We start from the raw sequence: 115,343 nt of genomic DNA on the forward strand, positions 1-115,343 counted from the left end.
CGCCCCCCCCCCCCCGCCGCCGGGGGGGGTGTTTGTTGCGTCGTTACATGCCCCACCCCCCCCCCCCCCCCGCGCGCCCCCCCCCCGCCCCCGCCCCGCGGGGGGGGCCGGGGCGCCCCCCCCCCCCCCCCCCCCGCTTCCGTACGGCTCGAACAAGGAGTCAGAGGCTGTCGGTGTACAGCAGAAGGTCGGGCGACCCGGCACCCAGACCCGTCAGGACGTCGGGGGTGGCCTCCGCGGCGAGCCAGTCGGCGACCTCCTGCGGGGAGGCGGACGGGTTCTGCTCCTTGTAGAGGGCCGCGACACCGGCGACGTGCGGACTGGCCATGGAGGTGCCGCTCAGCGTCGTGGAACCACCGCCGAGCTTCGCGCTGACGATGTCCACGCCCGGGGCGTACTGCCACACGCACGTGCCCCAGTTGCTGAACGTCGCCTGCCGGTCCTGGTCGTCGCTGGCGCCGATGGCGATCACGCCCTCGGCACGTGCCGGGGAGACGTCGCAGGCGTCCTGGTCCTCGTTGCCCGCCGCCACGACGGGCAGAGTCCCTTCGGCCGCCAGGGCGTCGAAGGCGTCATCCACCGCCGAGGAAGCCGGCCCGCCGAGCGAGGCGTTGACGACGGCGGGCTGCTGGGCGTTCTGCGCGATCCAGTCGAGGCCGGCGATGATGCCCGCCCAGGTGCCCGAGCCCTCGCAGTTGAGGACCCGCACCGGCACCAGGGATGCCTCGCGGGCGACGCCGTACGTCTCCCCGGCCACGGTCCCGGCCACGTGCGTGCCGTGGCCGTTGCAGTCCTCGCCGTCGCGGCCGTCGCCGACCGCGTCGTAACCCGCGCCCACCCGGCCGCCGAACTCGGCGTGCGCGGACTCGATGCCGGTGTCGAGGATGTAGGCGGTCACGCCCTGGCCGGTGCCCGTCACGTCGTACGCGCTGTCCAGCGGCAGAGCGCGCTGGTCGATACGGTCCTGCCCCCAGCTCCCCGCGACGGCACGGTTGCTCGCACCCTTCCCGGCCGCCGCCGCGGGCGGCGACACGGAGGCCTCGCTGTTCTCCTCGACCGTCTGGACGCCCGCCGCGCCGCGCACCTTCTCGAGCTGGGCGGACGTGAGGGAGGCCGCGAAACCGTGCAGGACCTTGCTGTAGGTGAAGAGGGTCTCGACCCCGAGCTGCTCGGCCGTGGCCGACGGCGTCTGATCGGGCGAGAGGGTGATGATGTACTGCCCGGGCACGGCCCGGGCCGACTTCTGGACCGGCACGAGGGTCTCGCCGGTGTCGGCCGTGGCCGGGGTGGTGCCGATCAGGGGGGCGATCAGCAGTAGAGCGGCTGGTGCCCAGCGGGCGCGCAGGCGCATGCGTTCTCCCTTGAGACGGAGGAGCGGGTCACGGACCGTGTCAGGCCCGCGACGTGCGAACACCTGACCCTTCGTCCACATCCGGGCCGGGCCTTGAGCAGCGTCAGCCGGACAGCGCAACGATCGGTACACGGGCACGCCCATTCGGCCCGGCCGGGACGTCCCGGACCGGCCTGCCCCGGAACGCCTGGGACACCCCGGAGCGGCCCGGAACGCCTGGGCGTACCGGGCCGCTCCGGCCTCGGACCGCCCAGGTCTCTCGGATCACCCGAGCCGATCAGGCCACATGGACCGTTTCGCCGGCGAAGGGACTGGCCCCGGCTGCCGCGCGGAGCACCACGACGCCTCGCGGCGGCAGGACCAGACCGTCCCCGGCGGACGGCGAGGCCCCTGTCAGCACCTCCGCGTCCACCGCCCCGCACGCGACGTCCTCGTCCGTGCGGTTGACGAGGAACCAGTACGCGTGGGAACCGTCGGTCCGTACGGTCGTCTCCACCCGGCCCCGCGCCTCGGCGGGCAGTTCCCCGGCCACACCCGCGGCGGACAGCAGGGACCGCAGCACATCGGTGAGCCCGGGGCCGTCCAGCCGGGTGGAGACGTACGCGGCGGAGCCCCCCTCGGGCAGGGCGCGACGGGTCAGGGCGGGGCGCCCTGCCTGGTCCCCGGTCGCATACCGGGCGAGCACCTCGGTCGCGGGGTCGGTCAGGTCGATCCGGTCGGTCCACCGGGTCCCGGTCAGACCGTTGTCGAGTCGTACGTCGTCGCCCTCGCACAGCGGGCCGAACTCCTCGATGCGGACGCCCAGCAGGCTGCGCAGCGCTCCCGGGTACCCGCCGAGGTGGACGTGGTCGTTCTCGTCGACGATGCCCGAGTAGTAGGTGGTGGCGAGATGGCCTCCACCGCGCACGTACGCCTGCAGCCGGTCGGCGAGGGTCTGCGGGACGACGTGCAGCAGGGGAGCCGCCACGAAGTCGTAGCCGCCGAGGTCGGTCGTGGTCGTGACGACGTCCACCCTGACTCCGAGCGTCAGGAAGGCGGAGTACCAGTCCAGTGCCTCCTGCCGGTAGTCCAGCAGGGATGACGGCTGTGAGTCGCGTTCCACCGCCCACCAGGACTCCCAGTCGAACACGAGCGCCGCACGCGCCGGCTCGCGTACGGAGCCGGCGACCGGGGCGAGTGCCTCCAGGGTCCTGCCGAGTGCGGTCACCGCGCGGAAGACCGCGCTGTCCGCTCCCGCGTGGGGCACCATCGCCGAGTGGTACTTCTCGGCACCGGCCGCGGACTGGCGCCACTGGAAGAAGCAGACCGCGTCGGCTCCGTGGGCGACGTGGAGCAGGGAGTCCCGGGCCAGCTCACCCTCGCCCTTGGCGACGTTGACCGTCTGCCAGTTGACGGCGCTGGTCGAGTGCTCCATGAGGAACCAGGGCCTGCCCTGGGCGATGGAGTGCGTGAGGCCGGCGGAGAAGGAGAGTTCGTCCAGCCGCTGCGGGCCCGGCCGGGTGTAGTGGTCGTTGGAGACGAAGTCGATCTCCCCTGCCCAGTCGGGGTAGTTCATGCCCTTGGTCCCGCTCATCACCATGAAGTTGGTGGTGGCGGGGATCTCGGGGGTGATGCGGCGCAGGATCTCGCGCTCCGCCCGCAGGTAGTCCTTCAGCGCGTCGGACGAGAACCGCTTGAAGTCGAGCTGCTGGGTCGGATTGGCGTGGCTCGCGGCGAGTCTCGGCGGCTGGATCTGTTCCCAGTCCCCGTAGTACTGCGACCAGAAGGAGGTCGCCCAGGCCCGGTTGAGCTCGTCGAGGGTGCCGTAGCGGGCACGCAGCCAGTCGCGGAAGGCCTGGGCGGCGTCGTCGGAGTAGTCGTAGATGTTGTGGCAGCCGAGTTCGTTGGAGATGTGCCAGGCGACCAGGGCGGGATGGTCCGCGTACCGGGTCGCCATGGCTTCCACCAGCCGCAGGGCGTGCCGGCGGAAGACGGGTGAGGTGGGCCGCCAGTGCTGTCGCGCGCCCTGGGAGAGGGTCTCACCGGTCCGGGTGACCGGCAGGATCTCCGGGTGCAGGGTGGTGAGCCAGGGAGGCGGTGAGGCTGTGGCAGTGGCGAGGTCCACCGCGATGCCGTTGTCGTGGAGCAGGTCGAGCACCTCGTCCAGCCAGTCGAAGTCCCAGCGGTCCTCGGCCGGCTGCAAGCGGGCCCAGGAGAAGATCGCGACGGAGACGACGGTGACCCCGGCCTCGCGCATCAGCCGGACGTCCTCCTTCCAGACCTCGCGCGGCCACTGCTCCGGGTTGTAGTCGGCGCCGTAGGCGATGTGCGCCGGACTGTCACCGGAGAGCGGGCGCAGCCATGCGCGCTCGGAGGAGTCGGAGGAGGAGGTCATGGTGATCCTTTGGATGCGGAGGTGCGTGTACACACAGGGGCGGTCACCCGTCGGACGGACGGGCGACCGCCCCTGTGCCGGGTCAGCGGCGCGGTGTCACTTGTTGACGCTGAAGCCCTGGTCCGTGCCGTAGGTGACGGCGGCCTTCTGCCACTGCTTCAGGCCGTCGGCCAAGGTGGTGGAGGAGACGTACGCCTTGCCCACGGAGTCGTTGAAGATGGAGTTCGCGTACACCTGGTAGGGCAGGTAGGACCAGGTGTCCGGGACCTGGCTCGCCGAGCGCGCGAAGATCTCGTTCGCCTTCTGCCCGCCGAAGTACGGGAAGCTGGTCTCGAGGAACGTCGGGGAGGACAGGTCCGCGGTGGTGGCGGGGAAGGCACCGCCCTTGATGCGCGCCTGGACGCCGTCGGAGTGGTTGGCGTACTCGTTGAACGCGTAGGCGAGATCCTTGTTCTTGCCGTCCTTCATCACCGCGAGGGAGCTGCCGCCGTTCTCGGAGCTGACCTCGCCGCCCTTCTCCCACTGCGGGAGGGGCGCCGCACGCCAGTCACCGGCGGCCGACTCCACACCCGTGACGAAGTTGGCGGGCATCCACGCGCCCGTGGCGAGGGTGGCGATGGTGCCGTCCGCGAGGCCCTTGTACCACTCGTCGCTCCAGTTGGTGATGGGAGCGAGGAGCTTCTCGTCGAGGAGCTGCTGCCAGACCTTGGTGAAGGCGACGACACCCTTGTCGGAGGTGAGGTCGACCGTCACGTCGGTGTCGCGGGACTTGAACGGGGTGCCGCCGGCCTGCCAGATCATGCTGGTCGTGAACCCCGCGTCACCCGTGTCGTTGGCTATGTACGCCTTCGGGTCCGCGGCGTGCAGGGCGCGCGCCGCCTCGAGGTACTCGTCCCAGGTGGTGGGCGTGGCGATCTGGTGCTTGTCCAGGACCTTCTTGTTGTAGAAGAGCGCCATCGGGCCCGAGTCCATGGGCAGGGCGTACACGCCGTCGTCCACGGTGACCGAGTTCCACGGTCCCGGGGAGTAGTCGTTCTTGAAGTCCTTCGCGCCGTAGCGGCCGAGGTCCTCCAGGGACTTGCCGAGGGCGAACTGCCCGAGGGCGTAGTACTCGATCTGTGCGACGTCGGGCACGCCGGACCCGGCCTGCACGGCGTTCTGCAGGGCGGTGTACTGGTCGTTGCCCGTACCGGCGTTGACCAGCTTGACCTTGACCTTCGGGTACTCCTTCTCGAAGTCGCTGACGACCTGCTTCAGGGTCGGCTCCCACGCCCACACCGTGATCGATCCGCCCTTCTTGAGGGCCGCACGGAGTTCACCGCCCGTCACCGCCTTGTCCGAGGCGGGCTCGTCGGAGGACCCGCACGCGGTCAGGCTCAGCGCAGCCGCGCACAGCAGGCCCACGCCGCGCATCGCGCGTCTGGTCATGGTTCTCATATCGCTTCACTCCGTTGTGGTGAGGGTGGTTCACGAACCGTCGAGCGTCCGCACCGCGTGGTGCGGGGGTAATGGGGGGTGGAACGCCGTGCGTACCGGGGGCCGGGGGGATCCGGTCGGGAGGCACGGGGGCCGGGGGCGCGTGCGCGTCACCCCTTGACGCTGCCCGCCGCCAGTCCGGACTGCCAGTAGCGCTGGAGCAGCAGGAAGGCGATGATCAGCGGCACGATGGTCAGCAGGGAGCCGGTGATGACCAGGTTGAAGACCGGCTGGCCGCCCGCGGTGGAGGCCTGCTCGTTCCAGGCGTCCAGTCCGAGCGTCAGCGGGTACCAGTCGGGATTCTTGATCATGATGAGAGGCAGGAAGTAGTTGTTCCAGGTCTGCACCATGGTGAAGAGCAGCACCGTCACGATGCCCGGCGTCAGCAGCGGCAGTGCGACCGTGAAGAACGTCCGCAGTTCCCCCGAGCCGTCCACCCGCGCCGCTTCGAGCAGTTCGGTAGGTATTGCCTCCGCGGCGAACACCCACATGAGGTAGAGCCCGAACGGGGAGATAAGGGACGGGATGATGACGGCCCACGGTGTGTCGGTGAGGCCCATCTTGCTGAACATGAGGAAGGTGGGCACGGCCAGCGCGGTCGCGGGCACGGCCACCGCGCCGATGACGGTGGCGAAGACGGCGCGCTTGCCCGTGAAGTCGAACTTGGCCAGGCCGTATCCGCCGAGCACCGCGAGGAAGGTGGCGCCACCGGCGCCCACGACCACGTAGAGCAGGGTGTTGAGGAGCCACCGGACGAAGATGCCGTCGTCGTAGGTGAGTGTCTGCGTGATGTTGTCCCAGAGCGCGAAGTCCCCGCTGAACCAGAGCCCGAAGGAGTCCAGCAGGCTCTTCTGCGTCTTGGTCGCGTTGATGAGGAGCCAGGCGAGGGGCAGCAGCGCGTAGACGGTGGTGAGACCCATCAGCGCGGTGAGCAGCACGCTGCGGCGCGGCCGGCCGGGCGAGTGGCGCCTGCGGGTGGCGCGCAGGCGGGCCGGGGCACGGTGCGTGGATCGCCGGGACGTCTGGCCGGCGGTGAAGGAAGGGGCGGTCATCGCTCACGCCTCCTTTCGCATGCCGCGCAGCTGGACCGCGTACGCGATGATCATCGTGACCACACCCATGACGAGGGAGACAGTGGCCGCGTAGTTCTGCTGCCGGCCGGAGAAGGACAGCGAGAAGGTGTAGAGATTCGGCGTGAAGTACGTCGTGATGGCGTTCGGAGCAAGGTTCTGCAGGATGCTCGGCTCGTTGAAGAGCTGGAAGCTGCCGATCACCGAGAAGATCGTCGCGATCACCAGCGCCCCCCGGATGGCGGGGATCTTGACCGCGGTGACGATCCGCCACTGGCCGGCTCCGTCGATCTCGGCCGCCTCGTAGAGGGACTTGGGGATGACGCGCAGGGCCGAGTAGAAGATCAGCATGTTGTAGCCGATGAACTCCCAGGTGACGATGTTGCCGATGCTGGCCAGCACCAGGGACGGGGAGAGCGGGTCGGGCAACGTCACGCCGAGGGCGTCGTTGATGTTCGCGACCAGCCCGAAGCGCGTGCCGTAGATGAAGCCCCACATCAGGGTGGCGACGACGGCGGGTACGGCGTAGGGCAGGAAGATCGATATGCGGAAGAAGCTCTTGCCGTACAGCCTGCCGCTGTCGAGCGCCAGGGCTACGAGCAGCGCCAGGCCGAGCATGACGGGCACCTGCACCACGAGGAACAGGGCCACGCGGCCCACGGCGTCCCAGAACTGGTCGTCCTGGAAGGCCCGCTGGAAGTTGTCCAGGCCGACGAAGGACGTACCGCCGATCAACTGGTCCCGGAAGAAGCTCAGATACAGCGAGTAGGCGATCGGAGCGAGGAACACCAGGGCGAAGACAGCCATGAAAGGCCCCACGAAGAGCCACCCGACCCGCCCTCGCCCGGAGCGTGATCTTCCGGCTGGTGGGCGGCGTCCGGTCGTGAGCGGCGTAACGGCCGTCATGGGTACTCCTGTTGATCCGGCGGTGAGCATGGCCCCGGCCGGATGGAGACACCGGACATCGTGGAGGCGCTGTGCTTGAGGGTGCCGATGCCCACGTGAACGTGCTGATGTTTACGTAAACATTTATCGGTGAGGTGATGTCTACACGCCTCTTCCTCCCCCGGTCAAGGCTCGGATCGCCTGTCACGGTGACGAGTTGGACTCCGCTCCCCCGCCGGGCCCGCGTCCACCGCGACGCGCGGCTGACCATGTGCCGACGGCACCTCTCCGGGGTGGTAGAAATGCCGGTGACCCGAACCCGCGGTCCGCACGCGACACGAGCCATACGCGCGGCCGGACAGCGTGGGTACCGACAGGGACACCACCGAAGGACACTCGCGGGTGGAACACGGCCCGGCGCGGCCGGAACAGCGCCCCGGACGGCGAAAGGCTCACGCGACCACGACGGAGGCTGAGGAAGTGCACGGACAGGAACAGGCCATGGAGCGCCCTCCTCGCAAGGAGGCCTCGATGGCCGATGTCGCGCGCCTGGCCGGCGTCTCCTCGCAGACGGTCTCCCGCGTCTCCAACGGTCACGCGGTGGTCTCCGAGGAGACCCGCGAACGCGTCCTCACCGCCATGAAGGAGCTGAACTACCGACCCAACAGCGCCGCCCGCGCGCTCAAGAGCGGGAAGTTCCGCACCCTGGGCGTCATCCTGTTCACCCTGGCCACGACGGGCAACGTCCGCACGCTGGAGGCGATTTCAGCCTCCGCGGCGGACGAGGGCTACGCCATCACCCTGCTGCCCGTGGCGACGCCCACCAGCACGGGGGTCCGAGGGGCCGTGACCGTGCTCGGCGAGCAGGTCGTGGACGGGATCATCGTGATCATGGAAGTCCGCCTTCTCGACGCCGCGATCTCCCTGCCGCCCCACACACACGTGGTGGTGGCGGACTCCGACGCGGGCGACCGCTACAGCGTCGTGGACACCGACCAGTCGGGCGGCGCCAGGGCGGCGGTGCGGCACCTGCTCGACCTCGGGCACCGCACCGTGGTGCATGTCGCCGGCCCGGCGGAGTCCTTCGCCGCCCAGCGCCGCGCACATGCCTGGCAGCAGACCCTCGAGGAGGCGGGGTGTCCGGTTCCGCCGCCGGTGGGGGGCGACTGGTCGGCGGCTTCGGGATACCGCGCCGGTCTCGCCCTGGCGGCCGATCCCTCCTGTACGGCGGTCTTCGCGGCCAACGACCAGATGGCGCTGGGCGTCCTCCGGGCGCTGCAGGAGCAGGGCAGGCGCGTACCGGAGGACGTCAGCGTCGTCGGCTTCGACGACATCGCCGACTCCGCCTCGTTCCTTCCGCCCCTGACGACGGTCCACCAGGACTTCGCCGAGATCGGCCGGCTGTGCGTGGACGGCGTCCTGCGACAGATCCGCAACGAGTCGACGGAACGGGGCACCACCCTGGTACCTACGCGGCTGATCGTCCGGTCCAGCACGGCCCCGCCGCCCTCGGCGTGACGTGCGCCCACGGGTGAGGCGCGCCCGGGACGGGGCGCGCCCGCCGGGTGCTGTGCGCCCTGCGACGACGCGGGCCCGCCGTGCGACCGGGCCGTCGATCAGTGGTCAGCATTCAGCGGCGATACAGGACGGAAACTGTCCTCTTGGCCTCCTAGCGTGGAGGCATGACCTCATCGGCGACAAGGACGGGCACCGCGATGGCACGGATCCGGGAGACGGACGACGGCGGCGCGGGCCCGCAGGCGCGTCTTTTCGAGCGGGCAGCCCTGCTGGATGACTGGCTGGAGAGACATCACGCGGAGCACACCGAACTCTGGCTGAAGATCGCCAAGAAGGGGTCGGGCATCCCGTCCGTCACCGCGTCCGAGGTCATCGACGTGGCGCTCTGCCACGGGTGGATCGACGGTCAGCGCAGATCGCTGGACGAGACGTACTACCTGCAGAGGATCTCGCCGCGCCGCCGCGGCAGCAACTGGTCCCTCGTCAACGTGGGCAAGGTCGAGGCGCTGACGGCGGACGGCAGGATGCGGGAGTCCGGTCTCGCCGAGGTGCGGGCGGCGCAGGAGGACGGCCGCTGGGCGGCGGCGTACCCCTCGCAGAGCCGGGCCACCGTGCCCGACGACCTGGAGGCAGCCCTGGCCGCCGATCCCGGAGCAGCCGAACGCTTCGGGCAGCTCAGCAGGTCGGACCGGTACCTCGTGCTGCTCCAGCTACTGACGGCGCGTACGCCGGAGGTGAGAGCCGCCCGCCTCGCGCGGGTGACGGCGAGGCTGGCAGCGGGAGAGCCGGTGCGCTGACCGGGTGCGGCCCCGCCGCCGCCACGGCCCGGGACGGGCGGACCCGAGAGGCCCCCGTCGGCACGGCCCGAGCGACCCTGTCGGCACGGCCCAGGACAGGCGGACCTGGGCAGTCCGGTGATCCCGGGGCTCCGGGCGGCGCGGCAGCAGTCCGTGACGTCCCGTCAGTCGGCCCGGACGCCCAGCAGCTCCGGTTTGTCCGCCAGCGAGGCGAACCGCCCGGCAGGGTCGGCGATCAGCCGGCGGGCCGTCAGGTCGAGGATGCCGCCCACGCCCCGGATCTCCGCGGCCACGGTGCCGTCCTCCTTGACGATCTGCTGTCGCACCTCGAAGGTCTTCCCGGAACCGTGCAGGAGTTCGCAGCTGACGCGCACTCTGTCTCCGCCGCGCAGCTCGCGCAGGTAGGTGACCGTCACCTCCAGCTGCACGGGACCGATTCCATGGGCCAGCAGCTTCTCCTGCGGCAGCCCCGCCTCGCGCAGCAGTTCCCACCGGGCGTGCTCCGCGTACTGGAGGTAGACGGCCTGGTTGAGATGGCCCTGGGTGTCGAGCTCGTAGCCCCGGACGGTGACATCGACGGAAAAGGTCATGAACGCCCGAACGCTCCGGCGCCGTACCGCATTCCTCACCGGCGACAGTGTGCGCAGGCTCTTTACGGAGCTGTCATGCCCAGGTAACTTCCGTCCTGCAAGAGATTGCAGCAAGGTTCTGACAGGAATTTCTGTCAGGGCGCACTGCTCGCCCGAACCCTGAGGCGCGTCCGGGTTCCCCGGCGGGATCCTCGCAGCCGCTCCCGGAACGGCTGTGCTGTCGGCAGCCGCGGTCCCCCGCCTGCGGCCCTCCCCTGGAGACACACCAATGAGACGCACGCCTTTTCGGCTGCTCGGACGCCTGTCAGCGGCGGCCGTGGCGGCCCTGGTCCTGACGGGACTCCTGACCCCGTCGGCCGAGCCCCCGGGCACGGGGTCAACAGTCCCGGCCGCCGCCTCGGAGTCCACCGCCACGATCTTCTACTACACCAAGACCAAGAACTGGTCCGCGTACCGGCTGCACTACGCTCCGGACGGCGGCTCCTGGACGGCCGTGCCCGGCGTTGCCATGGAGGCCGCCTGTACGGACTGGGTGAAGCTGACCGTCAGCCTGGGCAGTGCCTCCGGCCTGGCCGCGACCTTCAACGACGGCTCCGGCGTCTGGGACAACAACGCCGGCAACAACTACGACCTGGGCACCGGCACCATCACCGTCAAGGACGGGGTGGTGGCCCACAGCGACCCCTGCGCGGACTCGGGGACGGAGCCGGAGCCCGGCGAGGCGCACACCGCCTCGGTCTACTACTCGACCGCGACCACCGGCTGGACGACCACCAACCTGCACTACCAGCCGGCCGGTGGGGCCTGGACCACCGTGCCCGGCCTGGGCATGGAAGCCGCCTGCACCGGCTGGGTGAAGAGGTCCGTGGACCTCGGGACCGCCACCTCCATGCTGGCCACCTTCAACAACGGCAACGGGGTCTGGGACAACAACGGCGGCAGCAACTACACGGTCCCTGACGGGCTGTCCACGGTGAAGGGCGGGAAGGTCACCGCCGACGCCGAGGATCCGTGCGAGGCCGCCGCCCCGGACACCCAGGCGCCCAGCGCCCCCACGAAGGTCGCCGCGAGCGCCGACGGCGTCTCCGTCGTACTGACCTGGGAACCCTCCACCGATGACCGTGGCGTGACGAAGTACCAGGTCACACGTACGGGCGGCACCAAGGGCACGGTGGTGACCGACATCGGTTCCACCGTCTTCTCCGACACCGGCCTGGAGGCGAAGACGGCGTACAGCTACACCGTCAAGGCCGTGGACGCGGCCGGGAACGTGTCGGCCGCGTCGGCCGCTGCGACCGCGACCACCGGAGAGAAGCCCACCGCCCCCGCCTCCGGCAGGCCGCTGGGCACCGACCCCCGCAAGGACCCGATCTACTTCGTGCTCACCGCCCGCTTCAACGACGGTGACACCACGAACAACCGGGGCGGCAGCCAGCACACGAAGTCGGGCAACGCGGCCAACGACGACCCCATGTTCCGGGGCGACTTCAAGGGCCTGGTCGAAAAACTCGACTACATCAAGGGCCTCGGGATGTCGGCGATCTGGATCACGCCGGTCGTGCTCAACCGGTCGGACTACGACTACCACGGCTACCACGGCTACGACTTCTACGAGGTCGACTCCCGGCTTGAGTCCGCCGGCGCCTCCTACCAGGACCTCATCGACGCGGCGCACGCCAAGGGCATGAAGATCTACCAGGACGTCGTCTACAACCACTCCTCGCGCTGGGGCGCCAAGGGCCTGTTCACGCCCACGGTCTACGGGGTCCGCGACGCGCAGTGGAGCTGGTACTACGACGAGAAGAACGAGGGCTTCGAGTACGACGGCCTGACCGTCGAGACCAAGTCCGGGAAGTCGTACTACAACGGCGACCTCTGGTCCACGGCCGAGCCGTCGGGCAACACCTGCGTCAACTGGGGGACCCCCTCCGGGGCCACCTCCCCGGAGGGCTACCGCATCTACAACTGCCAGTGGCCGAACCCTACTTCGGGCATGTTCCCGAAGGCGTACTACCACAAGTGCTGGATCGGCAACTGGGAGGGTGAGGACTCGCGCAGCTGCTGGCTGCACGAGGACCTCGCCGACTTCAACACCGAGAGCGCGCCCGTGCAGAACTATCTGATCGGCGCCTACGACAAGTACATCGACATGGGGGTCGACGGCTTCCGGGTCGACACCGCCGTGCACATCCCCCGCACCACCTGGAACCGCCGCTTCCTGCCGGCCATCCAGGAACGGGTCACCCAGCAGTTCGGGGCCGAGGCCGCGAAGAACTTCTTCGTGTTCGGCGAGGTGGCGGCCTTCGTCAACGACAAGTGGAACCGTGGTTCGGTGAACCACTCGGCGCAGTTCTACACCTGGAAGGAGCGCAAGGAGTACAGCGCGGACGACGAGAAGGCCGCGCTGGAGATGTACGACTACGAGCAGCAACAGGGCACCGGGTCCCAGCCGACGTCCACCAACGCCTTCCTGAACGGGAACGCCTACCACACCCCGGACCACAGCAAGTTCTCCGGAATGAACGTCATCGACATGCGCATGCACATGAACTTCGGTGACGCAGGCAACGCGTACAACAACGGCAAGGACTCCGACGACAGTTACAACGACGCCACGTACAACGTGGTGTACGTCGACAGTCACGACTACGGCCCCAACAAGAGCAGCGAGCGTTACGCGGGCGGGACCGACGCCTGGGCCGAGAACATGTCGCTGATGTGGACCTTCCGGGGCATCCCCACGCTCTACTACGGCTCCGAGATCGAGTTCCAGGCCGGGAAGAAGATCGACTGTGGGCCCAGCTGCCCGCTGGCGACGACGGGACGGGCGTACTACGGGGCCCATCTCGCCGGTGACGTCAAGGCGTCGGGCTTCGGCACGGTGGAGTCCGCGACCGGCGCGGTAGCCGACACCCTGTCGAAGCCGCTGGTCAAGCACGTGCAGCGGCTCAACCAGATCCGCCGCGCTGTCCCGGCCCTCCAGATGGGGCAGTACTCCACCGTGGGCATCTCCGGCTCGATGGCGTACAAGCGCCGCTACACCGACGCGGCGAGCGGCACCGACAGCTTCGCGCTGGTGACGGTCACGGGCAGCGCCACGTACACGGGCATCCCCAACGGCACCTACAAGGACGCGGTCACCGGGGACACCCAGGTGGTGACGGGCGGCACCCTCGCCGTCCCGGCACCGGGCAAGGGCAATCTGCGGGTCTACGTCCTCGACCTCGGCGGCAGGAACGCGGCTCCGGGGAAGATCGGGACGGCGGGTCCGTATCTGAAGTGAGCCGGGGGTGTGACGGACGCGCCGCTCGCGGGTCCGTCACACCGGGGCCTCACGTCCGGATCAGGCCCTGCCCGATCCGGGCGCGAGGTCCTGTCCCCCGCCGACCCGGCGCAGGGTGCGCAGGAGGTACTCCTTGCGGTTCCGCGGGTCCCGGTCGGTCCGGGGCCTGTGCGGAACGGCGCCCTCGACCGGCCGGTAGCGCTCGAAGGAGGTTTCCACCACCCCTTCGCCCCGCGTCAGCCCGGGCAGCAGCCGCTGGAGCGCGTGCACCCGCGCGGCCGGGACCTCCCCCTCCAGGACGCAGACGCTCCCCTCGGTCACCGGCGTTCCCGGGACGGCGCGCAGCTTGACGAGGGCGGGCACCAGTGGGCTGAGGGCGTCGGCCGGAATCTCGGCGCGGAAGCTGTGCATGGGTTCGTACACCGTGGTCCCGGCCGCCTCGAGCGCGGCCATCAGGACCAGCGGGGTCAGATTCCTGAAGTCCCCCGCCGTACTGGACATGCTCTTGTCGAAGACGGCGTGCGCATGGCTCTGCCGGGGCCAGTAACCGGAATGCGTCATGGTGACCACGCAGTCGGTGACCCGCCATCCGTGAATTCCCTCGGCAAGTGTTTCCAGCACCGTGTCCTCCACCGCCCTCATCAGGGAGAAAGGCATGGAACCCAGCTCCACCTCACGGCGGAACTCGACCCCGCTGCCGAATGCGGCGGGCTCCACCCGGAGCCCCACGGTGGCGAGAAAGGGATTCGGCTCCTTGTCGATGAATTCGACGGCCGCGCCCGTCCCCGTGGGCCGTTCCAGGCAGATGGTCGTCGTCTCCCGGAAGCCGACCTCGATGCCGTACTCGTCGGCCAGGGTCGCCTGGATGACTTCCTTCTGCACCTCGCCGTAGAGCGAGAGGGACACCTCCTGCCTGACGGCGTCGGTGCGCACACCGATCAGCGGGTCCTGTTCCGCCAGGTGTCCGAGCGCCTGGTGCAGGACACCCTCGTCCTGGTGGCGGAGGGGAGTGACCACCGTCTCCAGGGTCGGCGGCGCGAAGTGGGCGCGTGGCGGCGCTCCCCCGGATTCCCCGATCCTGTCCCCGATGCGGACGGTGTGGAGGCCCCGCAGCCTGCCGATGCGGCCGGCGGGAAGCGAGGGCTCCCGCACGTCCGTTCCGCTGTCGAAGACGGTGATGGCGGAGATCTTGCCCTCGCGGATCTCCTCGTCGCCCTCACCCCGCAGCCGGACGCGTTCTCGGGTCCGCACCGTCCCGGAGAACATGCGGGCGTACGCGATCTTCTCGCCCACCGGGCTCCGCTCGACCTTGAAGACCGCGCCGGAAGCGGGGCCCTCGGTGTCCTGGCCTGTGGCGGGGAGGAACTCGGTGATACCGGTGATCAGTTCGGCGATGCCGACGCCCGTGGCCGCCGAGCCGAAGTACACGGGGTGCACCAGCGCCTGCCGGGTCTGTGCCGCGAGCCGGGCGCGGAGCCGTGCGTACGGGACGGCCACCCCGTCCTCGACGCACGCCGCGAGGAGTTCGTCGTCGTGCGTGGTGAGCAGATCGGTCAGCGCGGTGACGAAGTCGCGGTCCCCGGCGGTGAACTGCCTGGTGCGGGCGTTCCGGGTGCCCAGGCCCTCGGGCCGTCCCATGGCGACGACGGCCGGGGAGAGCCGCCTGGCGAGCTCCGCCAGGACGCCCCCGTGACGGGCGCCCGTGCGGTCGGTCTTGTTCACGAACACGAGGGTGGGGATGCGCAGCCGGCGCAGGGCTCGCATCAGGATCCGGGTCTGTGCCTGCACGCCTTCCACGGCGGAGACGACGAGGACGGCCCCGTCGAGCACGCCGAGGACCCGTTCCACCTCGGCGATGAAGTCCGGGTGGCCGGGGGTGTCGATGAGGTTGACGGTGACGCCGTCGACGGCGAAGGACACGACGGCGGACTTGATGGTGATTCCGCGCTGCCGTTCCAGGGCGAGCGAGTCGGTCCGCGTGCTGCCGTCGTCGACGCTGCCGACCGTGTCGATGACTCCGGCGACATGGAGCAGCCGCTCGGTCAGGCTCGTCTTACCGGCGTCGACATGCGCCAGAATTCCTAGGTTCAATGTGTGCACTGAGCTTCAGGTCCTCGAGATAGGTGTGAATTCCTGTCTGGGTGGACACAGAAGCTCGGCGCATGGACATCTCCCTGGTGGATCAGCTGGTCGAGGGATTACAGCAGCCGGCCGTGCGGGGCGGCAATCGATTAAGTGAGCGTTTGATCAGCCTATGTCCGTCGAAGTTACTCATCGGTCACTCGGTCTGTCCGGAGTCCGAGTCTGTGATCCAGCGCCCTTCGGCGGAGTCGTGTACGTACGCCGGCCTCCCCGTGGTCCCGCTCGTGCGGAACGGCTTCCCGCTGTCCGTGATCCGCACCGTCCCCGTACGGCCCCCGGCGCTCCACTCCAGCTCCAGGTACCAGCGGCAGTCGCAGCCCGCCGTCCGCGCGGAGACCAGCAGCTCCTCGGGGTCGGAGGAGGTGACCTTGTACGGGAACGAGACGGCCGGGATCTTCCGGACCTCGGCACCGGAGGCGTCAAGGCCGTCGACGGGCCTCGCGAGTGGGCGCGGCCGGTCGAGGTCCACGGCGAAGTGGCGCGGGGTGACGGCGCCGCCACAGCCGCTGTCCATCCGGTACGCGTTCCACGGCAGCGGCGCGGCGCGGTCGACCACGCGCACGTGCAGCGCATGGAGGACGACGGCGTCGGACGGCGACCGGCCCTGGACCGTGATCCTCACCAGCGCCTCCCCGCCGTGCACGGCACCGTGCGTCCCGGCCCACGCCCCGGAGTCGGCCGCGACCGGCGGCGGGGCGACCGCGCAAAAAGCCCGGTCCACGAGGTAGGTGTGCCCGCAGCCGCCCTCCCAGAGCTGGGAACCGAGGCTCCAGGTGAAGGGGAGCGGGGCCGCGGTCCGCCCCGGAGCGGTGGAAGCGGGGGCGGAAGCCGTACGGGCGGGGTGGCCGAGCAGGGCGGCGGCGGCGAGGGCGAGCACGACGAGGGCGACGGCGGCGGCGGCGACGAGGAGGAGAGCGGGGGCGCCACGACGCGGGCGGGCGCGGGGCGCCTCCGGCGCGGACAGATCCGCGGCGGACGGGTGCGGGGCGGTCGGGTCCGGGGCGGGGCCGGGGCCCGGTTCCGGCGCGGACGGGTCCAGGTTCGATTCCGGCGCGGCCGACACGGCCGGCACAGGCGTGGGCGCGGGCGAGGCCGCTCGGCTGCGGGCGCGGTCCGCCTCCGTCCAGGCCGCCTCCAGGGCCCGCCGTTCCTCCTCGTCCGCCCCGCACAGCAGGGCGAGGCGGTCGACCACGGCGAACTCCTCCGGGACGGTCGCGCCCGAGCAGTAGCGGTGGAGGGTGGACGCGCTGACGCTCAGCCGCCGGCCCAGCGCCTCGTAACTCCTCCCGTCCCGCGCCTTCAGCGCGCGCACGAGCCCCGCGAACTCCTCGACGGCGGCGTCCTTCGGCATTCCATCCCCCTCGACCCTGCGTCCCACCCTTCACGTCCTTGCACGTCAGCGGGGGTGGAATGGTTCCGGGACGGCTGGTGGGCGCGTGATCGTTGCAGCCGGCGGGCGCAGGCCCCACGCTGGTTGAGCACTGACCGGACGAACGACCCGACGGGGGATCCACCACCATGAACAAGCTCCGCACCGCACTCGCCACCGCAGCCGCTGCCGCACTGGGCCTCGCGGCCCTCGCCACAGCCCCGGCGCAGGCCGCTGCCCAGCCCGCCTTCCTCGCCGCCTCCCAGATGCCGCCGTCGTCGACACCGTGGACCGCCACCCAGGTCTTCACCGGCGTCCCGGAGAACGGCGGCGTCCTCTGCGCCCCGTACAAGATCCCGGCGCAGAACACCCGCTACCGCGAGTTCAGCACCGAGCTCGACACCAACGGCGTCCAGGTCACCACCGTCGCCCGTACCGAGGCCGACGCCGTGAAGCTGGTCGACACCCTCCGCGGGGCCCTCGCCGGCTGCGGCCCCCTGCTGGAGCAGCAGAACCCGGGCCTGCAGGCCGTCAGCGCCTCCCACGGCAAGCTCGCCGTCGAGGAGGGCGCCTGGGTCTACAGCCTGGACACCGCCGACCCGCAGATCGGCATCTCCGACATCCACCTGTTCTCCGTCGGCCGCGACGGCCGCACCGTCACCCTCGTCCGCTGGGGCCAGATGGGCGACCTCGAGGACGCCCCGCTGACCGCCTTCCGCACCACGACGAAGACCGCCGTCAACAAGCTCCACTGACCCGGGGGGCTCCCCCGAGGGCTGACCACAGCTCGTCAGCGGCGCGGCCGGAACCCGGGCGCGCCGCTGTCGTGCCCACCTGCTCCGCCGGCGGCGACCACTTCCTGGCCTTCACCAGCATCGCCTGCACCCTCATCTGCTACCGCAGACTCGCCAAATGAGATGGTCTCTGACTCCTCAGGTGCGGGAAGCGCAGTTCGGTGCGGCTGTGGGCGTTGTCGCCGGGGCGCAGCACGGTGCTGGGCAGTTCGGGCCGGTTGGGCGAGTCGGGCAGGTGCTGGGTCTCCAGGCAGACCGAACCGTGCCGTTCGTGACGGCGGCCGGTGGCATCCGTGAAGGAGCCGTCGAGCTGGTTGGCGGTGTAGACCTGGATGCCCGGCTCCGTCGTCCACACCTCCATGACCCGGGCGGAGTCCGGAGCGGTGAGCCGAGCGGCGCGGCGGAGAACGCCGCCGGAGTCCCGCAGGACCCAGGAGTGGTCGAAGCCGCCCGCGCCACGCAGTTGTTCGTCGTCGTGGCCGAGGCGTTCGCCCAGGACGCGGGGGGTCGTGAGATCGAAAGGGGTGCCCCTGACCTCGTCCTGGGGACCCAGGGGTATGCCCTCCCCGTCGACCGGCAGATAGGTATCGGCGTCGACCTCCAGGCTGTGCCCGAGGACGTCTCCGTGGCCGGCCAGGTCGAAATAGGCGTGGTTGGTGAGGTTGACGACCGTGGGCCGGTCGGTGGCGCAGGTGTAGTCGATGGCCAGAGTGCCGGCGGTGTCGAGGGTGTAGGTGACGGTGCTGTCCAGCGCCCCGGGGAAGCCCATGTCACCGTCGGGGCTGTGCAGGGTGAGCCGGACGGAGACGCTGTCGTCAGTGTGTTCCGGGGTGGCGTCCCAGATCCTGGTGTGGAAACCGTCTGGCCCGCCGTGCAGGGCGTGGCCGCGGTCGTTGGCGGGGATGTGGTGCTCGGTCCCGTCGAGGGTGAAGCGGCCGTGCGCGATGCGGTTGGCGTAACGGCCCACGATCGCGCCGAAGTACGGGTGCTTGGCCGTGTAGTCGTCGAGGGTCGCGAGCGAACGGACGACGGAGGCGGTGGTGCCCGTGGTGTCGGGGACGTCGAGGCGGTGCAGGGAGGCCCCGTAGGTGATCACGTCGGCCTGGACTCCCGTACCGCTGTCGAGGGTCCACAGGCGGGTCGGTGTCCCCTGGACGGAGCCGAAGGGGGTGCTGTGCACGGTGGGGCGCGGCATCAGAGATCCTCTGTGGGGCCGGAGTGGGGCCCGGGCGTGGTGGATTCGCGGACGACGAGGCGGTAGCCGGGGCGTGGCCTGCGGGGTTCCTTCACGGCTTCGCCCGAGAGCCGTTCGACGAGGCTGTCGACGGCGAGACGGGCGATGGCCTCCTTGTCCGGGGCGATGGTGGTGAGTGTGGTGGAGGTGTAGCGGCACTCCTCGATGTCGTCGAAGCCGACGACGGCGATGTCCTCGGGGATGCGCAGTCCGCGTTCACCGATGGTCCGCATCGCGCCGATCGCGATGAGGTCGTTGTAGGCGAAGACGGCGTCGGGGCGCTCTCCCCGGTCCAGGAGCTCGGCCATCGCGGTGGCGCCGTCCTCCCGGCCGTAGCCGTCGGTGACGACGACGAGGGATTCGTCCGGTTCGATCCCGGCTGCGGTGAGTTCCTCGCGCCAGCCGCGCAGCCGCAGGTGCGCGGGCTGACGTTCGCGGCCGGTGCGTGAACCGAGGAAGGCGATACGGCGGTTGCCCTGGCCGACGAGGTGACGTACGGCCGCCCGGGCCGCGGCCACGTTGTCGATGGCGATGTGGTCGTACGGCGCCTCGTACTCGCGTTCGCCCAGCAGGACCAGGGGCGCCGTCTCGGTGCGCGCCATGAGGTCCTCGGTCTCCAGGTGGATGGGGCTGAGGATGAGGCCGTCGATCACGTGCGACCGGAATCCCTGGCTGACCAGGAGCTCTTTCTCCCGGAGGCCGGCGGTGTGGTCGACCAGGACGGTGTAGTCGTGGCGGGCCGCCGCGTCGATGACGGCTCCGGCGAGTTCGGCGAAGTACGGGTTGCCGAATTCGGGGACGGCGAGGGCGATGATGCCGGTGCGGCCCTTGCGCAGGTGGCGGGCGGTGAGGTTCGGCCGGTAGCCGAGTTCGTCGATCGCCTGTTGCACCCTGGCGCGCATGGCGGGTGTGACGTGCTGATAGTTGTTCACCACGTTCGACACGGTCTTGATGGACACGCCCGCCCGTTGTGCAACGTCCTTGAGGCTGACGCCCACGGCACTCCTTGGTTCGGCTCGGCTCGGCTCGGCTTGGTCTGTGGTCCGGCCCTCGGCGGGCGGCTCGTCGTCAGGTGCTTCTGCGACTGCGCGCCAGGTAGCGCTGGGCCACCACGACAACGATAAGGAAGCCTCCGCTGACCACCGACTGGTAGGAGGAGTTGAGCGAGCCGATCTGGTTGATCAGGTTCTGGATGACGGCCAGCAGCAGGACACCCCACAGCGTGCCGCTGATCGACCCGGCGCCGCCGATGAGCAGGGTGCCGCCGATGACGACGGCGGAGATCGCGTCGAGTTCCATCCCCACACCGACGATGGTGACGCCGGAGGACAGCCTGGCCGCGTTGAGGGCGCCGGCGAGTCCGGCGAGCAGTCCGCTGAGTGTGTAGACGAGGATCTTCGTCCGTGCGACGGGCAGGCCCATCAGCGTGGCCGCGTCGCTGCTGCCTCCGACGGCGAAGAGCGTCTGCCCGAACGAGGTGCGCTGGAGGACGATTCCGCCTGCTCCGAAGAGCACCAGCGCGATCAGGATCGGGTAGCCGAACCCCCAGACGCTGCCCTGACCGAGCTCGCCGAAGGCTGAGCCCTTGGGCACCAGGTAGGTGGTGGCGCCCTCGTCGGTGAGGGCCAGGAGCAGGCCGCGCGCTCCCAGCAGGGTGGCCAGGGTGACGATGAACGGCGCCATGTTGCCCCGGGCGATCAGCAGCCCGTTGAGCAGGCCGATCCCGCCGCAGACGAGGAGTGGCAGCAGCAGGGCGGCGAGGATGCCCCATTGGGAGGCCCAGGCCGCGAGGACCCCGCCGAGGGCGAAGACCGATCCGACGGACAGGTCGATGCCGCCGGTGATGATGACCATCGTCATGCCGAGCGCGACCACGGCGAGGAAGGACGCCTGGATGGTGACACCGCGCGCGTTGTCCAGGGTGGCGAAGGTCGGGTAGACGAACGAGGCGGCGATCACCACGGTCAGCAGGACCGCGAGGACGCCCTGGCGTTGCAGGAGTTCGGTGACGCGCTGCCGGCCGCTCTGCTCGGGTCCGCCCGGGGGGCGGGGCGCGGTCGCTTTCCGTGGTGCCGCGGCCGGGGCCGGGGCGACGGTGACGGGCTTGGTTTCGTTCATCGGGACCGACGCTCCCGGGCGACGTAGACGGCGGCGATGATGATGGCCGCCTGGGCGATCTGTGCGGTGGAGTCGGGCAGGTCGTGCTTGACGAGTGTGGCGCGCAGCAGCTGCATCAGCAGGGCGCCCGCCACGGTGCCGAGAACCCGGACGGAGCCCCCGTTGAGGGGCGTGCCGCCGACCACGACCGCCGTGATGGCGGAGAGTTCCATGAGGGTGCCGAGCGAGGAGGGGTCGCTCGCGGTCAGCCTGGCCGTGGCCAGGATTCCGGCGAGCGCGGCGAGCACTCCGCAGAGCACGTAGACGCCGATGAGGACGCGCTTGACGGGCAGCCCCGCGAGCGCGGCGGCCGGGCGGTTGCCTCCGACGGCGACGATCTGCCGGCCGAACGTGGTGCGCTGCACCAGGAAGGCGACGGCGACGGCCAGTACGCCGGCGATCAGGACGACCAGCGGTACGCCGAGGAAGGAGCCGGTGCCCAGCGACAGCAGGTCGGGGTTGACGATCTGCTTGAGCTGGCCGTCGGCCATGACCAGGGCCAGTCCCCGGCCCCCGACGAACAGGGCGAGTGTGGCGACGATGGGCTGGAGTCCGACGAGGGAGACCAGAGCGCCGTTGACCGCTCCGACGACCGCGCCTGCCAGCAGCGCGACGACGAGGGCCGGTACGAGCCCGTAGCCGAGGTAGAGAGGGAGGAACGCGGCGGCGAGCGCCATGGTCGAGCCGACGGACAGGTCGACGCCCTCGGTGCCGATGACCAGCGCCATGCCCAGGGCGACGATGACGATCGGCGCCACCTGGACGAGCTGGGTACGGAAGTTGTCGGTGGTCATGAAGTGGTCGGTGAACAGTGCGTTGAAGAGCAGCACCACGGCCACGGCCACATAGACGCCGTACCTCTGGTACCAGGCGGGGTCACGCAGCCTGGCCAGGGGGTTCGCGGGCTTGTCCGGGGTGTCGCCCTTCGTGGGCGGGGCGACTGCGGTCTGGGTCATCGGGGGTCCTCCTGGGCGGCCGGGGCCCTGTCCGCCGGCTGCGGTGCGTGGTCGGCGAGCACTTCGAGCAGCCGGTCCTCGGCCACGTCGTCGCCGGACAGCTCACCGGCGACGGCTCCGCCGCGCAGGACGACGATCCGGTCGGCGCCCTCGATGAGTTCCTCGATGTCCGAGGAGATGAGCAGGACGGCGAGGCCTTCGCGCGCGAGGTCGTCGATGAGGCTCTGGACCTCGGCCTTGGCTCCGACGTCGATGCCCCGGGTGGGTTCGTCGAGCAGCAGGACCTTGGGTTCCAGACAGAGCCAGCGGGCCAGCAGGACCTTCTGCTGGTTGCCTCCGGAGAGCTCGCCCACCTTCTGCTCGGGGCTCGACGCCTTGATCCGCAGGCGCTTCATGAAGATGTCGACGATCCGGTCCTGCTTCGCGCGCGAGACGACACCGGCCCGGGAGAGACGGGGCATGGCGGCCAGCACGATGTTCTCGCGTACGGAGAGACCGGGGACGATCCCCTCGGCCTTGCGGTCCTCGGGCAGCAGGCTGATGCCTGCCCGTATGGCGGCGGCCGGGGTGAGGCGCTTCAACGGGACCCCGTCCACCGCGATTTCGCCCCCGTCCAGGGGCAGCGCGCCGGACAGCGCCTTCGCCGTCTCGCTGCGGCCGGAGCCCAGGAGCCCGCCGAGGCCGAGCACCTCGCCCGCGTACAGCGACACGGATATGTCGTGGAGCTGGAGCCGGCTGGTGAGCCCGGTCGCGGTGAGGACGGGCGTGCGGGCCGCTTCGTGGCCCTCGGCGGCGAAGCTGGTGACGCCCGAACGGCGCACCTCGGAGAGGTCGCGGCCGAGCATCATCGACACGAGCTGCATCCGGTCGAGGTCCGCCAGGTCGCCGGTGTGGATGTGGCGGCCGTCGCGGAGGACGGTGACCCGGTCGCAGATCCGGTAGAGCTCGTCCATGCGGTGGCTGACGTAGAGGACGGCGATGCCCTGGTCACGCAGGTTGCCGATGACCCGGAAGAGGGTCTCCACCTCGCGCGGTTCGAGCGAGGAGGTGGGTTCGTCCATGATGACGACCTGGGCGTTGACGGACACGGCCCGGGCGAGGGCGACCATCTGCTGCGTGCCGATGCCGAGGGTGTGCAGGGGGCGGCGCGGATCGACGCGTACGCCGAAGCCGTCGAGCAGCTCGCTCGTCTCCCTGTGCATGCGGGTGAAGTCGATGAGTCCGACGCGGTTCCTGGGTTCGCGGCCGAGGAAGATGTTGCGCGCCACGCTCATGAGCGGGACGAGGTTGACTTCCTGGTAGATCGTGGAGATCCCGGCCTGCTGCGCCTCGAACGGCCGGGCGAACCTGACCGGTTCACCGGCCATCCGCAGTTCACCCCCGTCCGGCCGGTACACGCCGGTCAGCACCTTGATGAGGGTGGACTTGCCCGCGCCGTTCTCCCCGACCAGTGCGTGGGTCTCCCCCGCGCGCAGGGTGAAGGAGACGTCGTCGAGGGCGACGACGCCGGGGAAGCGTTTGCTCACCGAGCGGGCTTCGAGCACGCCGGAGGCCGTGGCGGCGGCCTCCGCAGGTGCGTGAGGAGTTGCTTCGGGTGGTGCCATGGGTCTTCTTGGCCTTCCGCTGTCCAAGGGGGAGGGCCCGGAGCCGCCGTGGCCCGGAGCGGGCGGCCACGGCGGCGGGGGCCGGTGGGTTCAGGCGCGGATCAGTACGCCCCGCCGAGCGATTCCTTGGCGTTGGTCTCGTCGTAGGCACGGTCGGAGATGATGACGTTCTCGGGGATCTCCTCGCCGCCGTAGAACTTCTGGGCCGTGGCGAAGGCCAGCGGCCCGAAGCGCGGGTTGGACTCGATGACGGCGTTGTACTCACCGTTGACCAGGGCCTGGACGGCGTTGCGGGTGCCGTCGACCGAGACGATCTTGACGTCCTTGCCGGGCTTCTTGCCGGCGGCCTTCAGCGCGGTGACGGCGCCGAGGCCCATCTCGTCGTTCTCCGCGTAGACGGCGGTGATCTCGGGCTTGGACTGGATGAGCTGCTCCATGACCTGCTGGCCCTTGTCACGGGCGAACTCGCCGGTCTGCTGGGCGACGATCTCGATGCCGGGGGCCTCGGCCTTGATCTGGTCGACGAAGCCCTTGGTCCGGTCGGTGGTCACGTTGTTGCCGGAGGCGCCGAGGAGGATCGCCACCTTGCCCTTGCCGCCGGTCGCCTTGATCATCGCGTCGGCCGCCCGCTTGCCCTGCTCGACGAAGTCCGAGCCGAGGAAGGCCACGTAGTCCTCGCAGGCCTTGGAGTTGACCTTGCGGTCGATGGTGAGGACGGGGACCTTCTTCGCCGCGGCGGCCTTGAGCGCGGGCTCCAGGCCGTCGGAGTTCAGCGGGGCGATGATGAGGAACTGCGCACCCTGGGAGAGCATGTCCTGGATGTCGCTGATCTGCTTGGACAGCTGCGACTGCGCGTTGGTGGTGAGCAGCTTCTTGACACCGATCTTGGCGGCCTCGTCCTTGATGGACTGGGTCTCGGCGATGCGGAACGGGTTGGCCTCCTTCTCCGACTGGGAGAAGCCGACCACCGCGTCCTTGAGGTCGATCTTGGGTGCGCCGTAGCTCTGCAGCGAGCAGCCGGGGCCGGAGGCCGCCTCGGGGGACTTGGCCGCCTGTGCGCCCTGGCTGCTGTCACCACCCGCGCTGTTCGTGGTCTCCGACTTGGAGCAGCCGGAAACGGCCAGCGTGGCGGTGGCGGCGAGCAGGCAGGCCGCGGCGAGGGTACGGGATCGACGCTGGGTCATCATGCGCGGGACGCTCCTTGGCGAGGTGACGGCACACCGTTCGGCGTGCGGTCAGGCATGGCGGGACGACACGTCAGCCGCTCGGGGGCGGATGACGCTGAATCCCTCACAACCCCGCTTCCAGCTGCGGAAACTCGGTCATGAGGGCCTTGGGCGGCCTCTCGGCGGCTCGGTTTACAACGTTATATAGGCGAGGCGGCGGAAGCGGCAAGAGAGTTGCCGCTGCGTTTCCAAAACGTGTCACCCGGCAGCCTGGGTCTTCGGCGTGCACGGCGGGACGCCGCAAGGCAACAGGTGCTGCGCCACCCCTGGACAGCGACTTGACCGCGTGCTGTCATACCGCCGACATCAATTTTGCAACGTTGGAAGAATGCTGCCGCGCCATCAGCCGGACGCGGCGGCACCTCCTTCGGATGCGAGCGGCCCGGTCCGGGCCGGTCGTCCCTCCCTGTCCTGCAGAGCAGAAGCGGAGCCCCCACGATGCCCCTGAACCGCAGACAACTCGTGACCGGCGCTCTGGCCACCGCCGCCGCGACCGCCGCGGCGGGCCGCTGGGCCGCCACGGCGACCGCCGCCGGCGGCGTGGCGGCACCGGCGCGCGGAGGCCACTACTCCCCCAACGCCGCCCCGCTGCACCCGACGGCGTTCCTCAGGCTGCCGCCGGGGCAGGTCACCCCCCGCGGCTGGCTCGCCGGCCAGCTCAGGCTCCAGCTGGACGGGCTCTGCGGCCGCTACGAGGAGTTCTCGCACTTCCTCGACTTCCAGGCCTCCGGATGGGTCCGCCCCGACCGGGGAGGCTGGGAGGAGGTCCCCTACTGGCTCAGGGGATACGCCGACCTCGCGATCGTCACCGGGGACGCGACGGCCCTGGCGGCCACGCGCAGATGGATCGACGCGATCCTGACCACACAGCAGTCCGACGGTTTCTTCGGCCCGAAGTCCCTGCGTACCTCGCTGAACGGCGGCCCCGACTTCTGGCCCTTCCTGCCCCTGGTCCAGGCACTGCGCTCCTGGCAGGAGTACGACGGCGACACCCGCATCATCCCGTTCCTCAGCAGGTTCTTCCGCTACATGAACGCGCAGGGCCCCGGGGCCTTCGACACCAGCTGGATCGCGCTGCGCTGGGGCGACGGCCTCGACAGCGTCTACTGGCTGTTCAACCGCACCGGCGACACGTTCCTGCTCGAACTCGCCGACAAGATCCACCGGTACGGCGCCGACTGGGGCGACAACCTGGTCGACCCGCACAACGTCAACATCGCACAGGGCTTCCGTGAGCCCGCCCAGTACGCCCTGCGCAGCGGCTCGGCGCAGGACACCCGGGACACGTACGGGACGTACGCCAAGGCCATGGCCCTGTACGGCCAGTTCCCCGGCGGCGGCTTCGCCGGGGACGAGAACGCCCGGCCGGGACACGGCGACCCCCGGCAGGGCTTCGAGACCTGCGGGATCGTGGAGTTCATGGCGAGCCACCAGTTGCTCACCCGGATCACCGGCGACCCGCTGTGGGCGGACCGCTGCGAGGAGCTCGCCTTCAACTCGCTGCCCGCCTCGCTGGACCCGTCGGGAAAGGCGATCCACTACGTCACCAGCGCGAACAGCGTCGACCTCGACAACGTGCCCAAGCGTGACCGGCAGTTCCAGAACGGATTCGCCATGCAGGCGTTCCTGCCCGGCGTCGACCAGTACCGCTGCTGCCCGCACAACTACGGGATGGGCTGGCCCTACTTCGTGGAGGAGCTCTGGCTCGCGACGCCGGACGGCGGTCTCGCCGCGGCGATGTACGCCGCCTGCGAGGTCACGGCGAAGGTCGCCGACGGCACGGAGGTCACCTTCACCGAGGAGACGGACTACCCCTTCACGGACACGGTCACGCTCTCCCTGTCGGCCCCGCGCCCGCTGCCCTTCCCCCTGGTGCTGCGCGTCCCCGCCTGGTGCGCCGAGCCGGACATCCGGGTCAACGGTCAGCGGGTCACCGCCCCGGCCGGCCCCGCCTTCACCCGGATCGAGCGGACCTGGGCCGACGGCGACAAGGTCACGCTGCGCCTCCCGCAGCGGACCACCGTGCGCACCTGGACGGACAACAAGGGCTCGGTCAGCGTGGACCACGGGCCCCTCACGTACTCCCTGCGCATAGGGGAGTCGTACGAGCGCATCGGCGGGACCGAGCAGTTCCCGGAGTACGCCGTCCACGCGACGACTCCCTGGAACTACGGCCTCGTCCTGGACGGGGCCCGCCCGGCCCTCTCCTCGCGCCGCCGTTCCACCCGCCTCACCCCCGGCGACAACCCCTTCACACTCGGGAACACCCCGCTCGTCATGACGGCACGCGCCCGCCGCATCCCCGAGTGGAGCGCCGACGACGAGCACGTGGTGGCGCCGCTCCAGCAGAGCCCCGCGCGCAGCGCCGAGCCGGTCGAGGAGGTCACCCTCGTCCCGATGGGCGCGGCGCGGCTGAGGATCACGTCGTTCCCGACGGCGAACCCGGACGCGGCTGCCTGGCTCGCGGACCGGTGGTACCGCATCGGCAACCGGCACTCCGGCAAGGTGCTGGGGGTGGACCTCATGTCGACCGCGAACAGCGCCCACGCCGTCCAGTTCGGGGACACCGGAACGGCCGACCACCTGTGGCGGCTGGTGCCCGACGGCGACGGCTGGTACCGCATCCGCAACCGGCACTCCGGGAAGGTGCTCGGCGTGGATCTCATGTCCACCGCGAACAGCGCCCACGCCGTCCAGTTCGACGACAACGGCACCGCGGACCACCTCTGGCAGCTCGTGCCCGACGGCGACGGCTGGTACCGCATCCGCAACCGCAACTCGGACAAGGTGCTGGGCGTGGACCTCATGTCCACAGCCGACAGCGCCCACGTCGTCCAGTACGACGACAACGGCACCGCGGACCACCTCTGGCAGCTGATCTGAGGGCCGGGCCCGCCACCCCCATGGACACTTCCCGCGCCGCTCCGGCGCGGGAAGTCCTTCCCTCCGTCGAGGAGATCCCGCAATGACATCCGCATCCGCACCACGCCCTCGCACCTGGTGGAGACGGTTAACCGCCGGCACCGGCCTGCTGGCGCTGCTCGCCACCGCACTGGTGGGAGCCGGCACCTCCCCGGCCTCCGCCGCACCCGCCGCCTGGACACCGAAGCCGGCCCCGATGACGACGCCGTGGACGAACCAGGTGCCCGTCGACAGCCCTCTTCCGGAATATCCCCGCCCGCATCTGACCCGCCCCGACTGGACGAACCTCAACGGCATCTGGGACTTCGCAGTGACCGGCCGTGACGCAGGTCAGCCCGCGGCCTTCCCCGAACAGATCAGGGTCCCGTTCGTCGCGGAGTCCTCACTCTCCGGCATCAAACGGAAGATCACCGAGAACGACAAGCTCTGGTACAAACGCACCTTCACCGTGCCGTCGAACTGGAACGGCCGCCGCGTCGTGCTCAACTTCGGCGCGTCCGACTGGCAGAGCACGGTCTGGGTCAACGGCACCCAGGTCGGCGCCCACAAGGGCGGCTTCGACTCGTTCTCGTACGACATCACACCCCAGCTGAACGGCGGTACCAACACCGTCGTCGTCTCCGTCTACGACCCCACGCAGACCGGCGGCCAGGCCGTCGGCAAGCAGCGCGTCAACGACGTGAACCCGCACGCGGGCGGCGGCATCTTCTACACCGCGGCTTCGGGCATCTGGCAGACGGTCTGGCTGGAGCCCGTCGCGGCCTCGCACGTCACCCGGCTGGACATGACGCCGAACCTCGGCAACAGCACCCTGCGCGTGAAGGTGCAGGCGGCCTCCGGGGCCGGGCGGACCGCACGGGTCACCGTGTCCAGCGGCGGCACCGTCGTGGGCACGGCGACCGGAACGCCCGGCAGCGAGATCTCGGTGCCCGTCCCGAGCCCGCGGCTGTGGAGCCCGGAGGACCCGTTCCTCTACGATGTGCGCGCCGAACTCCTGGACGGGACCGCCGTCGTGGACTCGGTGGGCAGTTACGCGGGCATGCGGTCCATAGCGGTGGCGAAGGTCGACAACATCCTGCGCCCGGTCCTCAACGGGAAGTTCGTCTTCCAGACCGGCACGCTCGACCAGGGCTACTGGCCGGACGGCATCTACACGGCTCCCACCGACGCCGCGCTGAAGTCCGATCTCCAGGCGCACAAGGACCTCGGGTTCAACATGGTCCGCAAGCACATCAAGGTGGAGCCGCAGCGCTGGTTCTACTGGGCGGACAAGCTGGGCCTCCTCGTCTGGCAGGACATGCCGGCCATGGACACCGGCAAGACGCCCGACAGCGCGGCACGGACCCAGTGGGAGGCGGAGTACCACGCGATCATCGACCAGCACCGCAGCTCGCCCTCGGTGGTCATGTGGGTCAACCAGAACGAGGGCTGGGCGCAGTACGACCAGGCGCGGATCGCGAACGAGGTCAAGGCGTACGACCCGTCCCGCCTGGTCAACAACATGAGCGGGGTCAACTGCTGCGGCTCCGTGGACGGCGGCAACGGTGACGTGGTCGACAACCACATCTACGTCGGCCCCGGCAACACGGCACCCACCGCGACCCGGGCCGCCGTCCTCGGCGAGTTCGGCGGGCTGGGATGGAAGGTACCGGGCCACGAGTGGTTCCCGGGCGGCGGCTTCAGCTACGAGGACCAGGCGAGCACCGCCGCGCTGAACAACCGCTTCGTGGGACTTCTCGACGCCATCCGGATCGGCCAGCTGCCGGCGGGGCTCTCCGCCTCGGTCTACACGGAGATCACCGACGTCGAGAACGAGGCGAACGGGCTGCTCACCTACGACCGGCAGGTGGTCAAGGTGGACACCGCCCGGGTGAAGGCCGCCAACCAAGCCCTCATCCAGGCATCGAGGACTCCGGCGCCCCCGGTCACCCTGCCCACCGGCCAGTACAGGTCCCTCCGGGTCACCACGCCGGGGCACACCACCAAGTACCTGCGCCATTCCGAGGCACTCGCCTACACCGCGGTCGTCGACAGCGGCAGCGGCGCGCTGCTGAAGAACGACGCCACCTGGAAGATCGTCGCGGGCCTGGCGAACAGCAACTGCTACTCGTTCGAGTCCCGCAACTACCCGGGCGAGTACCTTCGCCACCGGGACTTCCGTGTCCGCCGCGACGCGAGCGACGGCTCGGCACTCTTCAAGGCCGACGCCACCTGGTGCGCGGTCTCCGGTCCGGGCGGAGTACGGCTGACGAGCGCCAATCTGCCGGGCAGCTACATGCGCCACATCGGCTCCGAGGTGTGGCTGGCCACGCCCGGTGGCGGTCATGCCTGGGACAACGCGGCCACCTTCACCGAGGACACCACGTGGGCGGTGGAGGCACCCTGGGCACCGTGAGGTGAGTACCGGGGTCCGGTTGCCTCCGTGCCGCCGGACCCCTTCCGTCAGGCGTCCCCCATGGCCCAGGCCGCGGGACTCCTGCCCGTCAGGCGTCCCCCATGGCCCAGGCCGCGGGACTCCTGCCCGTCAGGCGTCTCCCATGACCAGGCCCTCGATGGTGTGCTTCTGCACGATGGGGGTCAGTTCCTCCACCACCGGGCAGTGCAGATGGGCCCGTACCCGGCCGGGCAGCGACGCCCAGTACTCCCGCGTGACCGCCATGTCGTGCTGGGCGTCGTTGCCCGCGCCCGGGGCGTCCACGCCCAGCACCAGCACGGGCCGGGCGTCGGGCGAGTGGTTCGCCGTGCCGCGGTGGATCGTCAGGGCGGAGCGGGCGGAGATGTCGCCGCGCTGCGGGTACTTGCGCTCGGCGAGCGCGGTGTAGCGGGGGTAGTCCTCGCGGGGCGGGAACATGGCGTGCCCGAAGCGCGCGTCGTCGTCCCACTGGGTACCCGGCGCGATCTCGAAGGGGCCCATGTCCTCGCGCGTGTCGACGGCGGTGAGGTTGAAGGCGAGCGAGGTCAGCCTGCGGTGGTGGCGCGTGGCGTCCGGCATGGGGAAGTCCCGGTGCCAGGGCTGGTTCACGGCTCCTGCCAGTGGCACGTCGAAGCCCAGCTCGACGATCCGGTAATCGGCGCCGAGGACGGCCTCGCACACGCTCCGGACCCACGGGTGGTCGACGAGCTCCACGAAGCCGCGCAACTGCTCGGGGTGGATCTCGACGTAGTAGCGGTGGGGTCCCCTGCCGACGGCCCCGCCCTCCCGGCCGCGGGCCTCGGCGAAGGCGATGTCGATGTCCTCCCGCATCCGGTCGGCCCACTCCGGGGCGAAGGCGCCCCGGTGTGCGGTGATCCCGGCCGTGTACAGGTCCCGGACAGCCGCGTCCGGGTGCGGGACCGTAGCGGCGGAGGCAGCGGCCTCATGCATGGGAGTGTCCTTTCGTCGGAGGAGCGGAGCACGACAGCCGTGCCCCAGTGATGTCCACCGCGGGGAGCGACGTGCGCCGCCGCCCATGTTGCAACGTTGCAACCAACGTGGCAAGAGTGGTGACGCACGAAGTGGGGCACCACCTGTTACGGTCACTGCGCAGAGGGCGCGGTCCGCCGCCCCGCGCACAGAGGACAGGAGCACCGTGGCCGCGAGACTCAAGGACGTCGCCGAGCTCGCGGGCGTGTCCGTGCGGACCGTCTCCAACGTCGTGAGCAACACGGCCGCCGTCGCCCCGGACACGCGTGCGCGGGTCATGGCCGCGGTGGAGGAGCTGGGCTACCGCCCCAATCTCGCCGCCCGCAATCTACGGCAGGGGCGCACGGGGCTCATCGGACTGGTCGTTCCCGAGATCCACTCCCCCTATTTCGGGGCGCTGACGGGTCTTCTCATCGACGCGGCCCAGGCGCGCGGCTGGACGGTGCTCCTGGAGCGGACCGGCGGGCGGGCAGATCTGGAGAAACGGCTTCTCGACGGCTCGAAAGGCCAGCAGGTGGACGGAATGATCGTCAGCCCCTGGTCGACGTCTCCGGCCGAACTCGCCTCACTCGCGGGCAGCCTGCCCCTGGTCGTCCTCGGCGAACTGGACCCGCTCGGGTCGATCGACCATGTCGCCCTCGACAACGTGGCGGCGGCGCGAGCCGCCGCCCAGCACCTGGTCTCCCTGGGCCGCCGGCGCGTCGCCGCGATCGGGCTCCAGTCCGCACTCGGGCACGGCACGGCCGAACTGCGCGCCGAGGGCTTCCGGCTGGGCCTGGAGGATGCCGGGCTGAGCCCGGTGGCCGAGATCGAGGTGGCGGATCTGCACCGTGCGGAGGGCGCGCGAGCCCTGCGTGAGCTGCTGCTCCTGCCCGAGCGCCCGGACGCCGTCTTCTGTTTCAGCGACGAACTGGCCCTGGGGGCCCTGCGTGTGGCGGCCGAACAGGGCGTGCGGGTGCCGGAGGACCTGGCGCTGATGGGGTTCGACGACATCGAGGACGGCCGGTTCTCCGCCCCGTCGCTCTCCACGATCGCCCCGGACCGGGAACAGATCGCCGAGCGCGCGGTGCAATGCCTCGCCGAACGTGTACTCGGCCGGCTCGACGCCCTGCCGGCGCGCCGGGTCGTCGTCCCGCACCGGGTGCTGGTCAGGGAGAGCACCGGAGCCACCGTCACCCCCGTGTGATCCGGAGTCAGGACGTGCCTGCGCTCCCGGCGGTGCGGCGCTGTCGCTCGCACCGCCGGGAGCGGTAGCCCGGGCCGGGGCCCTACGGCTGTTCGCCGTCGTGGAGCGCGGTCACCTCCTGGTCGGTGAGCGCCTTGTCGTACACCTTCACCTGGTCCACGGAACCGTTCCAGAAGTCGGTGTTCGAGCCGCCCCACTTGGCACGGCCGACGGACAGCGCGCCGGTGCTCACGTCGGCGGTGCCGGCCGCCGCGGTGGCGGCGAGTTCACCGTCGACGTACAGCTTGATCTCGTCACCGCTGCGCACGCCGACGAGGTGGTACCACTGGCCGAGCTCGGGCTTGATCTCCAGCCGCGCGCGGTGGGCACCCGGGGTGGAGAAGGCGAACCCGCCCTGCCCGTACTGGAGGTAGAACGGGTTCTCCTGGCGCCGGCCGTCCTGGCTGACGACGGTGGCGTAGTTGCCCGGCAGCGCGTCCAGCGACGCCCAGGCCGAGACGGTGTAGTCGCCGGTGGTGTCGACGACCGGCCCTTCGGTCTGGGCGTACTGGCCCTCGCCGTCGAACTTAAGCGCCGAACCCTGGACGCCCGGCGCCCAGGTCGTGCCCTCGGAGAGGGTGAGGTCCTTGTGGTTCGGGCCGCTGTCCGCCGCCGTGGTGCCCTTGTTCTCGTCCAGGGACCAGGCGCCGCCGCCCTTGACCTCGTCGCGCTCGCCCGCTGCGGCTCCGGCCGCGATGACCTCCTCGTTGATCTTCCGCACCTTGGCGGCGTCGACCTTGATCTCACGGCGGTCGTACGTCCAGAGGCCGTTGAGCTCGTTCTCCAGGTCGGTCACCTGGGTGTAGATGGAGCCGGACAGCTCGGCGCCGGCCGCCTCCAGGTAGTACGTGCGGGTGTTGTCGACGTACTTGGCGGTCAGGGCGTCCTTGTCGGCGACACCGCTGTAGATCGCGGTGGGGGCACCGGGCCACATGCGGCCGGGGATGCGCAGGGTGAAGCCGCCGTGCTCACCGTCGATCGCGGCGCGCGTCTCGTCCGGGAAGGCCGGGTCGGTGTTGTTGTAGTCGTGGTGGTCGATGATGTCGCCCTTGCCGGAGTCGCCCTTCGAGTTGCAGCAGTTGACACCGCTGTGGGCGCTCACCACCCGCGACGGGTCGGCGGCCTGGACCTTCTCGGTGATCTTGCCGGTCTCGGTCCGGTCCCACTCGCCCCAGCCCTCGTTGAAGACGATCCAGGCACCGATCGACGGGTAGTTGTGCAGCTGCTCCATCATCTCGGCACCCTGGTCGAGGAAGGCCTTCTGGCCCTTCTCACCGGTGATGTTGCCGGAGACGAAGTCCTGCCACACCAGCAGACCCAGCTGGTCGGCGTGGTAGTACCAGCGGGCCGGCTCCACCTTGATGTGCTTGCGGACGGAGTTGAAGCCGAGGTCCTTCTGCGCCTTCAGGTCGAAGACCAGGGCCTTGTCGCTGGGCGCCGTGTTCAGGCCGTCGGGGTAGAAGCCCTGGTCGAGCTGGGCGAGCGAGAAGAACGGCTTCCCGTTGAGCACGAGCTTCTGGTAGCCGCCGACCTCGGCGACGCCGAACGAACGCATACCGAAGTAGCTGTCGACGGTGTCCTTGGAACGGCCGTCCTTGAGGGTGACCTCCAGGTCGTACAGGTACGGGTCGTCCGGCGTCCACAGGTGCTGCTTGGCGACGGGGAGGCTCAGCTCACCGTTGGCCGGACCGGTGACCGTCCCGACGACCTTGCCCTTCTTGTCACGGGCGACGGCCGTGACCCTGGCGGAGTCCGACGCGTTCTCGGAGTTGACCGTCACCGAGAGACGGCCCTTGCCGATGTCCGGAGTCGTCTTCAGCGAGTCGACCGCGGCGGGAGCGACGGGCTCCATCCAGACGGTCTGCCAGATGCCGGAGGAGGCGGTGTAGAAGATGCCGCTCGGGTTCGCGGACTGCTTGCCCGTCGGCTGGTCGGCCCCGGTGGTGTCGGTGACCGCGACGACGATCTCCTGAGGGCCGCTGCCCTTCAGCGCGTCGGTGATGTCGGCACTGAAGGCGGTGTAGCCGCCCGTGTGCTCGGCGACCTGCTTGCCGTTGACCCAGACCCGCGCGTGGTGGTCGACGGCGCCGAAGTTGAGCTTCAGACGGTCGTCGCTGCCCCGCTTGCCGACCGACCAGCTCTTGGGCACCGTGACGAGCTTGCGGTAGAACATGTGGTCTTCGTGGCGCTCCAGCCCGGAGAGCTGGGACTCGACGGGGTAGGGCACGGTGATGCGCTCGTCGAGCTTCTTGCCGAAGACGGGCTGCTCACCGGCAGCGGCTCCCGCGAACTCCCACTGGCCATTGAGGTTCTTCCAGTCGTCGCGGACCTGCTGCGGCCGGGGGTACTCGGGCAGCGGGTGGTCGCGGTCGACCTTGTCGCCCCACGGGGTGGTCAGCCGGTGCGTGGAGAGGTTCTTCGCCCTGCGGCTGATCTCCGGGACGGCCTCGTCACCGTTCTTCAGGCTGCCCTGGCCGTCGTACGCGAACCGGACCTGCTGGCCCTTCTGGACGGCCGCGTCCAGCGTGACGACGAGCGCCTTGCGGTTGTCGGACGCCCTGACGACCGACTTCACCGGCATCGGCGTCGTGTCCGCCTCGACCTCGAGGTGGTCCTTCAGGCCTTCGACGCCGCTGAGATCGTGGTCGAACGTCGCCTGCAGCTTCAGACCGTTCTCGGCGACGCTCAGCGCGACCGGGTAGACCTCGAAGTCGGCGGGCGGGGTGAAGGCGGACTCGGGCACGATCTGCTTGGCGAGCCCGGCACTCGACCAGCGCAGGAACATGTTGGCCCCGCCGATGTCCTGGAACATCTCCAGCCGGAAGGTGTGCTTCTCACCGGCCTTCAGGGCGACGGGCGCGCTCGTCTGCTCCTTGTCCCAGTCGGGCACCCAGTGGTCGATGACCGGCTTGTCGTCGATGAAGAGCCGGAAGCCGTTGTCACCGATCGCGGAGAAGGTGTAGTCACCGTCCTTCGGAGCCTCGATCTGCCCCGTCCAGCGGGCGGTGGTGTGCTCGGTCCGGCCGGTGGCCGACTCGAACGCCCCGGTCAGACCCGGGAAGTTGATCTCCGGGTCGAGCGCGGTGGCGCCGAGCTCGGCGAAGTCACGGGCGCCCGGCGCGGACATGGCGAAGTACTCGCCCTTGAGTCCGTGCGGCTCGGTGGACGGGTCGTCCTTCACGAACGCCGGTGCCGAGGCGGCCCCTTCGGCGGGAGCGGCGGCGGGAGTCGCGGAGGCGGCGGTCGGGACCAGGGTGGCCCCGACAGGAAGCAGCAGCGCCGCCGTACAGGCGAGCGTTCTCAAAAACGTGCGGGGGCGGACTAGTTGTCGTATCAAGGCGTCGTCCTCGTCGAAGAAGCCGGAGTGCTCCGAACCGCGAAGCACTGCACATAGTCGAACATTGAGCCACAGCCCCAAACACCTGACAACGGTCGTGCACGCAGAATTTTCAACGATAGAAAATCGAGACCTCGCTCCTGCCCGGCGCCGGGCATGCCGGACCCGGTGGGCGGCGTCTCGCCGCCCACCGGGTCCCGGTCCGGGCTCTGTCGAGGTGTTACCGAGGGAGACCCGCAGGTCCGGTGGCCCAGGACGTGTTGGGCCGGTCCGCGAGCCGGTAGGTCAGCGCACCTCCCCTGGTGACCAGCCGGGCGTCCGTCCACGACCTGTCGCTCGCCCGTCCGTCGACCGCCACCGCGTCGATGTACGGATGTGTCGCATCGGCCTGCGGGGCGCTGATGGTGATGTCCCCGCCCTGCGGCCGGCCGAGCACGGCCGACGGGAAGAGCGGCGCCCCGAGCAGCATGGTGGCGCTGCCCGGCGTCTGCGGGTAGATGCCCAGGGCCGAGAAGACGTACCAGGCCGACATCGTGCCGAGGTCGTCGTTGCCGGGCAGGCCGCGCGGACCGGTCCCGTACACCGTGCCGACGATCTCGCGTACGGTCTCCTGCGTCTTCCACGGCTGCCCGAGCGCGTTGTAGAGCCACGGGGCGTGGATGCCCGGCTCGTTGGTCGGGTCGTAGCGCAGCGCGTCACCGCCCTTGACCGACCAGGAGCCGTCCGCCTTGTGGAAGAACGCGTCCAGCCGCTTCGCCGCGACGTCCCGGCCGCCCATGGCCTCGGCCAGGCCCTGCACGTCCTGCGGGACCATCCAGGTGTAGGTGGCGCTGGTCCCCTGGGCGAAGCCCCGGTCACTGCCCGGGCTGAACGGGGTCACCCAGGAACCGTCGAGGTTGCGCGCCTGGATGTAGCCGGTGGTGCCGGAGCCGTCGCCGGCCTCGGGGTTGAAGACGTTGCGCCACCAGGTGCCGCGCTCCTCGAAGGCGGCGGCCTCCTCGTCACGCCCCAGGAGCCGGGCCCACCGGCCGAGCGCCGCGTCGGCGACCGCGTCCTCCAGTGTCTCCGCCGCGCCGCCCCAGCAGTGACAGACGTCCTGGGCCGCGTAGTGGGACTCCAGGTACTGGGCGAGGTTGGGGCGCTGCCCGGTGCACTGACCGGGGCAGCCCGCGTCGGAGAGGCCGTCGGGGTGCGGCACCGTGGCCTGGTGGGCCAGCGACTCGAAGGCTCCCTCGTAGTCGAAGTTGCGTACACCCATGGCGTAGAACGTGGCGAGGGTGGCGGCCGTGGGGTCACCGGTCATGACGTGGGTGGCGCCGTTGATGTGCACCCAGCGGTCCCAGACCCCGCCGTTCTGCCGTGCGAAGTTGTACAGGGACTGGGCGAAGTCACCCGCGATCCTGGGCTTGAGGAGCGCGAGCAGCTGGATCTGGGCGCGGTACTGGTCCCAGCCGGAGAAGTTGCTGTACTGCGCCTTCTGGCCGCGCGTCACGCGGTGCGGCTTCCCGTCCATCCCGGGGTAGCGGCCGTCGGTGTCGCTGATCAGGTTCGGCTGCATCAGCGAGTGGTACAGCGCGGTGTAGAACGAGGTGCGCTGTGCGTCGCTGCCGCCTCCGATCCGTACGGAGGCGAGCTCGCGGTCCCAGGCGGCGGCTCCCGCACGGGCCACGTCGTCGACGCTCTGCCTGGGCGCGATCTCCTTGCGGAGGTTGGCCTCGGCCCCGGCCTGGCTGACGTAGGAGATACCGATGCGCATGCGGACGTCGTCGTCGGCCGAGGTGTCGAACCCGACCCACCCGCCGGAGCCCCGTCCGGCGCGGTCGGCGCCCGTGGCGTAGCCCTCACCGCCGCTGCCACTGGTCGCACCGGGTGCGAGGGTGTTGTCGCGCCAGGTACCGGTGGAGGCGAAGTCGCGGTCGAAGGAGGCGCTGAAGTAGAGACGGTAGTAGCTCTTGCGGTTGTTGGTGCCGCCGTTGGCACGCCGGCCGCAGAACGCGCCGGTGAGGACCGAGCCGGTCACCTTGCGGTGGGCGGTGTCGATCTCGATCTCCGCGTCCTCGCTGCCGTTGAGGGAGTTGGACACCCTGAAGAGCAGGTTGGCGGGCTTGTCGGCCGGGAAGCTGAAGTCGGCCACGCCGGCACGCTCGCTCACGGCCAGGTCGGCGGTGGCGCCCGAGTCCAGCCCGACGGTATAACGGCCGGGCACGGCACGTTCGTTGTCGTGCGAGAAGCCGGAGGCGTAGACGGCGTCCTTGGAGTCGGCCGACGGCGAGGAGGTGACGTCGCCGACGAACGGCATGATGGGCACGTCACCCGCGGCGCCGGGGTTGCACCCGGCACCGTTGACGTGGGTGAGGCTGAGTCCGCGCATGCGGGTCACGCCGTACTCGTAACCGTTGGCCGCGCCGGTGCTCGTCTGGTCGCCGGTGGTGCTGGTGGGCGACCAGGCGATCATCCCGTACGGGCGGACCGCGCCGGGATAGGTGTTGCCGCCGTTCGCCGTGCCGATCATCGGGTCGACGTAGGCCGTGGGATGCGCGACGAGCGGGGCAGCCTGCGCGGCCGGGGGCAGGACGGCCCCGGCCAGGGCTCCGGTGAGGACGAGAGCGGCGGTCCGTGCGGTGAACCGCCGGGCCGGGGACGGTCTGGAGGGCATGTTCGCGGAATACCTCCGGTAGCGGGGACAACGTTGTCAGTGCCGCTCGGTGCGCGACGCTGGACAGCATTGATCGATTGCGGCCGAGCGTAGATGCCCCCGACGTTCCAGGGAATGCCCTCGACGGTGCCGAGCGGTGAACGAGTGGTGAACGGGGGCGGGAGAGACGCTCCTGACACGATGTGACCTGCCGCCCTGGCCGAGCCACCACTGGAGGAGCATCGTGATCCGCTGGACGTACGCCTTCGTCGACCGCCCCGCCCCTGCCGCCGGACGCGCCACCGCGTTCTGGGGCGCGGTCACCGGGACCCTTCCTTCCGCACCCTGGGGCGAGCGGGGCGAGTTCACCACCCTGTCCCCCGACGGGGCGGACGCCTGCCTGGTGACCCAGGTCGTGGGCGGGCCGGGCGGCGCCCATCCGGATTTCGCCGTGGAGGACATGGCCGTGTTCAGCGCCCGGGCGCGGCAGTTGGGTGCGACGGCCGTGTCGACGAGCCCGGAGCTGGCCGTGCTGCGCTCCCCAGGCGGCCAGGCGTTCTGCGTCGTCCCGTGGCGCGGGCAGCGGACCCGCCCGCCGGTCCTCACACACCCGGAGGGCATGACGAGCCGGCTGGACCAGCTCTGCCTGGATGTGGCGCCGGCCGCGTTCGACGCCGAGGTGGCGTTCTGGACGGAGCTGACCGGCTGGGACTCGCGCCCCGGCGACCACCGGGAGTTCCACGTGCTGCGCCCGCCCGCAGGCGTACCGGTGCGCCTGCTCGTCCAGCGCCTGGACGAGCCCCGCGCCGCTTCGGCCCATCCGGACCTCGCCTGCTCGGACCTCGCGGCCGGACGGATCCTGCACGAGCGGCACGGCGCGCAGTTCGTCGGCGACGGTGACGGTTGGACGGTGATGCGGGACCCGTCGGGCGGCATCTACTGCCTCACCGGACGCGATCCCGCCACGGGGGAATAGGCCACCCGGGCCGTCGCGCCCCGGCCTCACCCCAGGCCGCACCACCCCGCGACTCCATCCCTGCCCCTTCACGCCCAAAAAAACGTCAGGTAACCTGACGATCCCATCGGAGCCGATCCCGGAGGTCCGCCGTGACCATGGAGTACGCCACCTCGTACCGCACCCGCTCCCACATCCCCCCGGAGCCGGGCAAGCCGTATTTCATCGAGAAGGGCATGGGCGACCGCGCCCATCTCTTCGGCGACCTCGTCACCGTCTACGCCGGCGGGGAGCAGACCGAGAACGCCTTCAACTTCTTCACCGTCGAGGGCGCGAAGGGCGACATCATCCCCGCCCACCTGCACGCGGACACCTACGAGGTCTTCTACATCGGCAGCGGCGCCGCGCGGCTCTTCGTCGAGGACCAGGAGGGCGAGCAGTACGAGAAGCTGCTGACCACCGGCGACTTCGGCTTCGTGCCGAAGAACTGCCCGCACGCCTACCGGATCGAGCGCCACAACAGCCAGATCATCGGTGTGGCCGCGGGGCCGGGCGGGACCTTCGAGCGCTTCTTCGAGAACCTCGGTACGCCGACCGAGGAGCTGACCCTGCCGCGCGAGCCCTATGTGCCCGAGCCCCACAAGTTCGGGACGGTGCCGCAGCGGTTCGATGTGCGCTTCATGCCCGAGCAGACGTGGCGCACCCAGAGGTGACGGCCACGTCGTACGCCGGCGCGCTGGGCGCGGGCCTGGTCACAGGCGCGCTGTACGCGTTGCTCCGGGTGAAGTCCCCGGCGCCGCCGCCGACGGCACTGTTCGGGCTGCTCGGCATGCTGCTGGGCCAGGCACTACTGGCGGCCGTCCTGTGAGCGCGCGCGCCGCGTGGCGCGGGGCGGCCGTCTCGCTCGCCGCCGGCCTGCTGATGGGGGCCGTCCACCAGCTCATGGGCGTCCCCTCCCCCGCGCCGCCGTTGGTCGGCCTCACCGGACTGCTCGGCATCGTCCTGGGCGAACGCCTCGTGACGGCCCGCCGGGAGATGTCCGCCCGGCAGGGCTCCGGCCACCCGACCGCCCCCGCCGCCCCCGACAGCACCCGGCGCCCGCCGCGCCCGGGTGAACACCCACAGGAGAGTCACGATGGCAGGCAGTGAGAACCCCGGACTCGTCGACGTCCACGCACATTTCGTGACCGACTCCTACGTGCGCCGCGCACGCGCCGCGGGCCACGAGCTTCCCGACGGCGTCCCCGCGTGGCCCAGCTGGTCGGCCACCGAGCACCTGGAGCTGATGGACCGCGGCGGAATCAGCACCGCCGTGCTCTCGGTGTCCTCCCCCGGGGTCCACTTCGGGGACGACGCGGCGGCACGTGCCCTCGCCCGTGAGGTCAACGAGGACGGCGCGCAGACGGTCCGCGACCATCCCGGGCGCTTCGGGCTGTTCGCGTCCCTGCCGTTGCCCGATGTCGAGGCTTCGCTGGTGGAGGCCGCCTACGCCCTGGATGTGCTGGGGGCGGACGGCGTCGTCCTGGAGACCAACACCCACGGCGTCTATCTGGGCGACCCGCGCCTCGAACCGCTCTTCGCCGAACTCGGACGCCGCGAGGCCGTGGTGTTCGTGCATCCCACGTCACCGGTGTGCTGGGAGCAGTCGGCACTGGGCCGGCCGCGCCCGATGGTGGAGTTCGTCTTCGACACCGCGCGGACGGTGACCGACCTGCTGTTCGCCGGTACGCTGCTGCGTCACCCCGGGCTCAGGGTCGTGGTCCCGCACTGCGGCGGCGCGCTCCCCGTGCTGGCCGACAGGATCAACGGCTTCATGCGGTTGTTCATGCCGTCCCAGGACGGCGCCCCGGACGCGGTCGCCCAGCTGCGGGAGCTGTACTACGACGTGGCCGGCCCGGCGTTCCCCCGGCAGGTTCCCGCGCTGCTGAACCTCGCCAGGCCCGAACGGCTGCTGTACGGCAGCGACTACTGCTGGACCCCGGCGCAGGCCGCCGTCGCCCACGCTGCCGAGTTCACCGGGGCTCCGGACCCGGTGGAAGGCACTTCCTGGCCGGCGCTGACGACACGGAACGCCCGGGTGCTGCTCCCCCGCCTGTCCCGCTGACAGGCTGTCCCGCCCGCACCTCACGAAAGGCCGGCCATGACGCCACCCGAAGTCCCGCCCGTACCCTTCGAGTTCCCGGCCCCGCCCGATCCCGCCGCGCTGCCGCTGCCGCCGGCGGCGCATCCCGCTCGCGGGGTGAAGCTGCTGCGGGGCGTGGTGTACGAGATGCACGGGGGCAGCCGCCCCCTGGAGCTGGACCTGTGGCTGCCGACGGGAGGTGACGCGCCCGCCCCCGTAGTCGTCTTCGTGCACGGCGGCGGCTGGCGCACCGGGCTGCGGGACGACATGGGGCCCCGCTTCCGCTCGTGGCGGCCCGGGCCCTTCGCCCGGCTCGTCGAGGCCGGCTTCGCGGTCGCCTGCCCGGACTACCGCCTCAGCGGAGAAGCGCAGTTCCCCGCGCAGCGGGACGACCTGGCCGCCGCGCTGCGCCTGCTGCACGGCAGGGCGGGCGAGCTCGGCATCGACGCCTCCCGGACCGTCCTGTGGGGCGAGTCCGCGGGCGCGCACCTGGCCGCCCACACCGCACTCACCACAGGGGTGACAGGCATCGAGCCGGTGCGCGGGTGCGTGTGCTGGTACGGGCCCAGCGACCTCGGCGCTCTCGCCGAGGACCACGAAGGCGCCTTCGACCCCGACGATCCGGGCACCTTCGAGGCGCTTCTCCTCGGCACGGCGCCCGGCGCCGACGCGGGGCGGGCGACGGCGGCGAGTCCCGTGGCCCACGTCACCGCGCAGGCCCCGCCCTTCCTCCTCCTGCACGGCACGGCCGACACCGTGGTCCCCGCCCGGCAGAGCGTCCGACTCGCCGAGGCGCTGCGCGAGGCGGGGGTGTCCGTCGATCTGCGCCTGGTCGAGGGGGCCCAGCATCTGTGGAGCGGGATCTCCGACGAGCGGGTCGCGGAGTGCTTCGGGACGTCCGTGGAGTTCGCCCTCGGTCACACCCGCTGACGGGGCGGCGGGCAGGGAGCCGCGCGGGGGCGAGCGGTCGTTATGCTCGGGATTCCCCCCTGCCCCACGAGGAACGATGACCGACGCCGCACGGAACATGCCCCAGCTGCTCGGCGAAGCCAAGCGCTGGTTCGACGACGCCCTGCTCGCCGGGATGCGTGCCGCGGGTGAACAGCCCGTGACCGCCGCACAGGCGGCGGTCTTCGCGTCCCTCGATCCGGAGGGCACCTCGATCTCCGAGCTGGCTCGCCGGATGGGGGTGACCCGTCAGACCACGCACCAGGCGGTGCACAGCCTGATCGGCATGGGAATGCTGGACCAGACGGCGGACCCGGACTCCGCCCGGTCCCGCATCGTGCGCTTCACCCCCGACGGCGCGCGGGCCCACGAGCGGGCGCAGATCATGCTCGCCGAGATAGAGGCGATCCTGGCCGAGCGCATCGGCGACCAGGCCGGCCGGCTGCGCGACATCCTGACACGCCCCTGGGGCGAACCGCCCCGGCTGACGCCCGGTTCCTGAACCGCACGCGGACCTGCCGCGCAGTGATCCGGAGGTGAAGCCCGGGACCACGCGGTGACGGGTCATGCCGGGCACGTACCGCCTGCGGCTTGGTACTCGCTGGTGCCGGCGGGCAGTCCGGCTTCGGCCGCTCCGGCCGCGCCGAGGATGTAGCGGCCGTTGGCGAGACGCCGGTCGTAGGAGTCTCCGCCGGTGGAGCACTCGATGCCGACCAGGTAGACGGCCTCTTCGGTGAGTTCGGCTTTGACGGCCTTGTAGACGAGCTCGAGACCTTCGGTGGTGTCGACTTGGACGAGGACGGTCCGCTGCAGCCCCGACGTGTCCTGCTCGATGATCCGGTAGGCGGGTTCGGGGGCCTGCTTGCTGTCGCCACGCGTGGTCGTACCGGGCTCGGGACTGCTGCCGTCGCTGTCGTTGCAGCCGACGAGGGCGAGGACGACGGTGGCTGCCAGGAAGATCGTCCCGATTGCGGCTCTCACGTGGTTCGGTGTCCTTTGCGTAGGTGATGCAGTCATCTTGGCGGGCCGACCGGCCACGCGTCATGGATTCGCGTCGATTCGCCCGCATCTACGACAGCGGCCCCGAACGTGGGCCGCGTCAGTGAGCTGTTCAAGGGCGACGGTGAGCTCCCCGGCTCCGCTGGGGCCGGCTGGATCCTCCCTCGGGGCGGGACACCTCCACCAGGTAGAACTTCTCGCCCCGTCTCTCCCCCGAGGCCTCCGCCGACGAGAACGGCGGCTTCGAGGAGTGACCTCGAAGCCGCCGCTCCGTGACTGGCGCAACCGGGCTTTCCCGGCTACGGCGTCGTGACGACCGGCCGCGGCGCGGTCGCCATGCCGCTCCCGATGGCGAAGCTCGGGTGCGGCGGCTGGTTGTAGGCGGTGTTCTGCCACGCGAGCCCCGTGCGGTACATCGTGTCGTGGAGCAGCGTGGTGATCTTCGTACCGGTCTCGTGCGGCGTGGAGTAGATCCGCAGTGCCGTGTTGTTGGTGGTCGCCCAGACCACTTCCTCGCGCCAGTCGCCGAAGATGTCGCCGGAGAGCGCGGGCGTGGCCTTGGTGCCGTTGTTCGAGTGGACCGAGGACCCGGTCAGCAGACGGGTGTCGCCGGAGGTTCCGTACTTGTCGATGTGGTCGCCGTCGAGGAGTTCGCGGGTGGTGTCCCCGTCCCACCAGGACAGGAAGTTCGAACTGGACGGCTTGCGGCTGCTGACGACGTCGCCCTTCGGGCCGCGCACGCCGGAGACGGCGGACGACCAGGACTCGGCGCCCGCGCTGCCGGACCAGATGTCAGCGGACACGCCGCGCCCGTTGTCGCCGCTCGCCGGGGTGGACCAGAGGATCTGACCGGTCTTGACGTCCGCCATCCACGAGGACGGCTTCGAGCTGTCCTCGTCGACCTTGAACTCCTCGAGACCCGCCCTGGACGGGTCCAGGTCCCCGACGTGCATGGCGTCGCCGTGGCCGTTCTTCGTCGTCCACAGCCCACTGCCGTTGTCGTCCACGGCCATGGCGCCGTAGATGATCTCGTCCTTGCCGTCGCCGTCGGCGTCGGCGATGGACAGCTGGTGGTTGCCCTGGCCGTCGTAGCCCTTGCCGGTGTTGGTCGAGCTGTTCGTGTCGAAGGTCCAGCGCCGCGTGAAGGCGCCGCCCCGCCAGTCCCAGGCCGCGATGACGCTGCGCGTGTAGTAGCCGCGCGCCATGATCAGGGAGGGCCGCGCACCGTCCAGATAGGCCGTGCCCGCGAGGAAGCGGTCGACCCGGTTGCCGTACGAGTCGCCCCAGGAGGACACCGTGCCGCGCGCGGGGACGTAGTCGACGGTGCCCATCGCCGCACCGGTCTTCCCGTTGAACATCGTCAGGAACTCGGGACCGGACAGGACGTAGCCGGAGGAGTTGCGGTAGTCGGCGGAAGAGCTCCCGATCACCTTGCCGGCTCCGTCGACGCTGCCGTCGGCGGTCTTCATCGCCACCTCGGCCTGGCCGTCACCGTCGTAGTCGTACACCTGGAACTGCGTGTAGTGCGCGCCGGAGCGGATGTTGCGGCCCAGGTCGACGCGCCAGAGCCTGGTGCCGTCCAGGCGGACCCCGTCGATGATCGTGTTGCCCGTGTAACCGGACTGGGAGTTGTCCTTGGCGTTGGTGGGCTGCCACTTCAGTACGAAGTCGAGGGCCCCGTCGCCGTCCAGGTCACCCACGGAGGCGTCGTTGGCCTCGTAGGTGTAGGCGACCCCGTCGGGTGTGGTGCCTCCGGAGGGCGGGCTGATGGGGACGTCCTTGTACCCGGCGCGGAACTGGATCGCGTGCACCGAGTCGGCCTGCTCCACCCCGTTGACGACCGCACGCACCGTGTAGTCGGCGGTGGCGGGCGCGCCGGAGTGGAAGTAGTTGGTCGACGCGGTGACCGGTGAGGCGTTGACCTTGGTGCCGGCCCGGTAGACGTTGAAGGACACGTTGTCGGGGTCGGTACCCAGCCAGCGCCAGCTGACGAGGTTGCCGCTGTCCGTGTGGACGCTCACGACACCGCGGTCGAGCGCCTCCGCCTGCCGGGCGGTGGCGGCCTGCGAGGCGGGGCCGAGGGCGACGAGCCCGCCTGCGGCGAGCAGCCCGGCCGTCAGCGCGCCGACGATCGCGCGCGTACGGGTGATGCGGCGTCCGCGGTGGGGAGGGGAAACGGGGCGGGGAAGCAGAGGCTCCACGAGAGGCACCTTCTGGCAGGGGACGGCTTACGCCCCCTCAGTTGCTCCCCGACACCGAAAGGTTGCCGCCGGATTCCTTCGGCGTGGTGCTTTCCCGTCCCCGCCCCGCGCCGGCCGCGTGCGCCGCTGCGTGCAGCGAGCGCAGGGCCAGCAGCAGGAAGCCGATGTCGTCGAGGTACACGGGGTCCGGCAGGAGATCGACGGGCGAGACCGTGTAGATGACGGCCGCCCAGAAGAGGGCCTTGCCGCGGAAGGGTGTTCCCGCGTCGACGAGCAGCTTCCTCGCCCGGATCACGCGCACCAGGAGGACGGCGGCGAAGCCCGCCACGAGCAGGAGGACGAGCGCGCCGATGCCGATCCATACCCAGGTGTCCATGACTCATCTTCTCCCGGCGCGGCGGCCGGGGGCGACGGGTGTCATCCGTGGCTCCTGACCTGGCGCCGCGACCGGCGGCGCTTCAGGGCACGCCGTTCGTTCTCGTCCATGCCTCCCCACACGCCCGCGTCCTGGCCGTTCTCCAGGGCCCAGTCCAGACACCGTTCCTGGACGGGGCAGGTCCTGCAGACCGCCTTGGCCTCCTCGGCCTGCACGAGCGCCGGGCCGCTGCTGCCGATGGGGAAGAACAGGTCGGGGTCCTCTTCGCGGCACGCCGCGAGTGTGCGCCAGTTGTCCATCTTTCTCACTCCCTGTCGAGCGGGACGGTCCCGCCGATCGCGTGGTTCGCGCTTGGTTGCTACGGGTCGCGCACTGTGTCGCGTGACCGTCCCAGGCCGTTCGAAACCCCAACGGGCGCGTTCTTCAGAGGTTTCCGGCACTTCCGCCGTCGAGAGGCAGGGGTGTGCCCGGGTGCGGAGCGCCGGCGCAGGCGCCGTCGAGGCGGATGCGGTAGTCCATGACCACGCCGGGTTCGTCGACGATGTCCACCCTGCTTCCGGGAATCTCCAGGACCGCGCGGTCACCGATCTCCGGGGCCGCCACCCGGAGCAGGTGCAGGGCCGGAACGCCCGTCATGGGGTGTGGCGGGAAGCCGAGGGGCACGACCTGGACCGTGAGGTGCTGCCGGTGTCCGGCCTCCTCGATCAGCGCCCGCTGCCCCCGCATCACCCGCGGGCCCCCGACCTGTGTGTGCAGGGCCGCGGCGGGGCAGAGGGCCCACAGCACCGCTCCGCTCTCCTGGAGGCGCCGCTGCCGCTCCCCGAGCAGTTCGACACGCCTCTCGCGCCGTGCGGGGGACTCGTCGGGGTACAGGGCGCGGCACAGCGCCGCCTCGTAGTCGGGAGTGCGCAGGAGCTCGGGAACCAGCGCGGGGTGCCAGGTCCGGACGAGCCGGGCGGAGGACTCGATGCCGATGACCTCCTGCTGCCACGGCTCCATGGTGTCCCGCCAGTGGTGCCACCAGCCGGGCAGGTTCGCCGTGGCGAGCCCCGTCATGATCGGCTCGGCCTGGGCGGCGGGCACCCCGTAGCGCTCCAGGAGGACACGGACCTGATGGGCGTCCAGCCCGGTCTCCGCGCGCTCGATGCGCCGTACGGTGGCGGGGTGTGCACCCAGTGCCACGGCAGCCGCCTGGAGACTGACGCCTGCGCGCTCCCGCAGCATCCGCAGACGCGCCGCGAGGACGCGGTGCTCGACCGTGGGGCCGGATCGGGGCCTCATCGACACACCTTCCTCGCGGGCTCCCGCACGCGGTGAGGCCTTGCACGGAGCGGGTTCCGGCGCGAAGCGGGTTCCGCCTGGACGTAGCACCGATGAACACAAACGGAATTGTTCGTTCATTCTGTGCCTTGCAAAGTATGCCCTTTGCACGGAGAGTACGAACATGTCGGAAATAGTCGCGTGCGTGCGCCTTGCCCCGGAGAGCTCGGGCGGGCGCAGCGCACAGAGCTGGTGGATACCCCGCCTCCCCCGGGGCGTCCCCGAAGCAAGGCACCGCGTGCAGGAAGCCATGCGGAGCTGGGGAGAGCCCGACGAACGTGTGGAGACCGCCGCCCTGGTGGTGACCGAGCTGGTCACGAACGCCGTGGAACACACGGCGGGCCGCCGGATCCGGTGCCGCCTGCTGCGCACCTCCGGACGGGTCCGCATCTGCGTGTGGAACCGCCGCCTGCGGAACGGACCGCCACTCCCCGGGCCCAGAGTCCCCACCGCAGGGCCGCACACGCACCGTGACGGGCAGCCCACCCACCCGCACGGCACCGCCGGGGAGCGGGTTCACGCTCCGCTCGTGCCCGAGGGCATGGAGGGCCCGGGTCCGACGCCCGTCACCGGACGTGGGGGGACGGACGAGCCGGACGGATTCAGTCTCACCTCGATAGCCGAGGGCGGACGCGGCCTGATGCTGGTGGACACGCTGGCGGCACGGTGGGGAACCCGCACCAGCGTCTCCGGCCGGCTGGTCTGGGCCGACATCTGAGCACCCCGGACGGCTCACCTCAGACGAGCGCCCGGCACTCCGGGTGGCCCCAGCCGTTCGGGTTCTTCGCGATGAGGTCCTTGGCGGCGTACGGCTTCCCGCACTGGCACCGGCCCGCGAATTTCGCCTTGATCGTCGTACCGGATCGCGCCGGCGCAGCCGAGCGCGCGGATCCGCTTCCCGCTCCGCCTCCTGCCACGCCCGTGGACCGCGTACCGCCCGACCGGCTCTTCGTGGAACGGGCAGGGGCAGGTACAGGCAGGTCAGCGGTGCCGTAGGCGGTTCCCGCCGCCTGCTGCGAGACGGCCACCTCGCTCGCGGCCTGGTCGGCCAGCGCGTTGAGCGGATCGCCGTTCACCTGGTGGGCCGGCACGTAGCGGAACTCCACGCTGCGCCCGGACAGCAGTTCGTCGATCCCGACGACCAGTTCACGGTTGGCGACCGGCTTGCCCCCCGACGTCTTCCAGCCGTTGCGCTTCCAGCCCGGCAGCCACTTCGTGACCGCGTTCATCGCGTACTGCGAGTCCATGCGCACCTCGACGGGCACGGCGGGATCGGTGGACCTCAGCAGCTCCAGCAGGGCGGTGAGCTCGGCGACGTTGTTCGTGGCCGTCCCCAGCGGGCCCGCCTCCCATCGCTGGGGGCTGCCCTGGCCGTCGGCCACGACCCATGCCCAGGCCGCAGGTCCCGGATTGCCCTTGGATGCCCCGTCACACGCGGCGATGATGCGCTCGTTCATGCCCCTGATCATGCCAGCCCGAAGACCTGGGGCCGGCTGTACCGCGTGCGGGGCCCCGGCCGGCAACATCCGGCCGGGAGCCCCGTCAGGTGCGTCAGAGAACGCCGGAGGCGGAGACCGCGATCTGCGCCTTGGTCTTGCCGGACTGCGAACCGTACGACTCGATCTTGCGGACGAGCTCCATGCTGGACTCGTCGGCGACCTCGCCGAACACCACGTGCTTGCCGTCCAGCCACGGGGTGACGACGGTGGTGATGAAGAACTGCGAACCGTTGCTGTTCGGGCCGGCGTTGGCCATCGAGAGCAGACCCGGCTTGTTGTGCTTCAGGGTGAAGTTCTCGTCGGCGAACTTCTCGCCGTAGATGCTCTTGCCGCCGGTGCCGTTGCCGTTGGTGAAGTCGCCGCCCTGGAGCATGAAGTCCGGGATGACGCGGTGGAAGGGCGAGCCCGCGTAACCGAAGCCGTGCTCACCGGTGGCCAGCGCGCGGAAGTTCTCCGCCGTCTTGGGGGCCACGTCGTCGAAAAGGTTGAACACGATCCGCCCAGCGGGCTGGTCGTCGATGCTGATGTCGAAATACGCCTTGATGGTCATGAGGCCATCCTGACATCACCGGCAGCCTCGCGTTGCACAGCCCCCGCCCGACGCGGCGGCGGACTCTCGTGCGGACGGTCATGAGAAGGGCGTACCACGGTGGTGAGCCGTGGTACGCCCGTCACTCAGGGAGAACGCCGCTTCCCCCTAGTCACATCGTTCAGCGGTTGCCGCGGTGACCCCCGTCGCGGTGACCCCCGTCGCGGTGACCTCCGTCGCGGTGACCGCCGTCGCGGTGACCGCCGTCGCGGTGCCGTCCCCAGGACTCGGAGTCGATCTTGCGCCCGCGGTTGTCGCGGAGGGTGGCGGTGTCCCTGCTGTCCCACACGTAGTGGCGACGGTCCTGGTAGACGTCGTGCCGGGTGTCGCGGCCCACACCGGTGTGGACACGGACCGAGGAACGGCCTGCGAGCCGCAGGTCGAAGGTGTACGAGCGACGGCTCTCGTCGGTGAGCGTCCAGCCACGGAGGTTGACCGAGTGACGGCTGGTGTTGGTGACGGTGACCCACTCCGCGTTCAGGCTGCGGTTGGAGCCGTTGTCACGGCCGGGGCTCTCGTACTGGATCTCGCCCAGGACGACCGCCGAGCGGTGGGCGGGCCGGCTGTGACCGTGGTCCCGGCCATCGGCCGTGGCGGGCAGAGCCGCTGCTCCGAGCAGTGCGCCCGAGGCGAGCAGGGTGGCGGTGATCCGTCGTGCGGAACGGGACATGGAAACCCCTCATCATGCGGGCCCGGAATGGGGCTCCGGGCGTTTGCTCCGATCCCGGCGTCGTGCCGAGAACGCAAACTTTGTCCCGCTTTCGGGGTGGCTGGAAGGTGTCCCGCTTCGTGTGACGAAGTACGGACATTTCTGTCACACACGACTGCACTCGGCATGAATTCCGGCGGTCGTAGACCTGTCAACCGTTGATCATTGCACCGACCCTTTCGGGGCACCGTTCCGCAGATCGAGGCGCCCCGTTCACCCCCGCTCCACCACCTCGGGCGCCCGCGACCGGAGCAGGCGGATCCGTGTAACAGGAGCGAGAGCGCTTGCCTGGACAGGTATTCCATTACCGCCTGGACAGGAGCTCGCGCGTTCGAGCCCTCAGCACCCATCGCGACGGTGCGATTCCGGGCCGCTGCCCGCCGCTGGTGACCAGGGCGTTGACCGAGGTCATCGGATCCATCGCCGACGCCCTGGCCAGCAGGACTCCGGCCACCAGCGGCAGCAGGGTGAGGGCCAGCGCCGTTCCGGCCGTGGTCAGGGTCTGGAGGCGAGGGCGCGTCGGCGCGTCGGGGAGCATGGTCCCCATTCCACCGGCACCGGGCCGCGCCCGTATCGGACCGGGTACTCAGACGCGCTGCGCCGCGCTACTCATTCCGGCCGCAGGGCTCACCCGGCTTCGGACGGCGGGCCCCAGTGGGAGAAGCGCGGCAGCCACTTCACCCGGTAGTCGGGGTGCCCCGCGTGTTCGGCGGCCATCTGACGGACGACGAACCCGAGCCCGACGGCGCGGCCCGAGGCGAAGTCCTGGGCCGGCCGGTCGGTGTCCAGAGCCGCGATCTCCTCGTACTCGTCCAGCAGCACCCGGGTGGTCTCGATGCGGCGCAGGGTCCGGGCGGGGTCCTGGAAGGCGATGTGCCGGTCGTAGCCACGCGACCGGACGACGAACGCGATGCCGCTCGTCCGGTCGTGCACCTCGCCGGGCGCCTCGGCCGGGGTCCGCCAGCCGTCACCGCCGGCCTCGCGCGCGATGAGTTCCTCGTCCGCGAGGCGCGCCCGCACGAAGGCCAAGAGGTCCGAATTGTCTGCCATCTGGTTCCGCATCCTTCTTGGTAACCGCGGCCGATCCTCGTTCACCGCCGCGGACCCGTTCTGCCCGACCAGCAGAGGATGCCTCACCCGGGCGCACGGCCCGCAGCCCGGGGCGAGGTTCAGCAGGCTGTGTCCCGGCGGGCGGCCATCAGGAGCGCGATGTCGTCGGGGCGGTCGTCGTCCTGCCCCGCCCGCGCGATCACCCGGTCGGCCGCCTCGGCCAGCGGCAGGTGGCCGACGTCGGCCAGGCTGCTGCGCAGCCGCTCGATGCCCTCGTCGATGTCCGCTCCGGCCTTCTCCACCAGTCCGTCCGTGAACAGTGCCAGGACCGCCCCGGTCTCCAGCCGCAGCCCGGTGACGGGATACGCCGCCTCGGGGTCGACGCCGAGCACCACTCCCCCGGCGAGGTCCATCACCTCGGTGCCGCCGTCGGGGTGCCGCAGCACCGGCTGGGGGTGCCCGGCGCGCACGGCCGTGGCGTCGCCCGTGACGGGGTCGAGCAGCACGTAGCAGCAGCTGGCGAACTGACCGGGGTCGAGGCCGATGAGCAGCCGGTTCGTGGCGCTCATGATCTCCTGCGGCCCGTGTCCGATGAGCGCGAAGGCACGTACGGCGCTGCGCAGCTGGCCCATGGTGGCGGCCGCCGCGACACCGTGTCCCTGCACGTCCCCGATGACCAGGGCGAGGCCGCTGCCGGTCTCGATGACGTCGTACCAGTCGCCGCCGACCTCCATGCCCTGGGTGCCGGAGAGGTAGCGCCCGACCGTGGCGACCTGTTCCACGGCGGGCAGCCGGTGCGGCAGCAGGGCGTCCTGGAGCCCACGTGCGAGTGCGGACTCGGTGTCGTACTGCTGGGCGCGCTGGAGGGCCTGGGCGATGAGGCCGGCGAGCGCGGTGAGGGCGGTGCGCTCCTCGGGGCTGAAGCCGCGCGGCTGGTCGAAGCCGAGGATGCACGAGCCGACCGGGCGGCCCGAGGCGATGAGGGGCAGGAAGGCGCGGGCTCCGACGTCGGTGTCCATCGGGATGCCGGGGTAGGCGGCGGCCAGTTGCTCCATGGACTCGAAGAAGAGCGGGCGGCCGGTCGTGAGTGTCTCCACGCCGGGGATGTGGGCGTCGAGGCCGACCCCGTCGAAGCGGTCCAGGAAGCCCATGGGGAAGCCCGTCTCCCAGGCCATGTACAGGCGCCGTTCGTGCTGGAGGTAGATCGCCAGCTGCCTGCCGCCGAAGGCGGGAAGGAGCTCCTCGGTCACCACGGCGGACACCTGATGCGCCGTGACGGCCTCCGTCAGGGCGATGGCCAGGGCCACCGGGCGGTACAGGACGGCCGTGCGCTCGTCCGACGCGCCGAACCCTCCTCCGGCAGCGGCGGCGGGCTCGGGTGCGTGGCCGGGCCGGCCGGAGGGGTTGAGGGTGACCGTGACCCCGTCGCGGCCGGGGAACATCGCCACCGAGAGCCACTTCGTCGGGGTGTGCCGGGCGAGGAAGTAGACCGGGTCGTCGGAGAACAGGGCGGCCCGGTGGTGGTCCTCGTACGCCGGGTTCGCGAACCAGGGCAGGGCCTCCCAGAGGATCCGGCCGGTCAGCTCCTCCCGGGTGCGGCCCACGATCTCCTCGGCCATTCGGTTGGCGTAGGTGATCCGGCCGGTGCGGTCGAAGGAGAGGATGCCGCGCGTCACCCGGTCGGCGGTCTCCGGGACGACGGGTCCCGATCCCGGGTCGAGCAGGACGCCCGCCAGCCGGCCCTCCGGTCCCCCGGCGCCCTCCTGGGGGACGCGGGTGAGTTCGGCGACGAGGGGGCGGGCGTCGGCCCCCCACAGGCGCATCCGGCGCACGGGGGGCTCCGCCGACCGCGCGGTCTGCCTCCCGAGGACGAGCAGGCCGTGCACGTCCTCCGGCCGGAGCTCCGCCGTCAGCTCTTCCATGGTGCGCGCGGGCGACGTCGGGCGCCCGAGACCGAGCAGCGCGTGGGCTTCGCCGTCCGCCGTGACGGCCCCGCTGTCCACGTCCCACTCGAAGCGGCCGATCCGCAGCGGCCGGCCGGGCTCCGAAGGCAGCCGCAGCAACGCGGGCTCGCCGTCCCACTCGACCGCCGCACCCTCACGTTCCAGGGCGGTGAGATCCTCACCGAGCCGCTGCGCCACGGCCTCCATCGCCTGCCGGTCGGCTGGGCCCACGGGGACCCCTCGGGTGGCGTAGCGCAGCACGACGAGCACGCCGGCGGGTGCGGTTCCGCACAGCACGGGTACGCACAGGCATCCGAAGGGGAAGGGCAGCCCCGCCATGAGCTGCGGGAACCGCCGCATGCTGTCCTCCGCGTCGCCCAGGTACACGGGGGCGCCGGAGCGGTACGCCTCGGCCACGGGGAAGGGCCGGTTCACATGCATGCGCCACCACGGCCGCATCAGCGAACCGGGCAGCCCCGCGAGCACCGCCAGCATCAGGAGGTCCGGCGTGCGGGAGCGCAGGTAGACCCCGCCGGCGTACCCTCCGCCGGCGTCGACGGCGCTCACCACGGCCTGGGCGAGCACCGCGGGCAGCCCGCCGGGCGTTCGGCTGCCATCGGGGCTCCAGGTCACACAGCCAGGATGCGCACCCGTTCCCGGGTGCGCATGTCCACGGCCGTGCTTCCCTCAGGTGGCTGCGGGCACCGAGGGCTCCGTACCGGCCCGCCCGCACACCGATGCGGCGGCCTCGGCGGCGAAGGACAGCATGTCCCGCACCGTCCCGGGGTCCGGTCTCGCCGTGAAGTGGCCGAGGGCTCCCATGCGGCTGAGCAGGCCCGCGGCGAACGCGTCGCCGGCCCCGATGGTGTTGACGACCTCGACGGGCACCGCCGGGACGGACACGGGCGGGGCGGTGGCGGTGTAGGCCGTGCTGCCCCGGGCACCCCGGGTCAAGACCACCAGCCGCCCTCCGGCGGCCAGCCTCCGGCAGGTCTCCTCGGGACCCACGCCCGGCCACAGGTGCTCCAGGTCCTCGTCGCTGGCCTTGACGACGTGTGCGAGGTCGCACAGTTCGCGCAGGGCCGCCGAGCCGTTGCCGGGGCCCAGGGTGCGGTCCCGGCGGACGTTGGGGTCGACGACCAGGAGGGAGCCGGAGGCGGCCGCGTGTGCGGTGGCCCGTACGGCGGTGGCCGCCGGCTCCACGACGGCCGCGAGCCCGCCCACGTAGACGGCGTCGAAGCGTGCGGTCTGCGAGGAGAGGTCGGGCAGCCGGAAGGTCGCCGTGTCCTGGAGGTGGAAGTGGTAACCGGTGCCCTCCGTGCCGGGATCCGCGACGGCGAGCGCCGTGGGCAGACCGGAGCGTGTGCACGGCGTGAGGTCGACCCCGGCCGCCGCCAGCCGCGCCTCGACGGTGCGGGCGAAGCCGTCACCGCCCAGACCTCCGGCGAACACGGTGCGGGTCCCGAGCCTCGCCAGCCCGACGGCGACGTTGGCCGGCGCCCCGCCGAACTGGGCGGCCCGCACGTCCCCGTCCCCGTCCACGGGTACGAGATCGATGAGGGCCTCACCGAGCACGAGGACGGAGGCGGGCCGCCCGCCCCTCACGGCTCGACCACGATCTTGCGGCCGATGCCCGCCTTGAAGCGGTCGATGGCCTGGGGGTACTGGTCGAGCGGCAGCCTGTCGCTGATGAAGACGGCCGGGTCGAGGACGCCGGTGGCGAAGAGCGCGGCCGCGCGTTCGTAGCTGTGCAGGACCGCCATCGATCCGGTGATGGTGATCTCCTGGTTGTAGATGCGGTACGGCTCGATCACCGCCGTCGTGGCGTAGTCGGCCACGCCGAACTGGAGGAACGTCCCGCCCTTGGCCACCCGGCCCAGGCCGTCCTGGATGGCCGCCGCGTTGCCGGTCGCGTCGATGACGACGTCCCAGCCGCCGGGCCGGTCCAGTTCGTCGGCCCCGGCCGCCGAACGGGAACAGCCGAGGAGGGCGGCCGTGGCGAGGCGGTCGGGGTTGACGTCGAGGACGTCGACGCCCGCGGCCCCGGTCCGCTTGGCGAGCTCCAGCATCATCAGGCCCATGGTGCCCGAGCCGTAGATGAGCACCTCGGCGCCGAGCGTGCTGTTGAGGACGTCGTACCCCCGGACAGCGCAGGACAAGGGCTCGATCAGGGCCGCGTCCTTGACGTCGATGTGCTCGGGCAGCTTCACGCAGTTGGCCACGGGGGCGACGGCGTACTCGGCCGCGCCGCCGGCCACGGTGACGCCGATGGCGGCCCAGCGCTCGCAGAGGTTGCCGCGCCCGATGCGGCAGTAGCGGCACTCGTGACAGTGCAGGGAGGGGTCGACGGCCACCAGGTCGCCCACGGCCAGCTCCGTGACCTCCTGGCCGACCCCCACGACCTCCCCGGCAAACTCGTGGCCGGGGACGAGCGGCAGGGACGGTGCGAACTCGCCCTGGAGGATGTGCAGGTCGGTGCCGCACAGTCCGCACGAGGCGACGGAGACGACGACGTCGCGCGGGCCGGGGGTGGGGTCGGGGACGGTGGTGACGGAGACCTTGCCGGGGGCTTCGACGATCGCTGCCCGCATTATTTCACTGCTCCAAGAGACAGGCCCTGGACGAGTTTGTCCTGGGCGGCGTAGCCGGCGGCGAGCACCGGCAGGGAGACGACGACGGACGCGGCGCACAGCTGGGCCAGGAAGAGGCCCTGGCTGGTGACGAATCCGGTGAGGAAGACGGGCGCCGTCTGGGCGACGACGCCGGTGAGCACCCGTGCGAAGAGCAGCTCGTTCCAGCTGAAGATGAAGCAGATGAGGGCGGTGGCGGCGATGCCCGGCGCTGCCATCGGCGCGACGACCCTGGCCAGGACGGTCGGCAGCCTCGCGCCGTCGACCTGGGCTGCCTCGATGACGGAGACCGGTACGTCGGCCAGGAAGGACTGCATCATCCAGACGGCGATCGGCAGGTTCATCGAGGTGTAGAGCAGGACGAGGAGCCAGATGTTGTCCAGCAGCCCGGCGTTCTTGGCGAACAGGTAGACGGGCAGGAGCCCGGCGACGACGGGCAGCATCTTCGTGGAGAGGAAGAAGAACATCACGTCCGTCCACTTGCGGACGCGGCGGATGGACAGGGCGTACGCCGCCGGAAGCGCCAGCAGGAGCACCAGGACCGTGGAGAAGAAGGACGCGCCGAGGGAGTTGAGCAGCGGCGGCCACGGTGTGACGCCGGTGTCGGCTCCGAAGAAGGCCCGGTAACCGTCGAGGGTGAGCGGGGCGAAGAGGGACGGCGGGTTGGTGGCGGCGTCCGGCTCCGCGTGCAGCGAGGTCAGCAGCATCCACAGCGCGGGCAGGCAGAAGGCGAGTCCTGCCGCCCAGGCCAGCAGGCCGAGCGCGGTGTTGCGCCGCTTGGCTCTGCGAAGGGCCCGTCGCGCGGACGGGGCCGGCGCGGGGACGGTGGCAGTGGTCATGCGCGGTTCGCCTCCTCACTGAAGAGGGACGAGACGGTCCGGAGCGCGAAGGTGGCGATGATGATCGTGCCGATCACCACGACGACTCCCGCGGCGGACGCCAGTCCGTATTCGTGGGCCTGGTAGAAGGTCTGGTAGATGGTGTACGGAAGGTTGGCGGTGCCGAGCCCGCCGGCGGTGATCGTGAACACCGCGTCGAAGTTCTGCACGATGTAGACAGCGCCGAGCAGGACCCCGAGTTCGAGGTATCTGCGCAGGTGAGGCAGGGTCAGGTAGCGGAAGGTCTGCCAGGCGCTCGCACCGTCGAGCCGGGCCGCCTCGACCACCTCGGCCGGCCGGCTCTGGAGCCCCGCGAGCAGGATCAGCATCATGAACGGCGTCCATTGCCAGACCAGTGCGGCGATCACGGCGAGCAGCGGCATGTCGGCGATCCAGTCCGGCTGGCTCGGGCTGGTGTCGCCGAAGAGCGCACCGACCCAGCTCAGGGCGCCGTTGAGGAGGCCGTACTCCGGGTTGTACAGCGCGTGCTTCCACAGCAGCGCGGCGGAGACGGGCACGATCAGGAACGGTGTGATGAGCAGGGTGCGGACCATGCCCCGGCCGAAGAACGTACGGTCGAGGAGGAGCGCGAGGGTCAGGCCGAGCACCACGGTGGCGACGACGACGCCCACGGTCAGCAGGATCGTGGTGAGCACCGAGTCGCGGAGCGCCGCGTCGGTGAACACGGAGACGTAGTTGTCGAGTCCGTTGAAGGCTCGCTTGTCGGGGCTGAGTGAGTTCCAGTCGAAGAGGGAGATCACCAGGGTCGCCACGAACGGCAGCTGGGTGACGGCGATCAGGAACACGAGCGCGGGCAGGAGCGGTGCCCGGGTGGCCCAGGCCCGGGGGCCGGGGCTCCTGCGGGCCGGGGCGGCGGCAGGGCCGGGTGGTGACTGGGGGGTGGTGGTGCCGGCTGCTGTGGTCATCGGTACTCCTTGGCGACCTGCTCGGCCAGCTTCTGGGAGGTGGCCAGCGCCTTGTCGACGGACTGGCGGCCGGCGATGGCCGCGCTGATCTCCTGCGCGACCCGGGTGCCGAGATCGGTGAACTCGGGTATGCCGACGAACTGGATGCCGGGCACGGGGCGCGGCTGCGTGCCGGGATTCTCGGGGTCCGCCGCGGAGATGGCCTGCTCGGTGACGTCCGCGAAGGCGCCTGCGGCCTTGCGGTACTCGGGGTTGTCGTAGGTGGAGGCCCGTTTGCCGGCCGGTGCGTCGGCCCAGCCGCTGGTCTCACCGACGAGCGATTCGTACTCCTTCCCGGAGGCCCAGGAGACGAACTTCCAGGCGTCGTCGGCCTTCTTGGACGCCTTCTGGATGCCCCAGGCCCAGGTGTAGAGCCATCCCGAGCTCTTCGTCTTCTCTACGGGGGCCGGTACGTAGCCGATCTTTCCCTTGACCGGGGAGCCGGCCGCCTCCAGTGAGCCCGCGCCCGCTGTCGCGTCGTACCACATGGCGGTCTTGCCCTGCGTCATGTTGTTGAGGCACTCGGCGTATCCGGACTGGGAGGCCCCGCGCTCGCCGTGCTCGCGCACGAGGTCGACGTAGAACTTGGTGGCCTTCTTGAACTCGGGGGAGGTGAGCTGCGGTTTCCAGTCCTCGGTGAACCACGTGCCGCCCATGGTGTTGACGACGGTGGTGAGCGGAGCCATGAGTTCCCCCCAGCCGGGCAGCCCGCGCAGGCAGATGCCCTTCATGCCGGGCTCGGCCCCGTCGGCCTCCGCCGCGAGTCCCGCCACCTGCTGCCAGGTGGGGTGCGGGGGCATCGTCAGCCCCTTCGCCTCGAAGACGTCCTTGCGGTACATGAGGAAGGACGACTCGCCGTAGAAGGGTTCGGCGTAGAGCCTGCCCTCGGCGGTGAGCGATGTGCGCAGGGGTTCGAGGATGTCGTCCTGGTCGAACGCGGGGTCCTGTTCGGCGTACGTGTCGAGGGGGTGCAGCCAGTCGTTCTCGGCGAAGAAGGGCACCTCGAAGTTGCTGATGGTGCCGATGTCGTACTGGCCGGCCTGGTTGGAGAAGTCCTGGCTGATCTTGTCGCGTACGTCGTTCTCCGGGAGCACCGTGAAGTGGACCTTGATGCCGGTCTCCTCGGTGAAGTGCTCGGCGGTGAGCTTCTGCAGTGCGAGCATCTGCGGGTTGTTCACCATCAGGACGTTGAGCGCGTCACCCCCTCCGAAGGCGGTGCCGCCCGCTCCCGCGCACCCGGCGGTGAGAAGGACCATCGCTGCCGTGCCCGCGACCGCACGCACGCGGATCCCACGGCGTCGTTGCTGGTGGGGCATAAGTAGATCTCCTGTATCGGTCGTAGCGGCTCGTGTGTCGGCGCCCCGTGCCGTCGGTGCTCCTGCCGTTCCGGGGCATGGCGGGTCCGCCCTCCGGCTCCTCACCGGGGCGAGGACGCGAGCGGGGACGGGCATCGGTGGGACGGTGGGCCAGGGGGCCGCCGCCCGCGGGGTCAGACGCGGATGACGTTCGGGCCGAGGAGTGAGTATCGCTGGGCCTCGGCCGAGGGCAGGCCGGTGTCGGTGACGATCGTCTCGAAGTCGCCGACGCCCGCGAACCGGCAGAAGCTCACCGCTCCGAACTTCGTGTGGACTCCGGCGAAGACCCTGCGGCGGGCACTGCGCATGGCCTGCGCCTTGACCTCGCACACCGTCGGGTCGGGGGTGGTCAGCCCGTACTGCCGGGAGATCCCGTTCGCGCCGACGTACGCCAGGTCGATGACGAAGTCGGCGAGCATGCGGGTGGCCCAGTGGTCGACCGTGGCCATGGTGCTGCCTCGCAGACGCCCGCCGAGCAGGAGGACCGAGGTCTTCTCCACGTCCGCGAGGACGGTCGCGACCGCTAGGGAGGCGGTGACCACCGTCAGGGGCCGGTCCCGGGGCAGGGCTTCGGCGATGAGCTGGGGGGTGAAGCCCTCGTCGACGAACACCGTCTCGGCGTCACCGAGCAGGTCGGCGGCGGCCCTCGCGATCCGGGACTTCTGCGGTACGTGGTGCGTGGTGCGCATTGCGAGCGTGGTCTCGAACCCGGCGCTCTCGACCGGGTACGCACCGCCGTGGGTGCGCCGCACGAGGCCGTGCTCCTCCAGGATGTGCAGATCGCGCCGGATGGTCTCCTTGGCCACCTGGAACCGCTCGGCCAGCCGGTTCACGTCGACGGAACCGTCCTGCCGGGCGGCTTCCAGAATCCCTCGTCGGCGTTCCTCGGTGCCCACGGAACCATCCCTGCTCTCGTACGAATCTGGCGGAGGCCCTGCGTCCGTTCGGGCCCACGCACTGTTTGTACAAGCAGAAACGGTTGTTCGACCAGCTCCTTCGCCGGACGGGCTCCGCCCGTTCGTGCCCGTTTCATCTCAGGTCTTCGCGCTGGTCACCCGCGCGAAGCGGGCGGCAGGCGGGCCCGGCCGTGCCCGCTTGCCCGATACGGGCACCCGCTTCACGCCCGTTCGCGGTCACACGGCGTCAGGGCTCCTAGCACGGCCGGCCCCGGAGGACAGGCGGAACGGCCGGTAAACGTCTGATTGCCTACCTAAAAACATGATTTCGGCCAACAATCCGCGTCTCGGACCCCTGAGGACAACCTCGGGCCAGGCAGTCGCCTCTCACGGACAGAAGCGACTCCACCGCCCCACCGGGCACCAGGACATCGGAGAACGATGAACACCAGAACCCCCCGCAACCGGCTGTGGCGCCCGGTGGTCGCCGCCGCCGCGGCGATCGCCGTGACCGCGGGCGTCGCCGCCGCCACGCCCGACACGAAGAAGGCGACCACGGTCCCGCGGCTCGGCCTGGTCGCCGCATCGAACTCGGTGACGCTCGACTCGTGGAAGGAGGAGCCAGGCGTCTACCTGGACCTCGGGACCTACCTCACCGCCTCCGGTGCGCCGTTCGAACTGCGCGTGACCAGGAAGAGCTACAAGGACCCGGTCGTCGCGACCCAGATCCTCCGTACGGGGAAGAAGACCCGCACCAAGGTCCTGCCCGCGGGGCTGGTGAAGGACTTCTCGGGGCTGCCCGGCTTCATCGTCGTCACGGTCCGGGACACCGCGGGCAGGACGGTCGCGACCCGCACGGAGCCGTTCTGCCCGAACAACGCCTCCGGCCGGATCGAGCCCGGCGCCCCGGCCACGTCGAAGTATCCCGAGAGCTGTCCCGTGAATCCCTTCACCCTCGGCTCGGTGTGGGGCGTCGAGAACGGCTGGGCGTCCAACACCTACGCCGGTTACTACTCGGCGCCGGTCGCCCTCCCGGCCGGGAAGTACACCGCCGAGGTGTCCGTCACCAAGCGCTACCGGGACATCTTCCAGATCGCCGACGCACCGAAGACGGTCAAGCTGACAGTGCGCGAGCGCAGTTGGGAGGAGGAGAGCCCCGCTCCCTCCCCGGCCGCCCGCTCAGCGTCCGGGCACGCGGGCCACGGGGCCGGGCACTCGGCCCACGCCGGCCACAGCGCGACGCGCCCGCCCGCACCGGTCGCCGCGACCACCGGCGCCGGCACCTCGTACAACGTGGGCCACGGACCCTACGCGCCCGCGCCCGCGGCTCTGCCCTGGGCCGCCGCACGCCAGGCCTTCCGGGCACCGGAGGGCGACGGCCCGGGCCGCACGGACGGCTCCCGGCAGGCACCGGCCGTGCGGCCGAACGCCCAGCGTCCGACGGGCCGGGCGGCCGTACCGGACGTCCCCAAGCCCGACCTGCGTTCCCTGCCCGCCTACGGCATCACCATCGGCGCGGGTGACGCCGGAGCGCCCGGCAAGGACTACCTGGCCTTCAGCGCCAACGTGTGGAACGCGGGCCCCGCGCAGTTGGTCGTGGACGGCTTCCGGAAGCCGGGCAGCGAGCTCATGGACGCGTACCAGTACTTCTACGACGCCTCGGGCAAGCAGGTCGGCTACACCCCGACCGGCACCATGGAGTGGGACCCCCGACCGGGGCACGAGCACTGGCACTTCACCGACTTCGCGAGCTACCGGCTGCTGAAGGCAGACAAGAAGGAGACCGTGCGCAGCGGCAAGGAGGCCTTCTGCCTGGCCAACACGGACGCGGTCGACTACACGGTGAAGAACGCCAACTGGCACCCGGACAACACGGATCTGGCCACGGCCTGCGGCCAGGAGAACTCCATCTCCGTGCGGGAGGTGCTCGACGTGGGTTCCGGTGACACGTACACGCAGGACCTCCCCGGGCAGTCCTTCGACATCACGGGACTACCGAACGGCACGTACTACATCCAGGTACTGGCCAACCCGGAGAAGCGGCTCAAGGAGACCGACCTCAGCAACAACAGCGCCCTGCGGAAGGTGGTCCTCGGCGGGAAGCCGGGCGCCCGCACGGTGACCGTGCCCAAGCACGACCTCGTCGACGCCCCCTGACGCGTCATCCGTCGCCGCGGCCCCCGGGAAGGCTCCCGGGGGCCGTCCTCGTGGCCCGGCGGCGCCTCAACTGCCGCTCATCGCAGGGTTGCTGTGGCAGAATTCGCCGGCGGAGCGGTCCACCTCATCTGCAACGGAGCTCGTCATGACGACTGGGACACCTCATCCCCCGATCGACACCAGCAGGCCCCACTCGGCACGCGTCTACGACTCGCTTCTCGGCGGCAAGGACAACTATCCGGTGGACCAGGCCGTGGCCGAGCAACTGCCGGCCGAGGCGAAGACCGGAGCCTTCCAGAACCGCGCTTTCATGAACCGCGCGACGGCCTGGCTGGCCGGCGAGGGCGTCGACCAGTTCCTCGACATAGGCACGGGCATCCCGACCGCGCCGAACCTGCACCAGATCGCCCAGGAGATCAATCCGCGCACACGGGTCGTCTACTGCGACAACGACCCGATCGTCCTACGGCACGCGGAGGCCCTCCTGATCAGCCGGCCGGAGGGGGCGACCGACTACGTGCACGCGGACGTGCTCGAGCCCGCCACCATCGTCGAGGCGGCCCGCAAGGTCCTGGACTTCGACCGCCCGGTCGCCCTCTCGCTCCTGGGGCTCCTCCACTTCCTGCCCGACGACGTCGACCCGCGGGGCATCGTGCGCACACTGGTGGCCGCCCTGGCCCCGGGAAGCTACGTGGTTCTGTCCCAGGGCGCGTCGGACGTGAACCCCGAGCGCGGGGAGAAGGGTGCGGCCGAGTACGGCAAGGGCGGCATCCGGCTCGCGTTGCGCACCCGCGCCGAGTTCGCCCGCTTCTTCGAGGGCCTGGACATCGTCGAGCCGGGTCTGGTGACCGCTCCCGAGTGGTTCCGCGGCACGCCTGCGCCCGAGCAGGAGCTGAGCGGCGTCTACGTCGCGGTCGCGCGCATTCCTTAGTGACGGCCCGGAAGGGGAGGTCCTCATGACCGGAGATCGACGGCACGCCGCGGCCGAGGCGTTCGACGCCATCGGCGCCGACTACGAGCAGGCCTTCGCCGGCTCGTCCGCGCACCGCGCCTCCCTGGACCGGCTGCTGGCACGGCTGACCCCGCGCAGCAGGGTGCTGGACGTCGGCTGCGGCACGGGGCGGCCGACCGCCGACGTACTCGCCTCCGCCGGGCACGAGGTGCTGGGCGTCGACGTCTCGCCCGTCATGGTGGGACTGGCGTCCCGTCGCGTCCCCGCGGCGTCCTTCCGCTGCGCCGACATCCGGGCGGTCCCGCTGGAGGAGGAGGGCTTCGACGCGGTCTGCGTCTACTTCTCGCTGCTGCAGATGACGCGTGACGAGCAGCGTTCGCTCGTCCGTCGCCTGGCGGGGGCGCTGAGGCCGGGCGGTCATCTGGTGCTGGCGACCGTGCCTCTGGACGTGGAGGACGTGAGCGCCGTCTTCATGGGCCAGGCAGTGCGGGTGACCAGCTTCGGTCCCGAGGCGTTCAGGACGCTGGCCACCGGTGCCGGTCTCTCCGTCGTGGACGAGGAACGGACCGTCTTCACCCCGTCCCACCCGGGAGCGGTGTCCGAGCCCCACCTCTTCCTGCACTGCCGCCGGGAAGCGGCCGCCCCGGGAGCGTGACGCGGCGGCACCGCGTCACGGCTGCCCGCCGGTCCCGGGCTGCCGCGCGTCACACGGGGCCGCCGGCCTCCGGCGGCAGCGGCTGTTCCGTCCAGATGACCTTGCCGCCGTCGTCGGTGTAGCGGGTGCCCCAGCGTTCGGCCAGCTGGGCGACGAGGAAGAGCCCCCGGCCGCCCTCGTCCATGCTGGCCGCCTGGCGCAGGTGGGGCGAGGTACTGCTGCGGTCGGACACCTCGCAGATCAGCGTCCTGTCACGGATCAGGCGTACGCCGATGGGGCCGGTGGCGTAGCGGATGGCGTTGGTGACCAGTTCGCTGAGGATCAGCTCGGTCGTGAAGGCTTCCTCGACCAGCTCCCACTCGGCCAGCTTGCGGGACACGTCGGAGCGGACCCTGGCGACCGCCGAGGGGTCGGACGGCACGTCCCACTCGGCCACGTTCTCGGGCGCCAGCCGGAGGGTGCGGCCGACGAGCAGGGCGACGTCGTCCCGGGCCCTGCCGGGCACCAGGACGCGCAGGACGGCTTCACAGGTCTCCTCGGGGGTCCGGTCGGGGTGGCCGGCCAGGGTCTCGCGCAGCAGTTCCAGCCCTTCGTCGATGTCACGGTGCCGCTCCTCCACCAGTCCGTCCGTGTAGAGCACCAGCCGGCTGTCCGGGGGAAGCTCCACGTCGTAGGTCTCGAAGGGCAGGCCGCCGAGGCCCAGGGGCGGGCCACCGGGCACGTCCGCGAAGGCCGCTTCGCCGTCGGGGCTGACGACGACCGGCTGGAGGTGACCCGCCCGGGCCATGGTGCAGCGTCCGGTGGCCGGGTCGTAGATGGCGTAGAGGCAGGTCGCGCCGGTGACGCCGCCGCCCTCGGAGCCGTCGGCGGCCTCGTCCTGGTCGATGCGGGCGACCAGCTCGTCCAGGTGCCACAGCAGTTCGTCGGGGGGCAGGTCCAGGGTGGAGAAGTTGTGTACGGCGGTCCGCAGGCGTCCCATGGTGGCGGCCGCGTGGAGTCCGTGGCCGACCACGTCGCCGACGACGAGCGCGACCCTGGCGCCGGGCAGCGGGATGATGTCGAACCAGTCACCTCCGACACCGCCGAGGCCACCGAGCCCCGCCTGTGCGGGGAGGTAGCGGTAGGCGGCGTCGATGGCGGTCTGGTCGGGGAGCCCGCGCGGCAGCAGGCTGCGCTGGAGGGTGACGGCCACGTTGTGCTCGCGCGAGTAGCGGCGGGCGTTGTCGATGCTCACCGCGGCGCGGGCGACGAGTTCCTCCGCCACGGAGAGGTCCTCGTCCTCGAACGGCTCGGGCATCCGGGCCCGCCAGAACAGGGCCACACCCAGGACCACGCCCCGGGCCCGCATCGGGACGGCTATCAGTGAATGGAAGCCGCATTCCACGATGTGGTCGGCGTTCGCCGGGTCGGGCTCCTGCCAGCCCGACCGCGTCGTCAGGTCGGGGTCGAGGACGGCTTCCCCTCTGAGGAGTGCGGCGCCGATGTCCGTGCCCGGCAGGAAACGGATGACCGCGCCCAGGGGGGACAGTCCTGTGTCGTCCCGGGGGCCGCTGAAGGCGGTGCGCCGCAGGCCGTGGATGGCGGCTCCGGCCGCCGTGGGCTCCTCGCCGCGCAGCACCTCCTCGGCCACGTCGACGGTGGCGTAGTCGGCGAACCTGGCGGTGGCGAAGTCGGCCAGTTCCTCGCAGGTGCGCATGACGTCCAGGGTGGTGCCGATCTCGGTGCCCGCGTCGTAGAGCAGTTTCAGCCTCCCGCGTGCCATGGCGGCCCGGCCCGACAGCGCCTGGAGCTCCGTGGTGTCGCGCAAGGTCGTCACGCTGCCGGGCGGACCGCCGTTCCGGTCCGTGGACCGCTGGCTGACCGCCAGGAGCCGGTCGCCCACGGAGTGCACCTCGTCCGTGGCGCTGCGGCCCGAGGTCAGCAGCGCGGTGATGACGGGATCGAGCCCGAGTTCGGCGACGGGCGCCCCCTCGACGTCCGCGGGGAGGCCGAGGAGCCTTCGCGCCTCGTCGTTGGCCAGCAGGAGGCGGCCGTCGCCGCTGACGATGACCACGCCTTCCCGTACGGCGTGCAGAACGGCGTCGTGGTGCTCGTACATGCGGGTCATCTCGGTCGGGCCGAGACCGTGCGTCTGACGTTTGAGCCGGCGGGTGACGAGCGCGGTGCCGCCCATGGTGAGCAGCAGAATCCCTCCGGCGGTGCCGAACAGCAGGGGGAACTGGCTCTCGGTGACCCCGCTGACGTTCTTGATCGTGATTCCGGCGGAGACGAGGCCCACCACTTCGCCGTTCGCACCGAAGACGGGCACCACGGCCTGGACCAGCGGGCCGATGGTCCCGTCGACCTTCTCGGTGACGACCCGGCCGTCGAGAGCGGGGCCGACCTCACCCACGAACTTCTTGCCGATGCGGTCGGGCAGCGGATGCGTGTAGCGGATGGCGTCCAGGTTCATGACGACGATGAAGTCGACGCCGGAACCCTTCCGGGCCGCCTCGGCCTTCGGCTGGAGCACCGCGGTGGGATCGGGGCTCTGCAGCGCCGCTTCCGTGCCGGGGGCGTTCGCGAAGGTCTCGGCCACGGCGACCGAGCGATTGCGCGCTTCGCGCTCACTGTCGGCCCGCGACTGCAGCACGAGCGCGGTCACGGAGGCAGCGACGAGCAACACCACGATCGCCACCTGCAGGAGAAAGACCTGACCAGCGAGGCTTCTCATCCGGAGAAACGAACGCGGGCGGCCGTAGCGTCCGGCCATGCCCCCCTTTCTACACCCTGGTCATACGCCGGGCGAGCCGTACGCCGCGGCCCCCCGAGCCGTGCGGGGCCGGGCTCGCCCTCAGGTTCCTGCGGGCTCCCGCACCGCCCCGCCGTCCTCGTGGGCGAGCCGGTGCGGCCACCAGACGCGCGGCCCGATGTCCAGGAAGAGAGAGGTGACCAGCACGGACCGGACGACCAGCGTGTCCAGGAGGACACCCAGCGCCACCGCGAATCCGATCTCCGCGAAGGCCACCACCGGGAGGGTCCCGAGTGCGGCGAAGGTGCCCGCCAGGACGAGGCCGGCCGAGGTGATGACCGCCCCGGTGGCGGCGAGCCCGGTGACCACGCCCGCGCGGGTGCCCTGGTGCAGGGCCTCCTCGCGGATCCGGGTGGTCAGGAAGATGTTGTAGTCGATGCCGAGAGCCACCAGGAACACGAACACGAAGAGCGGGAAGTCCGTGGTCTCACCGGCGTAGCCGAACACGTGGCGGAAGGCGAGGGCGCTGACGCCGAGGGCGGCGGTGAAGGACAGCACCACGGTTGCGATCAGGAGCACGGGCGCCAGCAGTGCGCGCAGCACCAGGGCGAGGATGAACAGGACGACGAGCAGTACGAGGGGAATGATCAGCAGGTTGTCGTGCCGGGTGGCCTCGTCCATGTCGAGTGCCGCGGCCGTGTCCCCGCCGACGCGCGCGTCTGCTCCGGGGATCCGGTGGACGGCGTCGCGGACCCGTTCCACGGTGTGCTCGGCCGCCTCGCTGTCCCCGGCGTCGGACATGGTCGCTTCGAAGATCACCCGCCCGTCGTGTTGCGGCCGGGCGCCGGGCGGCACGACGAGGGATCCCGGCAGCACCCCTTGTGTCCCCTCGACCGCGGCGCGCACCTGACCGCTCCGGTCGGCCGCCGCGATGACGACGAGAGGGCTGCCGACGCCGGCGGGAAAGTACTGTTCCTGGATCCGCTGCCCGGCGACGGAGTCCGGTGTGCCGGGGAAGGAGTCGGCGTTGCTGAGTCCGGCCGCGCGCAGCTGGACGATCCCCACGGAGAGCGCGGCGAGCACCAGAGCCGTGACCACCCAGATCCCGCGCGGGCGGGCGGCCAGCCGCTGTCCGGTCCGCGCCCAGAACCCGTGTTCGGTGGGCTCCGGCGTGCCGAGGTGCGGGACCGCCGGCCAGAAGACCCAGCGGCCGAAGATCACCAGGAGGGCCGGGAGGAGGGTGAGCATGGCGACCAGCGCGATGGCCACCCCGATCGCGGCCACCGGTCCGAGGCCACGGGTCGAGTTCATCTCGGCGGCCAGCAGGACGAGCATGCTCAGCACCACGGTGCCGCTGCTGGCCAGCACCGCCGGTCCGGCACGGTGCAGGGCCCGGGCCATGGCCTCGTGGCGGTCCTCGTGGCGCCGCAGCTCCTCGCGGTAGCGGGCGACGAGAAGCAGGGCGTAGTCCGTGCCCGCGCCGAAGACCAGCACGGTCAGGATGCCCGCGCTCTGACCGTTCACGGTGAGTCCGGCGTGCGCCGCGAGCAGGTAGATGACGGCCTGCGCGGTGAGGAGCGCGGCGATGACCGAGACCACGGGCAGCACGAGCAGGGTCGGGCTGCGGTAGGTGATCAGCAGCATCACGATCACCACGGCGAGTGCGGCGAGGAGCAGGGTGGAGTCGATGCCCGAGAAGGCATCGGCCGAGTCGGCCGCGACACCGCCGGGGCCCGTGATGTGGACGGTGAGTCCTCCGCCCCCGTCCCCCACGACGTCCCGTACGGAGCCGACGGCGGGGCCGATCCGTTCCCAGCCCTTCTCGTCCATGGTGATCGGCACGAAGATCTGGGCGGCCGAGGGAGCAGCCTTCCTGTCGTAGTACGGGCCGCGGGTCTCCTCACCCCGTACACCGTGCGCGCTCAACGTCATGAGCTGCCGCTCGTCCTCGGCGATCCGGCCCCGGTCCGCCGCGGTCAGGCCTCCCTCGCGGGCGTACACGACGATGGCGGTGATGATCTCGGGCCGGAACTCCTTGGACTCCTCCCAGACCTGCGTGGACTCGGCGCTGCTCGGGAGCCAGGAGGCGGCGTCGTTGTCCTGGGCGCCCATGAGCTTGCCCGCGAGCGGAGCCGCGAGGAAGAGGACGACGAGCCACAGCACCACGACGAGCCATTTGGTGCGGCGTCCGCACAACAGCCGGGCTACTCCACGCATGCCGCTCCCGCCCCTTCGTCCTGTCCCGTGGCGGCGAGACTAGGAGGAGCGCGGGGGGACGAGGTGTTGACATGCCGTGCCCGCCGGGCGCTTGGACACCGTCGGAGCAGTGCCCCCGCCCCTGGACGGCCGTCGACGCGCGTCCCAGGACCTGTCGAGGCTGTCTCCGGCCCGGCGGCGGAGCTCGCCCGGGGCGGGGCGGCCGAAGCGGACGGGGCCCCGGGCGGGTGCGGGACACCTGACGGTGCGGCAGCCGAGGTGCCCGGGCGGCTATTGCAGGGCGCGTACGGCGGCGGTGAACAGCGGGGGCAGACGCTGGGCGGCCGGGACGATCAGCCCGGCGGTCAGCGGGTGCCCGGCCGTCGCCAGCAGCGCCTGGGTGAGCAGCCGGTGGCGGCGCGTCAGGCGTGTCCAGCGGGCGGGGTAGAGCTCGGGACGCCCCGCCGCGAGGCAGTCGACCGCGGCCGCCGCGGTCGCCGTCGCCAGGGCGATGCCCTCACCGGTCAGCGCGTCCACGTAACCCGCCGCGTCCCCGACCAGCAGCACGCGGCCGGCTCTCGGCGCAGCGGCGGTCCGGCGCAGGGGGCCCGCGCCGCGCACGGGTCCGGCGTCGAAGCCCCGGAGCGCGCGGGCCAGGGCGGGGAACGCGGCGAGGTGCTGCTCGTGGGAGCACCGGTGACGGCTGAGCACGGCCACGCCGACCAGCCCCTCCCCCACCGGGGTCACGTACGCCTCGCCGTGGCGTGACCAGTGCACCTCGACGAAGTCCGTCCAGGGGGCGACAGCGTAGTGGCGGCGCAGCCCGTATCTGCGGGGTGCGGTGCTGGGCCGCTCCAGGCCCAGTGCGCGGCGCGAGGGCGAGTGCAGGCCGTCCGCCGCGATCAGCCAGCGCGCCGTCATGCCCGCCGCCGTGACGCTGTCGTGCCCCTGGCGCACCTCCTCCACCCGGCCCGTGACGACGCGTACGCCGAGCTCCCCTGCCCGCCGGTGCAGGGCCGCGTGCAGTGCCGTGCGGCGTACGCCGAGTCCGGGGCCGCCCCTGAAGGAAGCCTCGGCCCGCCGGGCGCCCTCGACGTAGCGGATTCCGCGCAGTTCGCTGCCGGCCGGGGTGACGCCCAGTGCGCGCAGCGCCGCCACGCCGCTGGGCATGATGCCCTCGCCGCAGGCCTTGTCCACCGGGGCCGGGCGGGGTTCGACCACGACGGCCTCCAGACCCGCCGCGGCGGCCCGGATGGCCGCCGCGAGCCCGGCCGGTCCGCCGCCCGCCACCAGGATGTCGATCACGCGCGCGCGTCCGCCCCGGCGAAGCGGGCCAGCGCGCCGTACTCGCACCGGACACGTACGGCCATGAGTGCCGCGTTGAGCACGGTGAACAGGACGGCGGTGACCCAGGCGCCGTGCACCAGCGGCAGGGCCGCTCCCTCGGCGGCGACGGCCACGTAGTTGGGGTGGCGGAGGAAGCGGTAGGGGCCGCCGGTCACCAGGGGCAGGCCCGGGACGACGATGACCCGGGTGTTCCAGCGGCGCCCCAGCGTACGGACGCACCACCAGCGCAGCCCTTGTGCGGCGGCCACCACCGCGGCCATGCTCCAGCCGAGCCAGGGCAGAAAGGGCCGGTCCGCCAGCCAGGTCTCGGCGAGGCAGGCGCCGAGCAGGGCGGTGTGCAGGGCCACCATCGCCGGGTAGTGGCCGCGTCCGGCTTCGGTGCCGCCCCGGGCCAGACTCCAGCGCGCGTTGCGCAGCGCCACCGCGAGCTCGGCGAGGCGTTCGGCGGCGACCGCCAGCACCAGGGCGGTGTACCAGATCATGTGTTCCTCCGGACTACCAGCGCAGCAGCACCAGTTCGCAGCAGAACCCGGGGCCCATGGCCATCAGGAGGCCGGGGCTGCCGGGCTCGGGCCTTCGCCGGTCCATCGTGTCCCGCAGGACGTGCAGCACCGAGGACGACGACAGGTTGCCGGTCTCGGCCAGCGACCTCCGGGTGACGTCGAGGGCGTCCTCGGGCAGGTCCAGGGCGTCCGTGACGGCCTCCAGGACCTTGGGGCCTCCGGGGTGGCACACCCAGCGGGCGATGTCCTTCGGCTTGAGCCCGTGCGGTTCCAGGAAGCCGCTGACGTCCTCCGCGAGATAGCGGCGTACGACGTCGGGGACGGCCGGGTCGAGGACCACGGTGAACCCGGAGCCCCGGATGTCCCAGCCCATGATGTGCCCGGTGTCCGGATACAGACGGCTGCGGGTGTCCAGCACCTCGGGTCCGTCGGCGGTCGAGGGGTGTGCGCCGCCGACGAGGACCGCCGCAGCGGCGCCGTCACCGAACAGCGCGGTGGCGACCAGGTTGGCGGGGGTGGGGTCGTCGCGCTGGAAGGTCAGGGAGCAGAGCTCGACGGAGAGCAGGACGGCGACCTGTCCCGGGCGCCCGAGCAGGTAGTCGTGCAGCCGCGCCGTCCCGGCGGCGCCGGCGACGCAGCCCAGTCCGAAGACGGGGAGCCGTTTCACGTCGGGGCGCAGACCGAGGCGGCCGACGAGCCGCGCGTCCACCGAGGGCGCCGCGATCCCGGTGACGGAGGTGAACATCAGCAGGTCCACGTCGGCGGGCAGCAGTCCGGCCTTGCGCAGGGCGCCGCGTACCGCTTCGGCGCCGAGGTCGACGGCCGCGTCGATGAAGACGTCGTTGGCCGCCCCGAAGTCGTTCAGTCCGGCGTAGTCCCCCAGGGGCAGCACCGTGTTCCGGCTGCGCACTCCGGCGTTGCCGTGGATCCGGTCGAGTACGCGACGGTCCGACCCGTCCGGCAGGCAGGTGCGCGCCACCATGTCGGTGATCTCCCGCTGGCGGTGACGGTGCGGCGGCAGCACCCCGTGGACGGCCGCGATCCGGGTCATCCTGGCCACCGCTTCGGAGAGGTCATGGCCCACATCCTGCCCGCAGAACGGAGCAAATCCCCGCATGTGGGGCGCGCGGCTGTCGTGTTCGTGCGCTCAGGAGTACCTACGATCGGCCCGTGGACACCACGGACCGGCTCGTATCCCGGACTACGGCCGTACGGCTGCCGCGCCCGCTGACCGGCCTGCTCCGCTCCTGCCATCCGGGGCCGGTCGCGGCGGTGACCGCGCTGGCCGCAGCGCTGGGCGCCGGTGCGGGCCTCGGGGGTGGCCGTTGTGCGCTGGTCGCATCGGCCGTGCTGGCCGGACAGCTGTCGGTGGGGTGGTGCAACGACGCCTTCGACGCCCGCCGCGACGCCGACGCGGCCCGGCCCGGCAAGCCGGTGGCCCTGGGCGCGGTCGGCGCGGGCACCGTGTGGGGTGCCGCGTTCACCGGTCTGGCCCTGTGCGCACTGCTGTCCTTCGCGTGCGGGGCCGCCGCGGGCTCCGCGCATCTGGCGGGAGTCCTGGCAGCCTGGGCGTACAACCTGAAGCTCAAGGAGACGGTGCTGTCCTGGCTCCCGTACGCGGTCGGCTTCGGCAGCCTGCCCTGTCTGGTCGCCCTGAGCCTGCCCGGCCGTCCCTGGCCCGCCTGGTGGGCGGTGGCCGCGGGCGCCCTGCTCGGTTTCGCGGCTCATCTGGGCGACGTGCTGCCCGACATCGAGGCGGATCTGCGGGCGGGGATCCGCGGTCTGCCGCAGCGGTGGGGCGAGGCCCGCACCCGGCGCCTGCTGCCGCTCCCTCTGGTGGCGGCCACCGCGGTCCTGATCCTGGGCCCCGGCGCGGGCGGCGGGGCCGGCCCGCCCGCCGCCCTCGTCGCGGCCGCCCTCTGTGCCGTGGTGCTGGCCACGGCGTGCGCCGCTCCCCGGCCGGTCAGGACGTGGCGCAAGGCGGCGCTCGCGGGGACGGTGGCGGTGGCCGCCGCTGACGTGGCGCTGCTGCTGGCGCAGGGTACGTCGATCGCGTGACGGCCCGCGCGGACGGGGGGAGCCGTCCGTACGGGCCGTCGGCCTCGTACCGCTACTGTCCGGCGAGACCGGTGTGCGCGATGCCCCGCACGATCTGCCGCTGGAAGAAGGCGAAGACGACAAGGAGCGGCATCCCCGCGATCACGAGGGAGGCCATGATCTGCGCGTAGCGCACACCGAAGGTCGACTGGACGCTGACGAGGCCCACGGGCAGGGTCATGCCGCCCGGGTCGGTGGTCACGAGGAACGGCCAGAGGAAGTTGTTCCAGGTGGAGATGAAGGTGAAGATCGCCACGGCGGCGAGCACCGGCCGCGACAGCGGGATGACGATCGTCCAGAAGACCCGCCAGCGGCCGGCTCCGTCGACGAAGGCCGCCTCCTCCAGCTCCCGTGGCACGCCCTCGAAGAACTTGACCAGGATGAACACCATGGCGGGTACGGCGACCTGGGGCAGGATCACGCCCCAGTAGGTGTCGACGAGGCCCAGCTGGACCATCTCGCGGAACAGGGGCGCGATGAGGACCTGCGGCGGCACCATGATGCCGGCGAGCACCAGACCGTAGACGAGCCGGCGCCCCCGGAAGTCGGTGCGGGTGAAGCCGTAGGCGGCCATGGCGCAGGTCACGACGGTCAGCAGCGTCGTCATGACGGAGATGTACGCCGAGTTCATGAGCCAGACCATGAGGTCGCCCGACTCCCAGACCTTGCTGTACGCCTCGAAGGTGACGCGCGAACCGATCCAGGAGAGCGGGGTCTTCGCGGTGTCCCCCTCCGGCTTGAGGGAGGTGGCGACCGCCCAGGCGAGGGGCAGGAGCCAGGCCGCGGTGAGGAGCAGGGCGATGGCGAGCAGGACGATCCTGCCGGGGGTCCACCGCAGGCGGCGGCCCCCCGCGTCGGCGAGCCGCCCGGGCTTCTCGGGCCGGGGGGTGCGGGACGGTACGACGGTGGTGGAACCGCTCACTTCGCGGCCTCCTCAGCTCGGCGCCGGGACAGCAGCGGCTGCACCAGGGAGACGGTCAGGATCAGGGCGAAGAAGATGTAGGAGACGGCCGAGGCGTAACCGATGCGGTAGCCCGTGAAGCCCTGCTGGTAGACGTACTGGAGGATCGGCCGGGTGGACTCGTCGGGGCCGCCGCCGGTCATGATGTAGACCTGGTCGAAGATCTTCAGCGAGGCGAGCACCTGGAGGACGACGACCAGCCCCGTGGTCCGGCGCAGCATCGGCAGGGTGATGTGGAGCAGCCGCTTCCACGCGCCCGCCCCGTCGAGTTCCGCCGCCTCGTACAGGTGCGCCGGTATGGCCTGGAGGGCGGCGAGGTACAGCAGGAAGTTGAAGCCGACGGTCCACCAGACGGTGGTGGCGACGATGCTGAGCATGGCGTAACGCTCGTCGGTCAGCCAGCCGATCTCCGGGGTCAGCCCGACGGAGGCCAGCAGTTGGTCGGCGAGACCGAAGCCGGACGGCAGGATCATGTTCAGGAACAGCAGGCAGACGACGCCGGAGGGCAGCAGGAACGGGGCGAACCAGGTGAGCCGCCACAGCCACTGCACGACCCGCAGCTGATGGGCGAGCAGTGCCAGGACCAGGCCGACGACGACGAGGGGAACGGTGGACAGGACCGTGAACCAGACGGTGTTCCACAGCGAGGACCACACCTCGGGGTCGCGGACCGCCTCGGCGTAGTTGTCGAGGCCGACGAACTCCCCTCCGCTGCCGGTGATGTTCTCGCTCGTCAGGCTCATGCCAAGGCCGGACATCAGTGGCCAGATGAGGAACATGGCGTACACGAGGAGGAAGGGCGCGATGAACACGAGGCCGTGTTCGGTCCACTTCCTGCGCACGGAGCGGGCCGGGCGTCCGGCCGCACTCCCGGCGGGCTTCGACGCGGGCTCCGTCGCCGCCGCGGTGGTGGTGGTCATGACGCGGCTCCCGGGAGGGGGTTGCGGGTGTCGAGGAGGCTCCGCAGCCGGGCCTTCGCCTCGGTCAGGGCGTTGCGCGGGCTCCTGGAGCCGGTGAGGACCCCGGAGAACACGGCGCCGAGCTCGATCCACAGCCTGGAGGCCGAGCCGGCGAACCACGCGGGCTCGTCGAGTGCCACGTCGTCGATCACGGTGCGGTATTCGGACTGCGGCTTGAGCGCGAGGTAGGCCGGATCGTCGAGCACGGGGAGGTAGGCGGGCACATGGCCGCCCTCGGCCCAGGCCACCGAGTTGCGCAGCATCCAGGCGACGAGGGTGTGAGCCGCCTCGTTGCCGGCCCCGCCGCGGTCCGCCTGGTGCGGCAGGACGAAGGCGTGGCAGTCGGCCTGGGTGGCCGCGGTGCCGAACAGCGCGGGGATGCGGGTCATGGAGAACGGGAGTCCGGTGGCCTTGAAGGTGCTGATCTCCCATTCCCCGTTGAGGTGGAACGCGGTCTTGCCGCCGTTGAAGACGCCGACGGATCCGGCGTAGTCGACGCGGCGCACCATCAGCCCCTCCTCGATGAGCCGGGCAAGGTACTCCAGGACCCGCAGAGCCTTGGCGTCGTCGAGCGCGAGGCGCTTCCCGTCCGGGGAGAGCACCTTCCCGCCGGTCTGGGCGTAGAAGCTGGAGAACAGACGCCAGGGGGTGATGCAGTCGGGGCCGAGCGTCTCGGTCACGAGCCCCGGCTGCCCGGTCGCCTTCTTCGCGGCGCGCAGGGCCTCGGCGAATTCCTCGGCGCCGCTGATCGGCTTCAGCCGGCCGCCCGAGAGGAGTCCGGCCTTCTCGCAGACCTCGGTCTGGTAGTAGAGGACGAAGGGGTGGGTGTCGAGGGGGACGGCGTACTGCTTGCCGCCCACCTGGCCCCGGCGCCAGATGTCCGGCGGGAAGTCCGCCTCCCGCACCCCGTGTTCGGCCAGCAGGTCGACGTCGAACGGGTCGAGGAGCCGGCCGGGGGCGAAGCCCGCGAGCCGGGCGAGGTGCAGCGCGGCGAGTTCGGGGGCCCGGCCCCCGGCGCCCGCCATGCCGAGCTTGGTGTAGTACGGGGCGCCCCATTGCAGGGTCGACGCCTCCAGGGCGATGCCGGGGTGCTCACCGCGGAAGTCGTCCAGCATGCCCTGCATGTTCACGCCGTCGCCACCTCCGAAGAGGTGCCAGAACCGCAGCAGGGTCTGTCCCGGACCTGCCGCGGTGGCGGGGGCGGCACAACCGGACAGGGAACCGAGGGCTCCGGCGGCGGCCAGGGCGCCGGCACCGCCCGCGAGGGCTCGGCGCCGGCTGAGGAGGGGTGGATGCATGGCGGCTCGTCTCGACTCGTCTCTGAGGTGCGGGGACGCGGCGAAGGAGGGCCGGGATGTTCGATATTTCGGCCCCCGACCGCTACTTCGGACGGGACCGTAGGCCGGGGAAAACCCGGCGTCAATGACTCGCGCTGAAATTGCGAACAATGTTCGACACCACGAACAGCACGCTGCTCCACGCGCGCGGAACCGGCCACCGGAAGCGCCTTCGCCGGGGCGTGGCGAGGAGATGTCGCGAGGATGCGCTCACATTTCTTACTGGGGGGTAGGCCCGCCGGGCATCCTTGCTATACCTTCCGTCTAACAAGCGGGGCGAGAAGGCGGAACGGCCGGGCGGACACCGGCCCTCTACGCATGCTGTCCGCACAACCAGGCTGCTCGACCGGGTCTTTGACGCTCCGTCACCGCAGCCACGCACTGTGGACGCACCAAGGAACATCGCTGACGAACCGAGGAGCCGCACCATGGCAAGCAGCACCGTTCGACCGGATGCCCAGGACCGGCCGCCCGAGGACGACCTCACCCGTCGCCTCCTCGAATCGGCCGCCACGCTCGCCTACGACCCCGCCACCGAGGTCGACTGGGAGACCCCGTTGGACAAGGACTTCCACGGTGCGAGCCCGGAGTGGAGCACCCTGTACGGCACCGCCTACTGGGCGGAGCTCACCGAGGAACAGCGCAAGGAACTCACCCGCCAGGAAGCCGCTTCGGTGGCGAGCACCGGCATCTGGTTCGAGATGATCCTGCAGCAGATGGTGCTGCGCGACGTGTACGCGAAGGACCCGACGAGCGCGGACGTCCAGTGGGCGCTCACGGAGATCGCCGAGGAGTGCCGGCACTCGATCATGTTCGCCCGCGGCGCGCAGAAGCTGGGCGCCCCTCCCTACCGGCCGCGCCGGGTCGCCGTCGAGCTGGGACGGGCCTTCAAGACGCTCGCGTTCGGCGAGGCGGCGTACGCGGCGATCCTCGTCGCGGAGGAGGTCCTGGACGTCATGCAGCGCGACTGGATGCGCGACGAGCGGGTCGTGCCCTTCGTCCGCACCATCAACAACATCCATGTGGTCGAGGAGTCCCGGCACATGAAGTTCGCCCGGGCGGAGACACGCAAGCACCTCAGCGGCGCGGGCCCCGTCCGGCGCAGGATCAACGCGCTCGTCATCGCGATCGCCTCGTACGTGATCGTCACGAGCATGGTGAACAAGGGCGTCTACGCCAACGCCGGGCTCGACGCGGAACGTGCGATCGGCGAGGCGAAGGCCAACGAACACCACAAGGCGATGATGCGGTCCAGCTGCTCCGGCCTCATGGAGTTCCTGGCCTCCGCCCGGCTGCTGACCAAGCCCGCCCTGATGTTCTACAAGCGCGCCCATCTGATCTGAGCGGACGACATGACCTACGCCATCACCCAGACGTGCTGCAGCGACGCCACGTGCGTCACGGTGTGCCCCGTCAACTGCATCCATCCGACACCGGACGAACCGGATTTCGGCCGGACGGAGATGCTGTACATCGACCCGGTCTCCTGCATCGACTGCGGGGCCTGCGCCGACGCGTGCCCGGTGGACGCGGTCTTCCCGGTGGACGCGCTGCCGGCCGCGCAGCGGGAGTACGGGCCGCTGAACGCCGCGTACTTCGCGGACAGGGAGGCAGTCCCGGCGCCCGAGGGGCCGAACTTCCACGCATGGGGCGAGCCGGTCTTCGACCGGAACCTGCCGGCGGACTTCGCTCCCCTGCGCGTCGCGGTGGTGGGCACCGGCCCGTCCGGGATGTACGCCGCCGAGGACCTGTTGCTGCACACAGGCGCCGAGGTGACGCTGATCGACCGGCTTCCCGTCGCCGGTGGGCTCATCCGCTACGGTGTGGCGCCCGACCACCTCTCGACCAGGAAGGCCGGTGACACCTTCGCGAGGTTCCACACGCATCCGCGCGTGCGCATGCACCTGGGCCTGGAGGTGGGCCGCGACCTCACCCCGCAGGAGCTCGCCGACCACCACGACGCGGTGATCTACGCGGTCGGCGCGCCGGCCGGCCGCAGTCTCGGCATCCCGGGTGAGGACCTGGCCGGCAGCATCTGCGCGACGACGTTCGTCTCCTGGTACAACGCCCATCCCGATGTCGCCCCGGACGCTGTGGACCTGTCGGCGGAGCGCGTCGTCGTGGTCGGCAACGGAAACGTGGCACTCGACGTGGCCCGCATCCTGGTCTCGGACCCCGCGACGCTCGCGGCGGGTGACATCGCGGGTCACGCGCTGGAGGCCCTGCGCGCGAGCGCGGTGCGCGAGGTGGTGCTGCTGGGACGCCGGGGCCCCGCCGACGCGGCCTGCACCCGGTCCGAGCTGCTCGCGCTGAAGCATCTGCCCGGCGTGGAGCTCGTCGTCGACGACCACGACCCTCGGACGGGCGCGGCGATCGACTCAGCGGCACCGGGTGAGCGGGCGGCGCTGCTCCAGGACGTCGCCCGCGAGAAGGTGGACTGGCTCGGCCCGCCCTCCGCGGGGCGCCGCATCGTGTTCCGCTTCCACTCCGCGCCGGTGGAAGCGCTCGGTGACGGTGAGGTGGGAGCCGTCCGGGTGACCGGCGGGCCCGACGGCGCCGAGCGCCTGGAGATACCGGCGGGGCTGTTGCTGCGTGCTGTCGGGCAGCGCGGTGTGCCGGTCACCGGACTGCCGTTCGACGAGGAGACGGGCACCGTTCCGCACGAGGACGGCCGCGTGGCGGACCGTCCCGGTACGTACGTCGTGGGCTGGATCAAGCGCGGCCCCTCCGGGGGCATCGGCGCCAACCGGACCTGTGCCGCCGAGACGGTCACCGCGCTCCTGGAGGATGCCGTGGCCGGTGCGCTGCCCTCGCCCGGACACGGGGCGAAGGCGTTCCAGAGACTGGTACGACGCCGTAACCGGCGGGTCGTGGACGCGCGGGGCCTGGAGCGGATCGAGCGGGCCGAACTGGCCCTGGGGCAGCGCGCGGGCCGGCCCCGGGTCAAGCTGGCCACGGTCCGCGAGCTCGTGGCGGCGGCGAAGAGCCGTCGCGTACCGGGCTGACCTGGGGGCCGCCCGGGAAGAGCCGTCGCGTCCCGGGCCGACCAAGGAAGAGCCTCGCGTCCCGGGCCGACCCGGAGGCCGCCCGGGAAGAGCCGTCGCGGTCCCGGGCTCACCTGGGGGCTGCCCAGGACGGGGCCGTGATCGTCGTACGGACGGCTCCGGCGGGTCGTGACGACCCCGCCGGAGCCGTGCCGGCCTCCCGGGCTCCCGCTTCGGTGACCCCGGCCGGCGTGCGGCGGAGCGCCCCTCAGGCCCTCGCCTTGGACTGGGCCCCGGCCTCGGCGCGGTAGAGGCGGCGCAGCCGGACCACGCCGAGGTCGTGCTGGTACAGGTTCTCCTGCTGGTCGGCGTCGACGGGCATGGCCTCCAGCATGACGCGGTCCTGCTCCAGGACGTCCCAGTGGCGCTGCTCGATCAGCGTCCGGTACAGGAAGCGCCAGGTCGCGCGCTGCCAGTCCGAGACCCGGCGGTATCGCCAGAAGAAGACCCCGCTGCGCTGTTCGTCGACCGGGCAGACCATGCCGACGATGCCGAACGCCCCGCCGGGACCGGCGGACGGGGGGTAGGGGATGGAGAGGTCGACCCAGTCCACCCCGGTGCGGCAGAGTTCCACCCAGTCGAAGTTGACGCCACGCTGGTCGGTCTTCTCGAAGAAGTAGCCCCGGGCGGTCTCCCGGATGCGGAACTTGGCGGTCGTGTCGCCGTCGAACATCGTGTGGGAGTCGTGGTGCAGGAACGCGCCATGCATCGGGTCGAGCAGGTTCTCCACGGCGTAGCGCCAGGGCGAGTTCCACTCCGCGTAGCAGAGGAACGCCTCCACGTCGGGGTCGGTCAGCGGCTCCGGAAGCGTCAGCTCGGCGGGCTCGGGGTGCTCCTCGTCCCCGAAGTAGGCGAGGATCGCGCCCCCGACCTCGCGTACGGGCAGCGAGGTGACCAGCCGCTTGCCCTCCAGGCTGCAGCCGGGCAGGCCGGGCACCGAGGAGACCGTGCCGTCGGTCTCGACCTCGACGCCGTGGTACCAGCACGCCACACGGTCGCCGAGGTGCTTGCCGAGCGACAGCGGGGCGCCGCGGTGCGGACAGCGGTCGGCGAGCATGGACAGGACACCGTCGGAGCGCCTGAACAGCAGCCACTGCTCGCCGAGCGCGGTCACCTTGCGCATCGCGCCCGGCGCGACGAAGTGGGAGGGGACGACGGGGTGCCACTGGTTGCGCAGGCCGGTCGCGTAGATGTGTTCCGCGGAGGCGGAGGACGACAGCGTCATGGTCAGGCTCCCAGTCGGTTCATCTCGGCGCGGAAGGACTCCTCGGTCCAGGGCGTGCCGTCGGCGGCGTGGACCTGGCGGGCGTTGAGGCCGCGCACCACGTCGGTCAGCTCGTGGCCCTCGCGGGTGAAGACCTCTTCGAGGGTGGCGGCGAGCTTGTACTCGTACGGCGTCGGCTCGTGCGTGCGGGACTGGTGGATCTCCAGGTACGGCCAGGTGTCGTTCACGGTGTCTCCTGAAAGTGCGGGGGAAGGGTCACAGGTCGAGGACGATCCGGCCGGAGGCGCACCGCGAGACACAGATCATCATGGAGGTGCCCGCGGCCCGTTCGGCCTCGCTCAGCAGGAAGTCGCGGTGATCGGGCGTGCCTTCGAGCACCCGGGTCTCGCAGGAGCCGCAGATCCCGTCGCGGCACGAGTTGTTCACGGTGATCCCCGCGCCCTCCGCGGCCTCCAGCACCGAGGTCCCCGCGCCGACGGTGAGCGTCACCCCGGAGGCGCGGCACTCGACCTCGAAGGCCTCGTCGTCGCCGGTGTGTTCCACCGTGGGCGCGGCGAAACGCTCCAGGCGCAGCCGGTCTCCGGGGCAGCGCTGTTCGACGGCGGCGAGCAGCGGCTCGGGGCCGCAGGAGTAGACGAGGGTGTTCGCGGGAAGGCCGGCGAGCACGGACTCCAGGTCGATGTGGCCGTGTTCGTCCTGGGGGACGAGCGTGAGGTCACCGCCCAGGGCCTCGAGTTCGGCGGTGAAGGCCATGGACGACCGGTTCCTGCCGCCGTAGACCATCCGCCACCCGGCGCCCCGGCGCGCCGCTTCCCGGGCCATCGCCAGCAGCGGGGTGATCCCGATGCCCCCGGCGACGAAGACGTAACCCTCGGCGTCCTCCAGCGCGAAGTGGTTGCGCGGCTCGGAGACGGTGATCTGCTGGCCGGGCCGCAACTGGGTGTGCACGAAGCGTGAACCGCCGCGCGAGGCAGGCTCGTTGAGCACCCCGATGCGGTACACGTCGGTGGCGAGGGGATCCCCGCACAGGCTGTACTGGCGGACCTGCCCGCCGGCGTGGACGTCGACGTGTGCGCCGGGGGTCCATGCGGGCAGCGGTTTGCCGTCGGGGTGGGTGAGTTCGACGGACAGGACGCCTTCGGCCTCCCAGGTCATACGACGGACGGTCAGCCGCAGCGAATCCTCGCTCATGGTCTGTTGCCTCCTTACCGGCAGTTCAAGGCGGCCGGGCTACTGGCCCGGGATCCGCACGGGCGGGGTGAACGGGTTCTTCATCGGGCCCAGCGCGGCCAGGTCGACCTCCACGAGCGTGGGACCGTCCGAGGCGACCGCTGCTCCGATCACCGCGTCCGCGTCCTGCGCGGCGCCGATGCGGGCGTAGGGCAGGCCGCAGGCCTGGGCGAGCAGGGCGAAGTCGGGGGTCGTCAGGTCGACGCCCGAGCGCCGGTCGCCGTGGTGGTCCTGCATGTTGCGCAGGACCCCGTAGCCGCCGTCGTTGAAGACGATCAGAGTCAGGCGGGGCCGCTCCTGGGCGAGGGTGAGGAGCTCTCCGAGGTGGACGGCGAGTCCGCCGTCGCCCGCGATCACGACGGTGGGCGCGCCCGGCCGTGCGAGCGCCGCGCCGATGCCCATGCCGAGCCCCTGTCCGATGCCGCCGCCGCGCGGGAAGACGTTGTCCTTGGGGTCGTACATCTCCAGGAGGCGGTTGCCCCAGCTGCTGGAGGGGATGGTGACGTCGCGTGCGACGACGGCCTCGCGGGGCAGTGCGGCGCGGATGGCGTCGCAGATCGCGGCCTGCGGCCCGATGTTGTCGTGCAGGATCGCGCGCACCTCGGTGCGTACGGCGCCGACGCGGTCGGTCCAGCCGGGTTCGGCGGGCCGGGCGTGTCCCAGCAGGCCGGTCAGGGTGGCTGCCGCGTCGCCGTGCAGTGCGTGCGTGGCGGGGTGGACGCGGCCGAGCGCCGCGGCGTCGACGTCGATCTGGATGTGGGCCTCGGGGAGCCCGAGCGTGTAGTCGGCGGTCTCGTTCGACCGGAAGTGCGTGCCGATCGTGAGCAGGACGTCGGCGTCGGCGAGGAGGGCGCGCACGGCGGGCGCGGTGGCGAAGTTGCCGATGACCTGCTCGTGGTCCTCGGGCACGCTGCCGCGCCCGGAGTTCGAGGTGATCAGCCCGGCGCCGGTCGCTTCCAGCAGGGCGGCCAGCTCGCCGCGCGCGGTGTTCGCGCCGCCTCCCGCCCACACGAGCGGGCGGCGGGCCTTCGCCAGGAGCGCGCCCGCCGCGCGGAGTTCGGCCGCGGCGGGGGTGAGGGGGGCGGAGCCGGCGGGCTCGGCGGGTTCGTCCGTCTGGGCCGCGTACTGGAGGTCGATCGGCCATTCCACGCTGGCCGGGCCGCCGGGGGCGGCGAGCGCCGCGCGGGCCGCGTCGCGCAGGATGCTTCCGGCCTGTTCGGTGTCCGGCACGGTCCTCGCGTACGCGGAGACCGCCGTGAGCATGCCGAGCTGGTCCTTGGTCTCGTGGATGAACCCCCTTCCGCTGCCCAGGAATTCGCTCTCCACCTGGCCGGTGACGTGCAGCACGGAGCTGCCGGCGCTGAGCGCTTCGATCAGCGATCCGGCGGCGTTGCCGGCGCCGGTGCCGGTGGAGGTGAGGGCGCAGCCGAGGGTGCCCCGGGCCCGGCCGTAGGCGTCGGCGGCGTTCACCGCGGACGCCTCGTGGCGCACGGGGACGAACCGCAGCTCACGGTCGACGGCTTCGACGAGCGGCAGGTTGTGGACGCTGACGATGCCGAAGACGGTGTCGATGCCGAGTTCGCGCAGGACGGTGACGAGGAGATCGCCTCCGTTGTGGTGACGCATGGTGGTGTCTCCTCAGAGGATGGAGCGGCCGACGCCGCCGCAGACGTCGATGCTGGTGCCGGTGATGTAGGAGGCGCGGGGCGAGAGCAGGGCGACGACCGCGTACGCGACCTCTTCGGCCCTGCCGAGGCGGCCCAGCGCGATGCCGCGGTCCTCGGCCAGTCCGGCCTGCCATTCCTCGTACGTCAGGCCGGAGTCGGCCGCTGCGTGGCGGCGGGTCCACTGCCCGGTGTCCACGAGGCCGAGGCAGACCGAGTTGACCCGGATGCCGTCCCCGGCGAGCTCCACGGACAGGGACTTGGAGAGGTTGAGGATGCCCGCGCGGGCGGCGCTCGTCGTGATCAGCCGGGTCTCGGGCTGCTTGGCGAGGACGGCGTTGATGTTGACCACGCTCGCCGCGCCGGACGCGGCGAGGTGGGGGCGCGCCGCCTGGAGAGGATGGAGGACTCCGGCGAACTTCAGCTCGAGCTCGTCGCGCCAGTCCTCGGCGGTGGAGTCGTCGAGGCCCTTCATGCGGGACTGCCCGGCGTTGTTCACGAGTCCGTCGATGCCGCCGAACTGTTCGGCGGTGCGCCCGACGAAGGCGCGAACCGCGTCTGCGTCCCGTACGTCGCACACGCCGGTCAGCAGGCGATCCCGGTCGGCGCCGAGGCCGGCCACCGCGCCGGCGAGCCGGTCCGCGTCACGGCCGCAGGTGGCGACGCGGGCGCCTTCGTCGAGCAGGGCGCGGACCGTGGCCAGGCCGACGCCCGAGCTGCCGCCGGTGACCACGATGGTGCGGTCGGCGAGGCCCAGATCCATAACTCTTTTCTCCTGCGCTTCAGTTCATGGTGAATCCGCCGTTGACGGCGATCACCTGTCCGGTCAGATAGCGGGACTCCTCGCCGAGCAGGAAGGAGACGATCCCGGTGAGGTCGTCGGGCTGCTGCGGCCGGGAGATGGCCCGGTTGGTGCGGTAGAGGTCGTGCCGCTCGGCGGGCACGGTCTCGGTGGCCTCGCATTCGGTGAGACCGGGGGCCACCGCGTTGACGGTGATCCCCTTCTCGCCGAGTTCGCGTGCCATGGCGCGGGTCAGGGCGATGACGGCGCCCTTGGAGGCGATGTAGTGGGCGAGGCGCGGGGAGCCGTACAGGGCGGCGTCCGAGGCGAGGTTGACGATGCGTCCGGGCCCGGTGAAGAGCGGGTACAGCACCTTCGACACCAGCCAGGGGCTGCGGGCGTTGACCGTCATCAGCCGGTCCCACACCTCGACGTCGATGTCCTGGAACTCACTTCCGCCTACGCCGTTCGCCAGCGCCGCGTTGTTGACCAGGCCGTACAGCGGGCCGAGGGCACGCACGGAGACGGCGAGCGCCTCCACCGACGCGGGGTCCGCGACGTCGCAGCGTACGAAGTGGGCGTCGATGCCCTCCCGGCGCAGCTCCGCCGCGGCGTGCTCGCCGCGCTCACGTTCGAGTTCGGCGAGGACGACCCGGAAGCCGTCGGTGCCCGCCCGGCGGGCCATGGCCAGTCCCAGGCCACGGCCCGCTCCGGTGACGACGACGGTGCGCCGGCCTGCCGGGGGCTGGTCAGCCACGGGTGACGCCGTGCATCGGCGAGTACTCGGGGTAGGTCGGCACCTGCGGCTTCCGGGTGCCGATGACGACGCAGAACAGGGCGTCGGTGTCGCCCTCGTTCTTGAGGGACCGGGTCACACCGGCGGGGACGACGATCATGTCCCGGTAGCCGAGGGTGCGGTACTCGGCCTCGTCGGCTCCGCGGTGGATGCCGACCTTGACCTCGCCCTCCAGGACGAAGAACGCTTCCTCGACGTCGTGGTGCGTGTGGGCGGGGCCCTCGGCGCCGGGCGGGAGCAGCATGTTGGAGAAGGTGAACCCGCCGGACGGGAGGATGCGGCTGTCGCTCTCGTGGTTGCCGGTGGCACCCGAGCCGACGTAGCGGATCTGGCCGCGGCGGAACTGCGGGCCGGCCTTCTCCTGGAAGGAGAGGGTGTCGAAGTCGGCGACCCGGGATGCCTTGGTGGCGATGAGGGAGTCGGTGTACGCGGAGAGGTCGTCGCCGTTGTCGTACGCGTCGGTGGTCAGAGGCATGGTGAGGGCTCCTGTTCGGGGATGGATGCGGTGATGCGGAGGTGGGAGAGCACCCAGGCGTTGAAGTGGCCCGGCTGCTCCTGGTTGGCCAGGTGACCGGCGTCCTTGACGATCACGTAGGCGGTCTTGTGGATGGCCCCGGCGATGGCCTGGCTCGCCTCGATGCCGGTGACCCGGTCCTGTTCGCCGCAGAGGACGAGGGTGGGGGCGGCGATCGAGGGCAGCTCGGCGCGCAGGTCGGCGGAGGCCATGGACTCGGCGGCGTGGGCGTAGCCCGGCAGCCGTACCGAGGCGGCCATGGTGTCCACGACGCGGCGCACGAGCGCGTCCGGCGCGCCGGACGACACCAGGCGCGGGCCCCGGGCCTCCGCGAAGGCGCGGGGGCCGAGCTCGGCAAGGTCGGCCGCCCTGGCCCGCATGCCCGCGGCCTTGGCCTCGTCCGTGCCGGATCCGGGGCTGGAGTCGGCGATGATCAGCGAGTCGACGAGCTCCGGGTGCCTGGCGGCGAGCCGCAGCGCGATGACTCCGCCCCAGGAGACGCCGAGGACGTGCGCGGAGCCGGCGCGCTCGCGGATCAGGGCGGCCGCCGTGTCCGCGTAGTCGTCGAGGGTGAGCGGGGACTCCGGATCGGGCGACTCGGCGTACCCGGGGGCGTCCCAGGCCACGACCCGTACGGAGGCGGAGAGTTCGGCGAGCTGGGGGGCGAAGGCGGCCGAGGAGGAGCCGATGCCGTGCAGGCACAGCAGCAGTGGGCCGTGGTCGCCCGCCTCCTCGACGTGGACGTCGACGGCGCTCACAGGATCTGCCCGGTCCGGCCGGCGAGCGCGGCCAGGCTGCGCAGGACGGCGTACGGCACCACCTGGCTGGTGGCCGGGTTGCCCGGGTCGGGGAGGTGCGCGACTTCGAAGCGGTACGCGCCGTGGGCTCCGGACGCCTCGATCACATGGCGGGTGTGGTGGGCCGCCGGGTCGGCGACGACCTGGACCCGCACAGTGTCCAGGTCGCCGACGGCCAGCGCGACCGAGGCGGCCACGTTCGTCGACTTGGGGAATTTGACCGGCACGTCGCGGGCGGTGCCGGACATCACCTCGACGGGGCCGGTCGCCTCGCGCATCCGGGTCAGCAACTCCTCGTCCATCCAAGGCTGTTCGAGGGTCGAGGGCAGCTTGGTCGTGGTCAGCCGGACCTCGTCGAGCGGACCGAGGGTGCGCACCGCCTGGAGCAGATCGAGGCCCCCGACGGCGCCGCCGGTGAAGTACACCCGGCCGGGTCCGGCCGCCAGCAGCCGCTTGGCGAGCTCGTCGTCGGTCAGCGCTCCGGTGGAGGCGACCAGCAGATCGGTGCCGGATTCCAGGACCCGCTCGCCCCACTCGCGTACGACGCCTTGTCCCGCGGCCTCGACGACGAGGTCGCAGAGGTCCAGTGCCTCCTCGAAGGTGGCCTGGCGCACGGGGGCGGCCTCGCCGAGCGGGCGGTTGTCCACGACGCAGACCAGCTCGGCGCCGGTCACGCGTCCTTCGGCGAGCGCGGTTCCGACGACCCGGCCGATGGCCCCCCATCCGACGACGGCGACCTTGCGTACGGTGCTCATGCGGTGGCCTCCTGGGCGTCGAGGGGACTGAGCGGGCCGGGGCCCTGGGCATCGAGGGGGGCGGCGAGCGGGCCGGGGTCCGGGGAGCCCGCCATGCTGCAGCGGATCTCCTTCGACGGCGGGCCCGCCGTCCCCCACAGGTCGGACAGTTCGGGGACCCGGCGCCATACGCGGGCGATCCAGGCGTCCTCGACGATCTGGGCGACCTCGGAGGTGTATTCGCAGACCAGCCCGGAGGGGTCGGTGAAGTACGAGAAGGTGTTGTTGCCGGGACCGTGGCGTCCGGGCCCCCACTGCGGGGTGATGCCGTGGTGGCGCAGCCGTCCGAGGCCCCGCATGAAGTGGTCGACCGAGGTCATCTCGTACGCCACGTGGTTCAGCGAGGTCCACTCGGCCTGGTTGAACGCGATGCAGTGGTGGTCGCTGTTGCAGCGCAGGAACGCCATCTGGTGCTCGGACCAGTCGGAGACGCGCAGGCCGAGTACGTCGCAGTAGAAGGCGACGGCGGCGTCGATGTCGGTGGTGTTGAGCACGGCGTGCGTCACCCCGACGGGGACGGCGCCGTCCCGCCCGCGCGGGGCGACGGCCTCGACCTGGGCGCTGATCTCGATGAGGCGCCCCTCGGGGTCGGTGAACCTGAGCCCGTAGCCGCCGCCGGCCTGTTCCAGCGGGCCGGGTCCGGCGACGGGCACGAGGGCGCGTGCCTCCAGGCGCCGTGCGGCCTCGTCGACCTCGGCGGGGGTGGCGACGGCGAAGGCGATGCGGCCGAGGCCGACCCGGTCCCGCTGGGTCAGGTGCAGGACGTGGTGCTCGTCGCTCGTACCGCGCAGCCAGCGGGCGCCGGTGTCGGACTCGACGGTCTCCAGGCCCCAGACGTCCTCGTAGAAGCCGGCGGCCTCGCTGAAGGCCGGGGTGTGCAGCTCGACGTAGCGCAGCGAGCGGAGCCGGGCGATCGGACCGGGCGGTGGGTGGTGCATGAGTCCTCCAGGACGGGCAGGGTGCCGGGTCAGTTGGCCCAGGGAAGCGGGTGGTCCGAGACGCCCCAGTACAGGGACTTCTGACGCTGGTAGGCGCGGATCGCGTCGCGGCCCTTCTCCGTGCCGAGACCGCTGTCCTTCCACCCGCTGAAGGGGGTGGAGGCGCTGAACTGCTTGTACGTGTTGATCCAGACGGTTCCGGCCTCGATCCTGCGGGCGAGCGCACCGGCGGCCCGGAGGTCACGGGTCCAGATGCCGCAGGCCAGGCCGTAGACGGAGTCGTTCGCCTGGCGGACCAGATCGTCCTCGTCGTCGTAGGGCAGGGCGACCAGGACCGGGCCGAAGATCTCCTCCTGGCAGGTGCGCGAGGTGTTCGCGAGGCCGTCGAGCACGGTGGGCAGGTAGTAGGCCCCGTCCTCGTAGGTCTCGCCCTCGGGCACCGCCCCGCCGCACAGCACACGAGCGCCCTCGGAGCGGGCGAGGTCGACGTAGGCGGCGACGGAGTCCCGGTGGCGGTGGTGGACCAGCGGGCCCACCTGGGTGGCCGGGTCGGTGCCGGGGCCGACGCGCAGCTTGCGTACCCGCTCGACGAGCTCCCCGACGAAGGAGTCGTAGATATCACGCGCCACGAAGAGCCGGGAACCGGCGATGCAGGACTGACCGCTGGACGAGAAGATCCCGAACAGCACGCCGGCCAGCGCCTGCTCGATGTCGGCGTCGGCGCGCACGATCGTCGGCGATTTCCCGCCCAGCTCCAGCGAGGCGGGGATCAGCTTCCGGGCCGCGATCTCGGCGATGGACCGCCCGGTCTCCGTACCCCCGGTGAAGCCGATGCGGCCGACGAGGGGGTGGCGTACGAGGGCGTCGCCGACCACCCGGCCGCTCCCCGGCAGCACGGAGAGCAGGGCGGCCGGGAGCCGGAACTCCTCGAGCGCCCGGGAGATCAGCCGTCCGAGTGCCAGGGAGACCAGGGGGGTCCAGGCCGCGGGCTTGAGGAGGACCGCGTTCCCTGCCGCGAGGGCGGGGGCGATCTTCTGGGCGTCGCTGGCGACCGGGGAGTTCCAGGGGTTGATCGCGCCGACGACGCCGATGGGCTCGTGCGTGCTCACGGTGACGTACGGGCCCCGGGACGGCGTGACGGATTCTTCGGCGGTCTCCAGCACGGCCGCCATGTAGCGGAAGGTGCCTGCGGCGCTGAGCGCGAGGGCCCGGGTCTCCGTGAGCGTCTTGCCGGTGTCGGCGGTCTGCACAGCCGCGAGCTCGTCCGCCGCCTGCTCGACGAGTGCGCCGATCCGGTGCAGCACCCCAGCCCGCTCGTGGGCGGGCAGATCGCGCCAGGCGGGGTCCGCCACGGCCTGCGCCGCGGCTTCGGCCGCTTCGTCGACCTCCCGGGCCGAGGCGGAGTGGACGGTGGCGAGCACGCGGCCGGTCGCCGGGTCGACCGTGTCGACGGGCTCGCCCGCGCCGCGCCGCCACTGGCCCGCGATCAGGATGTCGGTGGAGAACTGCACGGGTGGACCTCCGGGCGGGGCGGAAAGGGGGGTGGACTCCGGTGACGGACAGGCTCGTTGCGCACAACCACCGGACTGCCGAAGTGCTAGAAATCTAAGCGCTTAAGTTTCTCGACACAAGACCCCGAGGTGAAATCGTTGCCGGGAAGCTCTTGAGCACCGCATCCATGGCATCGATGATGGTGGCCGAGTCGCAGGGGCTCATCTGCCTAAGCTCTTAACTATTGACCGCTTAGGTATTGGACCCTACTGTCTCCGCAACTCATCTGCCCGCGGAAGGATCCCCTCCATGACGACTGTGGCCGGCAAGCCAGCACTCGGTTCCATAGCGGCAAGACTTGAACGACTGCCGCACTCGCGCTGGCACATAAAGGTCCGGTTCCTCATCGGGGCCGTCACCTTCTTCGAGGCGTTCGACCAGCTCCTGGCCGCCTCCGCGCTGCCTGTCCTGATGAAGGAATGGGATCTCACCACCGGTCAGGCGACGTTCGCCGTCACGTCCGCCTCGGTCGGCATGCTGCTCGGCGCGCTCGTCGCGGGCTGGCTGGGCGATCACATCGGCCGGGTGCGCACGGTCGCCCTCGGCGTCGCGGTGACGGGGCTGGCCAGCCTCGCCGTCGCGTTCTCGGGCAGCATCGAGACGTTCTCGCTCTTCCGGTTCGCCCAGGGTCTCGGTATCGGTGGCGTCGTGCCGGTCGCCGCGACGTACATCAACGAGATCGCCCGTTCCGACAAGCGGGGCCGCTTCGTCCTTCTCTACGAGATGATCTTCCCGGCCGGGCTCGCGGCGGCCACGCTGCTCGCCGTCTGGGTGGTCCCCTCCTTCGGCTGGCGCGCGATGTTCGTCGTCGGCGCCCTGCCCGTCCTGATCGCCGCACTGCTGCCCCGCCATGTCGAGGAGTCCCCGCGTTGGCTGCTCTCTCGTGGGCGCACGGCCGAGGCGGAGGCCGCCATCGCCCGGATCGAGGCCCAGGTCGCCCGCGCCACGGCCGAGGAACTTCCCGCCCCGGCCCCTTCCGCGGACGCGCCGGAGGAGCCCAAGGGCACCCTGATGGATCTGTTCCGGGGGCGTTACCTTCGGCGTACGGCGGTGCTGTCCGGGCTGTGGTTCGTCGCGTACTACGTCAACCACGGCATCTCCACCTGGCTTCCTTCGCTCTACACGAAGGAATTCGGCCTGGATCTCACCACCGCGCTCGTCTACACCCTGCTCAGCAACATCACCGGCCTGCTGGGTACGTTCGTCGTGGCCATGCTGGTGGACCGCATCGGCCGCAGGCCGGCGCTGATCGGCGCGTTCGTCGGCACCGTGCTCTCGCTCGGGGTGCTCGCCGCCGCCGGCGCGACCTCGGGCGGCCAGGTCGCCCTCTTCGCCTCCTGCACGACCTTCTTCCTGTACGCGATCAACGCGGGCCTCTACCTCTACTCCCCCGAGATGTACCCGACGTTCAACCGGGCCAAGGGCGCGGCCTTCGGGGGGCTGTGGAACCGGATCGGCGTGATTCTCGGACCGGTGACGGTCGGCGCGATCATCGGGTCGGGAGGCAGCCTGGCCCTGGTCTTCGCACAGCTCGCCGTGATGGGAGCGGTGGGTGCGGTGATCGCGTGGTTCGCCATCGAGACCAAGGGCAAGACGCTGGAGGAGCTCAACTCCTGACGATTCCTCCTCGGGGCCGGCGGCCGGAGACAGTCCTCACTGCTCCCGGCCACCGGCCCCGAGCGTCTTCCCGAGCGAACCCAGCAGCTCGGTGAGGAGCCGCCGGTCCGCGGGCCCCATTCCGGCCAGCAGCTCCCGCTCCTGCGCGGCACGCACCCGCGACATCCGGCCGGTGAGCTCCAGCCCCTCCGCGGTGAGGCACAGCCGGACGATCCTGCGGTCGCCGCTGTCGCGCTCCCGCCGGATGAGTCCCGCCTCCTCCAGCCGGTCGGCTTGCTGGGTGAGCCCGCCGGCGCGGCCCGCCCCCGCCGCCGCGACCTCGCCCATCGTCATCCGGTGCGGGGCTCCCGCCTCGCGGAGGGCGGCCAGGACGTCGTAGGCGGCCAGGCTGACACCGTACGGGCGCAGGGCCCGGCCGACGGCGAGCTGATGGCGCGCGGCGCAGTCGTTCAGCAGCGCGAACAGGGGTTCGGTGGCCCCGGCCGTCCGTCCGGTCCCGCGCCGGCCCTCGCCGGCTCCACCGGGACCGGAACCGGCGGGCGGAACGGTACCGGAACCGGTGCCGGCCGGAACGGGACGGGAACCGGCGGGGGCCGGGCCCGCCACGGGACCGGAACCGGCGGGCGTGGACACCTCGGCGGGGCCGGCGGGATGCGGGGCGGGCTCCCCCGGAGCGTCGCCCGCGGGTGCATCGTCCCGCGCGGACGCCCCGCCGAAGTCACCGAACGCGGCGGCCAGCACGTCCGTCAGCGCCGGCGCGAGCTCCGCGGTCGGCACGGACGCAGCCGGTTCGTGCGCGAAGACATAGCGCTCCATGATGACGCCGAAGAGGATGCTGCGGACCACCGACGCACGCACATCGGCCTCGGCACCCGTCCCGAGCATCCGCGTCAGCGGCTCCCCCACCTGCTTGTCGAGGATCGTGCGCAGCATCTCCGCGCTCGGCGCGTGACTGACCGCCGAGCGGATCAGGGCGGGCCAGGGGTCGTCGGCGGGCAGTCGGTCCCACCGGTCGAGATAGGCGCGGGCGAGCACGCCCGGCAGGTCTCCCGTCTCGGCGCCGGCCGCGGCGAGCACATCGCCGCTTACGCCGGCCCCGCCGGCGACCGCCGCGCCGAAGAGGCCGTCCTTGGTACCGAAGTACGCCATCACGAGGCCTGGCGTCACACCCGCCTCGGCCGCGATGGCGCGTACTCCCACACCCTTGTACCCGTGTGCGCCGAACAGGCGTCGCGCCGCGTCGAGCACCGCCCGGCGATTGCCTTCCGGGTCATGGGAGCCGGGGCGGCGCTGCGCTCCCGGCTCCGGGGCGGCGGCCCCGGTGCCGCTCTCCGACCGCCGCCGCCGGTTCTCACTCTTGCTCTCTGGATCCACATGCCTCAGATTAAACGGATGTTTATAAAAACAGTCGTTCAAAAAGCGTCACGTACGGTGTACGGGCCCCGTACCGACGGTGAGCGGCACGCCGGTCCCGCCACGGCGTACGGCGACGATCTCGGCCAGCACCGAGAGGGCGGTCTCCTCGGGGCCCCGGCCACCGAGGTCGAGACCGATCGGCGAGCGAAGACGGGCCAGTTCGGCTTCGGACATGCCTGCTGCCAGCAGTCGCGCCGCCCGGTCCTCGTGCGTGCGGCGGCTCCCCATGGCTCCCACGTAACCGGCCGGGCTGCGCAGGGCGAGGGTCAGCACCGGGACGTCGTAGCGGTGGTCGTGCGTCAGCACGCACACCGCGGTGGTGGGGTCGACGAGGTGCTCGTGGGCCCGGAACCAGCGGTCCGGGATGTCGCGGACCACCTCCTCGGCCCCCGGGAAGCGCCGGGCGTCGGCGAACGAGGGCCTGGCGTCGCAGACCGTGGCGCGGTAGCCGAGAGCCGCCCCGAACTCCGACAGCGGCCGGGCGAACTCGGCGGCCCCGAAGATCAGCAGTCGCGGCCGGACGGCGAAGGACTGCACCAGCAGCCGCCGCTCCGCGACGCAGGCCGGGCCGCCGTCACCGCCGTCCACGGGGTCGTCCCCCACGGTCACCAGGCCGCTCTCCCCTCGGCCGAGCATGCCCTCGGCCGCGAGCACGGCCGCCCGGTCGACGGCAGGACCGCCGAGCGATCCCGTCACGGTCCCACCGCCCACGGCCAGCGCGCCCACCCCGTCGACCGGAGTGACGAGCGCGACCGGGGCCCCCGCCGCGAGGTCCGCCGAGACCCGGTCGAACGGCACCTCCGCGCCCACCTCCCGGATCAGCACCTCGATCGTCCCGCCGCAGGTCAGACCTACCGCGAAGGCGTCCTCGTCACCGACGCCCCAGCGCTCGACGACGGGTGGCCCGCCCGCGAACACCTCCTCGGCCGCCGCCACGACGGCGGCCTCGACGCAGCCACCGGAGACGCTGCCGACGATACGGCCGTCCCGCGCCACCAGCATGGACGTGCCGGGGCCGTGCGGGGCGGAACCCCAGGTCCGCACCACGGTCGCCATCACGCAGCGGGTCCCTGACCTCTGCCAGGTTGCCGCCTGGTCCACGACATGTCGCATTTCACTCACCTCGGGCCACGAAATCTGCCGGAACCTCTTGCCAACGAGAAACTTTAGGGTAAATCATTTCAGGTACTAGATAGATCCGGTACCAGACAGATCTGTGCGTGTCGATCTCCGCACTCCTGCAGAGCGTCACGCCGTGACGCCCATCCGAGAGGCCCGGTGGCAGCAGATTGAAACCCACACCCTTCGACTACACCGCCCCCCGCACCGTCGCGGAGGCGGTCGCGCTCCTCGCCGATCCGGCACGGGAGGCGAAGGTCGTGGCAGGCGGTCAGTCATTGATACCCATGCTCAACATGCGCCTCGCGCGCCCCGAGCTTCTCGTGGACATCACCCGCATACCGGACCTCGCCGCGCTGACCGTCGACGCGTCGGGGGCCCTGCACATCGGCGCGGCCGTCAGGCAGGCCCGCGCAGCGGCCGATCCCGCCGTCCGGCAGGGATGGCCCCTGCTGGCCGCCGCGACCGAGCGCATCGGCCACCCGCAGATCCGCAGCCGCGGCACGGTCTGCGGCAGCCTCGCCCACCACGATCCCGCGGCCGAACTGCCCACCGCCGCCCGGGCTCTGGACGCCCGCTTCGTGATCACCGGGCCCCGTGGCAGCCGTACCGTGGCCGCCGAGGACTTCTTCGTCGCCACGTTCTCCACCGCCGTCGAGCACGACGAGCTCCTCACCGAGGTCGTCGTTCCCGCACCCCCGTCCCGGTGCGGCTGGGCCTTCGAGGAACTCACCCGCAGACACGGCGACTTCGCGACCGTCGGGGTGGCCGTCCTGCTGGAGCGCGACCCCGGCACGGACACCGTCCGCTCGGCCCGCGTCGTCTTCAGCGGGGCAGGCCCCGCGCCCGTACGCCTGCGCGCCGCCGAGGAGGCTCTCCTCGGCACCGCCGTCGGCGGGGACGCACTGGCCGCCGCGGTGCGTGCCGCGCTCACCGGCCTCACCCCCTCGGACGACGTCCACGCGAGCGCCGTCCACCGGCGTGAGACCGCCGCCCACCTCCTCGTCCGCGCCTGTACCACCGCCTGGGAGCGCAGTTGATGACCCCTCGTGTCCCGAACCCCCGCACCGCCCTGGCCCCGCCCCTGGCCGAACCCTCGGGCTGGCACCGGATCGCACTCACCGTGAACGGCGAACAGGTCACCGCCGAGGTGGAGTCCCGGCTGCTGCTCAGCGACTTCCTGCGTGACCGGCTCGGCCTCACCGGCACCCACGTCGGCTGTGAGCACGGGGTGTGCGGGGCATGCACCGTGCTCGTCGACGACGAACCGGTGCGCACCTGCCTGACACTGGCCGTGCAGTGCGAGGGGGCGGTGATCCGCACGGTCGAGGGCCTCGCCCCCGACGACGCCCCGCTGACTCCCGTCCAGCGAGCCTTCCACGAGTGCCACGGCATGCAGTGCGGTTTCTGCACCCCGGGGTTCGTCATGACCGCGACCGCGCTGACCGAACAGCCCCAACGCCCCGGAGCCGAGCAGGTCGCCGACGCGCTCAGCGGGCACCTGTGCCGGTGCACCGGCTACCGCAACATCCGCCGTGCCGTGTGCCAGGCACTCGACGAGCGCTTCGGGGAGTGACCCGTATGTCCCACAACGGTGACCCGCAGAACGGCCGCTGGATCGGCCGCGCCGTCCCCCGTGTCGAGGACGACCGTCTGCTGCGCGGCAACGGCCGCTACGTCGACGACATCACACTGCCCGGCGGTGTCGAGGCCGCGTTCCTGCGCAGCCCGCACGCCCACGCCCGTGTCGAATCCATCGATGTGAAGGCGGCGCTGGAGGCGCCGGGCGTCGTCGCGGTGTGGACCGGCGAGGACGTGGCCGGTCTGCCGCCGATGCTCAACAAGGAGGAGCTGCGCACCCCTCCGGGCCTCGCGGCGATCCTGGACCCGACGGTCCGGATGACCCCCATGCCCCTGCTCGCGGGCGGCACGGTGCTCTACGTCGGCCAGCCCGTCGCCCTGGTCCTGGCCGAGAACCGCTATCTCGCCGAGGACGCGCTCGAACTCATCGACGTCCGCTACGCCCCGCTCCCCGTTCTGGTCGACCCCGAGGAGGCGCTGACCGCGCAGGCGCCCCTGCTGCACGAGGACCTTCCGGACAACACGGCGGTGGCCGTCCACGCCCGCGTCGGCGACCCGGACGCCGCCTTCGCCTCCGCGCACACCGTGGTGAGCGAGCGGTTCGAGGCGCACCGCTACGTGGCGTCGCCGATCGAGACCCGCGCGGTCTCGGCGCGGGTGGATCCGTACAGCGGCCGGCTGACCGTCTGGTCGGGTACGCAGACGCCCCACCGGCTGCGCGAGGCCATCGCCCACACGCTCGGCCTCACGGCCGACACCGTCCACGTGATCGCGGCCGATGTCGGCGGAGGGTTCGGGCAGAAGGGCATCCTCTACGTCGAGGAGCTCCTCGTCCCGTACGCCGCGCGCCTGCTCGGCCGTCCCGTCCTGTGGCGTGAGGACCGCAACGAGAACCTCACCGCCTCCTCGCACGCCCGCGAGCAGATCCACCTGATCGAGCTCGCCGCGGACGCCGAGGGCCACATCGTGGGCGTGCGCGACCGGATCACGGTGAACTTCGGCGCGTACAACATGACCGGCCTCGTGGTGCCGTACAACTCGCTGTGCCATCTCCTCGGCCCCTACCGCGTCCCGCATGTCGACATCGACGTGACCGGGGTGCTCACGAACACCACCTTCGCGACCCCGTACCGGGGGGCGGGCAGGCCGGAGACGGTCTTCGCCATGGAACGCGCGATGGACCGGCTGGCCGCCGAACTGGGCATCGCCCCGGAGGAGCTCAGGGCGCGCAATCTGATCGGCCCCGACGAGATGCCGTACGCCACAGGGCTGGTGGACCGCTCGGGCAGCCCGCAGTCCTACGACTCCGGCGACTTCCCCGAGCTCCTGCGCCGGGCCGTGGCCAAGGCGGACCCGGAGGGGGTGCGCGCCCGCCGGCGCGAGGGCGGCCGGAACGGCAGGCACCTCGGCATCGGTTTCGCGATGTACATCGAGGCCACGGGCCTCGGCCCGTTCGAGACGGCCCGTATCGACATCGCCCCCACGGGCCGCGTTCGCCTCGCCATCGGGGCCCCTTCCCAGGGGCAGGGCCACCGCACGTCCATGGCGCAGATCGCCGCGGACGCCCTCGGGGTCCCGATCGGCGTCATCGACGTGACCGGGGGCGACACCGAAGCCACTCCCTTCGGTGTGGGCACGATCGCCAGCCGGGCGCTGGTCAACGCGGGCAACGCCACGCACCGGGCCGGCCGGCTGGTCCGCGAGAAGATCATCGACGCTGCGGCGCGGCGCCTCGGTGTCCCGGCGGACGGCCTCGACCTGAGCGGAGGGGTCGTGGCATCGAAGGAGCCGGGCGGCCCCTCCATGAGCCTGGCGGAGCTGGCCGGACGGGCGGCGCTGCCCGGGACGCCCGAACCCGCCGACGGGCGGCACGGCACGGAACTCAGTGAGACCGTGCACTTCCGGCCGCCCGGTTTCGCCGTGGCGAGCGGCGCGCACGCCGCCGTCGTCGAGGTCGACGAGCACACCGGCGAGGTCGAGATCCTGCACTACGTCGTCGTCCACGACGCGGGAGTCATCGTCAACCCGATGATCGCGGAGGGCCAGGTGACCGGCGGGATCGCGCAGGGCATCGGCGGTGCCCTGTACGAGGAGATGGTCTACGGCCCCGACGGGCAGCCCAGGACCGGCACCTACATGGACTACCTGGTGCCGACCTCCTCGGAGATCCCCGACCTCGACATGGACGAGATCCACTCCCCGAGCCCGATGAACGACCTCGGCGTCAAGGGACTCGGCGAGGGCGGCGCGATCGCCCCGCAGGCCGTGCTCGCCAACGCCGTCGAGGACGCGCTGCGGCCCTTCGGCGCGGTCGTGCGCCGGGGCCCGCTCTCGCCGAGCCGGGTGCGCGACCTGATCCGCGCGTCGGCCACGAACGGCTGACCCGCACCACCACCCCGAACCCCAGGATGGGAACCCATGCAGCTCGACCACTCGTTCACCGTTCCGGCGGACCCCGACGAGGCGTGGAAGCTCTTCCACGACCTCGGCCGGGTCGCGCCCTGTATGCCCGGCGCCGTGCTGGACACGCTCGACGGTGACGCGTTCACCGGTCGCGTCAAGGTCAAGATCGGCGCGGTGCAGATGAGTTACAGCGGTGAGGGCACCGTCACGCGCGACGAGGCGGCACGCTCGATGCACCTCGATCTCAGCGGCAGCGAGACCCGGGGCGCCGGCACCGCGTCCGCGACCGTCACCGCCACCCTCACCCCGGGCGCCGACGGCACCCGGGTCCACGTGCGCACGGATCTCGACATCACCGGCCGCCCCGCGCAGTTCGGGCGGGGCATCATGACCGAGGTCGGGGACCGGCTGGTCCAGCAGTTCGCCGGGCGGCTGGAGGAGCTCCTGCGCGACACCGGCCCGGAGCCCGCTGCCGGGCAGACGGCAACCGGCGCGTTCCCGGCCGAGCCGGAGGCCGTGGACCTCGGCGCGGCAGCACTGCCGGTCCTGCTGAGGAAGGCAGCCGTGCCCGCGGCTGCCGTGCTGGCCGCCGTCATGCTGATCAGGGTCCTGAGGGGGCGCTCGCGCGGCTGATCCACACATCTCCTCAGCGGTAAGATTCTCAGTACCGTGAGAAGCCGGAGGGGACGCCGGCCTGAGCCGTACGAGGGGATGAGATGGCAGCTGCAAGGCCTGGGGACCAGGACGCCGTGGCGAAGGTGGTCGAGGACTGGGCGCGGGAGCGGCCGGAGCTGGACACGAGCCCTCTCGAGGTCCTCGCCCGGCTTCACCGCTCCTTCCTCCGCTACAGCACCGGCCTCACCGAGTCCGTGGAACGGCACGGTCTGTCTGTGGCGGGCTTCGACGTGCTGACGGCGCTGCGCAGGTCCGGCGAGCCCTACCGGCTGACGGCGGGCCAGCTCGCCGACTCCGGGCTGGTGTCGTCAGCCGGGGTGACCCTGCGCATCGACCGGCTGGAGAAGGACGGCCTGATCGTGCGTGAGCGGGACACCCAGGACCGCAGGGTGGTGTACTCCCGCCTCACCGAGAAGGGCCTCGCCACGGTGGACACGGCGTTCGTGGAGCACCTGGACAACGAGAACCGGATGCTCGCGGGGCTCTCGCCCTCCGAGCGCCGGCAGCTGGCGCGGCTGCTGCGCAAGCTCGAGATCTCGATCCTCGACGCCGAGGAACAGGCCGCCGCCCCCGCGCCGTAGGGCCGGCGGCCCCTGCCCACAGGTCTGCCGCACGTGGGCCGGACCGGCGGCCGCGCCGTGTCCTGCCCGGAGGTCCCGTGCTGTCAGGGACGGTGGGGCTTCCGGTTGTGGGCATGGCTCCTTGTCGTAGGGGGTCAGGACCTTGTGGACCAGCCGGTGCTGCGAGGACGGCCGGCTCTGCGAGGAGTGCAGGGCGGAGGGGGCCGCGTTCACGGTTAGGTCGAGGGTTCCGCCGTGCCGGGGCCCGGCACCGGATCCGCCGGCCTGTCCACGGCCGTCCTGGCGAGGAATCGCCGCATGCCGTCGAGGCGTCGAGGCGTCGGCGGGCATGTCCCCGGGCGCCACGCCCCCGTGCGGGAGGGGGGCGCCGGGCGAGCAGTCGGCCACCCAGGTCCATGGGGCCGAACGTCGAGGCCGGCACGTGGACGACTCCGACGCGCACGAGCGCAAGCTGCGCCGCGTCACCGTCGACGGGGACGTCCCGGTCGGTGTCGACGGCCGCTCCTCGACGCTGATCGGCCCCGCGGAGGTGCCGGACCCCTCGTTTCGGCATCGCGTCCGGCGCCTGGACGGTCGAGGCCACGGAGAAGACCCCCGGGTGAGCGGGTCCGGCGAGGCGTTTCCCCTGGCGGACGTGCTCGCGCACCGTCCGCCGGGTGCCCGGCACCGGCCGCCGGGGCGCAGGCACCGGCCGCCGGGGGCGTGTCGAGCGGTCGACCGGGAGGGCCGGCGGCGGGCACTGCCCCATCCGGTTCCAGTGCTCCGGCCCCGGCTTCCCCCGCCCCGCGATGAGCACGGCCGGATCCGTACAGCGGAACCACGCGAGGTGGAGGCCCCACCGCCCACCTCCCACCGCCCACCGCTCAGGCTCACGACACGCTGACAGGCTGATCCGGATCCGGCGAGAGCGCGGGGGCCGAGCGAGAACTCGAGAATCTCCGCCCCGGCGAACAACGTTCCATCGAAGTCGAGTTGAAGCCAGACGCGAGGCACTTCCTCATCGTCCAGATGGACCCGGACCTTATCGGCACGGTCCGCGGAGGCAGTTCGCACGGAGGTGCGTGATTCCTCGCGGTCGCACCACCCGTGGAAGCGCAGTCGCTTCACCACCTGGGCCAGGGCCGGCTCCCCTTCCGCCATCAGCGCGGAGCCCAGGAACGAGACCGGCGCGGCATGGACGCCACCAGCAGCGGGGGCTCGGTCTCGCTCATCAGGCCAGGCCACTGATCCCGTTCTGCCCGCCGAGGGACCGGCCCTGGACGCCGTCCGGTACGGCGATGACCTCGGACTCGACCACCGATTGCATGATCAAAATCGGGTGCGGTTAACATATGAGCACCGCCTAGCTCGAAAGATGGACTTGTGACTGCCACCGAGGACTCGTTCACCAATTGGAAGACCCGCGAGGAGATCGCGGAGTCGATGATCCCGATCATCGGAAAGCTGCACCGGGAGCGGGACGTGACGGTCCTCCTCCACAGCCGCTCCCTGGTGAACAAGTCGGTGGTCAGCATCCTCAAGACCCACCGCTTCGCCCGCCAGATAGCCGGCGAGGAGCTCTCGGTCACCGAGACGCTGCCCTTCCTCCACGCACTCACCGCGCTCGACCTCGGCCCGTCGCAGATCGACCTCGGCATGCTCGCCGCGACGTACCGGACCGACGACCGCGGCCTGTCGGTGGAGGACTTCACCGCGGAGGCCGTCGCCGGTGCCACCGGCGACAACAAGACGGAGCGCCGCGAGGCGCGCGATGTGGTCCTCTACGGATTCGGCCGCATCGGCCGCCTGCTGGCCCGCCTCCTCATCGAGAAGACCGGCTCGGGCAACGGCCTGCGGCTGCGCGCCATCGTCGTACGCCAGGGTGCCGGGCAGGACATCGTCAAGCGCGCCTCACTGCTGCGCCGCGACTCGATCCACGGCCAGTTCCAGGGCACGATCACCGTCGACGAGGCGAACAGCAGGATCATCGCCAACGGCAACGAGATCCAGGTCATCTACTCGGACGACCCGACGGCGGTGGACTACACCGCGTACGGCATCAAGGACGCCATCCTCATCGACAACACCGGCCGGTGGCGCGACCGCGAGGGCCTGTCCAAGCACCTGCGGCCCGGCATCGCGAAGGTCGTCCTGACCGCCCCCGGCAAGGGCGACGTCCCCAACATCGTGCACGGCGTCAACCACGACGTGATCAAGCCGGACGAGCAGATCATCTCCTGCGCCTCCTGCACCACCAACGCGATCGTCCCGCCGCTGAAGGCGATGGCGGACGAGTACGGCGTGCTGCGCGGCCATGTGGAGACCGTCCACTCGTTCACCAACGACCAGAACCTCCTGGACAATTACCACAACTCGGACCGCCGTGGCCGCTCGGCGCCGCTCAACATGGTCATCACCGAGACGGGTGCAGCCTCCGCCGTCACCAAGGCGCTGCCCGACCTCCAGGCGAAGATCACCGGCAGCTCGATCCGCGTACCGGTGCCGGACGTCTCGATCGCGATCCTCAATCTGCAGCTCGCGCGGGGGACCAGCCGCGAGGAGGTCCTCGACTACCTCCGTAACGTGTCGCTCACCTCTCCGCTCCGGCGCCAGATCGACTTCATCACCGCGCCGGACGCGGTGTCGAGCGACTTCATCGGCTCGCGCCACGCGTCGATCGTCGACGCCGGGGCCACCAAGGTGGAGGGCGACAACGCGATCCTCTACCTCTGGTACGACAACGAGTTCGGCTACTCCTCGCAGGTCATCCGGGTCGTCCAGCACGTCTCCGGGGTGGAGTACCCCACCTACCCGGCACCGGCGGCCTGATCTGCCGTCAGGCGGCTCCCCCGGACAGGGAGCCGCCTGGCCCGGCTCACCGGCTTCCCTGCGTGGAAGCGGGCCGTCGCCCGCACCGCACGGACGCCCAGCCTGCCGGGGCTGACGGCGGCGGGCCTCAGACGAGGTCGGCCTCTTCGGCGCCGGGCAGCGGCTGCTCCGCCCAGATGGTCTTTCCCGTCGCGGTGTAGCGGGTTCCCCAGCGCTCGGTGAGGCCGGCGACGAGCAGGAGGCCGCGTCCTCCCTCGTCGAAGATGCGGGCGCGGCGCAGGTGCGGGGCGGTGCTGCTGCCGTCGACGACCTCACAGATGAGGGCGGTGCCCCTGATGAGCCGGAGCTGGATGGGCTCGCCTCCGTAGCGGATGGCGTTGGTGACCAGTTCGCTGACGACCAGCTCCGTCGTGAACACGGCGTCGTCCAGGCCCCATGCCAAGAGCTGGGCGGAGGCGCGTTTGCGTGCGTTGGACACGACGGCCGGGTCCGCGACCAGGTCCCACGAGGCGTAGTGACCCGCGTCCAGGCGGCACGTGCGGGCCAGCAGCAGGGCGACGTCGTCGTTCGACTGCTCTTGCACCATGGCGTCCATGACGGTGTCGCAGGTCTCCTCCAACGACTGCGCGGGGTGCCCGAGCAGACCGCGCAGCTCGGCGAGTGCGGCGTCGGTGTCACGGCCCGCCGTCTCGGTCAGCCCGTCCGTGAAGAGCGCCAGCCGGCTGCCCTCGGCCAGTTCGAAGTCGGCGGCCTCGAAGGTCAGCCCCCCCACTCCCAGCGGTGGACCGGCGGGAAGGGCCAGCTGCTCGACACTGCCGTCCGGCCTGGCCAGCATCGGCTCGGGGTGCCCCGCCCTGGCCATCGTGCAGCGCCCGGTCACCGGGTCGTACACCGCGTAGAGGCAGGTCGCGCCGGCGACCGTGGCGCTTTCGGCGCTGTCCGGGGGCTGCTCCCGGTCGAGTGTCATCACCAGGTCGTCGAGCTGGGTGAGCAGTTCCTCCGGGGCCAGGTCGACGTCGGCGAGCGTCCGTACGGCAGTGCGGAGCCTGCCCATCGTGGCCGAGGCGTGGAGGCCGTGGCCGACGACGTCGCCGACGACCAGGGCGACGCGGGCACCGGAGAGGGGGATGACGTCGAACCAGTCCCCGCCGATGCCCGGGCCGTCGGTGTTCGGGAGATAGCGGGCGGTGACCTCGACACCCTGCTGGCGTGCGGCGCGGCGCGGCAGCAGACTGCGCTGCAGGGCGAGTGCCGTGGCACGCTCGCGGGTGTAGCGCCGTGCGTTGTCGATGCAGACGGCGGCCCGCGAGCCGAGTTCTGCGGCGAGCTGGAGGTCGGCGGTGACGAATGCGCCGGGTGTCCTGTGCCGGCAGAACAACGCCGTGCCGAGGATGACCCCTCGGGCCCGCAGCGGAACCACCAGTACCGAATGGATCTTGTTGTCGCGCAGGCTCTGCGCCCGTGCCGGGTCCTCGGTCCACCCCCGCAGGAGCGACTCCTCGTCGACCGAACAGCGGGATGGTTCCCCGCGGGTCAGCGCGCGGCCCACGACCGATTCCCGGTCGTAGTCGTGCAGCTCTCCGAGCGGGACGACGGATTCGGGGGAGTCTCCGAGCACGGAACGCTGGGCCACCCGGCGGAAGGTGATCTTCTCCCTGTGCAGCACGGAGCGGGCCTCGTCACCGGTGAGCACCTCGGAGAGCAGGTCGACCGTCACGAAGTCGGCGAAGTCCTCGATGGCGAGTTCGGCCAGTTCCTCGGCGGTGCGGCCCACGTCGAGGGTGCTGCCGATCCGCATGCTCGCCTTGGTCAGTACGGCCAGGCGCCGCCGGGCCCAGAACTGCTCGGTCGTGTCGAGCGTCACGACGGACACACCCTGGACCTCGCCGGCGGCGTCGCGTACGGGCGACAGGGCCGCCTGCCAGATGTGCTCGGCGTCCTGCACGACGAGGTGCGTCTCGTACGGCTCGCCCTCACCGGTGTTCATGACCCGTGCGACCGCTTCGGCGAGCCCTTCGCCGCCCTCGAGGACCAGCCCGGGCTCGACCTCCCCCGGTAGCAGCCCGAGCAGCGACGCCTCGCTCCTGCCCACCGCGCCCGCCGCCGCCGCGTTGACCACGGCCAGCAGCTGGTCACGGCCGAAGTAGGCGACCGGAACCGGCAGCTGCTCCAGGATCCGGCAGCGGACATCGTCCGAGGGCACGCCGGCGGGCCTCTGGTCACCGGCATTCGCCGAGGTCGGCTCGTCGCCGTCCGGAGCCGGACCCGCGTCGCCCGCCTCCTGCGTGCTCATGGGCCCATCACTCGTCCTCCCTGCCTGGGCAGGTCGCCCACGAACCTGCATTTCGCGACCTTTGTCCAAGAATGCCCTCGCAGGTTCCGGCTCTCAACCGCCCCTCTCCCCCGCGCAGCCGTTTGGCTCAGCCGGCACCGCGTCCGTTCCGCGCTGAGGGCGGGTCCTCGCGTGAGCGAGACTTCGCGCCGAGGACTTCATCCCGCGCCCTCCTGAGGCAGGGACCGTCCCATGCGGGCGAGTGGGGAGAACGCGAACAGCACCGGCGAGAGCAGCATTCCGGCGGTCACCGCCAGGAGACCGCCGCGCAGCCCCCACTCCTGCGCGAGGTGTCCGCCGAGCAGCGAACCGAGGGGCGCGAGGCCCAGTCCGGCGAAGTTGACCGTCGCGGCCACCCGGCCCTGCATCCCGTCCGGGGTCACGGCCTGCCGCACCGCCATGACCGTGACGTTCACCAGTTGACCGAACACCCCGAAGACGGCGTTCACGGCCAGCAGCACCGGGACCGTCACGGCGGACGATCCGTGCAGCGCGGGCACGCACAGCATCACGGCGTCGCCGATTCCGGCCGCGTACACCAGTACGGGGCCGTAGCCGAAGCGGCGCGGCAGCCGGGCGGCCAGCAGCGAGCCCGCCAGCGCTCCCGGCCCCGTCGCGGCGAGCGCCAGGCCGACGGCGGCGCCGGACAGGTGCAGTTCACGCGGCAGGAAGAGGAGCTGGACGGTCAGGGTCGCGGCGAGGAAGAACTGGAAGGCGGCGGAGGCGAGCGCCACGGTCCGCAGCGAGACATCCGCGGCCACGAAGGCGAGACCCTGCTGGATCCTTCTCCGCATCGGGACGGGCCGTTGTGATGACGTGCGTGTGGATGACGTGGGTGTGGATGACGTGGGTGTGGATGACGTGGGTGTGGATTCGCCCCCGCGGATCCCCCTGATCGACAGGAAGGACAGGGCGAAGAAGGCCGCGCCCGCCGCGGCACCGGCCGCCGCCGACAGGAGCGACACCAGCGCGCCCCCCAGGGCGGGGCCGCCGAACTGCGCGGCGGACCGGCTGCCCTCGAGTGCGCTGTTGCCCCGTAGCAAATGCTCGCGGTCCACCAGACGTACGAGGGAGGCTTGGTAGGCCACGTCGAAGAAGACGGACAGGGCCCCGGCCAGGAAGACGGTGGCGAACAGAGCCGGGAGGCCGAGCAGTCCCAGGAAGCCGGCTGCCGCCGCGCAGGCCAGCAGCGCCGTGCGGCCGATGTCGGTCAGCACCATCACGGTACGGGTCCGCCATCGGTCCACCCACGCGCCGGCGACGAGCGAGAGCAGCAGGACCGGCACCTGGCCCGCCGCGCGAAGCGCGCCGATCCGGTCGGCACCCGCGTCGAGCGTCAGCACCGCGAACAGCGGCAGGACGATCAGGCTGGTGTGCTCGCCGAGCTGGGAGGCTGTCTGGCCCACCCAGAGCCTGCGGAAGTCCCGGTCCCGCCACAGGCTCGGCGGAGCCGGGCGGCCGGAATCGGGCCCAGCGGAGGAGGACGGCATGGGATACCTCTGGGAACGCCGGAACACGAGGCCTGCGGCCCGGACGGACGGCAGGCGCCGTGGGCGGGTCCGGGGGCAGGGAGGATCGCTGTGCCGCGTGACAGGGGCAGCACGCGATGACGGGCCGATGTCGGCCTGGGACGTCAGCGCGCGCTCGGACTACCGGGCATGCCTCAGCTCCTCCGGATCACTCACCGCACCGGAGAATACGCGCCGCGGTCCGGCGGCGAAAGCGGTTTCGAAAGGGCCCGCGCGCCCGGTTCCCCCACGCTCCCCTCCGCCACTCAGTTCACGGCGACGGCCCCCGCGGCGACCGCGCGCGGCTTCGCTCAGTCCCCCGGGACGGCCAGAGGGCCCGCGGTGCGGAACGCCAGCTCGGCGAAGCGCTCGCCCATGCGACGGTGGGTGGCGGCATCGGGGTGGAGTGCGTCCGGGAGCGGAAGTTCGGCGAAGTCCGCCTCGCCGTAGAGCTCCCGGCCGTCGAGGTGGTGCAGGTTCGGGTCCTCTGCCGACCGCTGCGTGACGATGCGGGCGAGCTCGTCCCTGATGACGCTCAGGGTCAGTTTTCCGGCGGCGGTCTCGGCAGGGTCACCGGCGGCACGGAAGCTCAGCCGCCCCTCGCTGATGGCACCGAGGTCCGGTGCGCTGGGGCCCGGGGTGTCCTCGTGGATGGGGCACAGGACTGGAGAGACGACCAGCAGCGGGGTGGTGGGGTGGCCTTCACGGATCGTGTCGAGGAAGCCGTGGACGGCCGGGGTGAAGGCGCGCAGGCGCATCAGGTCGGTGTTGACCAGGTTGATTCCGATCTTCACGCTGATCAGGTCGGCGGGGGTGTCACGCAGCGTGCGGGCGGTGAACGGATCGAGCAGCGCGCTGCCGGCGAGGCCGAGATTGATCAGCTCCACACCTCCGAGGGCGGCGGCCAATGCGGGCCAGGTGGTGGTCGGGCTCGCGGCGTCGGAGCCATGGCTTATGGAGCTGCCGTGGTGCAGCCACACGGGACGGCCCCGGTCGGGCGCCGGCTCGACGGGGGCGTCGCTGCGCAGGGCGACCAGCTCCGTGGCCTCGTTGTGCGGCAGCCAGATCTCGATGTCCTTCAGGTCCGCGGACAGACCGCTGAAGCGCACGGTGCCCACCGGCCCCGGCAGGAGTTCCGCCGAGCCGGTGGCCATGTCGATGGCCAGGGTGTTGCCCCCGGCCACCGTGCCCTGGCCGGCGAGGCGGCCGCCGACCACCAGGTCGTAGATCCCGTCGGGACGGGGCGGGGCGCCGGTGTACGCCCGCTTGGTGGGCAGGGTGTCCAGCTCCACGACGGTGGCCCGGGTGCGCAGGACGAGCCGTACGCCGGCGGGCTGGGCCTCGGCCATGGCCAGCTGGCCGTCGGCGTACCGGGCACGGACGGGGGCGGGCAGCCGGTGCGGCCGCAGACCGTGTTCGGTCCGCTCCAGATCGAGGGCCCCACGCAGGAGCTTCTCGGTGAGGGGCGTGGTCATCAGCTCGGGGTGGGTGCTCATCTTCGGCTGCCTTCGTCTCTGAATCTGTTCGTCCTGCTGCTGTGGGGAGGGCACGCCCGCAGGGAGGGCACGCCCGTGGAGAGGGCACGCCCGTGGAGAGGGCACGCCTGTAGGGAGCGCGCCCCCTGGTCAGGGCGCGGGCCAGTTCCGCAGCAGGGCGTCGAGCGCGTCCAGGACCCTGGACCAGGTCTCCTCCGTACCGGGGGCGCTGTGGCTGAAGCTGCCGCCGCTCTCCAGGCTGATGTAGCCGTGGAAGACGCTGCCCAGGAGCCGTACCGCATGCGTCTGGTCCGGCTCCGTGAGGTCGTAGCCGCGCAGGATCGCCCGGGTCATCTGCGCGTGCCTGCCCCCGGCACTGGCCGCCGCCTCCTCCGGACCGAGCCGGAGCTGCGCCGCGGCGTAGCGGCCGGGATGCTCCCGGGCGTAGTCGCGGTAGGCGTGCGCGAAGGCCTCCAGGGCGTCCTTGCCGGCGCGCCCCGCGAGCGCCGCCGCGACACGGTCGGCCAGTTCCTCCAGAGCCAGCAGGGCGATCCTGGTCTTGAGGTCCTGGGAGCTCTTCACGTGCGAGTAGAGGCTCGCGTCCTTGACACCGAACTGCCGGGCGAGTGCCGCGACGGTCACCTTGTCGAAGCCGACCTCGTCGGCCAGCTCCGCGCCCGCCTTCGTGAGGCGTTCCGCTGTCAGACCCACTCTTGCCACGCCGGCTCCTCACCTCGGCCGAGCCCGTTCGGCCCCGGCCAGTCCGATTATGCATTTACCTAGGACGGTTAGGCAAATACCCAGGAGCACTAGAAAGTGTGCCGGGTCACGGACCACCGGAGCTGTTCGTACGGACCGCGTCAAGAACTCCGCCCGGCCCGTATGGAGGCCGTCAAGGGGGTGCGACGCGCGGCTGACCTCGGGGTTTGCTCTAGTTCGGCCACCCCGGCCGATTCGGTTCCCTTCACTTCACACAGGAGCTCACGATGGCCGATCTGGCCTTCGTCGCCACCACGATCGCGGTCTTCGCGCTGGTGGCACTCATCGCACGGGGGGTGACGAAGCTGTGACCGCCGAGAACATCGCCGGACTGGTCGTCGCCGTCGCCCTGCTGACGTACCTCGTCCTCGCGCTCGTGTACCCGGAGAGGTTCTGAGCACCGATATGAGCCCTGTAACCGCAGGTGTGCTCCAGCTGCTCGCGCTGATCTCCGCGCTGGCCCTGGCATACCGTCCGCTCGGCGACCACATGGCCCGGGTGTACTCCTCCGACAAGCACTACAGGCCGGAGAAGTGGATCTATCGTGCCATCGGCGCGAACCCGTCGGCAGCGATGCACTGGCCCGCCTACCTGCGCGGCGTACTCGCGTTCTCCGCGGTGGGCGTGCTATTCCTCTACGCACTGCAGCGCGTCCAGAGCCACCTGCCCGGCTCGCTCGGATTCGTGTCGATCGACCCGGACCAGGCTTTCAACACCGCGGCGTCCTTCGTGGCGAACACCAACTGGCAGTCCTACTACGGCGAGCAGGCCATGGGCCACGTCGTGCAGACGGGCGGCCTGGCGGTGCAGAACTTCGTCTCGGCCGCCGTCGGCATGGCCGTCGCCGTGGCTCTCGTGCGCGGATTCGCGCGCTCCCGCACCGGCGAACTCGGCAACTTCTGGACGGACCTCGTGCGCGGCACCCTGCGCATCCTGCTACCGGTCTCGGTGGTCGGCGCGGTGGTCCTGGTGGCGTGCGGTGTGATCCAGAACTTCTCCGGCATCCACGAGGTCGGGCAGTTCGCGGGCGGCACCCAGCAGTGGAACGGCGGCGCCGTCGCCTCCCAGGAGGTCATCAAGGAACTGGGGACGAACGGGGGCGGCTACTTCAACGCCAACTCCGCCCACCCCTTCGAGAACCCCACCCCGTTCTCCAACCTCTTCGAGATCTTCCTGATCCTCCTGATCCCGTTCGCGCTCACCCGGACCTTCGGCCGCATGGTCGGCAACCTGCGGCAGGGTTACGCGATCCTCGCCACGATGGCCACGATCTGGATCGCGTTCACGGCCCTGATGATGTGGACCGAGTTCGCCCACCACGGCCCCGCCCCCGACCTCGCGGGCGGATCGATGGAGGGAAAGGAGAACCGTTTCGGCATCGCCGGCTCGTCCATCTTCGCCGTGGCGACCACCCTCACGTCGACCGGTGCGGTCAACTCCTTCCACTCCTCGTACACCGGGCTCGGCGGCGGCATCACCATGCTGGGCATGCAGTTGGGCGAGATCGCACCCGGCGGTGTCGGTTCCGGCCTCTACGGCATGCTGATCATGGCGGTCATCGCGGTGTTCATCGCGGGTCTCATGGTCGGCCGTACGCCCGAGTACCTCGGCAAGAAGATCGGCACCCGTCAGATCAAGCTGGCGGCCTGCTACATCCTGATCACCCCGGCACTGGTCCTCTGCTTCACCGCGGTGGCGCTGGCACTGCCCACCCCCGGCGACTCGATGACCAACAGCGGCGCCCACGGCTTCTCCGAGATCCTCTACGCCTACACCTCGGGGGCCAACAACAACGGCTCCGCCTTCGCCGGGCTCGACGCCGACACCCAGTGGTTCAACAGCACCATCGGCATCGCGATGCTGCTCGGCCGGTTCCTCCCGATCGTCTTCGTCCTGGCACTGGCCGGCTCACTGGCCGAACAGCCGCCCGTTCCGGCCACTGCGGGCACCTTGCGCACCGACAAGCCCCTGTACGCGGGCCTGCTCGTCGGCACCATCCTCATCCTCACCGGTCTGACCTACTTCCCGGCCCTGGCGCTGGGTCCGCTCGCCGAAGGGCTCGCCTCATGAGCACCGTCACCCCCACCCGTTCCCCGCACGAGGACCTGACCGGCGACGGTCCGGCCGCTCCGGGCCGTGTCGGCGGGGGCCTCTTCGATCCGAAGCAGCTGCTCGCGTCGTTCCCCGACGCGCTGCGCAAGCTCGATCCGCGCGTCATGGTCAAGTCGCCCGTCATGTTCGTGGTGCTCGTCGGCTCGGTGGTCACCACCGTGCTGGCGCTCAGGGATCCGGGTGACTGGTTCGGCTGGGCCATCACCGCCTGGCTGTGGCTGACCACGATCTTCGCCAACCTCGCCGAGGCGGTCGCGGAGGGCCGCGGCAAGGCTCAGGCGGACACCCTGCGCCAGGCGAAGTCCGGCACGGTGGCCCGGCGTCTGAGCGGCGGCGACGAGGTGGAGGTTCCCGGCACCGAGCTGCGCATCGGCGACCTCGTCGTCTGCGAGGCCGGCGACATCATCCCGGGCGACGGAGACGTGGTCGAGGGTGTGGCGTCCGTCGACGAGTCCGCGATCACGGGCGAGTCCGCCCCTGTGATCAGGGAGTCGGGCGGCGACCGCAGCGCGGTCACCGGAGGCACGAAGGTGCTCTCCGACCGGATCGTCGTCCGGATCACCACCAAGCCGGGCGAGACCTTCATCGACCGGATGATCGCCCTGGTCGAGGGTGCGTCGCGGCAGAAGACCCCGAACGAGATCGCGCTCAACATCCTGCTGGCGTCGCTGACCATCGTCTTCCTCCTCGCCGTGGTGACGCTCCAGCCGTTCGCGGTCCATGCCGGCGCCAGGCAGTCCATGATCGTGCTCACGGCGCTGCTCGTCTGTCTGATCCCCACGACCATCGGCGCGCTGCTCTCCGCGATCGGCATCGCCGGGATGGACCGCCTCGTCCAGCGCAACGTCCTGGCGATGTCGGGACGAGCGGTGGAGGCGGCAGGTGACGTCTCGACGCTGCTGCTCGACAAGACGGGCACGATCACCCTCGGAAACCGGCAGGCGGCGGACCTCGTCCCGGTCCGGGGAGCCGGCGAGGCCGAGCTGGCCGGGGCCGCGCAGCTGTCGTCGCTCGCCGACGAGACCCCCGAGGGCCGCTCGATCGTGGCGCTCGCGCAGGAGAGGTACGGCCTGCGCCCCCGGCACCGGGACGAGCTCACCGGCGCCAGGTGGGTCGCCTTCACCGCCCGTACGCGTATGTCCGGGGTGGACGTGGACGGCCTCAAGGCCCGCAAGGGCGCGGCCGGTTCGGTCATGGCCTGGGTCAGGGAGCGCGGAGGCACGGTGGCGGACGACGCCGCCGCACTCGCCGCCCGGATCTCCGAGGCCGGAGGCACGCCCCTGCTCGTCGCGGTCGAGGACGCGGAGGGCGCCCGGATCCTGGGTGTCGTCCACCTCAAGGACGTGATCAAGGAGGGCATGCGGGAACGGTTCGCCGAGCTGCGCCGGATGGGCATCCGGACCGTCATGATCACCGGCGACAACCCGCTGACCGCCAAGGCGATAGCCGAGGAGGCGGGGGTCGACGACTTCCTCGCGGAGGCGACTCCCGAGGACAAGATGGCCCTGATCAAACGCGAGCAGGCCGGCGGCAAGCTCGTCGCGATGACGGGCGACGGCACGAACGACGCCCCCGCACTCGCCCAGGCGGACGTCGGCGTGGCGATGAACACGGGCACCTCGGCCGCCAAGGAGGCCGGGAACATGGTGGACCTGGACTCCGACCCCACCAAGCTCATCGAGATCGTCGCGATCGGCAAGCAGCTCCTCATCACCCGGGGCGCCTTGACCACCTTCTCCATCGCCAACGACGTGGCCAAGTACTTCGCGATCATCCCGGCCATGTTCGCGGTGGTGTATCCGGGCCTGGACAAGCTCAACCTCATGGGTCTCGCGTCACCCGAGTCGGCGATCCTGTCGGCGGTCATCTTCAACGCGCTGATCATCGTCGCCCTCGTGCCGCTCGCGCTCAGGGGTGTCCGGTACCGGCCGATGGGCGCCGACACGATGCTCCGGCGCAACCTCGGGATCTACGGACTCGGCGGCCTGATCGCCCCGTTCATCGGCATCAAGATCATCGATCTCCTCCTCTCCCTCATCCCCGGGCTCGCCTGAACAGGAACGTGCTGACCGATCATGAACACCTCCCTGAAGAACACCGCACGGCTGCTCGGGGCCGGGCTGCGCGCCCTGCTCGTCCTGACCGTCGTCTGCGGAGTCCTCTACCCGCTCGCCGTCACCGGCGTCGCCCAGGCGTTCTTCGGCGACAAGGCGAACGGTTCCGAGATCAGCGACGCGAGTGGCCGCACGGTCGGCTCGTCACTGATCGGGCAGCGCTACGACCTGCCGAAGGAGGACGCGGACGAGGCCGCGGAGCCGGACCTGAAGTGGTTCCAGCCCCGGCCCTCGAACGGCCTGGGCACCAACAGCGTCAACACCGGGTACTCCCTGATCCTCTCCGGCGCCACCAACCGCTCCGCGGACAACGAGGAGCTCGTCGCGTGGGTGACCGACGCCAAGGCCGAGGTCGTGGCGGACAACTCCACCGCCTCGTACACGGTACGGCCCGAGGACGTGCCCGCCGACGCGGTCACCTCCTCCGGCTCCGGCCTCGACCCGGACATCTCCCCGGCGTACGCCGAGCTCCAGGTCCACCGGGTCGCCGAGCGCAACGGCCTCGACGTCGATCAGGTCTCCCGGCTCGTGGCCGAGCACACCGAGGGCCGTGTCCTGGGCTTCATGGGTGAGCCCCGCGTCAACGTCCTGGAACTCAACACCGCACTCCGGGATCTGGGCAAGGAGTCCAGCCGGTAGACGAAACCACACGCGTCCCCGAGGGCCACCGCATACGGCATGCGGTGGCCTTCGCCTTCCCTCGCTCACGTTCCGGTCGGCCCGGATGCACGCGCCGTTCGCCGGCCCCGGTGCGACAGCACATCCCGCCCGAAAGACTCTCCGAAACTTTCGAAAGCAATAGCCACGCACCTTCGCAACATTCTTTGGCATGCCCTCCCGCAACTCTCGACAACCAATCATACGTGCAACTGACCAGCGGCAATGCGTTCTTCACCCCCATCCTGATCCAACGACGCTTTCGTAATCTCTGCCGAAACTATTGACACCCCCTGTGCCCGGATCAACACTGTTCGCCGTCGACAGACCTCAACCACTGTCGATCCGGGCCCACTTCGGGCCCGGCACTCCGGCCGGGTTCCGCGTCACCGACGCGCGGTCGCCGTCATCGCATGTTCACCGTCAGCCCCACAGAGGGTGTCTCGCGCTGCCCGGAACCCACCGGCTTCACGAGGACAGGGAGGAACGCACGCACATGAACGACGCACCCGCACAGTCGACGAGCCGTACGAGCAGCCGCTTCAGACGGTTCATCCGCAACGCCTTCGCCATGGCGACCGCCGTGGTGGCCGTGCTGGCACTGCCCGGCACCGCCAACGCCGACACGGTCGTGAACTCGAACCAGACCGGCACGAACAACGGCTACTACTACTCGTTCTGGACCGACAGCCCCGGCACGGTCTCGATGAACCTCGCTTCCGGGGGCAGCTACAGCACCTCGTGGAGCAACACCGGGAACTTCGTCGCGGGCAAGGGCTGGAGCACCGGCGGCCGCAGGAGCGTGACCTACTCCGGCACCTTCAACCCGTCCGGCAACGCCTACCTGACCCTCTACGGGTGGTCGACGAACCCGCTGGTCGAGTACTACATCGTCGACAACTGGGGCACCTACCGGCCGACGGGCACGTTCAAGGGAACCGTCACCAGCGACGGCGGTACCTACGACATCTACGAGACGACCCGGGTCAACGCCCCTTCCATCGAGGGCAACAAGACCTTCAAGCAGTTCTGGAGCGTCCGGCAGTCGAAGCGGACCGGCGGCACCATCACCACCGGCAACCACTTCGACGCCTGGGCACGCAACGGAATGAACCTGGGCACCATGAACTACATGATCATGGCGACCGAGGGCTACCAGAGCAGCGGTAACTCCAACATCGCCGTGGACAGTTCATCGGGCGGTGGCGGCGGCAACGGCGGTGGCGGTGGCGGTGGCGGCTGCACCGCAACGCTGTCCGCCGGCGACAAGTGGAGCGACCGCTACAACCTCAACGTCGCTGTGACCGGTTCCAGCAACTGGACCGTCACCATGAACGTCCCCTCCCCCGCCAAGATCCTCTCCACCTGGAACATCAGCGCGAGCTACCCCAGCTCCCAGGTACTCACCGCCAAACCCAACGGCAGCGGAAACACGTGGGGAGCCACCATCCAGGCCAACGGCAACTGGACCTGGCCCACCGTCACCTGCACAGCGAGCTGACGCACACCGAACCCGGCCGGAGGGGCGGCCACTCCGTACGCCGCCCCTCCGGTTGCTTCGACTGCCGGCGCCCCGATCCCGGGCGCCCTGCCGATGTCCCACCAGGACGAGGAGGATCCACCCCCCCATGCAGATCACGTCACGTCTCTCCGCACGCTCCGTGGTCACGGCGCTGGCCGTCGCGGCGATGACCGCGACGAGCGCCGTCGCCGCCGGCACCACGCCCGCGAAGGCGGCTTCCGCCGCCGCCTGCAACGGATACGTCGGGCTCACCTTCGACGACGGGCCGTCCAGCAGCACACCGGGACTGCTCAACGCCCTCAAGCAGAACGGCCTGCGGGCCACGATGTTCAACCAGGGCCAGTACGCGGCGTCCGACCCGGCGCGGGTGCGCGCGCAGGTGGACGCCGGCATGTGGGTCGGTAACCACAGCTACACCCATCCGCATCTGACCCAGCAGAGCCAGGCGCAGGTCGACTCCGAGATCTCCCGCACCCAGCAGGCCGTGGCCGCCGGGGGCGGCGGCACGCCGAAGCTGTTCCGCCCTCCCTACGGCGAGACGAACTCGACGGTGCAGTCGGTCGCCGCCAAGTACGGTCTCACGCAGGTGATCTGGGACGTGGACTCCCAGGACTGGAACGGCGCGAGCACCGATGCGATCGTGCAGGCCGCTGCCCGCCTCACTGACGGGCAGGTCATCCTCATGCACGACTGGTCCGCCAACACACTCGCCGCGATCCCGCGTATCGCACAGGGCCTGGCCGGCCGAGGGCTCTGCTCCGGCATGATCTCCCCCGGGACCGGCCGAGCGGTGGCTCCGGACAGCGGCGGCACCGGTGGGGGCGGCACGGGGAGCTGCACCGCGACGCTGTCCGCCGGCAACAGGTGGAGCGACCGCTACAACCTCGACGTCGCCGTGTCCGGCTCCAGCAACTGGACCGTCACCATGAACGTCCCCTCCCCCGCCAAGATCCTCTCCACCTGGAACATCAGCGCGAGCTACCCCAGCTCCCAGGTACTCACCGCCAAACCCAACGGCAGCGGAAACACATGGGGAGCCACCATCCAGGCCAACGGCAACTGGACCTGGCCCACCGTCACCTGCACAGCGAGCTGACACGCTCACCCGCACCGGGGCGGTGCCCCCACACGCCGCCCCGGTGCGCGGGCCGGCCCGAAACGTTATGGACCTCGCGCGCCCCAGTTGGGCCCTCCCCGGCCTTTTCGGCCCTCGCGTTCCCTATTCTGTTCGAAAGCTGATCATCCGCTGCCGCGTACCCCCTGGAGCCCGCCATGTCCCGACCGGAGAACGATGCCCCCGCCCTGCGCATCGACACCAGCAGACCTCATCCCGCGCGGATGTACGACTGGTTCCTCGGCGGCAAGGACAACTACCCGGTCGACGAGGCGATGGGCCGTCAGATGCTCGCCGTCGAACCCGGGGTACCGATCATGGCGAAGGTGAACCGGGCCTTCATGCACCGCGCCACCCGATGGCTGACGGACCAGGGAATCCGCCAGTTCCTCGACATCGGCACGGGGATCCCGACCGAGCCCAACCTTCACCAGGTGGCCCAGCAGAAGGACCCCACCACGCGCGTCGTGTACTGCGACAACGACCCGATCGTGCTCGCCCACGCCGAAGCCCTGCTGAAGGGCACGCCGGAGGGCGC

The 115,343-nt window shown here is 71.2% G+C and carries 94 protein-coding genes and 1 pseudogene (1 of these 95 running past the window's edge); 36 read left to right on the forward strand and 59 right to left on the reverse strand.

The genetic code is table 11. The annotated features are described in order from the left end of the window. Positions 1-160: 160 nt before the first annotated feature. From ACFYQ6_RS32920 to ACFYQ6_RS32940, 5 genes are all read right to left on the reverse strand, one after another. Complete coding sequence (locus ACFYQ6_RS32920) at positions 161-1,351, reverse strand: S8 family serine peptidase (protein ID WP_388766495.1); 1,191 nt, start codon at positions 1,349-1,351, stop codon at positions 161-163. A gap of 277 nt (positions 1,352-1,628) precedes the next feature. Continuing rightward, positions 1,629-3,725, reverse strand: a complete 2,097-nt coding sequence (locus tag ACFYQ6_RS32925) for a beta-galactosidase (RefSeq protein WP_361581206.1) — start codon at positions 3,723-3,725, stop codon at positions 1,629-1,631. Positions 3,726-3,821: 96 nt separating this feature from the next. Further along, positions 3,822-5,162: an extracellular solute-binding protein gene (locus ACFYQ6_RS32930; protein ID WP_361581209.1), complete on the reverse strand. Its 1,341-nt coding sequence runs from the start codon at positions 5,160-5,162 to the stop codon at positions 3,822-3,824. A gap of 149 nt (positions 5,163-5,311) precedes the next feature. Next, on the reverse strand, positions 5,312-6,253 hold the full coding sequence (locus ACFYQ6_RS32935; protein WP_361581212.1) for a carbohydrate ABC transporter permease: 942 nt from the start codon (positions 6,251-6,253) through the stop codon (positions 5,312-5,314). Positions 6,254-6,256: 3 nt separating this feature from the next. Further along, positions 6,257-7,177 (reverse strand): sugar ABC transporter permease, encoded by a 921-nt coding sequence (locus ACFYQ6_RS32940; RefSeq protein WP_361581214.1) that lies wholly within the window; start codon positions 7,175-7,177, stop codon positions 6,257-6,259. Positions 7,178-7,657: 480 nt separating this feature from the next. Between ACFYQ6_RS32940 and ACFYQ6_RS32945 the strand changes: the two genes are divergently transcribed. Both ACFYQ6_RS32945 and ACFYQ6_RS32950 read left to right on the forward strand, forming a co-directional pair. Next, positions 7,658-8,674, forward strand: coding sequence for a LacI family DNA-binding transcriptional regulator (locus ACFYQ6_RS32945; RefSeq protein ID WP_361581217.1), 1,017 nt, complete (start codon positions 7,658-7,660; stop codon positions 8,672-8,674). 197 nt (positions 8,675-8,871) lie between these two features. Further along, entirely contained in the window at positions 8,872-9,471 is a 600-nt protein-coding gene (locus tag ACFYQ6_RS32950) for a YdeI family protein (RefSeq protein ID WP_388766597.1), read from the forward strand. 164 nt (positions 9,472-9,635) lie between these two features. On the opposite strand, the gene ACFYQ6_RS32955 is transcribed toward ACFYQ6_RS32950, so the two are convergent. Beyond that, positions 9,636-10,061, reverse strand: a complete 426-nt coding sequence (locus ACFYQ6_RS32955; protein ID WP_388766499.1) for an acyl-CoA thioesterase — start codon at positions 10,059-10,061, stop codon at positions 9,636-9,638. Positions 10,062-10,329: 268 nt separating this feature from the next. Here ACFYQ6_RS32955 and ACFYQ6_RS32960 point away from each other — a divergent pair, with 268 nt between their 5' ends. Beyond that, positions 10,330-13,344, forward strand: coding sequence for a carbohydrate binding domain-containing protein (locus ACFYQ6_RS32960; RefSeq protein WP_388766501.1), 3,015 nt, complete (start codon positions 10,330-10,332; stop codon positions 13,342-13,344). 60 nt (positions 13,345-13,404) lie between these two features. Here the strand turns inward: ACFYQ6_RS32960 and ACFYQ6_RS32965 are convergent, their stop codons facing one another. Further along, positions 13,405-15,444, reverse strand: a complete 2,040-nt coding sequence (locus tag ACFYQ6_RS32965; RefSeq protein ID WP_388766503.1) for a GTP-binding protein — start codon at positions 15,442-15,444, stop codon at positions 13,405-13,407. A gap of 178 nt (positions 15,445-15,622) precedes the next feature. Continuing rightward, the gene (locus tag ACFYQ6_RS32970; protein WP_388766505.1) at positions 15,623-16,837 is read right to left on the reverse strand and encodes a helix-turn-helix domain-containing protein; all 1,215 of its coding nucleotides are present in this window, start codon (positions 16,835-16,837) and stop codon (positions 15,623-15,625) included. A 167-nt stretch (positions 16,838-17,004) separates the two neighbouring features. Between ACFYQ6_RS32970 and ACFYQ6_RS32975 the strand changes: the two genes are divergently transcribed. Beyond that, positions 17,005-17,610 carry a hypothetical protein gene (locus ACFYQ6_RS32975; RefSeq protein WP_056789649.1) on the forward strand — a complete coding sequence of 202 codons (606 nt, stop codon included), beginning with the start codon at positions 17,005-17,007 and terminating at the stop codon, positions 17,608-17,610. A 139-nt stretch (positions 17,611-17,749) separates the two neighbouring features. Here ACFYQ6_RS32975 and ACFYQ6_RS32980 read toward each other — a convergent pair whose 3' ends face one another. The 6 genes from ACFYQ6_RS32980 to ACFYQ6_RS33005 form a co-directional block, all read right to left on the reverse strand. After that, entirely contained in the window at positions 17,750-18,844 is a 1,095-nt protein-coding gene (locus ACFYQ6_RS32980) for an aldose epimerase family protein (protein WP_388766507.1), read from the reverse strand. Further along, positions 18,844-19,881, reverse strand: a complete 1,038-nt coding sequence (locus ACFYQ6_RS32985) for a LacI family DNA-binding transcriptional regulator (protein ID WP_361581238.1) — start codon at positions 19,879-19,881, stop codon at positions 18,844-18,846. Before ACFYQ6_RS32985 ends, ACFYQ6_RS32980 begins: the two co-directional genes overlap by 1 nt. A 70-nt stretch (positions 19,882-19,951) precedes the next feature. Continuing rightward, positions 19,952-21,001 (reverse strand): ABC transporter permease, encoded by a 1,050-nt coding sequence (locus ACFYQ6_RS32990; RefSeq protein ID WP_361581241.1) that lies wholly within the window; start codon positions 20,999-21,001, stop codon positions 19,952-19,954. After that, positions 20,998-21,996: an ABC transporter permease gene (locus ACFYQ6_RS32995; protein ID WP_361581244.1), complete on the reverse strand. Its 999-nt coding sequence runs from the start codon at positions 21,994-21,996 to the stop codon at positions 20,998-21,000. Before ACFYQ6_RS32995 ends, ACFYQ6_RS32990 begins: the two co-directional genes overlap by 4 nt. Continuing rightward, positions 21,993-23,600: a sugar ABC transporter ATP-binding protein gene (locus ACFYQ6_RS33000; protein WP_361581247.1), complete on the reverse strand. Its 1,608-nt coding sequence runs from the start codon at positions 23,598-23,600 to the stop codon at positions 21,993-21,995. The genes ACFYQ6_RS32995 and ACFYQ6_RS33000 overlap by 4 nt, the downstream gene beginning before the upstream one ends. Positions 23,601-23,701: 101 nt before the next feature. Continuing rightward, the gene (locus tag ACFYQ6_RS33005) at positions 23,702-24,787 is read right to left on the reverse strand and encodes an ABC transporter substrate-binding protein (RefSeq protein ID WP_361581250.1); all 1,086 of its coding nucleotides are present in this window, start codon (positions 24,785-24,787) and stop codon (positions 23,702-23,704) included. Between the two features lie 477 nt (positions 24,788-25,264). On the opposite strand from ACFYQ6_RS33005, the gene ACFYQ6_RS33010 reads away from it, so the two are divergent. Beyond that, the gene (locus ACFYQ6_RS33010) at positions 25,265-27,709 is read left to right on the forward strand and encodes an RICIN domain-containing protein (RefSeq protein ID WP_388766511.1); all 2,445 of its coding nucleotides are present in this window, start codon (positions 25,265-25,267) and stop codon (positions 27,707-27,709) included. A gap of 82 nt (positions 27,710-27,791) precedes the next feature. Beyond that, positions 27,792-30,143, forward strand: coding sequence for an AbfB domain-containing protein (locus ACFYQ6_RS33015; RefSeq protein WP_388766513.1), 2,352 nt, complete (start codon positions 27,792-27,794; stop codon positions 30,141-30,143). Positions 30,144-30,272: 129 nt separating this feature from the next. Here the strand turns inward: ACFYQ6_RS33015 and ACFYQ6_RS33020 are convergent, their stop codons facing one another. Continuing rightward, positions 30,273-31,112, reverse strand: coding sequence for a phytanoyl-CoA dioxygenase family protein (locus tag ACFYQ6_RS33020; RefSeq protein WP_361581258.1), 840 nt, complete (start codon positions 31,110-31,112; stop codon positions 30,273-30,275). Positions 31,113-31,317: 205 nt separating this feature from the next. On the opposite strand from ACFYQ6_RS33020, the gene ACFYQ6_RS33025 reads away from it, so the two are divergent. Beyond that, the gene (locus tag ACFYQ6_RS33025; protein WP_388766516.1) at positions 31,318-32,337 is read left to right on the forward strand and encodes a LacI family DNA-binding transcriptional regulator; all 1,020 of its coding nucleotides are present in this window, start codon (positions 31,318-31,320) and stop codon (positions 32,335-32,337) included. 82 nt (positions 32,338-32,419) lie between these two features. Here ACFYQ6_RS33025 and ACFYQ6_RS33030 read toward each other — a convergent pair whose 3' ends face one another. Together ACFYQ6_RS33030 and ACFYQ6_RS33035 are read right to left on the reverse strand one after the other, a co-directional pair. Continuing rightward, entirely contained in the window at positions 32,420-35,761 is a 3,342-nt protein-coding gene (locus ACFYQ6_RS33030) for a LamG-like jellyroll fold domain-containing protein (protein WP_361581264.1), read from the reverse strand. A 172-nt stretch (positions 35,762-35,933) separates the two neighbouring features. Continuing rightward, positions 35,934-38,369: a GH92 family glycosyl hydrolase gene (locus ACFYQ6_RS33035; protein ID WP_388766518.1), complete on the reverse strand. Its 2,436-nt coding sequence runs from the start codon at positions 38,367-38,369 to the stop codon at positions 35,934-35,936. Positions 38,370-38,592: 223 nt separating this feature from the next. Between ACFYQ6_RS33035 and ACFYQ6_RS33040 the strand changes: the two genes are divergently transcribed. From ACFYQ6_RS33040 to ACFYQ6_RS33070, 7 genes are all read left to right on the forward strand, one after another. Then, the gene (locus ACFYQ6_RS33040) at positions 38,593-39,324 is read left to right on the forward strand and encodes a VOC family protein (RefSeq protein WP_388766520.1); all 732 of its coding nucleotides are present in this window, start codon (positions 38,593-38,595) and stop codon (positions 39,322-39,324) included. 131 nt (positions 39,325-39,455) lie between these two features. Continuing rightward, the gene (locus ACFYQ6_RS33045; protein WP_361581269.1) at positions 39,456-40,016 is read left to right on the forward strand and encodes a quercetin 2,3-dioxygenase; all 561 of its coding nucleotides are present in this window, start codon (positions 39,456-39,458) and stop codon (positions 40,014-40,016) included. Further along, positions 39,998-40,171, forward strand: coding sequence for a DUF1427 family protein (locus ACFYQ6_RS33050; protein WP_361581272.1), 174 nt, complete (start codon positions 39,998-40,000; stop codon positions 40,169-40,171). The genes ACFYQ6_RS33045 and ACFYQ6_RS33050 overlap by 19 nt, the downstream gene beginning before the upstream one ends. After that, entirely contained in the window at positions 40,168-40,452 is a 285-nt protein-coding gene (locus tag ACFYQ6_RS33055) for a DUF1427 family protein (RefSeq protein ID WP_388766523.1), read from the forward strand. The genes ACFYQ6_RS33050 and ACFYQ6_RS33055 overlap by 4 nt, the downstream gene beginning before the upstream one ends. Continuing rightward, a complete protein-coding gene (locus ACFYQ6_RS33060) occupies positions 40,439-41,407 on the forward strand; it encodes an amidohydrolase family protein (protein ID WP_388766526.1) in 969 nt (322 codons plus the stop codon). The genes ACFYQ6_RS33055 and ACFYQ6_RS33060 overlap by 14 nt, the downstream gene beginning before the upstream one ends. A gap of 36 nt (positions 41,408-41,443) precedes the next feature. Then, a complete protein-coding gene (locus ACFYQ6_RS33065) occupies positions 41,444-42,355 on the forward strand; it encodes an alpha/beta hydrolase fold domain-containing protein (protein WP_388766528.1) in 912 nt (303 codons plus the stop codon). 76 nt (positions 42,356-42,431) lie between these two features. Continuing rightward, on the forward strand, positions 42,432-42,875 hold the full coding sequence (locus tag ACFYQ6_RS33070; RefSeq protein WP_388766530.1) for a MarR family winged helix-turn-helix transcriptional regulator: 444 nt from the start codon (positions 42,432-42,434) through the stop codon (positions 42,873-42,875). A 62-nt stretch (positions 42,876-42,937) separates the two neighbouring features. Here the strand turns inward: ACFYQ6_RS33070 and ACFYQ6_RS33075 are convergent, their stop codons facing one another. The 5 genes from ACFYQ6_RS33075 to ACFYQ6_RS33095 all read right to left on the reverse strand — a co-directional run bounded on the left by ACFYQ6_RS33075 (position 42,938) and on the right by ACFYQ6_RS33095 (position 47,230). Then, positions 42,938-43,354: a hypothetical protein gene (locus ACFYQ6_RS33075; protein ID WP_388766532.1), complete on the reverse strand. Its 417-nt coding sequence runs from the start codon at positions 43,352-43,354 to the stop codon at positions 42,938-42,940. Positions 43,355-43,671: 317 nt separating this feature from the next. Next, positions 43,672-45,573: a rhamnogalacturonan lyase gene (locus ACFYQ6_RS33080; protein ID WP_388766534.1), complete on the reverse strand. Its 1,902-nt coding sequence runs from the start codon at positions 45,571-45,573 to the stop codon at positions 43,672-43,674. A 37-nt stretch (positions 45,574-45,610) separates the two neighbouring features. After that, on the reverse strand, positions 45,611-45,949 hold the full coding sequence (locus tag ACFYQ6_RS33085) for a YkvA family protein (protein WP_361581292.1): 339 nt from the start codon (positions 45,947-45,949) through the stop codon (positions 45,611-45,613). Between the two features lie 41 nt (positions 45,950-45,990). After that, positions 45,991-46,248 carry a WhiB family transcriptional regulator gene (locus tag ACFYQ6_RS33090; RefSeq protein ID WP_388766537.1) on the reverse strand — a complete coding sequence of 86 codons (258 nt, stop codon included), beginning with the start codon at positions 46,246-46,248 and terminating at the stop codon, positions 45,991-45,993. A gap of 124 nt (positions 46,249-46,372) precedes the next feature. Beyond that, complete coding sequence (locus ACFYQ6_RS33095) at positions 46,373-47,230, reverse strand: helix-turn-helix transcriptional regulator (protein ID WP_361581297.1); 858 nt, start codon at positions 47,228-47,230, stop codon at positions 46,373-46,375. 289 nt (positions 47,231-47,519) lie between these two features. Between ACFYQ6_RS33095 and ACFYQ6_RS33100 the strand changes: the two genes are divergently transcribed. Continuing rightward, positions 47,520-47,987, forward strand: coding sequence for an ATP-binding protein (locus ACFYQ6_RS33100; protein ID WP_388766540.1), 468 nt, complete (start codon positions 47,520-47,522; stop codon positions 47,985-47,987). Positions 47,988-48,006: 19 nt separating this feature from the next. On the opposite strand, the gene ACFYQ6_RS33105 is transcribed toward ACFYQ6_RS33100, so the two are convergent. The 12 genes from ACFYQ6_RS33105 to ACFYQ6_RS33160 form a co-directional block, all read right to left on the reverse strand. Then, positions 48,007-48,726 (reverse strand): ribonuclease H, encoded by a 720-nt coding sequence (locus ACFYQ6_RS33105; RefSeq protein WP_361581302.1) that lies wholly within the window; start codon positions 48,724-48,726, stop codon positions 48,007-48,009. 94 nt (positions 48,727-48,820) lie between these two features. Continuing rightward, positions 48,821-49,318 (reverse strand): peptidylprolyl isomerase, encoded by a 498-nt coding sequence (locus ACFYQ6_RS33110; RefSeq protein WP_361581304.1) that lies wholly within the window; start codon positions 49,316-49,318, stop codon positions 48,821-48,823. 160 nt (positions 49,319-49,478) lie between these two features. Next, the gene (locus ACFYQ6_RS33115) at positions 49,479-50,027 is read right to left on the reverse strand and encodes a lamin tail domain-containing protein (protein ID WP_361581306.1); all 549 of its coding nucleotides are present in this window, start codon (positions 50,025-50,027) and stop codon (positions 49,479-49,481) included. Between the two features lie 343 nt (positions 50,028-50,370). Further along, positions 50,371-50,604 carry a hypothetical protein gene (locus ACFYQ6_RS33120; protein ID WP_361581309.1) on the reverse strand — a complete coding sequence of 78 codons (234 nt, stop codon included), beginning with the start codon at positions 50,602-50,604 and terminating at the stop codon, positions 50,371-50,373. Positions 50,605-50,693: 89 nt separating this feature from the next. Then, positions 50,694-51,116 carry a DUF6221 family protein gene (locus ACFYQ6_RS33125; protein ID WP_356745328.1) on the reverse strand — a complete coding sequence of 141 codons (423 nt, stop codon included), beginning with the start codon at positions 51,114-51,116 and terminating at the stop codon, positions 50,694-50,696. Positions 51,117-51,235: 119 nt separating this feature from the next. Then, positions 51,236-53,692: a SpoIIE family protein phosphatase gene (locus ACFYQ6_RS33130; protein WP_361581312.1), complete on the reverse strand. Its 2,457-nt coding sequence runs from the start codon at positions 53,690-53,692 to the stop codon at positions 51,236-51,238. Between the two features lie 54 nt (positions 53,693-53,746). Beyond that, entirely contained in the window at positions 53,747-54,664 is a 918-nt protein-coding gene (locus tag ACFYQ6_RS33135; protein ID WP_388766543.1) for a PfkB family carbohydrate kinase, read from the reverse strand. Beyond that, a complete protein-coding gene (locus ACFYQ6_RS33140) occupies positions 54,661-55,650 on the reverse strand; it encodes a zinc-dependent alcohol dehydrogenase family protein (protein ID WP_361581318.1) in 990 nt (329 codons plus the stop codon). The genes ACFYQ6_RS33135 and ACFYQ6_RS33140 overlap by 4 nt, the downstream gene beginning before the upstream one ends. Next, a complete protein-coding gene (locus ACFYQ6_RS33145; protein ID WP_361581320.1) occupies positions 55,650-56,528 on the reverse strand; it encodes a carbohydrate ABC transporter permease in 879 nt (292 codons plus the stop codon). The genes ACFYQ6_RS33140 and ACFYQ6_RS33145 overlap by 1 nt, the downstream gene beginning before the upstream one ends. Further along, positions 56,525-57,493 carry a carbohydrate ABC transporter permease gene (locus ACFYQ6_RS33150; RefSeq protein WP_388766546.1) on the reverse strand — a complete coding sequence of 323 codons (969 nt, stop codon included), beginning with the start codon at positions 57,491-57,493 and terminating at the stop codon, positions 56,525-56,527. The genes ACFYQ6_RS33145 and ACFYQ6_RS33150 overlap by 4 nt, the downstream gene beginning before the upstream one ends. After that, positions 57,490-58,848, reverse strand: a complete 1,359-nt coding sequence (locus ACFYQ6_RS33155; protein WP_361581324.1) for a sugar ABC transporter substrate-binding protein — start codon at positions 58,846-58,848, stop codon at positions 57,490-57,492. Before ACFYQ6_RS33155 ends, ACFYQ6_RS33150 begins: the two co-directional genes overlap by 4 nt. A 173-nt stretch (positions 58,849-59,021) precedes the next feature. Next, positions 59,022-59,783 (reverse strand): DeoR/GlpR family DNA-binding transcription regulator, encoded by a 762-nt coding sequence (locus ACFYQ6_RS33160; protein WP_361581327.1) that lies wholly within the window; start codon positions 59,781-59,783, stop codon positions 59,022-59,024. Between the two features lie 441 nt (positions 59,784-60,224). Here ACFYQ6_RS33160 and ACFYQ6_RS33165 point away from each other — a divergent pair, with 441 nt between their 5' ends. The 3 genes from ACFYQ6_RS33165 (at position 60,225) to ACFYQ6_RS33175 (ending at position 63,547) form a co-directional block, all read left to right on the forward strand. Continuing rightward, complete coding sequence (locus ACFYQ6_RS33165; protein WP_361581330.1) at positions 60,225-61,940, forward strand: lysyl oxidase family protein; 1,716 nt, start codon at positions 60,225-60,227, stop codon at positions 61,938-61,940. Positions 61,941-62,085: 145 nt separating this feature from the next. Then, positions 62,086-62,871, forward strand: coding sequence for an SAM-dependent methyltransferase (locus ACFYQ6_RS33170; protein WP_388766549.1), 786 nt, complete (start codon positions 62,086-62,088; stop codon positions 62,869-62,871). 25 nt (positions 62,872-62,896) lie between these two features. After that, positions 62,897-63,547 (forward strand): class I SAM-dependent methyltransferase, encoded by a 651-nt coding sequence (locus tag ACFYQ6_RS33175; protein ID WP_361581335.1) that lies wholly within the window; start codon positions 62,897-62,899, stop codon positions 63,545-63,547. 49 nt (positions 63,548-63,596) lie between these two features. Here ACFYQ6_RS33175 and ACFYQ6_RS33180 read toward each other — a convergent pair whose 3' ends face one another. From ACFYQ6_RS33180 to ACFYQ6_RS33200, 5 genes are all read right to left on the reverse strand, one after another. Next, on the reverse strand, positions 63,597-66,299 hold the full coding sequence (locus ACFYQ6_RS33180; protein WP_388766551.1) for a SpoIIE family protein phosphatase: 2,703 nt from the start codon (positions 66,297-66,299) through the stop codon (positions 63,597-63,599). Positions 66,300-66,380: 81 nt separating this feature from the next. Continuing rightward, on the reverse strand, positions 66,381-68,495 hold the full coding sequence (locus ACFYQ6_RS33185; protein WP_361581341.1) for an MMPL family transporter: 2,115 nt from the start codon (positions 68,493-68,495) through the stop codon (positions 66,381-66,383). Between the two features lie 270 nt (positions 68,496-68,765). After that, positions 68,766-69,779: an FAD-dependent monooxygenase gene (locus ACFYQ6_RS33190; RefSeq protein ID WP_361581343.1), complete on the reverse strand. Its 1,014-nt coding sequence runs from the start codon at positions 69,777-69,779 to the stop codon at positions 68,766-68,768. Then, complete coding sequence (locus ACFYQ6_RS33195; RefSeq protein ID WP_388766554.1) at positions 69,776-70,303, reverse strand: isoprenylcysteine carboxyl methyltransferase family protein; 528 nt, start codon at positions 70,301-70,303, stop codon at positions 69,776-69,778. Before ACFYQ6_RS33195 ends, ACFYQ6_RS33190 begins: the two co-directional genes overlap by 4 nt. 13 nt (positions 70,304-70,316) lie before the next feature. Continuing rightward, on the reverse strand, positions 70,317-71,375 hold the full coding sequence (locus ACFYQ6_RS33200; RefSeq protein ID WP_361581349.1) for a 3-oxoacyl-[acyl-carrier-protein] synthase III C-terminal domain-containing protein: 1,059 nt from the start codon (positions 71,373-71,375) through the stop codon (positions 70,317-70,319). A 119-nt stretch (positions 71,376-71,494) separates the two neighbouring features. Between ACFYQ6_RS33200 and ACFYQ6_RS33205 the strand changes: the two genes are divergently transcribed. After that, positions 71,495-72,382: a UbiA family prenyltransferase gene (locus ACFYQ6_RS33205; protein ID WP_361581352.1), complete on the forward strand. Its 888-nt coding sequence runs from the start codon at positions 71,495-71,497 to the stop codon at positions 72,380-72,382. Positions 72,383-72,434: 52 nt separating this feature from the next. On the opposite strand, the gene ACFYQ6_RS33210 is transcribed toward ACFYQ6_RS33205, so the two are convergent. From ACFYQ6_RS33210 to ACFYQ6_RS33220, 3 genes are all read right to left on the reverse strand, one after another. Beyond that, positions 72,435-73,259, reverse strand: coding sequence for a carbohydrate ABC transporter permease (locus ACFYQ6_RS33210; protein WP_361581505.1), 825 nt, complete (start codon positions 73,257-73,259; stop codon positions 72,435-72,437). A gap of 80 nt (positions 73,260-73,339) precedes the next feature. Continuing rightward, positions 73,340-74,302 (reverse strand): sugar ABC transporter permease, encoded by a 963-nt coding sequence (locus tag ACFYQ6_RS33215; protein ID WP_361581355.1) that lies wholly within the window; start codon positions 74,300-74,302, stop codon positions 73,340-73,342. Further along, positions 74,299-75,639, reverse strand: a complete 1,341-nt coding sequence (locus ACFYQ6_RS33220; RefSeq protein ID WP_361581357.1) for an extracellular solute-binding protein — start codon at positions 75,637-75,639, stop codon at positions 74,299-74,301. Before ACFYQ6_RS33220 ends, ACFYQ6_RS33215 begins: the two co-directional genes overlap by 4 nt. 467 nt (positions 75,640-76,106) lie before the next feature. Between ACFYQ6_RS33220 and ACFYQ6_RS33225 the strand changes: the two genes are divergently transcribed. Continuing rightward, complete coding sequence (locus ACFYQ6_RS33225; protein ID WP_361581359.1) at positions 76,107-77,021, forward strand: diiron oxygenase; 915 nt, start codon at positions 76,107-76,109, stop codon at positions 77,019-77,021. Positions 77,022-77,030: 9 nt separating this feature from the next. After that, positions 77,031-78,683, forward strand: a complete 1,653-nt coding sequence (locus ACFYQ6_RS33230) for an FAD-dependent oxidoreductase (protein ID WP_361581362.1) — start codon at positions 77,031-77,033, stop codon at positions 78,681-78,683. 247 nt (positions 78,684-78,930) lie between these two features. Here the strand turns inward: ACFYQ6_RS33230 and ACFYQ6_RS33235 are convergent, their stop codons facing one another. Genes ACFYQ6_RS33235 through ACFYQ6_RS33285 form a run of 11 tightly spaced genes read right to left on the reverse strand, consistent with a single transcriptional unit; the run spans position 78,931 to position 88,972 of the window. After that, the gene (locus ACFYQ6_RS33235; RefSeq protein WP_361581365.1) at positions 78,931-79,947 is read right to left on the reverse strand and encodes an aromatic ring-hydroxylating dioxygenase subunit alpha; all 1,017 of its coding nucleotides are present in this window, start codon (positions 79,945-79,947) and stop codon (positions 78,931-78,933) included. 2 nt (positions 79,948-79,949) lie between these two features. Beyond that, the gene (locus ACFYQ6_RS33240; protein WP_361581368.1) at positions 79,950-80,174 is read right to left on the reverse strand and encodes a recombinase-like helix-turn-helix domain-containing protein; all 225 of its coding nucleotides are present in this window, start codon (positions 80,172-80,174) and stop codon (positions 79,950-79,952) included. Between the two features lie 28 nt (positions 80,175-80,202). Next, the gene (locus tag ACFYQ6_RS33245) at positions 80,203-81,138 is read right to left on the reverse strand and encodes a PDR/VanB family oxidoreductase (protein WP_388766559.1); all 936 of its coding nucleotides are present in this window, start codon (positions 81,136-81,138) and stop codon (positions 80,203-80,205) included. Positions 81,139-81,177: 39 nt separating this feature from the next. Further along, positions 81,178-82,803, reverse strand: coding sequence for a thiamine pyrophosphate-binding protein (locus ACFYQ6_RS33250; RefSeq protein WP_388766561.1), 1,626 nt, complete (start codon positions 82,801-82,803; stop codon positions 81,178-81,180). A 12-nt stretch (positions 82,804-82,815) separates the two neighbouring features. Continuing rightward, complete coding sequence (locus ACFYQ6_RS33255; RefSeq protein ID WP_361581376.1) at positions 82,816-83,604, reverse strand: SDR family oxidoreductase; 789 nt, start codon at positions 83,602-83,604, stop codon at positions 82,816-82,818. A gap of 19 nt (positions 83,605-83,623) precedes the next feature. Then, the gene (locus tag ACFYQ6_RS33260) at positions 83,624-84,379 is read right to left on the reverse strand and encodes an SDR family oxidoreductase (RefSeq protein WP_388766563.1); all 756 of its coding nucleotides are present in this window, start codon (positions 84,377-84,379) and stop codon (positions 83,624-83,626) included. After that, the gene (locus tag ACFYQ6_RS33265; RefSeq protein WP_361581382.1) at positions 84,372-84,893 is read right to left on the reverse strand and encodes a cupin domain-containing protein; all 522 of its coding nucleotides are present in this window, start codon (positions 84,891-84,893) and stop codon (positions 84,372-84,374) included. Before ACFYQ6_RS33265 ends, ACFYQ6_RS33260 begins: the two co-directional genes overlap by 8 nt. Then, positions 84,884-85,690, reverse strand: coding sequence for an alpha/beta fold hydrolase (locus ACFYQ6_RS33270; protein ID WP_361581385.1), 807 nt, complete (start codon positions 85,688-85,690; stop codon positions 84,884-84,886). Before ACFYQ6_RS33270 ends, ACFYQ6_RS33265 begins: the two co-directional genes overlap by 10 nt. After that, positions 85,687-86,484, reverse strand: a complete 798-nt coding sequence (locus ACFYQ6_RS33275) for an aspartate dehydrogenase domain-containing protein (protein WP_361581388.1) — start codon at positions 86,482-86,484, stop codon at positions 85,687-85,689. Before ACFYQ6_RS33275 ends, ACFYQ6_RS33270 begins: the two co-directional genes overlap by 4 nt. After that, entirely contained in the window at positions 86,481-87,461 is a 981-nt protein-coding gene (locus ACFYQ6_RS33280) for a VOC family protein (RefSeq protein ID WP_361581390.1), read from the reverse strand. Before ACFYQ6_RS33280 ends, ACFYQ6_RS33275 begins: the two co-directional genes overlap by 4 nt. 29 nt (positions 87,462-87,490) lie before the next feature. Next, positions 87,491-88,972, reverse strand: a complete 1,482-nt coding sequence (locus ACFYQ6_RS33285) for an aldehyde dehydrogenase (RefSeq protein ID WP_388766567.1) — start codon at positions 88,970-88,972, stop codon at positions 87,491-87,493. 289 nt (positions 88,973-89,261) lie between these two features. On the opposite strand from ACFYQ6_RS33285, the gene ACFYQ6_RS33290 reads away from it, so the two are divergent. Continuing rightward, the gene (locus ACFYQ6_RS33290; RefSeq protein WP_361581396.1) at positions 89,262-90,629 is read left to right on the forward strand and encodes an MFS transporter; all 1,368 of its coding nucleotides are present in this window, start codon (positions 89,262-89,264) and stop codon (positions 90,627-90,629) included. 36 nt (positions 90,630-90,665) lie between these two features. Here ACFYQ6_RS33290 and ACFYQ6_RS33295 read toward each other — a convergent pair whose 3' ends face one another. Further along, positions 90,666-92,003 (reverse strand): TetR family transcriptional regulator, encoded by a 1,338-nt coding sequence (locus ACFYQ6_RS33295; protein WP_361581398.1) that lies wholly within the window; start codon positions 92,001-92,003, stop codon positions 90,666-90,668. 48 nt (positions 92,004-92,051) lie between these two features. Beyond that, the gene (locus ACFYQ6_RS33300; protein ID WP_361581401.1) at positions 92,052-93,158 is read right to left on the reverse strand and encodes an XdhC/CoxI family protein; all 1,107 of its coding nucleotides are present in this window, start codon (positions 93,156-93,158) and stop codon (positions 92,052-92,054) included. A 176-nt stretch (positions 93,159-93,334) separates the two neighbouring features. Between ACFYQ6_RS33300 and ACFYQ6_RS33305 the strand changes: the two genes are divergently transcribed. From ACFYQ6_RS33305 to ACFYQ6_RS33335, 7 genes and pseudogenes are all read left to right on the forward strand, one after another. Continuing rightward, entirely contained in the window at positions 93,335-94,204 is an 870-nt protein-coding gene (locus ACFYQ6_RS33305; protein WP_361581404.1) for an FAD binding domain-containing protein, read from the forward strand. Further along, positions 94,204-94,740 (forward strand): (2Fe-2S)-binding protein, encoded by a 537-nt coding sequence (locus ACFYQ6_RS33310; protein WP_361581407.1) that lies wholly within the window; start codon positions 94,204-94,206, stop codon positions 94,738-94,740. Before ACFYQ6_RS33305 ends, ACFYQ6_RS33310 begins: the two co-directional genes overlap by 1 nt. 5 nt (positions 94,741-94,745) lie before the next feature. Continuing rightward, positions 94,746-97,127, forward strand: coding sequence for a xanthine dehydrogenase family protein molybdopterin-binding subunit (locus tag ACFYQ6_RS33315; protein WP_388766571.1), 2,382 nt, complete (start codon positions 94,746-94,748; stop codon positions 97,125-97,127). Positions 97,128-97,163: 36 nt separating this feature from the next. Beyond that, a complete protein-coding gene (locus ACFYQ6_RS33320) occupies positions 97,164-97,781 on the forward strand; it encodes an SRPBCC family protein (RefSeq protein WP_388766573.1) in 618 nt (205 codons plus the stop codon). Positions 97,782-97,864: 83 nt separating this feature from the next. Continuing rightward, a complete protein-coding gene (locus tag ACFYQ6_RS33325; protein WP_361581415.1) occupies positions 97,865-98,404 on the forward strand; it encodes a MarR family transcriptional regulator in 540 nt (179 codons plus the stop codon). Positions 98,405-98,777: 373 nt separating this feature from the next. Continuing rightward, positions 98,778-99,006: pseudogene (locus ACFYQ6_RS33330) on the forward strand (hypothetical protein); the annotation flags it as partial. 760 nt (positions 99,007-99,766) lie between these two features. Continuing rightward, complete coding sequence (locus ACFYQ6_RS33335; protein WP_361581418.1) at positions 99,767-101,212, forward strand: glyceraldehyde-3-phosphate dehydrogenase; 1,446 nt, start codon at positions 99,767-99,769, stop codon at positions 101,210-101,212. A 127-nt stretch (positions 101,213-101,339) separates the two neighbouring features. Here the strand turns inward: ACFYQ6_RS33335 and ACFYQ6_RS33340 are convergent, their stop codons facing one another. From ACFYQ6_RS33340 to ACFYQ6_RS33355, 4 genes are all read right to left on the reverse strand, one after another. Further along, entirely contained in the window at positions 101,340-103,505 is a 2,166-nt protein-coding gene (locus ACFYQ6_RS33340; protein ID WP_388766576.1) for a SpoIIE family protein phosphatase, read from the reverse strand. 197 nt (positions 103,506-103,702) lie between these two features. Then, positions 103,703-105,034, reverse strand: a complete 1,332-nt coding sequence (locus ACFYQ6_RS33345) for an MFS transporter (RefSeq protein ID WP_388766579.1) — start codon at positions 105,032-105,034, stop codon at positions 103,703-103,705. A 329-nt stretch (positions 105,035-105,363) separates the two neighbouring features. Then, complete coding sequence (locus tag ACFYQ6_RS33350; protein WP_388766581.1) at positions 105,364-106,548, reverse strand: SGNH/GDSL hydrolase family protein; 1,185 nt, start codon at positions 106,546-106,548, stop codon at positions 105,364-105,366. A gap of 129 nt (positions 106,549-106,677) precedes the next feature. Then, entirely contained in the window at positions 106,678-107,247 is a 570-nt protein-coding gene (locus ACFYQ6_RS33355; RefSeq protein WP_388766583.1) for a TetR/AcrR family transcriptional regulator, read from the reverse strand. A 346-nt stretch (positions 107,248-107,593) separates the two neighbouring features. Here ACFYQ6_RS33355 and kdpF point away from each other — a divergent pair, with 346 nt between their 5' ends. The 7 genes from kdpF to ACFYQ6_RS33390 form a co-directional block, all read left to right on the forward strand. Beyond that, positions 107,594-107,683, forward strand: coding sequence for a K(+)-transporting ATPase subunit F (gene kdpF / locus ACFYQ6_RS33360; protein WP_361581432.1), 90 nt, complete (start codon positions 107,594-107,596; stop codon positions 107,681-107,683). 8 nt (positions 107,684-107,691) lie between these two features. After that, positions 107,692-109,356 carry a potassium-transporting ATPase subunit KdpA gene (gene kdpA / locus ACFYQ6_RS33365; protein WP_361581435.1) on the forward strand — a complete coding sequence of 555 codons (1,665 nt, stop codon included), beginning with the start codon at positions 107,692-107,694 and terminating at the stop codon, positions 109,354-109,356. Continuing rightward, the gene (gene kdpB / locus ACFYQ6_RS33370) at positions 109,353-111,452 is read left to right on the forward strand and encodes a potassium-transporting ATPase subunit KdpB (RefSeq protein ID WP_361581438.1); all 2,100 of its coding nucleotides are present in this window, start codon (positions 109,353-109,355) and stop codon (positions 111,450-111,452) included. Before kdpA ends, kdpB begins: the two co-directional genes overlap by 4 nt. Before the next feature lie 21 nt (positions 111,453-111,473). Next, positions 111,474-112,151: a potassium-transporting ATPase subunit C gene (locus ACFYQ6_RS33375; RefSeq protein WP_388766586.1), complete on the forward strand. Its 678-nt coding sequence runs from the start codon at positions 111,474-111,476 to the stop codon at positions 112,149-112,151. Between the two features lie 589 nt (positions 112,152-112,740). Further along, a complete protein-coding gene (locus ACFYQ6_RS33380) occupies positions 112,741-113,670 on the forward strand; it encodes a glycoside hydrolase family 11 protein (protein ID WP_361581508.1) in 930 nt (309 codons plus the stop codon). Between the two features lie 127 nt (positions 113,671-113,797). Then, positions 113,798-114,787, forward strand: coding sequence for a polysaccharide deacetylase family protein (locus ACFYQ6_RS33385; RefSeq protein ID WP_388766588.1), 990 nt, complete (start codon positions 113,798-113,800; stop codon positions 114,785-114,787). A 176-nt stretch (positions 114,788-114,963) separates the two neighbouring features. After that, a protein-coding gene (locus ACFYQ6_RS33390; protein ID WP_361581446.1) for an SAM-dependent methyltransferase crosses the window boundary here: on the forward strand, positions 114,964-115,343 show its beginning. It continues 436 nt past the right edge of the window; 380 of the gene's 816 nt are visible here — the first part of the coding sequence; it begins with the start codon at positions 114,964-114,966; its stop codon lies off the right edge, out of view.

The sequence above is a fragment of the Streptomyces sp. NPDC005494 genome, from assembly GCF_042872025.1.
Classification (GTDB): domain Bacteria; phylum Actinomycetota; class Actinomycetes; order Streptomycetales; family Streptomycetaceae; genus Streptomyces.

What these genes read in the sequence shown, in the direction of transcription:
- ACFYQ6_RS32930 (WP_361581209.1), bottom strand. Translation starts at nt 5,162, where the DNA reads ATGAGAACCATGACCAGACGCGCGATGCGCGGCGTGGGCCTGCTGTGC.
- ACFYQ6_RS33350 (WP_388766581.1), bottom strand. Translation starts at nt 106,548, where the DNA reads ATGAGCACCCACCCCGAGCTGATGACCACGCCCCTCACCGAGAAGCTC.
- ACFYQ6_RS33155 (WP_361581324.1), bottom strand. Translation starts at nt 58,848, where the DNA reads ATGCCCCACCAGCAACGACGCCGTGGGATCCGCGTGCGTGCGGTCGCG.
- ACFYQ6_RS32995 (WP_361581244.1), bottom strand. Translation starts at nt 21,996, where the DNA reads ATGACCCAGACCGCAGTCGCCCCGCCCACGAAGGGCGACACCCCGGAC.
- ACFYQ6_RS33120 (WP_361581309.1), bottom strand. Translation starts at nt 50,604, where the DNA reads ATGCTCCCCGACGCGCCGACGCGCCCTCGCCTCCAGACCCTGACCACG.
- ACFYQ6_RS32925 (WP_361581206.1), bottom strand. Translation starts at nt 3,725, where the DNA reads ATGACCTCCTCCTCCGACTCCTCCGAGCGCGCATGGCTGCGCCCGCTC.
- ACFYQ6_RS33385 (WP_388766588.1), top strand. Translation starts at nt 113,798, where the DNA reads ATGCAGATCACGTCACGTCTCTCCGCACGCTCCGTGGTCACGGCGCTG.
- ACFYQ6_RS33235 (WP_361581365.1), bottom strand. Translation starts at nt 79,947, where the DNA reads ATGACGCTGTCGTCCTCCGCCTCCGCGGAACACATCTACGCGACCGGC.
- ACFYQ6_RS33140 (WP_361581318.1), bottom strand. Translation starts at nt 55,650, where the DNA reads ATGCGGGCAGCGATCGTCGAAGCCCCCGGCAAGGTCTCCGTCACCACC.
- ACFYQ6_RS33380 (WP_361581508.1), top strand. Translation starts at nt 112,741, where the DNA reads ATGGCGACCGCCGTGGTGGCCGTGCTGGCACTGCCCGGCACCGCCAAC.
- ACFYQ6_RS33245 (WP_388766559.1), bottom strand. Translation starts at nt 81,138, where the DNA reads ATGAGCGAGGATTCGCTGCGGCTGACCGTCCGTCGTATGACCTGGGAG.
- ACFYQ6_RS33310 (WP_361581407.1), top strand. Translation starts at nt 94,204, where the DNA reads ATGACCCCTCGTGTCCCGAACCCCCGCACCGCCCTGGCCCCGCCCCTG.
- ACFYQ6_RS33165 (WP_361581330.1), top strand. Translation starts at nt 60,225, where the DNA reads ATGAACACCAGAACCCCCCGCAACCGGCTGTGGCGCCCGGTGGTCGCC.
- ACFYQ6_RS33200 (WP_361581349.1), bottom strand. Translation starts at nt 71,375, where the DNA reads ATGACCCGGATCGCGGCCGTCCACGGGGTGCTGCCGCCGCACCGTCAC.
- kdpB (WP_361581438.1), top strand. Translation starts at nt 109,353, where the DNA reads ATGAGCACCGTCACCCCCACCCGTTCCCCGCACGAGGACCTGACCGGC.
- ACFYQ6_RS33300 (WP_361581401.1), bottom strand. Translation starts at nt 93,158, where the DNA reads ATGCGACATGTCGTGGACCAGGCGGCAACCTGGCAGAGGTCAGGGACC.
- ACFYQ6_RS32950 (WP_388766597.1), top strand. Translation starts at nt 8,872, where the DNA reads ATGGCACGGATCCGGGAGACGGACGACGGCGGCGCGGGCCCGCAGGCG.
- ACFYQ6_RS33170 (WP_388766549.1), top strand. Translation starts at nt 62,086, where the DNA reads ATGACGACTGGGACACCTCATCCCCCGATCGACACCAGCAGGCCCCAC.
- ACFYQ6_RS33010 (WP_388766511.1), top strand. Translation starts at nt 25,265, where the DNA reads ATGCCCCTGAACCGCAGACAACTCGTGACCGGCGCTCTGGCCACCGCC.
- ACFYQ6_RS33325 (WP_361581415.1), top strand. Translation starts at nt 97,865, where the DNA reads ATGGCAGCTGCAAGGCCTGGGGACCAGGACGCCGTGGCGAAGGTGGTC.
- ACFYQ6_RS33150 (WP_388766546.1), bottom strand. Translation starts at nt 57,493, where the DNA reads ATGACCACAGCAGCCGGCACCACCACCCCCCAGTCACCACCCGGCCCT.
- ACFYQ6_RS33345 (WP_388766579.1), bottom strand. Translation starts at nt 105,034, where the DNA reads ATGCCGTCCTCCTCCGCTGGGCCCGATTCCGGCCGCCCGGCTCCGCCG.
- ACFYQ6_RS33275 (WP_361581388.1), bottom strand. Translation starts at nt 86,484, where the DNA reads ATGAGCACCGTACGCAAGGTCGCCGTCGTCGGATGGGGGGCCATCGGC.
- ACFYQ6_RS32960 (WP_388766501.1), top strand. Translation starts at nt 10,330, where the DNA reads ATGAGACGCACGCCTTTTCGGCTGCTCGGACGCCTGTCAGCGGCGGCC.
- ACFYQ6_RS33105 (WP_361581302.1), bottom strand. Translation starts at nt 48,726, where the DNA reads ATGAACGAGCGCATCATCGCCGCGTGTGACGGGGCATCCAAGGGCAAT.
- kdpA (WP_361581435.1), top strand. Translation starts at nt 107,692, where the DNA reads ATGAGCCCTGTAACCGCAGGTGTGCTCCAGCTGCTCGCGCTGATCTCC.
- ACFYQ6_RS33375 (WP_388766586.1), top strand. Translation starts at nt 111,474, where the DNA reads ATGAACACCTCCCTGAAGAACACCGCACGGCTGCTCGGGGCCGGGCTG.
- ACFYQ6_RS32945 (WP_361581217.1), top strand. Translation starts at nt 7,658, where the DNA reads ATGGAGCGCCCTCCTCGCAAGGAGGCCTCGATGGCCGATGTCGCGCGC.
- ACFYQ6_RS32975 (WP_056789649.1), top strand. Translation starts at nt 17,005, where the DNA reads ATGAACAAGCTCCGCACCGCACTCGCCACCGCAGCCGCTGCCGCACTG.
- ACFYQ6_RS33015 (WP_388766513.1), top strand. Translation starts at nt 27,792, where the DNA reads ATGACATCCGCATCCGCACCACGCCCTCGCACCTGGTGGAGACGGTTA.
- ACFYQ6_RS32970 (WP_388766505.1), bottom strand. Translation starts at nt 16,837, where the DNA reads ATGCCGAAGGACGCCGCCGTCGAGGAGTTCGCGGGGCTCGTGCGCGCG.
- ACFYQ6_RS33085 (WP_361581292.1), bottom strand. Translation starts at nt 45,949, where the DNA reads ATGGACACCTGGGTATGGATCGGCATCGGCGCGCTCGTCCTCCTGCTC.
- ACFYQ6_RS33280 (WP_361581390.1), bottom strand. Translation starts at nt 87,461, where the DNA reads ATGCACCACCCACCGCCCGGTCCGATCGCCCGGCTCCGCTCGCTGCGC.
- ACFYQ6_RS33220 (WP_361581357.1), bottom strand. Translation starts at nt 75,639, where the DNA reads ATGCATCCACCCCTCCTCAGCCGGCGCCGAGCCCTCGCGGGCGGTGCC.
- ACFYQ6_RS33100 (WP_388766540.1), top strand. Translation starts at nt 47,520, where the DNA reads ATGCGGAGCTGGGGAGAGCCCGACGAACGTGTGGAGACCGCCGCCCTG.
- ACFYQ6_RS33115 (WP_361581306.1), bottom strand. Translation starts at nt 50,027, where the DNA reads ATGTCCCGTTCCGCACGACGGATCACCGCCACCCTGCTCGCCTCGGGC.
- ACFYQ6_RS33340 (WP_388766576.1), bottom strand. Translation starts at nt 103,505, where the DNA reads ATGAGCACGCAGGAGGCGGGCGACGCGGGTCCGGCTCCGGACGGCGAC.
- ACFYQ6_RS33255 (WP_361581376.1), bottom strand. Translation starts at nt 83,604, where the DNA reads ATGGATCTGGGCCTCGCCGACCGCACCATCGTGGTCACCGGCGGCAGC.
- ACFYQ6_RS33065 (WP_388766528.1), top strand. Translation starts at nt 41,444, where the DNA reads ATGACGCCACCCGAAGTCCCGCCCGTACCCTTCGAGTTCCCGGCCCCG.
- ACFYQ6_RS33290 (WP_361581396.1), top strand. Translation starts at nt 89,262, where the DNA reads ATGACGACTGTGGCCGGCAAGCCAGCACTCGGTTCCATAGCGGCAAGA.
- ACFYQ6_RS32990 (WP_361581241.1), bottom strand. Translation starts at nt 21,001, where the DNA reads ATGAACGAAACCAAGCCCGTCACCGTCGCCCCGGCCCCGGCCGCGGCA.
- ACFYQ6_RS33225 (WP_361581359.1), top strand. Translation starts at nt 76,107, where the DNA reads ATGGCAAGCAGCACCGTTCGACCGGATGCCCAGGACCGGCCGCCCGAG.
- ACFYQ6_RS33315 (WP_388766571.1), top strand. Translation starts at nt 94,746, where the DNA reads ATGTCCCACAACGGTGACCCGCAGAACGGCCGCTGGATCGGCCGCGCC.
- ACFYQ6_RS33000 (WP_361581247.1), bottom strand. Translation starts at nt 23,600, where the DNA reads ATGGCACCACCCGAAGCAACTCCTCACGCACCTGCGGAGGCCGCCGCC.
- ACFYQ6_RS33020 (WP_361581258.1), bottom strand. Translation starts at nt 31,112, where the DNA reads ATGCATGAGGCCGCTGCCTCCGCCGCTACGGTCCCGCACCCGGACGCG.
- ACFYQ6_RS33320 (WP_388766573.1), top strand. Translation starts at nt 97,164, where the DNA reads ATGCAGCTCGACCACTCGTTCACCGTTCCGGCGGACCCCGACGAGGCG.
- ACFYQ6_RS33035 (WP_388766518.1), bottom strand. Translation starts at nt 38,369, where the DNA reads ATGCCCTCCAGACCGTCCCCGGCCCGGCGGTTCACCGCACGGACCGCC.
- ACFYQ6_RS33060 (WP_388766526.1), top strand. Translation starts at nt 40,439, where the DNA reads ATGGCAGGCAGTGAGAACCCCGGACTCGTCGACGTCCACGCACATTTC.
- ACFYQ6_RS33215 (WP_361581355.1), bottom strand. Translation starts at nt 74,302, where the DNA reads ATGACCACCACCACCGCGGCGGCGACGGAGCCCGCGTCGAAGCCCGCC.
- ACFYQ6_RS32920 (WP_388766495.1), bottom strand. Translation starts at nt 1,351, where the DNA reads ATGCGCCTGCGCGCCCGCTGGGCACCAGCCGCTCTACTGCTGATCGCC.
- ACFYQ6_RS33265 (WP_361581382.1), bottom strand. Translation starts at nt 84,893, where the DNA reads ATGCCTCTGACCACCGACGCGTACGACAACGGCGACGACCTCTCCGCG.
- ACFYQ6_RS33005 (WP_361581250.1), bottom strand. Translation starts at nt 24,787, where the DNA reads ATGATGACCCAGCGTCGATCCCGTACCCTCGCCGCGGCCTGCCTGCTC.
- ACFYQ6_RS33185 (WP_361581341.1), bottom strand. Translation starts at nt 68,495, where the DNA reads ATGCGTGGAGTAGCCCGGCTGTTGTGCGGACGCCGCACCAAATGGCTC.
- ACFYQ6_RS33125 (WP_356745328.1), bottom strand. Translation starts at nt 51,116, where the DNA reads ATGGCAGACAATTCGGACCTCTTGGCCTTCGTGCGGGCGCGCCTCGCG.
- ACFYQ6_RS32940 (WP_361581214.1), bottom strand. Translation starts at nt 7,177, where the DNA reads ATGACGGCCGTTACGCCGCTCACGACCGGACGCCGCCCACCAGCCGGA.
- ACFYQ6_RS32955 (WP_388766499.1), bottom strand. Translation starts at nt 10,061, where the DNA reads ATGACCTTTTCCGTCGATGTCACCGTCCGGGGCTACGAGCTCGACACC.
- ACFYQ6_RS33090 (WP_388766537.1), bottom strand. Translation starts at nt 46,248, where the DNA reads ATGGACAACTGGCGCACACTCGCGGCGTGCCGCGAAGAGGACCCCGAC.
- ACFYQ6_RS33230 (WP_361581362.1), top strand. Translation starts at nt 77,031, where the DNA reads ATGACCTACGCCATCACCCAGACGTGCTGCAGCGACGCCACGTGCGTC.
- ACFYQ6_RS32980 (WP_388766507.1), bottom strand. Translation starts at nt 18,844, where the DNA reads ATGCCGCGCCCCACCGTGCACAGCACCCCCTTCGGCTCCGTCCAGGGG.
- ACFYQ6_RS32935 (WP_361581212.1), bottom strand. Translation starts at nt 6,253, where the DNA reads ATGACCGCCCCTTCCTTCACCGCCGGCCAGACGTCCCGGCGATCCACG.
- ACFYQ6_RS33110 (WP_361581304.1), bottom strand. Translation starts at nt 49,318, where the DNA reads ATGACCATCAAGGCGTATTTCGACATCAGCATCGACGACCAGCCCGCT.
- ACFYQ6_RS33195 (WP_388766554.1), bottom strand. Translation starts at nt 70,303, where the DNA reads ATGATCTGGTACACCGCCCTGGTGCTGGCGGTCGCCGCCGAACGCCTC.
- ACFYQ6_RS33095 (WP_361581297.1), bottom strand. Translation starts at nt 47,230, where the DNA reads ATGAGGCCCCGATCCGGCCCCACGGTCGAGCACCGCGTCCTCGCGGCG.
- ACFYQ6_RS33145 (WP_361581320.1), bottom strand. Translation starts at nt 56,528, where the DNA reads ATGACCACTGCCACCGTCCCCGCGCCGGCCCCGTCCGCGCGACGGGCC.
- ACFYQ6_RS33175 (WP_361581335.1), top strand. Translation starts at nt 62,897, where the DNA reads ATGACCGGAGATCGACGGCACGCCGCGGCCGAGGCGTTCGACGCCATC.
- ACFYQ6_RS33250 (WP_388766561.1), bottom strand. Translation starts at nt 82,803, where the DNA reads ATGCGTCACCACAACGGAGGCGATCTCCTCGTCACCGTCCTGCGCGAA.
- ACFYQ6_RS33070 (WP_388766530.1), top strand. Translation starts at nt 42,432, where the DNA reads ATGACCGACGCCGCACGGAACATGCCCCAGCTGCTCGGCGAAGCCAAG.
- ACFYQ6_RS33180 (WP_388766551.1), bottom strand. Translation starts at nt 66,299, where the DNA reads ATGGCCGGACGCTACGGCCGCCCGCGTTCGTTTCTCCGGATGAGAAGC.